100 protein-coding genes, 6 tRNA genes, 1 pseudogene and 1 riboswitch (1 of these 108 running past the window's edge) are annotated in these 115343 nt (G+C 35.9%); of the genes and pseudogenes, 21 read left to right on the top strand and 86 right to left on the bottom strand.

Annotation, left to right across the window (positions count from 1 at the left end; genetic code table 11):
- On the top strand, positions 1-451 hold the end of the coding sequence (locus LKACC16343_RS05675; RefSeq protein WP_056953695.1) for a GGDEF domain-containing protein. Its footprint begins 746 nt before the window's first position; the window shows 451 of its 1197 coding nt (coding positions 747-1197); its start codon lies beyond the left edge, outside the window; its stop codon occupies positions 449-451.
- A gap of 398 nt (positions 452-849) precedes the next feature.
- Here LKACC16343_RS05675 and LKACC16343_RS05670 read toward each other — a convergent pair whose 3' ends face one another.
- The 5 genes from LKACC16343_RS05670 to LKACC16343_RS05650 form a co-directional block, all read right to left on the bottom strand.
- Positions 850-1509: a YczE/YyaS/YitT family protein gene (locus LKACC16343_RS05670; RefSeq protein WP_056953694.1), complete on the bottom strand. Its 660-nt coding sequence runs from the start codon at positions 1507-1509 to the stop codon at positions 850-852.
- Between the two features lie 115 nt (positions 1510-1624).
- A complete protein-coding gene (locus LKACC16343_RS05665; protein ID WP_056953692.1) occupies positions 1625-3088 on the bottom strand; it encodes a multicopper oxidase family protein in 1464 nt (487 codons plus the stop codon).
- A 14-nt stretch (positions 3089-3102) separates the two neighbouring features.
- Positions 3103-3273, bottom strand: a complete 171-nt coding sequence (locus LKACC16343_RS14295; protein ID WP_087721270.1) for a nitroreductase family protein — start codon at positions 3271-3273, stop codon at positions 3103-3105.
- Between the two features lie 84 nt (positions 3274-3357).
- Complete coding sequence (locus LKACC16343_RS05655; RefSeq protein WP_056953690.1) at positions 3358-3987, bottom strand: DUF421 domain-containing protein; 630 nt, start codon at positions 3985-3987, stop codon at positions 3358-3360.
- Between the two features lie 8 nt (positions 3988-3995).
- Positions 3996-4445 carry a DUF3290 domain-containing protein gene (locus LKACC16343_RS05650; RefSeq protein ID WP_056953688.1) on the bottom strand — a complete coding sequence of 150 codons (450 nt, stop codon included), beginning with the start codon at positions 4443-4445 and terminating at the stop codon, positions 3996-3998.
- A gap of 161 nt (positions 4446-4606) precedes the next feature.
- Here LKACC16343_RS05650 and LKACC16343_RS05645 point away from each other — a divergent pair, with 161 nt between their 5' ends.
- Complete coding sequence (locus tag LKACC16343_RS05645; protein WP_056953686.1) at positions 4607-5029, top strand: helix-turn-helix domain-containing protein; 423 nt, start codon at positions 4607-4609, stop codon at positions 5027-5029.
- 47 nt (positions 5030-5076) lie between these two features.
- Complete coding sequence (locus LKACC16343_RS05640) at positions 5077-6237, top strand: MFS transporter (protein ID WP_056953684.1); 1161 nt, start codon at positions 5077-5079, stop codon at positions 6235-6237.
- Positions 6238-6252: 15 nt separating this feature from the next.
- Here the strand turns inward: LKACC16343_RS05640 and LKACC16343_RS05635 are convergent, their stop codons facing one another.
- The 5 genes from LKACC16343_RS05635 to LKACC16343_RS05615 all read right to left on the bottom strand — a co-directional run bounded on the left by LKACC16343_RS05635 (position 6253) and on the right by LKACC16343_RS05615 (position 9900).
- Positions 6253-6774, bottom strand: coding sequence for an acyl-CoA thioesterase (locus LKACC16343_RS05635; protein ID WP_056953682.1), 522 nt, complete (start codon positions 6772-6774; stop codon positions 6253-6255).
- Positions 6775-6832: 58 nt separating this feature from the next.
- Positions 6833-7123, bottom strand: coding sequence for a TfoX/Sxy family protein (locus LKACC16343_RS05630; RefSeq protein WP_087721269.1), 291 nt, complete (start codon positions 7121-7123; stop codon positions 6833-6835).
- A gap of 13 nt (positions 7124-7136) precedes the next feature.
- Positions 7137-7210 (bottom strand) — tRNA-Arg (locus tag LKACC16343_RS05625).
- A gap of 484 nt (positions 7211-7694) precedes the next feature.
- Positions 7695-8900 carry a DEAD/DEAH box helicase gene (locus LKACC16343_RS05620; protein ID WP_056953680.1) on the bottom strand — a complete coding sequence of 402 codons (1206 nt, stop codon included), beginning with the start codon at positions 8898-8900 and terminating at the stop codon, positions 7695-7697.
- A 1-nt stretch (position 8901) separates the two neighbouring features.
- Positions 8902-9900: a Gfo/Idh/MocA family protein gene (locus LKACC16343_RS05615; RefSeq protein WP_056953679.1), complete on the bottom strand. Its 999-nt coding sequence runs from the start codon at positions 9898-9900 to the stop codon at positions 8902-8904.
- A gap of 121 nt (positions 9901-10021) precedes the next feature.
- On the opposite strand from LKACC16343_RS05615, the gene LKACC16343_RS05610 reads away from it, so the two are divergent.
- From LKACC16343_RS05610 to LKACC16343_RS05590, 5 genes are all read left to right on the top strand, one after another.
- Entirely contained in the window at positions 10022-11362 is a 1341-nt protein-coding gene (locus LKACC16343_RS05610; protein WP_056953677.1) for an APC family permease, read from the top strand.
- 67 nt (positions 11363-11429) lie between these two features.
- Positions 11430-12758: a PTS transporter subunit EIIC gene (locus LKACC16343_RS05605; RefSeq protein WP_056953674.1), complete on the top strand. Its 1329-nt coding sequence runs from the start codon at positions 11430-11432 to the stop codon at positions 12756-12758.
- A complete protein-coding gene (locus tag LKACC16343_RS05600; RefSeq protein ID WP_056953672.1) occupies positions 12758-13645 on the top strand; it encodes an alpha/beta hydrolase in 888 nt (295 codons plus the stop codon). Before LKACC16343_RS05605 ends, LKACC16343_RS05600 begins: the two co-directional genes overlap by 1 nt.
- Positions 13646-13683: 38 nt before the next feature.
- Entirely contained in the window at positions 13684-15027 is a 1344-nt protein-coding gene (locus LKACC16343_RS05595) for a sensor histidine kinase (RefSeq protein WP_056953670.1), read from the top strand.
- The gene (locus LKACC16343_RS05590) at positions 15028-15774 is read left to right on the top strand and encodes a response regulator transcription factor (RefSeq protein ID WP_056953667.1); all 747 of its coding nucleotides are present in this window, start codon (positions 15028-15030) and stop codon (positions 15772-15774) included.
- A 64-nt stretch (positions 15775-15838) separates the two neighbouring features.
- Here LKACC16343_RS05590 and LKACC16343_RS05585 read toward each other — a convergent pair whose 3' ends face one another.
- From LKACC16343_RS05585 to pcrA, 10 genes are all read right to left on the bottom strand, one after another.
- On the bottom strand, positions 15839-16063 hold the full coding sequence (locus LKACC16343_RS05585; RefSeq protein WP_056953666.1) for a helix-turn-helix domain-containing protein: 225 nt from the start codon (positions 16061-16063) through the stop codon (positions 15839-15841).
- 97 nt (positions 16064-16160) lie between these two features.
- Positions 16161-16346, bottom strand: coding sequence for a hypothetical protein (locus LKACC16343_RS05580; RefSeq protein WP_056953664.1), 186 nt, complete (start codon positions 16344-16346; stop codon positions 16161-16163).
- A gap of 554 nt (positions 16347-16900) precedes the next feature.
- On the bottom strand, positions 16901-18259 hold the full coding sequence (rlmD, locus tag LKACC16343_RS05575) for a 23S rRNA (uracil(1939)-C(5))-methyltransferase RlmD (protein WP_056953662.1): 1359 nt from the start codon (positions 18257-18259) through the stop codon (positions 16901-16903).
- Between the two features lie 59 nt (positions 18260-18318).
- A complete protein-coding gene (locus tag LKACC16343_RS05570; protein ID WP_056953661.1) occupies positions 18319-19329 on the bottom strand; it encodes a diacylglycerol kinase in 1011 nt (336 codons plus the stop codon).
- A gap of 12 nt (positions 19330-19341) precedes the next feature.
- Positions 19342-20772, bottom strand: a complete 1431-nt coding sequence (gene gatB, locus LKACC16343_RS05565; protein WP_056953658.1) for an Asp-tRNA(Asn)/Glu-tRNA(Gln) amidotransferase subunit GatB — start codon at positions 20770-20772, stop codon at positions 19342-19344.
- Positions 20772-22229, bottom strand: a complete 1458-nt coding sequence (gatA, locus tag LKACC16343_RS05560; RefSeq protein ID WP_056953656.1) for an Asp-tRNA(Asn)/Glu-tRNA(Gln) amidotransferase subunit GatA — start codon at positions 22227-22229, stop codon at positions 20772-20774. The genes gatB and gatA overlap by 1 nt, the downstream gene beginning before the upstream one ends.
- Complete coding sequence (gatC, locus tag LKACC16343_RS05555; protein WP_025084868.1) at positions 22229-22528, bottom strand: Asp-tRNA(Asn)/Glu-tRNA(Gln) amidotransferase subunit GatC; 300 nt, start codon at positions 22526-22528, stop codon at positions 22229-22231. Before gatC ends, gatA begins: the two co-directional genes overlap by 1 nt.
- A 13-nt stretch (positions 22529-22541) precedes the next feature.
- Entirely contained in the window at positions 22542-23675 is a 1134-nt protein-coding gene (locus LKACC16343_RS05550; RefSeq protein WP_056954046.1) for a CamS family sex pheromone protein, read from the bottom strand.
- A gap of 10 nt (positions 23676-23685) precedes the next feature.
- The gene (gene ligA, locus LKACC16343_RS05545; protein ID WP_056953654.1) at positions 23686-25704 is read right to left on the bottom strand and encodes an NAD-dependent DNA ligase LigA; all 2019 of its coding nucleotides are present in this window, start codon (positions 25702-25704) and stop codon (positions 23686-23688) included.
- Positions 25705-25718: 14 nt separating this feature from the next.
- Positions 25719-27938, bottom strand: coding sequence for a DNA helicase PcrA (gene pcrA / locus LKACC16343_RS05540; RefSeq protein ID WP_056954043.1), 2220 nt, complete (start codon positions 27936-27938; stop codon positions 25719-25721).
- Positions 27939-28201: 263 nt separating this feature from the next.
- Between pcrA and LKACC16343_RS05535 the strand changes: the two genes are divergently transcribed.
- Positions 28202-28999, top strand: coding sequence for a helix-turn-helix domain-containing protein (locus tag LKACC16343_RS05535; RefSeq protein WP_056953652.1), 798 nt, complete (start codon positions 28202-28204; stop codon positions 28997-28999).
- Between the two features lie 257 nt (positions 29000-29256).
- Here the strand turns inward: LKACC16343_RS05535 and purB are convergent, their stop codons facing one another.
- From purB to rbsK, 7 genes are all read right to left on the bottom strand, one after another.
- Entirely contained in the window at positions 29257-30552 is a 1296-nt protein-coding gene (purB, locus tag LKACC16343_RS05530) for an adenylosuccinate lyase (protein WP_056953650.1), read from the bottom strand.
- Between the two features lie 3 nt (positions 30553-30555).
- Positions 30556-31686 (bottom strand): ATP-grasp domain-containing protein, encoded by a 1131-nt coding sequence (locus LKACC16343_RS05525; protein WP_056953648.1) that lies wholly within the window; start codon positions 31684-31686, stop codon positions 30556-30558.
- Positions 31687-31705: 19 nt separating this feature from the next.
- On the bottom strand, positions 31706-32287 hold the full coding sequence (locus tag LKACC16343_RS05520; RefSeq protein ID WP_025084874.1) for a xanthine phosphoribosyltransferase: 582 nt from the start codon (positions 32285-32287) through the stop codon (positions 31706-31708).
- A gap of 51 nt (positions 32288-32338) precedes the next feature.
- On the bottom strand, positions 32339-32986 hold the full coding sequence (locus LKACC16343_RS05515; RefSeq protein ID WP_056953647.1) for a glycoside hydrolase family 73 protein: 648 nt from the start codon (positions 32984-32986) through the stop codon (positions 32339-32341).
- Between the two features lie 96 nt (positions 32987-33082).
- Complete coding sequence (locus LKACC16343_RS05510) at positions 33083-34282, bottom strand: MFS transporter (protein ID WP_056953645.1); 1200 nt, start codon at positions 34280-34282, stop codon at positions 33083-33085.
- Between the two features lie 150 nt (positions 34283-34432).
- A complete protein-coding gene (locus LKACC16343_RS05505) occupies positions 34433-34633 on the bottom strand; it encodes a cold-shock protein (protein WP_010020786.1) in 201 nt (66 codons plus the stop codon).
- A gap of 188 nt (positions 34634-34821) precedes the next feature.
- Positions 34822-35700 carry a ribokinase gene (gene rbsK, locus LKACC16343_RS05500; RefSeq protein ID WP_056953643.1) on the bottom strand — a complete coding sequence of 293 codons (879 nt, stop codon included), beginning with the start codon at positions 35698-35700 and terminating at the stop codon, positions 34822-34824.
- A 128-nt stretch (positions 35701-35828) separates the two neighbouring features.
- On the opposite strand from rbsK, the gene LKACC16343_RS05495 reads away from it, so the two are divergent.
- Positions 35829-37229, top strand: coding sequence for a hypothetical protein (locus LKACC16343_RS05495; protein ID WP_056953641.1), 1401 nt, complete (start codon positions 35829-35831; stop codon positions 37227-37229).
- Between the two features lie 96 nt (positions 37230-37325).
- Here LKACC16343_RS05495 and LKACC16343_RS05490 read toward each other — a convergent pair whose 3' ends face one another.
- The 4 genes from LKACC16343_RS05490 to LKACC16343_RS05475 form a co-directional block, all read right to left on the bottom strand.
- Positions 37326-40265, bottom strand: coding sequence for an SLAP domain-containing protein (locus LKACC16343_RS05490; RefSeq protein WP_056953638.1), 2940 nt, complete (start codon positions 40263-40265; stop codon positions 37326-37328).
- A gap of 635 nt (positions 40266-40900) precedes the next feature.
- The gene (locus LKACC16343_RS05485) at positions 40901-41413 is read right to left on the bottom strand and encodes an SLAP domain-containing protein (protein WP_056953637.1); all 513 of its coding nucleotides are present in this window, start codon (positions 41411-41413) and stop codon (positions 40901-40903) included.
- Positions 41414-41746: 333 nt separating this feature from the next.
- Entirely contained in the window at positions 41747-42250 is a 504-nt protein-coding gene (locus LKACC16343_RS05480; RefSeq protein WP_056953636.1) for an SLAP domain-containing protein, read from the bottom strand.
- 126 nt (positions 42251-42376) lie between these two features.
- Entirely contained in the window at positions 42377-43228 is an 852-nt protein-coding gene (locus LKACC16343_RS05475) for a helix-turn-helix domain-containing protein (protein ID WP_256970557.1), read from the bottom strand.
- 284 nt (positions 43229-43512) lie between these two features.
- Here LKACC16343_RS05475 and LKACC16343_RS05470 point away from each other — a divergent pair, with 284 nt between their 5' ends.
- Entirely contained in the window at positions 43513-44505 is a 993-nt protein-coding gene (locus tag LKACC16343_RS05470; protein WP_056954041.1) for a tRNA dihydrouridine synthase, read from the top strand.
- A 105-nt stretch (positions 44506-44610) separates the two neighbouring features.
- On the opposite strand, the gene LKACC16343_RS05465 is transcribed toward LKACC16343_RS05470, so the two are convergent.
- From LKACC16343_RS05465 to LKACC16343_RS05425, 9 genes are all read right to left on the bottom strand, one after another.
- Positions 44611-44696, bottom strand: a tRNA-Leu gene (locus tag LKACC16343_RS05465).
- A gap of 48 nt (positions 44697-44744) precedes the next feature.
- Positions 44745-45200 carry a SprT family protein gene (locus LKACC16343_RS05460; RefSeq protein ID WP_056953634.1) on the bottom strand — a complete coding sequence of 152 codons (456 nt, stop codon included), beginning with the start codon at positions 45198-45200 and terminating at the stop codon, positions 44745-44747.
- Position 45201: 1 nt separating this feature from the next.
- The gene (locus LKACC16343_RS05455) at positions 45202-45636 is read right to left on the bottom strand and encodes a hypothetical protein (RefSeq protein WP_056953631.1); all 435 of its coding nucleotides are present in this window, start codon (positions 45634-45636) and stop codon (positions 45202-45204) included.
- A 5-nt stretch (positions 45637-45641) separates the two neighbouring features.
- Positions 45642-46622 carry a glycosyltransferase family 2 protein gene (locus LKACC16343_RS05450; protein WP_056953628.1) on the bottom strand — a complete coding sequence of 327 codons (981 nt, stop codon included), beginning with the start codon at positions 46620-46622 and terminating at the stop codon, positions 45642-45644.
- Positions 46623-48071: a hypothetical protein gene (locus tag LKACC16343_RS05445; protein WP_056953626.1), complete on the bottom strand. Its 1449-nt coding sequence runs from the start codon at positions 48069-48071 to the stop codon at positions 46623-46625.
- The gene (locus tag LKACC16343_RS05440; RefSeq protein WP_087721268.1) at positions 48043-49263 is read right to left on the bottom strand and encodes an aminotransferase class I/II-fold pyridoxal phosphate-dependent enzyme; all 1221 of its coding nucleotides are present in this window, start codon (positions 49261-49263) and stop codon (positions 48043-48045) included. The genes LKACC16343_RS05445 and LKACC16343_RS05440 overlap by 29 nt, the downstream gene beginning before the upstream one ends.
- 125 nt (positions 49264-49388) lie before the next feature.
- Positions 49389-50204, bottom strand: a complete 816-nt coding sequence (nadE, locus tag LKACC16343_RS05435) for an ammonia-dependent NAD(+) synthetase (RefSeq protein WP_056953624.1) — start codon at positions 50202-50204, stop codon at positions 49389-49391.
- 3 nt (positions 50205-50207) lie between these two features.
- Positions 50208-51680 carry a nicotinate phosphoribosyltransferase gene (locus tag LKACC16343_RS05430; RefSeq protein WP_056953622.1) on the bottom strand — a complete coding sequence of 491 codons (1473 nt, stop codon included), beginning with the start codon at positions 51678-51680 and terminating at the stop codon, positions 50208-50210.
- A 42-nt stretch (positions 51681-51722) separates the two neighbouring features.
- On the bottom strand, positions 51723-52799 hold the full coding sequence (locus LKACC16343_RS05425; RefSeq protein WP_056953620.1) for a glycosyltransferase: 1077 nt from the start codon (positions 52797-52799) through the stop codon (positions 51723-51725).
- A 58-nt stretch (positions 52800-52857) separates the two neighbouring features.
- Between LKACC16343_RS05425 and LKACC16343_RS05420 the strand changes: the two genes are divergently transcribed.
- On the top strand, positions 52858-53583 hold the full coding sequence (locus LKACC16343_RS05420; RefSeq protein ID WP_056953618.1) for a WecB/TagA/CpsF family glycosyltransferase: 726 nt from the start codon (positions 52858-52860) through the stop codon (positions 53581-53583).
- 32 nt (positions 53584-53615) lie between these two features.
- Here LKACC16343_RS05420 and LKACC16343_RS05415 read toward each other — a convergent pair whose 3' ends face one another.
- The 14 genes from LKACC16343_RS05415 to LKACC16343_RS05355 form a co-directional block, all read right to left on the bottom strand.
- On the bottom strand, positions 53616-55010 hold the full coding sequence (locus LKACC16343_RS05415; protein ID WP_056953615.1) for an O-antigen ligase family protein: 1395 nt from the start codon (positions 55008-55010) through the stop codon (positions 53616-53618).
- A gap of 77 nt (positions 55011-55087) precedes the next feature.
- On the bottom strand, positions 55088-55789 hold the full coding sequence (locus LKACC16343_RS05410) for a GntR family transcriptional regulator (RefSeq protein WP_056953613.1): 702 nt from the start codon (positions 55787-55789) through the stop codon (positions 55088-55090).
- Positions 55790-55919: 130 nt separating this feature from the next.
- A tRNA-Gln gene (locus LKACC16343_RS05405) sits at positions 55920-55991 on the bottom strand.
- A 5-nt stretch (positions 55992-55996) separates the two neighbouring features.
- A tRNA-Tyr gene (locus LKACC16343_RS05400) sits at positions 55997-56079 on the bottom strand.
- A 240-nt stretch (positions 56080-56319) separates the two neighbouring features.
- Positions 56320-57795, bottom strand: coding sequence for a peptide MFS transporter (locus LKACC16343_RS05395; protein WP_056953611.1), 1476 nt, complete (start codon positions 57793-57795; stop codon positions 56320-56322).
- Positions 57796-57942: 147 nt separating this feature from the next.
- Positions 57943-59445 carry a glycerol kinase GlpK gene (gene glpK, locus LKACC16343_RS05390; protein ID WP_056953609.1) on the bottom strand — a complete coding sequence of 501 codons (1503 nt, stop codon included), beginning with the start codon at positions 59443-59445 and terminating at the stop codon, positions 57943-57945.
- 40 nt (positions 59446-59485) lie between these two features.
- Complete coding sequence (gene glpK / locus LKACC16343_RS05385; protein ID WP_056953607.1) at positions 59486-60994, bottom strand: glycerol kinase GlpK; 1509 nt, start codon at positions 60992-60994, stop codon at positions 59486-59488.
- Positions 60995-61091: 97 nt separating this feature from the next.
- Positions 61092-61388 (bottom strand): YfhO family protein, encoded by a 297-nt coding sequence (locus LKACC16343_RS14520; protein ID WP_256970556.1) that lies wholly within the window; start codon positions 61386-61388, stop codon positions 61092-61094.
- Positions 61378-63642: a YfhO family protein gene (locus LKACC16343_RS05380; protein ID WP_256970555.1), complete on the bottom strand. Its 2265-nt coding sequence runs from the start codon at positions 63640-63642 to the stop codon at positions 61378-61380. The genes LKACC16343_RS14520 and LKACC16343_RS05380 overlap by 11 nt, the downstream gene beginning before the upstream one ends.
- A gap of 677 nt (positions 63643-64319) precedes the next feature.
- A complete protein-coding gene (locus LKACC16343_RS05375; RefSeq protein WP_056953605.1) occupies positions 64320-64529 on the bottom strand; it encodes a hypothetical protein in 210 nt (69 codons plus the stop codon).
- Positions 64530-64603: 74 nt separating this feature from the next.
- Positions 64604-65956: an FAD-dependent oxidoreductase gene (locus LKACC16343_RS05370; protein WP_056953603.1), complete on the bottom strand. Its 1353-nt coding sequence runs from the start codon at positions 65954-65956 to the stop codon at positions 64604-64606.
- 1699 nt (positions 65957-67655) lie between these two features.
- On the bottom strand, positions 67656-68906 hold the full coding sequence (locus LKACC16343_RS05365; protein WP_056953601.1) for an NAD(P)H-dependent oxidoreductase: 1251 nt from the start codon (positions 68904-68906) through the stop codon (positions 67656-67658).
- Between the two features lie 11 nt (positions 68907-68917).
- Positions 68918-69526, bottom strand: a complete 609-nt coding sequence (locus LKACC16343_RS05360) for an NADPH-dependent FMN reductase (RefSeq protein ID WP_056953599.1) — start codon at positions 69524-69526, stop codon at positions 68918-68920.
- Positions 69527-69625: 99 nt separating this feature from the next.
- A complete protein-coding gene (locus LKACC16343_RS05355; protein ID WP_056953597.1) occupies positions 69626-70555 on the bottom strand; it encodes an FAD:protein FMN transferase in 930 nt (309 codons plus the stop codon).
- A 99-nt stretch (positions 70556-70654) separates the two neighbouring features.
- On the opposite strand from LKACC16343_RS05355, the pseudogene LKACC16343_RS05350 reads away from it, so the two are divergent.
- Positions 70655-72474: pseudogene (locus LKACC16343_RS05350) on the top strand (FAD-binding protein).
- 438 nt (positions 72475-72912) lie between these two features.
- Here the strand turns inward: LKACC16343_RS05350 and LKACC16343_RS05345 are convergent.
- The 4 genes from LKACC16343_RS05345 to LKACC16343_RS05330 form a co-directional block, all read right to left on the bottom strand.
- Positions 72913-72985: transfer RNA gene (locus tag LKACC16343_RS05345), tRNA-Thr, on the bottom strand.
- A 94-nt stretch (positions 72986-73079) separates the two neighbouring features.
- Positions 73080-73152: transfer RNA gene (locus LKACC16343_RS05340), tRNA-Asn, on the bottom strand.
- Between the two features lie 64 nt (positions 73153-73216).
- A complete protein-coding gene (gene serS, locus LKACC16343_RS05335) occupies positions 73217-74506 on the bottom strand; it encodes a serine--tRNA ligase (RefSeq protein WP_056953595.1) in 1290 nt (429 codons plus the stop codon).
- A gap of 474 nt (positions 74507-74980) precedes the next feature.
- A complete protein-coding gene (locus LKACC16343_RS05330; protein ID WP_056953593.1) occupies positions 74981-76429 on the bottom strand; it encodes an amino acid permease in 1449 nt (482 codons plus the stop codon).
- Between the two features lie 82 nt (positions 76430-76511).
- Positions 76512-76714: riboswitch (Lysine riboswitch) on the bottom strand.
- 100 nt (positions 76715-76814) lie between these two features.
- Between LKACC16343_RS05330 and LKACC16343_RS05325 the strand changes: the two genes are divergently transcribed.
- The gene (locus tag LKACC16343_RS05325) at positions 76815-78329 is read left to right on the top strand and encodes a helix-turn-helix domain-containing protein (protein ID WP_056953591.1); all 1515 of its coding nucleotides are present in this window, start codon (positions 76815-76817) and stop codon (positions 78327-78329) included.
- Positions 78330-78366: 37 nt separating this feature from the next.
- On the opposite strand, the gene LKACC16343_RS14290 is transcribed toward LKACC16343_RS05325, so the two are convergent.
- The 3 genes from LKACC16343_RS14290 to LKACC16343_RS14510 form a co-directional block, all read right to left on the bottom strand.
- Positions 78367-78519 carry a hypothetical protein gene (locus tag LKACC16343_RS14290; protein WP_156638767.1) on the bottom strand — a complete coding sequence of 51 codons (153 nt, stop codon included), beginning with the start codon at positions 78517-78519 and terminating at the stop codon, positions 78367-78369.
- An 86-nt stretch (positions 78520-78605) separates the two neighbouring features.
- A complete protein-coding gene (locus LKACC16343_RS14515) occupies positions 78606-79178 on the bottom strand; it encodes an RNA-guided endonuclease TnpB family protein (RefSeq protein ID WP_234032522.1) in 573 nt (190 codons plus the stop codon).
- 32 nt (positions 79179-79210) lie between these two features.
- Positions 79211-79375 carry a hypothetical protein gene (locus LKACC16343_RS14510; protein WP_234032517.1) on the bottom strand — a complete coding sequence of 55 codons (165 nt, stop codon included), beginning with the start codon at positions 79373-79375 and terminating at the stop codon, positions 79211-79213.
- Between the two features lie 69 nt (positions 79376-79444).
- Between LKACC16343_RS14510 and LKACC16343_RS05315 the strand changes: the two genes are divergently transcribed.
- Entirely contained in the window at positions 79445-79738 is a 294-nt protein-coding gene (locus LKACC16343_RS05315; protein WP_143444178.1) for a transposase, read from the top strand.
- A 139-nt stretch (positions 79739-79877) separates the two neighbouring features.
- Here the strand turns inward: LKACC16343_RS05315 and LKACC16343_RS05310 are convergent, their stop codons facing one another.
- From LKACC16343_RS05310 to LKACC16343_RS05280, 7 genes are all read right to left on the bottom strand, one after another.
- Complete coding sequence (locus tag LKACC16343_RS05310) at positions 79878-82118, bottom strand: L-type lectin family protein (RefSeq protein ID WP_056953587.1); 2241 nt, start codon at positions 82116-82118, stop codon at positions 79878-79880.
- Between the two features lie 121 nt (positions 82119-82239).
- Complete coding sequence (locus tag LKACC16343_RS05305) at positions 82240-83352, bottom strand: DUF916 domain-containing protein (RefSeq protein WP_087721267.1); 1113 nt, start codon at positions 83350-83352, stop codon at positions 82240-82242.
- A gap of 4 nt (positions 83353-83356) precedes the next feature.
- Positions 83357-84349: a WxL protein peptidoglycan domain-containing protein gene (locus LKACC16343_RS05300; protein ID WP_056953584.1), complete on the bottom strand. Its 993-nt coding sequence runs from the start codon at positions 84347-84349 to the stop codon at positions 83357-83359.
- Positions 84350-84445: 96 nt separating this feature from the next.
- Positions 84446-85537: a DUF3324 domain-containing protein gene (locus LKACC16343_RS05295; RefSeq protein ID WP_056953582.1), complete on the bottom strand. Its 1092-nt coding sequence runs from the start codon at positions 85535-85537 to the stop codon at positions 84446-84448.
- A gap of 112 nt (positions 85538-85649) precedes the next feature.
- Positions 85650-86480, bottom strand: coding sequence for a WxL domain-containing protein (locus LKACC16343_RS05290; protein ID WP_056953579.1), 831 nt, complete (start codon positions 86478-86480; stop codon positions 85650-85652).
- A 124-nt stretch (positions 86481-86604) separates the two neighbouring features.
- The gene (locus LKACC16343_RS05285) at positions 86605-87072 is read right to left on the bottom strand and encodes an LPXTG cell wall anchor domain-containing protein (protein WP_056953577.1); all 468 of its coding nucleotides are present in this window, start codon (positions 87070-87072) and stop codon (positions 86605-86607) included.
- Positions 87073-87184: 112 nt separating this feature from the next.
- Positions 87185-87697 (bottom strand): GNAT family N-acetyltransferase, encoded by a 513-nt coding sequence (locus tag LKACC16343_RS05280; RefSeq protein WP_056953575.1) that lies wholly within the window; start codon positions 87695-87697, stop codon positions 87185-87187.
- Between the two features lie 94 nt (positions 87698-87791).
- On the opposite strand from LKACC16343_RS05280, the gene tpx reads away from it, so the two are divergent.
- Entirely contained in the window at positions 87792-88286 is a 495-nt protein-coding gene (gene tpx, locus LKACC16343_RS05275; protein WP_056953573.1) for a thiol peroxidase, read from the top strand.
- Between the two features lie 125 nt (positions 88287-88411).
- On the opposite strand, the gene LKACC16343_RS05270 is transcribed toward tpx, so the two are convergent.
- The gene (locus tag LKACC16343_RS05270) at positions 88412-89173 is read right to left on the bottom strand and encodes a flavodoxin family protein (protein ID WP_056953572.1); all 762 of its coding nucleotides are present in this window, start codon (positions 89171-89173) and stop codon (positions 88412-88414) included.
- Between the two features lie 111 nt (positions 89174-89284).
- Between LKACC16343_RS05270 and LKACC16343_RS05265 the strand changes: the two genes are divergently transcribed.
- From LKACC16343_RS05265 to LKACC16343_RS05255, 3 genes are all read left to right on the top strand, one after another.
- Positions 89285-89926: an SDR family oxidoreductase gene (locus LKACC16343_RS05265; protein WP_056953570.1), complete on the top strand. Its 642-nt coding sequence runs from the start codon at positions 89285-89287 to the stop codon at positions 89924-89926.
- A gap of 231 nt (positions 89927-90157) precedes the next feature.
- Positions 90158-91498, top strand: a complete 1341-nt coding sequence (locus tag LKACC16343_RS05260; RefSeq protein ID WP_025085615.1) for an NCS2 family permease — start codon at positions 90158-90160, stop codon at positions 91496-91498.
- A gap of 269 nt (positions 91499-91767) precedes the next feature.
- On the top strand, positions 91768-94950 hold the full coding sequence (locus LKACC16343_RS05255) for an L-type lectin family protein (RefSeq protein WP_056953568.1): 3183 nt from the start codon (positions 91768-91770) through the stop codon (positions 94948-94950).
- 39 nt (positions 94951-94989) lie between these two features.
- Here the strand turns inward: LKACC16343_RS05255 and LKACC16343_RS05250 are convergent, their stop codons facing one another.
- Complete coding sequence (locus LKACC16343_RS05250) at positions 94990-96903, bottom strand: heavy metal translocating P-type ATPase (protein WP_056953566.1); 1914 nt, start codon at positions 96901-96903, stop codon at positions 94990-94992.
- Between the two features lie 121 nt (positions 96904-97024).
- On the opposite strand from LKACC16343_RS05250, the gene LKACC16343_RS05245 reads away from it, so the two are divergent.
- Positions 97025-97384 (top strand): ArsR/SmtB family transcription factor, encoded by a 360-nt coding sequence (locus LKACC16343_RS05245; protein WP_054643830.1) that lies wholly within the window; start codon positions 97025-97027, stop codon positions 97382-97384.
- 84 nt (positions 97385-97468) lie between these two features.
- Here LKACC16343_RS05245 and LKACC16343_RS14680 read toward each other — a convergent pair whose 3' ends face one another.
- From LKACC16343_RS14680 to LKACC16343_RS05175, 15 genes are all read right to left on the bottom strand, one after another.
- Entirely contained in the window at positions 97469-97582 is a 114-nt protein-coding gene (locus LKACC16343_RS14680) for a hypothetical protein (RefSeq protein WP_411762955.1), read from the bottom strand.
- A gap of 252 nt (positions 97583-97834) precedes the next feature.
- Positions 97835-99256 carry an LCP family protein gene (locus tag LKACC16343_RS05240; protein ID WP_082604558.1) on the bottom strand — a complete coding sequence of 474 codons (1422 nt, stop codon included), beginning with the start codon at positions 99254-99256 and terminating at the stop codon, positions 97835-97837.
- 147 nt (positions 99257-99403) lie between these two features.
- Entirely contained in the window at positions 99404-101521 is a 2118-nt protein-coding gene (locus tag LKACC16343_RS05235; protein WP_056953564.1) for an SLAP domain-containing protein, read from the bottom strand.
- Between the two features lie 89 nt (positions 101522-101610).
- Positions 101611-102603 carry an acyltransferase family protein gene (locus tag LKACC16343_RS05230; RefSeq protein WP_056953561.1) on the bottom strand — a complete coding sequence of 331 codons (993 nt, stop codon included), beginning with the start codon at positions 102601-102603 and terminating at the stop codon, positions 101611-101613.
- A 67-nt stretch (positions 102604-102670) separates the two neighbouring features.
- Positions 102671-103645 (bottom strand): LCP family glycopolymer transferase, encoded by a 975-nt coding sequence (locus tag LKACC16343_RS05225; RefSeq protein WP_056953559.1) that lies wholly within the window; start codon positions 103643-103645, stop codon positions 102671-102673.
- Between the two features lie 26 nt (positions 103646-103671).
- Positions 103672-105087: an oligosaccharide flippase family protein gene (locus LKACC16343_RS05220; RefSeq protein ID WP_056953558.1), complete on the bottom strand. Its 1416-nt coding sequence runs from the start codon at positions 105085-105087 to the stop codon at positions 103672-103674.
- Positions 105087-106205, bottom strand: a complete 1119-nt coding sequence (gene glf / locus LKACC16343_RS05215; RefSeq protein ID WP_056953556.1) for a UDP-galactopyranose mutase — start codon at positions 106203-106205, stop codon at positions 105087-105089. Before glf ends, LKACC16343_RS05220 begins: the two co-directional genes overlap by 1 nt.
- 12 nt (positions 106206-106217) lie before the next feature.
- Positions 106218-107396: an EpsG family protein gene (locus LKACC16343_RS05210; protein WP_056953553.1), complete on the bottom strand. Its 1179-nt coding sequence runs from the start codon at positions 107394-107396 to the stop codon at positions 106218-106220.
- 24 nt (positions 107397-107420) lie between these two features.
- Positions 107421-108344 (bottom strand): glycosyltransferase family 2 protein, encoded by a 924-nt coding sequence (locus LKACC16343_RS05205; protein ID WP_056953551.1) that lies wholly within the window; start codon positions 108342-108344, stop codon positions 107421-107423.
- 23 nt (positions 108345-108367) lie between these two features.
- The gene (locus LKACC16343_RS05200) at positions 108368-109360 is read right to left on the bottom strand and encodes a glycosyltransferase family 2 protein (protein ID WP_056953549.1); all 993 of its coding nucleotides are present in this window, start codon (positions 109358-109360) and stop codon (positions 108368-108370) included.
- Complete coding sequence (locus tag LKACC16343_RS05195) at positions 109361-110410, bottom strand: glycosyltransferase (protein ID WP_056953547.1); 1050 nt, start codon at positions 110408-110410, stop codon at positions 109361-109363.
- Positions 110410-111183 carry a DUF4422 domain-containing protein gene (locus LKACC16343_RS05190; protein WP_056953546.1) on the bottom strand — a complete coding sequence of 258 codons (774 nt, stop codon included), beginning with the start codon at positions 111181-111183 and terminating at the stop codon, positions 110410-110412. Before LKACC16343_RS05190 ends, LKACC16343_RS05195 begins: the two co-directional genes overlap by 1 nt.
- 1 nt (position 111184) lies before the next feature.
- Positions 111185-111850: a sugar transferase gene (locus LKACC16343_RS05185; RefSeq protein WP_056953544.1), complete on the bottom strand. Its 666-nt coding sequence runs from the start codon at positions 111848-111850 to the stop codon at positions 111185-111187.
- 65 nt (positions 111851-111915) lie between these two features.
- A complete protein-coding gene (locus LKACC16343_RS05180) occupies positions 111916-112656 on the bottom strand; it encodes a CpsD/CapB family tyrosine-protein kinase (RefSeq protein WP_056953542.1) in 741 nt (246 codons plus the stop codon).
- A gap of 5 nt (positions 112657-112661) precedes the next feature.
- Positions 112662-113438 (bottom strand): YveK family protein, encoded by a 777-nt coding sequence (locus LKACC16343_RS05175; protein WP_056953540.1) that lies wholly within the window; start codon positions 113436-113438, stop codon positions 112662-112664.
- Between the two features lie 265 nt (positions 113439-113703).
- Between LKACC16343_RS05175 and LKACC16343_RS05170 the strand changes: the two genes are divergently transcribed.
- Positions 113704-114654 (top strand): beta-1,6-N-acetylglucosaminyltransferase, encoded by a 951-nt coding sequence (locus LKACC16343_RS05170; protein ID WP_056953538.1) that lies wholly within the window; start codon positions 113704-113706, stop codon positions 114652-114654.
- Here LKACC16343_RS05170 and LKACC16343_RS05165 read toward each other — a convergent pair.
- Positions 114616-115272 carry a hypothetical protein gene (locus tag LKACC16343_RS05165; RefSeq protein ID WP_056953536.1) on the bottom strand — a complete coding sequence of 219 codons (657 nt, stop codon included), beginning with the start codon at positions 115270-115272 and terminating at the stop codon, positions 114616-114618. The two genes, LKACC16343_RS05170 and LKACC16343_RS05165, sit on opposite strands and share 39 nt — an antisense overlap.
- Between the last annotated feature and the right edge of the window lie 71 nt (positions 115273-115343).

Here is a 115343-nt window from a genome sequence, read left to right as displayed (position 1 = left end):
TCATGAGAATAGAGTCCCTTTGACCATGGCAATGTTTGATATCGACCATTTCAAACTATTTAATGATAAATACGGACATGCAACTGGTGATGAAGTTTTACGACATGTAGCTCACACTATGGAGCGTGAATTATATCTTCGTAAGACCCACGGAGAAATTTTTCGTTTCGGTGGTGAAGAATTTATCATTATTTTCCGTGATAAAACGGCTGAAGAATGTAGTCCAATTATAGTTGATCTTAGAAATGCTCTATACAGTGCACCCCTTTTTTTAAATGGTAAAAAATTAAATGTCAGTGTCTCATTTGGAGTCTCTGAATTGAAATCATCCGATACTGGTTTTACTGATCTCTTTAACCGAGTTGACAATTACCTCTATAAATCAAAAAATGCTGGTCGCAATAAAATGACTGTCGAAGACGTGATTTACGATTTTGACGAAAATAAATAAGAACGGTCTCCATTAAGAGATTCAAGTAAAGGATATATCTTGAATACTTAACAGAGGCCGTTCTTTTGATTAAAAATTTCTTTTGGAATTATGCGGAGCTAAAAATCTTAAAGCACAGATTTTGACGAAAAACGACATACTTCAACTACATTAGTTGGTTATTTAGTTACAACCCCACTTGAGTAAGAACCCAATTTGAATTGAAGCTTATTTATTTTTGGACAAAAAAATAGTGAGAAATTAATCTCACCGTCGGGAAGGAATCAGTTGTTTTTAAATCTGGTAGTCCCTATATGTCATAGTAAACCATGTTCAGTCTGACCGCAATAGTATAAATCGATAATCTTAACTCTTTTTTTAATAACTCACATTATTTTTAAAATTTTCTTTTATGACATCTAAAATGAATAATGATGTTTCAACGAAGGAACAACTATCTTATCCGAAATTCCAATAATAATACCTTGACAGAACATCGCTAGAATAGTTCCAATTCCCACTGATAAGATATGTCCCGTTAATATGAAGCAAATTATCATGATAATCACTGGTGGTGTGTAACTGACCAACTGTCCCCATCCAGCTGAACCATGTAAATATTTAAATCTCAAAAGATAGGCCATTTCATCATTGGGATGTTGAATTAAATTGCATCTTTGATAGATCGAAGTTCCCATTGAAACAAAAATCAAACCTAGTAGATCAACTAAAAAGCGTGAATAAATTGGAAGATAATTTAAATTGAACGGATTCAAAATATTGCTAAAAAAGCCAACTAAATAGCTAAATGGCAATGAGAATAATAAGTTAGAAATAAAGATATGACTATCAAATTTTCCTAACAACAGTTGATTCACGATAGTTACAATAACAGCATAGATAAATAATGTTGTCCCATAACTGGTGTGTAGTAATGTTGAAATATTGACCGCCGAAGCTGTCCATACTGCACTTCCCATATTACTGTCAATCATTAAAGCATTAGCAAAAGCATCCAATACGATTGCAAAAATCAAGAATCCTAAACGCTTCCTAAAACTGTTATCTTCCACTTTCATATCCCCCAAAATAAAAATAGACAATGCCAATCTTGTAATTGGTATTGTCTATTTGTTTACAGCCTAATTACTAAGAATTAGTTTAAAGTAGACTGAAAACGTTGTCAATGAGACTTTATTTATTCTTTGGGTGATTCATTTCATCCATACTTAATAGATGATATTTGTGCTCATGGTTAGGATCATAAGCTTCAATCTGTGCCATCATCCCTGTATCTTCATGTTCTAGGATATGACAGTGATACATGTAAACACCAAACTTAGTGAACTGAACAGCAATTCTAACTGTTTCACCAGCATTGACACCTACAGTATCTTTCCAACCATGTTCATTAGGATATGGTTCTTTACCATTACGACTAATAACAAGAAATTGACAACCATGCATATGGAATGGATGAATCATTCCACCATCCATATCATTAGTATTTACAACATCCCAAAGGACGGTATCACCAATCTTTTGACGACGGTCAATTCTCTGCATATCAAAGAGTTTACCATCAAGTCTAACTTGATCGTCCATTCCTGACATAACTGTACGAGTAACAGGTAGTCCAGGTGTTACTTCTGGTGCATCAATTGTTGTTAGATGTTCTGGAAGTTTTGTATCATCTGGAGCATATTGACCAATCTTGAATTTCATAATTGGCATATCATCACTCATTAATGTAACCACATCACCTGGCTTCTTGTCGCCAAAGTCTAAAATAACTTCAGCACGTTCAGCACAAGTCAACATCAACTTAGTTAATTTAACTGGTTCTGGCAAAGTACCACCATCTGAAGCAATTTGAGTAAACTCATGATTATCATCAAAGTGAAGACGCCATTCACGACGATCAGAACCATTCAAAATTCTTAAACGAACTCGTTGTGTTGTTACATCAAAGACACCGTTGATCGTACCATTAACTAAAGCATACTTACCTAAAGTACCATCAATATCGTAGTCTTTCTTGTAATCCAATTGATTGTCATGATAACTTCTATCTTGCAAAATAACCGGAATATCATCGACACCATAATTACGTGGGAAAGGTAATTTAGCTTCCTCATCGTCAGTTACCACAACAGCTGCAGCTAAACCATTCCAGACTTGGCGAGCTGTATTTGGACATGGATGTGGATGAATCCAATCAGTCTGTGCAGGTTGATCCAAAGTGAAGTCAATATCACGACTACCACCTGGATAAACTGGAGCATGTGGACCACCATCAACAATAGGTCCCGTAACGTTTAATCCGTGCCAATGGAAAGTAGTAACTTCTGGCAATTCATTAACAAGATGTACATGATAATGAACTCCCTTTTTTAAAACAATTGTTTGACCTAACAATGAAGCATTGTAGCCCCATGTTTTAGTCTTAGCACCAGGCAAAATTTGAGTTTCACCCTCTTGCGCTGTAATTGTGTAATAAACATCATTTCCGTCTACCTTGTCTGGCTTCAAAGCAGCAGGAATATTCAACGGATGATCAGGCATATCCACTTTTTCTAGTGGTATATAACCTCCATCGTGCAAATCAAATACTGGTTCATCAAAGAAATAATTATTGTAAACTTTTGTTTCTGACATTCATAATCGCCACCCTATTTAGTTTTTGATTGAAACGTACAAACACAATTTACTAAAGCCTCAACAAACATACCGATACCCATCATGTACATGGCTATCATGTTTTTATCAGCAAAGATAAAATACAATAAAATTGCATAAAAAATTAGCATGATCAATGAGAAAGCCTTAGAATCACTTGCCATATTTATCACCACCAAAAGTTATTACAACTTCATTCTAATACAGTTACCCTTTTATGAAAATGAAATTTTGGCTAACCTAAAAAATTAATATTTATATACAACTAACTCACCATTAATATAATTAGCCATATAAACTTCTGCTACATCCAGATGGCGTTTCTTCAATTCTTCTTCAACCCAAGCTTCATCCTTGCCTGATGTTGATAACTCATCCATATCAATTTTGCCATCCAAAATCAAAGGATATTTGAAACTATCCTCATCTTTCAAAATAATCGTTAACTGACCATTACGTTCAAAAACGGCACGTTTAACATTTCTAACATCCAAGACACCAGCCTGACGCAATTTAAATGATAAATCATTGGCTGACAAACCGTTTTTCAAAGCCAAGTTAACATCAATATGCCCATTTTTAACAATTATTTGTGGTGTACCCTCAATAACTTTCTTGAAGAAATTATTGTGGTTAGTCAAAAACTTAGCGATAAAGACCACCAATGTCCAAATCAACAAAACCAAAGCAAACTGCATAATTGTGATACTGGAATTGTAAATCATACCACCGACAATTCCACCAAGGACATAATTTTGAAGTTGATCAATAGCACTAGTTGGAGCAATATTTCCACGTCCAAACAGATTGATCTGCAAGACCATGAATAAGAATCCTATAATAAATTTTAAAGTTAAATCACCGTATTGTAATACCATTATGTCACCTATTTCTTAATCAATTGTATTTTTTGTGAGCTAATTATATTGGCTTTGGAAAGTGTATAACTGCTCAAATTATTATCAAAACTGACACGATAAATATCCTTACCTGCTTTGATCAACATTCCTTCTGTCAAACTGGAGCTATTAGAATATAACTTGTTCTTCGAAACTTTTTTATCCTTAGCAACTGATTGCATTAGGCTCAAGGTCTGATTAGTTTTATTGTTAATGTCCAACTGCTGTTCATAATTATTGTAATTAATACCAATAAATAAAAAGATTCCCAATCCAAAGATAATCAACAAATCACGATATTTATTGTCAGATCGATTTTTAAAATACAAGTAACTAGTTATAAAAATAGCTGTTGCTAGTACTAAGACTCCTATAATGAATAAGATATTCGGTTCATTATTATGTTCCACCAAATATTGATATGAATAAAAACTCATTTATATCCCCTCAACTATTTTTTTATTTACGATTAGTATAGCAAAAAGCTGACGCCATGGATTTATCAAACAATCCCTTAATAAAAATTATTTTCTTGCGCAAGCAATTGATTTGTTCCATAATACATAAAAGTTAATATCTAACGTTAGGGGTGATAAATATGAATCATACTTCGAACCTATGTACTTGGTTGAACATGAAACATTTTGAAAATGACGTCCAAGTGGAATTAGAAAAAGTACTAACTAAATACGATTTGTCACCTGTTGAATTCAGTTTTTTACACTACCTTTATGATCAATACGATTCCAAAGCTAGTTTGTTGGAAATTAAGGATTCACTTAAATTAAGTGCTGCAGCTGTTTCAAGAATGGCCGTACGTTTAGAAAATAAAGATTGCAAACCGATTATTCGTTATCACAGCGACGACAATCAAAAAGAGGTTTGCCTAAAGATTACCAAATCTGGTATTGAACATTTTAAAGAAGCCTCTGAAGTGGTTAATAAATCACTAAATGAGTCTTTCTCAAGCCAAGATTTTCAAGCTCTAAGAGAAGCAATCCTAACTACGGAGACCAATTAAAGAATCCTCGTGATTCTTTTTTCTTTGCTCAAAAAAGGAGAAAAAATATGCACAATTACAAATTTCAAACTACAATTCTCGTGCTATTGTCGTTCGTTCTTGGCAACAATGAATTTTTAGTCATGGGTGTTCTTTCTAATATTTCTAAAACCTACCATGTATCCATCGCCAATGTCGGCCTACTGATTACTGCCTACGGATTGATTTACGCCATCAGTACTCCGATCATTACCTCATTATTAGGAAACTTTAATCGCTATTACACTTTAATTGGTCTGACCATAATTTTTATTCTAGGTAATACTCTGAGTGGATTTGCTAGCAATTATACTGTTCTAATCATTTCTCGCGTTATCGCGGCCTCAGTTGCTGGAGCAATTATTTCTCTATCAATGACCTTCTCAAATGTTATCGCTCCTCGTTCTAAACAAGGGACAGTTGTATCTTGGATTTTCTCAGGATTCAGTATTGCTTCAGTCTTTGGAGTTCCCTTTAGTACCGCTATCAGTACTGTTTTTGACTGGCGTATGACTTTCTTCATCATTTCATTAGTTAGCGTTATAACGTTAATTTTATTGATGATTTCCTTACCGAAAGAATTTGAACAAATCAACAGTCCTTTGAAAAGCCAATTCAAATTGATCAAGGATCCCCGCATTTACGTTGGATTTTTCTTACCCTTCTTTGCCATTGCAGCCATTTACGTTATTTATACTTATCTTCAACCGCTCTACGGTACACTTGGGTTCTCCAAAGCCAGTTTGAGTATTTTCCTAGCCGTCTTCGGATTCGCTTCATTAGTAAGTAATCAGTTATCTGGTCGAATTGCTGAACATGGCGGTCTCAAGTTCATGCCGAAAGTTTATGCAGTTGAATTCTTTATTCTTCTGGCCGTACCATTCCTGATTCACAACAAATACTTTGGTTTAATTAACCTACTTATCGTCGGTGTCGTCATGTATTTGATCAATGCTCCAATCCAAATCCATTTCTTAAATATTGCCGAAGAATCATATCCTCAAGCAGTTGCTTTAGCATCCTCATTAAATCCCATTGCTTCTAATCTGGGAATCTCCCTAGGTTCGGCCGTTGGATCTTTAATTGTTGGTAACTTTGGGCTCTATCAAGTCGGATTCGGTGGTGCCATTTTTGCTCTAGGTGCCCTATTAATTAATTTAAAATTGAATCAAATTATTTCTCGAACATAAAAAAAGACGTAGATATTATTCTGCGTCTTTTTTTGATTGCCATGGAAACTGCAAACTAATATTTTTATTAAATCCTTCTTGTGCCAATAATTTCTTAAAACGTTCACCTTGACGCTCGTGGTAGCCGCTACAAACATATTCAGCCTCTTCATTATCAGGAGCAATTCTTGGTAAAAAGATATCCTTATCCGTTACGACAAAAGTAGAAAAACAAGTCAATCCCAAGAAACGTCTCCCCGTTTTCAAATGTTCACCGATAACCTTTGTAAATACTTCAATTGAAGTTCTACCTACCCCGGAAACATAAGATTCCGTACACATTGAATCCTGCAATTCAAACGGCAAAATAAAGTTAACTTGATCAATCGATGCTGTGACCGTTTCAATTCGAGCCAGTCGTGAAGCTGCAATCGAAGAGTTATCATCAATAATCATTAAAGTCTTACCACCGAATACAGTCCCATGTTCATTTAAATCAGACGAAAACACACGATGATTGCTAATAGATAAAGTATCACTACATTTAATCTCTTTCATAATTTAACCTCGTTATAATAATAAAAAACTCACATCTAATTTGCTAGACATGAGTAATTCATTTATTTTTTCTAAAGAAATCTAAAAGTTCTGTTTTCTTTTCAGAAGATAGTTTTGTATAAGGAACACCTTGTATCGCACCTTCCAAAGAGTACAACATTTGAATACAATAAAATCTATCCGGAGCCTTCAAGGATTTTAATTTTAAATAAGCTTTTTGACTGCCTAATTCCTTCAAAGTAGCCACATCAGTTACATTAATCTTAGAAAGTTGCTCATTCAAGACCTTACCAATATTGGGCAAATCTGTTAACTTTTCGATATCAAATTCATCTCCAACATCTTTCACATATTCAAAACAATGATCCCTCCCGGAATCGAACCGGGGACCTACTGCTTAGGAGGCAGTTGCTCTATCCAACTGGGCCAAGGGACCAAGAACTAATTAGCTAACAAAAACAGCTATAAGAAAATTATATCTCACATACACAATTATTCAATACTGGAAAATGACAAATAGAAATGTTTATCCATTCAAAAAACGGTCCCTATTAAGTATTCAAAATATATCCTTTACTTGAATACTCAATAGAGACCGTTCTTATTATTAATTTAACTCAAAGACCAAAACAACATCTATTTTGGATATTTATCCTGAATAGATGCTGCTCATTTTATTTTAAAAATTAGAAATAAAATAATAGATAGGACCACTTACTAGTCCGGAGCAAGAGATGAAAATGCGGTCAGCTGTGAAATCATTGTTAGTGGCTCTGCCACTTACAATGAGGCTGATCTTGAAGATCCAAAATTGCACACAACGTGCGCAATTTTTAGCTCCAAGTCACGCCCACAGCGTTCCACCAGCATTTTCATCTTTTGCGGAGGACAACATATTTAACCAAACTTACAAAAGAAGCCTATTTATTATTATGACGTTTACCCTTATTCTTTTGATCACGTAAACGTTTCTTAGCCTTAGGCTTATCCTTATGACTAACCACAGTTTTTTTACGAGCAACAGGCTTATTAGAAAGTGTTCCATCGCTCTTAAGATAGGCCTTATTTATTTCAACGTTAGTAAATTCACGCATGTTCTTCAAATCATGACTATTACCAAAAGTAAGAACAATACCGCTCTTACCCATTCTACCGGTTCTACCGGAACGGTGAACATATTCACTCTCATCCCGAGGAACCATGTAGTTAACGATAGTCGTGATATTATCAATATCCATTCCACGAGCGGCCACATCAGTTGTTAACAACAAATTAACCTTTTTAGTGGAAAAGAGTTGAATCGCTGACTTACGTTGTTGCGATGACATTTTACTGTCCAAAGATACAAAGTTAGTCTTATTATGGTTCAAATCGCTGATAGCTTTATGCAACGAACGAGAATTATTGAAAAAGACAATTCCCAAAAACTTCTTGTTATGAGCTAACTCACGAACCAACGCATTTTTGATAAATTCACTATTGGCATCAATGAAGTAATGTTTAATACCTGCTGTATAGCTTGTATCATTACGTTGATCGATAATGTCGAAATCTTGTCCGAACCATTTGTGCATATCTTTGAAGATATCATTACCAGTAGCTGAGAAGAAAGTCATTTGGACATCAGCTGGCATCTGAGCAATTGTCTGACGAACTGTTTCCAGTTTTGATTCATTCAACATCTCATCGGCTTCATCCACAATAACAGTATTCAACTTGCCTAATTTCACCTTACGGGCCTGAGTTAATTCATTCAAGCGTCCTAATGTTGCAACGATGATTTCTGGCTTTTCTTTCAACTTCTTCAATTGACGTTGAGGATTAGCACCACCAGTGACTGCCTGTACTTTACAGTCCACTAATTTAGCTAAAGGTTGAATAACATCTCTAACTTGCATTGCCAATTCTTGGGAAGGTTCTAAGATCAACACCTGCAAACCATCCTTTGGTACTAAGGTTTCCAACATTGGCATCACAAAGCCTAAAGTTTTTCCGGAACCAGTTGGTGCCATAGCAACGAAATCTTTACCTTCTTTAAAAGGTAGATAGACTGCCTCTTGAATCTTTGTTAATGCACTAAATTGATTTTGTTTAAAATAATCTTGGTATAATTTTGGTATTTCCACTTTACTTATCCTCATCTGCTCCAAAAACAAGTCCTGCACTTGTTCGGGCTTGTTCTAGAATTCTATTTACAATTCTAGCGTACTTCAAGAGATTTTCATAAGTTTCTTGATCATTTTCATTCATAATTCGTGCAAATTCTTTTGCTTCGGAGTCCATTGGGTTCTCACTCTTAACAGTTGGAATCGTTGTTATATTCTTATTATCATCGGCTAATTGGACATGAGTTATGTCACCACCACTGTCCATTAATAAAGTTTTTCTATCAAAGTAAATTTCTGAGTCGGTATATGAATTTTTCGTCTTGCCTATCAAGATATTAACGTCAAATTCAGGATACTTTAATGTTAGACTTCCACTACCATCGATACCTGATGAAAGTATTTCAGCAACATAATTAACTGATTCGGGTTGTCCGAACAATACAACGGCATCATAAACAGTATAAACACCCAAGTCATACAAAGCTCCACCTGAAAATTTAGGGTTGAAGATATTAGGCAAATTACCGGCCTTGAAGTCATCATAACGGCTCGAATACTTCATATAAGAAAGTGTAGCCCCGCTCAATTCAGCACGATTATCCTCAACGTAATTCTGAATTTTCTTAAAAATTGGCTCGTGAATATGACGGGCAGCTTCAAATAAGAAGAGTCCCTTCTCATGTGCCAAGTCATCTAAGATTGTAAACTCTCTAACAGTTGAAGTACTAGGCTTTTCTACAATGACATTCTTACCATGTTCCAAAGCCAACTTAGCTTGTTGGAAATGTAATCCATTCGGGGAAGCAATATAAACTGTCTCGAAATCATCACTACTAAAGAATTTTTCCAAGTCAGTACTAATGGCGATATTTTTCTTTTGAAGATCTTCAATAAACTTATTTGCTTTAGCTTCAGTCCTGGAATAGACATGTGTTAACGAAAAAGCTTTAGTTTCATCTGTTGCATTAACAAATTGTTCTGTAATCCAGTTTGTCCCAATTATTCCTAAATTTATCATAAAATCACCTCGCCTTAATTTTACTTATATGTAAGCGCAATTACTACTAAAAAAGTACCTGAATTCTATCAATATGGTATATAATTGCAATTTAAACCATTTGAGGGGGTAGTTTTGTTTTATGAACGAGGAAACAGATAACTTCAGTCTGAAAAGAGACCTTGGTTTCTTTCCAGCACTATCAACGGTAATGGGGCTCGTTATCGGTGGTGGAGTATTCTTTAAAATCTCCAGTGTTACTGCAGCCACTGGGAGTGCTAGTTTAACCATTTTCGTTTGGTTACTTGCTGGTTTTATTACTATCAATGCTGGATTGACAGTTGCTGAATTAGCTTCAGCCATCCCGGTTGCTGGTGGTATCTACAAATACATCGAATATATCTATGGAAAGGTTCCGGCCTTTCTACTTGCTTGGGCACAATCGGTCATCTATTACCCAGCAGGAATTTCAGCTTTATCGATCATCTTTGCTACACAAGTCATGAATCTATGCAACATCTCTTCAGTTTGGCAAATACCTATTGCCATTTCATTAGCTATCTTCCTTTATGTAGTTAATCTACTAGGTGCTAAAGTTGGTGGTGGAATTCAAACAATTGCCTTAATTGCTAAATTAATTCCAATCGCTTTAATCATTGTTGTAGGTATTTTCACACCTTCAAGCAATTCCGTTTCACTTTTTCCAATTACTTCTGGTAGTCATGCTAACTTTTGGTCTTCGCTGGGTGGCGGACTGTTAGCAACCATGTTTGCCTTTGACGGTTGGATGAATGTCGGTAGTCTAGCTGGTGAAATGAAACGTCCTGAAAAAGATTTGGCTAAATCAATTATTGTTGGACTATTCGCTATTACATTGATTTACGTTCTAATCAGTTTTGTTTTCATCAAGGAATTACCATTCCACTTAATTCCAGGAAATCAGAACGCTGCTTCTGAAGCAGCTATTCGTATCTTTGGTGAAATCGGTGGAAAAATTGTTACTATCGGTATTCTTATTTCCGTTTTCGGATCAGTTAACGGTTATACAATGACCGGTGCACGTGTTCCTTATGTTTTGGGAAGTGATGATGAAATTGTTTTCTCAAAATTCTTTGGTAAATTAACTAAGAATACACGTGTCCCTGCTAATGCCGGTTTAGTACAAACAGCCATCGCTATTATCATGATTTTCATGGGTAGTTTCGATTACTTAACCGATATGTTAGTTTTCGTTATGTGGATTTTTTCTATGATGATGTTCATCGGAGTCTTCATTTTAAGAAAGAAAGAACCTGAACTAACACGTCCATATAAAATTAATTTTTATCCAATTCCACCAATTATTGCCTTAGCGGGTGGAGCTTACATCATTATTTCTACTTTGTTCCGTCAACCAGGTTTGGCTGCAATGGGAATTGGAATTACTCTATTAGGTTTGCCAGTTTACTATATTCATTATTTCCATAAAAAGAGGTCGCTATGATGGCGGCTTTTTTTATTTGCGTTATACTTTTCCTGATATATATAACGAGTCAATGCAGGTGTTTTTTATGAGAATTCAATTCAATAATAAACTCGAAGAAAAATTAATTTTAGGAACCCTCAAACTTCAAAAGTTCTTTATCTATCGTGTGATTCAACGCACATTGCTCTTAATCTTTCCCTTTGCTTTATTCGGGAGTTTTGTCAAAATAATTCAAACCGTCGTTATTGGTAAGGAAGGCTTTTTAACTGATGTCTTTCCCGACTTGAGTAACGACTTTATTTATCGACAAATTGATAACATTGCCACCGGCTTATACAACTTGTCCTTAGGTTGGATCTCAGTAATTGCCATCTTTGGAGCGGCCAAATATACCGCCAAGCATTTCAATCGTGATGACCAATTAGCCGGTATCACAGGTGTGAGCTCCTTATTAATCATCGATTATACTTATTCCAAAGTCCAAACCTTCTCATTTCATCCCCAAATATTAGGCATGCGTGGATTACTTTTGGCAATCATTTTAGGCATATCTATTGGATGGATTTTTAAAAAAACCAGTCGTCCCGTACCCGATTATGTAAAACTGGGCGGCGCACCAAGTGTTATTGAGCGTTCCTTTATTTCTGCTAAACCAATCATTGTCTCACTATTAATTGCAATGCTCTTTAGTACCTTAATTAATGTCACCTACTATGCTGAGGCTCCTGGCAATTACATTAATGCCTTAGCTTCCGAGTACACCTCAAAGAGCCCTCTAGGTCAACTATTCAAAACCTTCATTTTCTCTATTTATACTTTAGTCATGTCATTCTTCGGCTGGTCTGGAACTTATTCATCTGCTGGTACTGAAAAAATGGATACACTTTCAACTGTTAATCTAAATTACGCTTTAAATAAACATACAGCATGGAATACTCCTAATCCCTTTACCAGTTCAGCTCTGTATCATGCCTTTGCTACTTTCGGCGGAACCGGTGCCGTTTTAGGCTTAATCATCGCCATTTTAATAGTTGCTAAGGATGAAGATTTTCAAACTGTAGCACGTTGGGCCATTATTCCTAGTCTCTTCAATATTGGCAGTGGCTTGATGACCGGTATACCAATTCTTTTTAATATCATTTTTTTGATTCCATTCATCTTGGCACCCGTTGCTAATATGACCATGGCCGCCTTAGCAATTCAATTGCGTTTAATGCCGCCTAGCGTCTACCCTGTGCCAATTGGAACCCCAGGACCACTAATTGCCTTCATTGGGACAAACGGTAGCTGGCAGGCTCTAATATTCTCTATTTTAACTATCGTCATTTCCGTCTACATCTATATTCCATTTGTCAAAATGGCTATTAAGGTTAAAGAACTTGATAACCTTAGTCTTGAAGAAGGTGTTAACTAATGCATACACGTACTTTAAGAAAAAATAAAAACTTTAAATATCTAGTCGCCATGTTACTGTTCTTCATTATTTTAGGAATTCCATCCTATATTTGGACTCGAAAGAACGTTACAACCTTAGCTGGTCGCTATAATTCACCAATGACACCAATCATCATGATTCCTGGTAGTAGTGCTTCAGCTAATCGTTTCGATGATTTGGTCAAAACGGTTAACAACAAATATGGAGAGCACCATAGTCTTTTAAAATTAACAGTGCATACTGATGATTCAATTACCTACAGTGGCAAGATTAGAGCTAATGATACCCAACCATTCTTCGTCGTTGGTTTTCAAAACAATGCAGATGGTTACTCTAACATTAAGAAACAAGCTCGTTGGTTCAATATCGCCTTCAATGCCATTAAGAAACGCTATCGTTTCAACAGTTTCAATGCTTTAGGTCATTCCAATGGTGGCTTGATTTGGACGATGTTTTTAGAGAACGACTTCAATGACTCTAATTTAAATATCAATCAATTATTAACCGTTGGAACACCCTACAACTTTGAAGAAAAGAATACTTCCAATCACACGCAAATGCTCAATGACCTAATTAAGAAACGGGACAAAATACCTAATAATATGACTTATTATTCCATCGCCGGAACTCAGTTATATTCTGATGATGGCATTGTGCCACTAGGCAGTGTTGACGCCGGTAAATATATCTATGAAGGCAAGGCAAAACACTACACGTTGATCACCCTAACCGGTAACAAAGCACAGCATTCTGATATGATTGCCAGCAACCAATTTATCACTATCTTCCATCAATACATAATTGGTAATGGTGTCAACAATCCTAATTCACCTGACAGTAAACAAAGTGCTATTGCCTCGCAATAAACCTTGTATTAGCCCGTTTTTTTAAATACAATGAGTTTATGGTATATATAGACTGGCAACTTGAATGGATTGCAAATTTCTTCATGCTGTTTGCAATTCTACAATTAAAACATTATTTTATTAGAAAATTTTCACTCAGATTTTTTCTTGCCGATATAGCCTTGGCTTTGGTCTTTGGTTACATCGGTTTATTTTTTGATGAACTTTTTGTACTCTTTTTTATTGGTGCAATTTTGATTTTCAATTGGTGTGTCAAAAGATATCGAGCCAACATGCAAAATTCAATTGCTCTGATCATGGCAGCTAATATTGAACTGGTCCTATTTAGCTTGGGAACCTACTCCGCTAGAATTCTCTTCTTTATTGCCTATAATCAATGGCGCTTAACACTTTTGGAAACCTATCAAGAATACTTTATTCCAATTTCTTTAGTTATCAACTTGCTCTATTTGCTCATTGTTGTTTTGGTTTTCGAGCACTTCCGTTATCAAACTATCAAATTATGGCTTCAGATTGAAAAGTATCATTTGGGAAAACGTGTTTTAGTTCTGTCATTGGGAATTTTTATTTCATTCATGGTTATTATGATAATTAGTGATCTTCAATCCGTGACAGCCACTATTCAAGCCAGTTTAATTCTGATTTTCTCGATCCTTTTGATTTTTGCTTACTATCAATTGACTGTTTTCGTTCATGCGATTGCGATTCAAAATGAAGCTCGTGAAAAGTTAACTTACAACAAACAACTGAATGAGTATCTAACCAGTGTGCAACAACAATACACTGAACTTCGGAAATTTAAACACGATTTTCAAAATATCATGTTAGCTATCAAACCGATTGTTGATCAAAGTAATTCTCAAGAATTAAAGGATTATTATCGTGATATTACTAAAGAAAAAAATGAAATGTCCTTGGTTAGCCGGGGTAATATTTCTCAAGCCCAGGCTATCGATAACGACTTAATTCGTGGCCTTATTATTCAGAAATTCTTTATCGCTAAAAGTCGCCAAATCGACTTTCATTTGGAATTGAGTCAGAAGCATTACCAATTTGAAAATGAAGTTCTGATTATTGTCCGTATTCTAGGTATTCTGATCGACAATGCGTTCGAATATGTTGAAGAAATTGCCGACAAAGAGGTTACCTGCGCCATTACTCAAACCGAAAATACCACTGAGATTACAATCGATAATCGCCTAAATGAAAATATTAACCTGAAAGATATTTTCCAAAGTGGTTATTCGACCAAAAAGAATCACTCAGGATTTGGTTTAGCCAATGTCAGAAAATTAATTAATGAATCTGACAACCTTTATTTAGAAACCAAAACTGTCCACGATCATCTTATGATGACACTAATTATTGTTGGAGGTGACTGAATGTACCCCATTTACTTACTAGAAGACAACGAACTACAACGAAATAAATATGCTGAATTTATTCACAATGGTATTTTAATTAACGATGCTAATATGACTTTAGAGATAGCTGCCGGAACTGTTGATGATTTTTTCAAACAATACGATTCCAAGAAACAGGCGCTTTACTTCCTAGATATGGAAATATTGGATGATAAAATTGCCGGTTTAAAAATTGCTGAAAGAGTCCGTCAAAACTCTCCACTCTCACAAATAGTTTTTATAACAACTCATGATGAATTATCTTTGACAACATTAGAACGAAAGATTGCCCCAATGGATTACATTTTAAAGGATAATGGTTTAGAGAATATTAAACAGAGTATCACTGATGATATTGAGAAAACACAACAAGAATTACGAGAATATAATCATTTATCAAAAAACGTGCTGGATTATAAAATTGGTAGTCGCTACTTCTCTATTTTAATGGATGATGTCATTATGCTTTACACTAATAAGGATGCACCCGGAAGAATTTTTATCGTTACTAAATATCAACTAGCCGAGTTCAATGGCTCATTAAATACGTTCGAAGAGGACTATCCTAACCTCTTTCGTTGCAACCGTGGATTCCTAGTTAACGTCGACAACGCCATCAATTACGATAGTAAAACCAGAGTATTATCCTTTATCGATGGCTCAACTTGTGAAGTCTCATTTAGAAAAAATAAGGAACTAATCAAATTAATATCTAAAAACGACTAAAGCCTCCCGTTTAGAGTATTTTACTAACTCTAAACGAGAGGCTTTTTTAATTTTGAAATGAATGTTATCTGCCAACTAAAGTATCCAAACTAACACCATAAACGTCAGCGAACCGCATCATCATATAGATATCGGGAGTCCTAGTATTATGTTCATATTTGGATATGGTCGTAATATCGACATGTAGCATTTTTGATACTTCACGTTCTGATAAATTACGTTGCTTACGACATTCTCTTAAATTGTCACCTAAAAAAATATTACTGCGATCCAATATAAATTCTTTCATAATGTTCCCTCGATTCTTAATCATGAAAACATTATATTTCAGAAATAATAAGTAAAACATAAAATACTTATGAACGTATCATTTTTACCGATTAACGTTAATGAAAGATTCGAAGAACACCAAAAACGATAGCAAATGCCCCAAAAAGCATACTAAAAATTACTGCAATCAGTGAAAATATCATTGGTGCGGATTGTTTTTTCATATTGTCGAAATATTGTTTAGAAACTATTAACTGCCAAATACCTAAAGCCATGGCACCGATACCGATTATGTAATTCATCTTATCATCCCTAATTTAAGAATTTCCTCAATCAAATATTACACGATTTTTATCCTTTTATGAATAAATTTGCTGAGGAAATATGCCGTCCTCCACAACAAGCTCGATTGGTCTGGAACGCTGTGGACACTGATTTGAGCCAATTGAAGTTCACAATTGTCTCAAATACAGGTCTTTGTCTAGGCGGGAAACCCGCCAAGTCAAATTTCACGGCTGAGACCAATCGAGCTTGTTGCTCCGGACTAGTAAACTGTTCTATTTCTTCTTCTCAATTTTGAAACAAATAAATAAAAAAGCGTTCATATTAACCGTTTAACTTTGGTCAATATAAACACCCTTTAAAAATAGTCGAAATACTATTTAGTCTGGAGTAAGAATTGAGAATGCTGTTCAGCTATGAAATCATTGTTGGCGGCTTTGCCGCTTACAATGAGGCTGATCTTGAAGATCCATAATTTTGCCGAAGGTGAAATTATTAGCTTCAAGTCACGCCCATAGCGTTCCAACGCATTCTCAATTCTTGCGGAAGACGGAAGCTTAAGCACATCTACACTCTATTTCTTTGTTAGAGCAACAACACTTTCAATATGATTTGTCATTGGGAACATATCAACTGGTGTTACATCACCAATATTATATGTATCGCTTAACAATGATAGGTCACGTGCTAAGGTTGCTGGATTACAACTGATGTAAACGATCTTCTTTGGTTTGATGTTCTTCAATGAATCCATCAATGAATTTGCCAAACCTTTACGTGGAGGATCAACCATCAAAACATCAACTGACATCTTATTTTTAGCCCACTCGTCTAAAACATCTTCGGTCTTACCAACAACAAAGTCAGCATTTTCAATACCGTTCAATTTAGCATTTTGATCGGCATCCTTAACGGCATCTTCAATTACTTCAATACCAGTAACGTGTTTTGCCTTATTAGCTAATGAAAGTCCAATCGTACCAATACCTGAATAAGCATCGACTACTTCTTCTTTACCAGTCAATTCAGCTTTATCAATGGCTAATTGGTAAAGATTCTGCGTTTGAACTGGATTTACTTGGTAGAAAGATCTTGGTGAAATACGGTACTTATGTCCTAAGATTTCATCATCGATATACTTCTTACCTGCTAATAGTGTCATTTCTTGACCAAAAATAACGTTGGTATTTTTTGAATTAACGTTCAAGTACAATGATTTAACTTCAGGATTATCCATGATTTCCTTAGCAATATCTTTGTAATGTGAGATATCACGAGTTCTTGAAACTAGAACTACCATCATTTCATTAGTAAAGTAAGCACGGCGAACCATGATTGTTCTAATTTGACCCTTTTGATTTTGTTCATCATAACCACGAACCTTGTATTTACGAAGAATATCACGTACTTTGATGATTTCTTCATCAATCTTAGGATCTTGGATCAAGAAGTTTTCCATTGGTACTAGTTCATGTGAACGACGACGATAGAAACCAGTAGTTAACTTGCCATCAACTTGGCGAACAGGTACTTGAGCCTTGTTACGATAGTTGAATGGTGATTCCATACCTAATGTTGGATTAACTGTAACGTCTTTTAAGCCCATTTTACTGAAGTCAGTTACAACTTGATTGTGTTTGAATTCAAGTTGCTTGTCGTACTTCAAATGACTCAATGGAGCAATTCCTGTTTGTGCATAAACAGCATCAATATCATGAACACGGTCAGGAGATTCTTTCAAGACACTCAAAGTTCTCGCAAAACCGAAGTTCTTATTGATTCTAGTAATTACAGCATTAACTGTTTCACCAGGCAAGGCGTTATCAACGAAAAGTGTAAAGTCATCAACTTTAGCAACACCCTTACCTTCGTATGATAAGTCTTGAATATCTAAATCTAATTTTTGATTCTTTTTTAAGTTTGGTTTTTCCATTTTTCACCTATACATAGAAAAAAGAAGTGTTCAAAACTGATACACTCCCAATTTCTTTTTTATTTCTTATTTTTATTCTTATTGTCAAGATTTCGTTCTTCTTCGATAATCTTCTCGCCAGCGTCTTTTTCACTAAGCGTTGGAGTATCACGTGCTTTAAGCGGAATTGAATCAACATTAGCATAAATATTTAAGTGATTATGCAAATTAATAAATTCCATCGGTGCATCCCCACCATACTCACCATCAAGGTTAACCATCAAACGACTTTCATCATTCGCATGAACAGAAATTCGCTTAGTTTTAGTATAAATAACCTTAGGATTGTAAACGTGGCGACCACCGTTTAGAACTAAAGCAATCAAATGAACTAAATCTCTTAAATTAGTTTCTTTAACAATAATCAAAGAGAAAGTTCCATCACCAATAACTGAATTAGGGGCAATTTGTTCCATACCACCAATTGAATTAGTTAAACCAATTAGAAACATTGTGGCTTTGCCATCAAAAACACCATCGTCATATTCAATGTGCATATCAACTGGACTAACTCGAGGTAACATCTCTGCACCTTTAACCAAGTAAGCCAAATAACCCAAAATAGATTTATAGGCTGATGGTACTTCATAGGTTAACTCAGTCATTGAGCCACCACCGGCAATATTAATAAAGTATTTCTTACCTGCTTGACCGATATCAACTGGTAATTTTTGACCTTTTAAAATAACCTTGGCAGCTTCGACAACGTCATCTCGTGGAATTTTTAAGGCACGCGCATAGTCATTAGTTGTTCCGGCAGGAATAATTGCCAATTCTGGACGTTGATCCAAATCAGCAATACCATTAACAACTTCGTTAATAGTTCCATCACCACCAGCGGCAACGACTAAGTCGAAACCTTCCTTTGCTACTCTTCTGGCCTCATTTTTGGCTGAGTTCTTTTTGGGTGTAGTTCGGTAAGCACTAGCCTCATAACCAGCTTTTTCAATAATATTCAAAATGTCTCCAACATTACTGTTCATGGTCTCGTGACCTGAAGTTGGATTATAAATAAGTCTAGCACGACGCATATCTTTCCCTCACTAACGACTCTTTAACTCTTCCATCAATAGCTTATTAGCAACCTTTGGATTAGCTTGTCCATGTGTTTGCTTCATGATTTGTCCAATCAAGAAACCAACGGCACGATCTTTACCATTCTTGAAGTCATCGATTGATTGTTGGTTATTATCAAGAATTTCCAAAATCATTGGCTTCAATACGGCTGGATCAGATTCTTGGACAAGTCCCTTAGACTTAACCCATTCCTCAGGTTCTGTACCATTACTAATTGTTTCTTGGAAGACCTTTTTGGCAATCTTAGAAGAAATTGTACCATTTGAAATCAAATTAATCATCTTGGCTAAGTGTTCTGGTGTCAACTTAGTATCAAGTAAACCAATTCTCTTATCATTCAAGTATCCATTAACTTCACCCATTAACCAGTTAGAAACTAGTTTTGGATTAGCCTTGTATGAAACTGCTTCATCAAAGAAGTCTGACATTTCCTTAGTATATGTAAGAACACCAGCATCATATTCAGGAATACCTAATTCGTTAATATAACGAACACGTCTCTTAGCAGCTGTTTCAGGTAAGTTAGCCTTGATTTCTGAAACCCATTCTGGTGAAATTTCAAAATCTGGTAGATCTGGTTCTGGGAAGTAACGATAATCATCTGCACCAGACTTAACACGCATTAAGAATGTTTCGCCAGTCTTTTCATCAAAACGTCTTGTTTCTTGACCAATGTGTCCGCCTTGCTTCAAAATAGCAGCTTGACGTTGTTCCTCATAAGCAAGACCCAATTTAACGTGGTTAAATGAGTTCAAGTTCTTCAACTCAACTTTTGTACCATAATCTTTTGAGCCTACCGGACGGATAGAAATATTGGTATCAACACGCATTGAACCTTCTTCCATCTTAACATCAGAAGCGCCAGTAAACTGAACGATCTTACGTAGGTTTTCAAGATATTGATATGCCTCTTCTGGTGAATGCATATCAGGTTTTGAAACAATTTCAATCAAAGGAGTACCCTGACGGTTTAAATCAACATAAGAATAACCATTGTTACCGTGGGTATTCTTACCGGCATCTTCTTCGACGTGAAGTTCTTCAACACCGATCTTCTTCTTTTTACCATCAACTTCAATTTCAATATAACCATCATGACCCAATGGCTTATCTTGTTGTGTAATTTGGTAAGCCTTTGGATTATCTGGATAGAAATAATTCTTACGATCAAAATGAGTATGATGTTCAATTTCAGCATTTAAAGCTAAAGCTACCATGACACCTAAACGGTAACCATTTTTATTTACAGTTGGTAATGTTCCTGGAAAACCAAAGTCAATAACGTTGGTATTGATATTAGATTCAGCACCATAAGCAACTGGTGAAGGACTGTACATCTTGGACTTTGTCTTTAACTCAACGTGGACTTCTAGTCCGATAGTTGTTTCAAAATTCATTAGTCTTCCCCCTTGAGTGCAGTTGGTATTTTTTCATAGAATTTATTTTCTTCTTGTAATGCATAAGCAGCATTGAAGACAGATTGTTCGTCAAATGGACGACCGATAATTTGTAGACCAACGGGTAGTCCGTCAGCAAGTCCTGCAGGAACAGAGGCAGCTGGAAGTCCAGCTAAGTTAGCAGGGATTGTCAAAATATCGTTCATGTACATTGCCAATGGATCGTCAACTTTTTCACCAATCTTAAATGCAGGTGTTGTTGTTGAAGGTCCCATAATCAAGTCATAATCTTTAAGGACATCGTTCATTTCATTAATGAAGAGTGTTCTAACTTCGGCAGCCTTCTTAAAGTAAGCATCATAAGCACCAGCTGATAGAGCAAAAGTACCAAGCATGATACGACGTTTTACTTCGTCACCAAAACCTTCTGATCTTGATTTAACAAATAAGTCTTTGATGTTCTTAACATCTTTAGCACGGAAACCATATCTAACACCATCATATCTTTGAAGGTTAGATGAAGCTTCACTAGAAGCTAGAACATAGTAAACTTCAACGGCATGCTTCAATGAAGGAAGACTAACTTCGTCCACAGTAGCACCCATCTTCTTGTATGCATCTAATGCCTTATTAACGTTTTCTAGAACTTCTGGATGAGTACCTTCATGCCAGAATTCCTTAGGAACAGCAATTCTAACGCCAGTCATATCCTTACTCAAGTTAGCACGATAATCAGGAACTGGTTTTTCAGAACTTGTTGAATCATGTTCATCATGTCCAGCCATTACTGAAAGAACAGTTGCTGAGTCTTCAACACGTTTTGAAAGTACACCGACTTGATCCAAACTTGAAGCAAAGGCGATAACACCCCAACGTGAAACACGACCATAAGTTGGTTTGATACCAAAAATACCATTAAAGGCAGCAGGTTGTCTGATTGAACCACCAGTATCTGTACCTAAAGCAGCCACAACTTCACCAGCGGCAACAGCAGCAGCAGAACCACCTGAAGAACCACCAGGAACACGACTTAAGTCCCAAGGGTTTACTGTGGTATCAAAGTATGATGTTTCAGTAGATGAACCCATAGCAAACTCATCAAGATTAGTTTTACCAATATCAACTGCACCAGCAGCCTCTAGTCTTTCTAAGACTGTGGCACTGTAAACAGGCATAAAGTTATATAGAATCTTACTTGCAGCAGTGGTCTTGATACCATTAGTTACAATATTATCCTTAAATGCAATTGGAATACCTGACAAAGGTCCTTTAATACCATCTTCATCAATTTTTTTAGCAGCTTCGGGAGCTTTATCATTTACCGTAATAAATGTATTCAGTTTCTTTTCATTAGCATTGATTTTGTTAATTGCATCGTTAGCTAATTCTTCAGCAGTTACATCCTTATTGACCAATTTGTCATGTAAAGAAGCAATTGTTTCTTTTTTGATGTCCACTATTCATCGTCCTCCTTGTCAACAATCGTTGGAACTTTGATAAGGTTGTTATCAGTTTCCGGAACATTTTCAAGCATTTGTTCTCTAGTTTGAGTACGAATACCCTTATCTTCACGGAAGACAGTGTTAGTGTCACCCATATTGTATGTTGGTTCAACGCCTGTTGTATCAACACTAGATAGCTTACTTTCCATGTTAACGATTTTGTCTAATTGACTAACAAAACTATCAACTTCACTATCTTCGAATTTCAAGTTAGCCAATGCGGCAACGTGCAAAATTTCATCTTTTGAAATCATAAGTTTCTCCTTTTTAATCTGCATTATAAACGTGTGAATTGAACTTACCATTAGTACGAGTAACAACAGCTTGTTGTGCATCAACCGTTTGAATATTAATATCTAGGTCAGCTCCAGATGGTAAGTACTTTGAAGCACTTTGTTGTACGAATTGTGTAAAACTAGTAATTTGAGCTAAACCATCAAATTGAGTATTGATAGTCACATCCATAGACTTCAAATTATTGCCATCATAATGTGCCTGAGCTGTTACACCTGACAAGTTAGGGAAATAATCTTGAATATTATCTTTAAAGTTAGTGAAAGCATCTGAATCACTACTATTGATGGCATTTTCACCATTAACAGTTGGTAACATTTGATTCTTATAATTTAAGGTCGACCAATTACCCAAAGAACCACTCTTACTTACAGAATATTGGAAATATGTTCCACCTACTAATGTATCCTCTGGAGCAACAGAATACAAACCAACTACAATCGGAATATTACCGACTTGTTTATTAGCTCTTAAACGTTTAACAACTTCTTGAGCGATACGTTGACCCTGTTCTTTTTGTTGTTCAGTACTAATTGTTGTCTTGTAAGTAGCACCATATTGCTTCTTTTGGTAATAATCAATCTTGTTCATTGCAATACCGATCGACATCCCTGCCAACTTATATTTACCATCCTGTTTAGTTAGGTAATCTTCTTCCAACATTTGTTGGAAATACATTGGCGCACGTTTGTTTTCATCAGTTGAACCATTTGATGCAGGGTTCAAACCACTTGAATTCTTCTTAGATTTTCTTGCTAACCAATTAGTTACCGTACTAGCAGACAATACTTGACCTTCTTGGAAAACATATGAATTAGTTGAAAATTGTTTCTTCGACAAACTCATTAAGCCACTTTCAAAGCTTCTACTATTAAATTGATTAGAATTATCAGCAGCAGTAAGTCCTGAAATAGGGCTAGTTTTATATTTTCCACCACTTAACAAAACATCGTAACTACTTGAGTCAGATGAAGATGTTGTCTGAACTGTACTCTTACTTGTATCGCCACCACCTGATGATAAACTCGAATTTTGTAAGTTACCACAGGCAGATAAAAGCAGTGCACACATCAGCAATAACGATGTAGTTTTTAAGAATTTTTTCAAAACTGTTCTCCTACTCTTTGTCATTATCCAAATAATCAGATAATGTTGTTTCATCAATAATCTCTGTTCCCAATTTTTGAGCTTTGGCTAATTTGCTACCAGCTTTTTCACCAGCAATCAAAATATCAGTCTTCTTAGTAACTGAACTCGTAACATTAGCACCAAGATTCTCCAAAATCTCTGATAATTGTGAACGTTTATAATTTTTTAAGGTTCCGGTTATAACAATTATTTTATCAGTAAAATGACTATTTGTTTCATTAGAATTAGAACTACCAATAAAATTCATATTAACATTTACTGATTTTAGTTCATTTATCAACTTTTTAACATCATCATTTTCAAAATAAGTTGAAATACTATTAGCAATTATCTCACCCATAGTATTAACTTCAAGAATTTCTTCAGACGAAGCCTTCATTATACTATCTAAATCACCAAAATGCTCAGCTAAAATTCTCGCCGCCTTTGCACCCACATGACGAATGCCTAAACCAAACAGCAATCTTTCAACTGAATTAGCCTTGGAATTATCAATAGCCGTTAATAAATTGTTAATTGATTTTTCTTTGAAACCATCTAAGGTGGCTAAATCATCTGTTGTTAATTTATATAAATCAGCAACATCCTTGATTAATTCTTTCGTATATAACTGTTCTATTATCTTTGGTCCTAAACCATCAATATTCATCGCATTTCGAGAAGCAAAATGTGTCAATTGCTCTTTAACTTGAGCCGGACACTTAGGATTAATGCAACGTAAGGCCACTTCATCTTCTAAGTGAATTAACTCTGAACCACAATATGGACAGTGCGTAGGAATTTCAGCAGGAACGGAATCCTCTGGTCGTTTGCTCAATACTACTTGTGAAACCTCAGGAATGATATCGCCGGCTTTATGCAACAAAACTGTATCGCCGATGCGAATATCCTTTTGACGAATCATATCTTCATTGTGTAACGTCGCACGTGAAACAGTCGTTCCAGCTAAACTTACCGGATCCATCACTGCAGTTGGTGTTAGAACACCCGTCCGCCCAATAGTCCAAGTAATATCGTGAACAACTGATTCAGCTTGTTCTGGTGGGAATTTATAGGCAATTTCCCAACGAGGAACTTTTACAGTATTACCTAATTCACGTTGCAAGGCTAAATCATCAACTTTTAAAACAACACCATCAATCCCATAATCAAGATCATCTCTAATTTCACCATAGTGTTCAATGAAATCCTTGACCCCTTTCAGACCAGTAGTGACCTGAGCTGTAGGATTAACGTTAAAGCCTAGTTCTTTTAATGTCTCTAGGGCCTGATGTTGTGTTGTGACCTCCAAACCATCAAAGGTAACGATTGTATACATAAACGTATCCAATTTTCTGGAAGCCGTAATTTTTGGATCTAACTGACGAAGACTACCAGCAGCAGCGTTTCTAGGATTGGCAAAGACTTGATGACCTTGACTTTCACGTTCCTGATTCAAACGTAAAAACTCCTTCTTCGACATGAAACACTCACCACGGACTTCAAATGAAAGTGGACGGCTTAACTTTTGTGGAATGTCTTTAATAGTTTTAACATTCTCCGTCACATTTTCACCAATTGTTCCATTACCACGAGTTGAGCCTTGAACTAAGATACCATTTTCATAAATTAATGAAAGAGATAAGCCATCAATTTTTAATTCAACATTATAATCGACCTCATGTCCAACATTTTTTTCAATTCGATCATTAAACTCTGCTAGTTCGGCTTCGGAAAAGACATCCCCCATTGAAAGCATCGGAATATCATGCGTCACCTTGTTAAAATCTGGTAATGTCTCATCTCCGACTTCTTGCGAAGGTGAATCGGGGGTAACCAATTCAGGATACATTTTTTCTAGTTCTAGCAAACGATTATAAAGCTTGTCGTAGACGTTATCTTCAACTACGGGAGCATCTTTTGTGTAATAAGCATCGCGCCAACTATTCAGTTGAGGACGAATTTCATCTAATTCTTGACTAGCTTGAGATTTAGTTATTTCAGCCATGCTCTCACCTCTTATTAATCAGTTACTTTTTTGATTGGTGCATATTCAGCCAATAGACGTTTGATACCTTGACTATCAAAGGCTATATCCAACTCAGCATTCTTACCTTCACCGTTAACTTTAACAACTGTTCCTTGACCCCACTTCTTGTGTTCAACTTTATCGCCCACATTCCAGCTCAATTTCTCAGCTCCTTGGGCACCTTTAGCTTTCAAAGTTGGTGAAGTGAAAGTTGCAGCCGTAGCGGCACGGTGACGACGTTGACGATAGTTTTGTTTACTACCACCAAGATTACCAGCATTAGGATTGACTTGCTCCAATGCATCCTCATTAATTTCTTCAATAAAACGAGACGTTGGATTGTTCTGCGTACGTCCATAAAGTGTACGACTATAAGCATTAGTTAAGTATAATCTCTTTTCAGCACGAGTGATACCAACATATGCCAAACGACGTTCCTCTTCCAAATCATCCTCTTTAAGAAGTGAACGACCTAGTGGGAAAATACCTTCTTCCATACCTACTAAGAAGACAACTGGAAATTCTAGTCCTTTAGCCGCATGTAAAGTCATCAATGTAACTTCAGTCTGTTCTTCCTCAATGTCATCTTGATCACTGACCAATGACAATTCTGTCAAGAAAGTTGTCAAACGAGTCTCATCAACTTCAGGGTCTGGTTCGTAAGATTGATCAAATTGAGTGGTAACGGTTAGAAGTTCTTCAATATTTTCCACACGAGCTTGTGATTCCAAGTTATTTTGTTGCTTCAGATCATCAACATAACCTGAATCTTCCAATAAGTGATTCATCAAAATAGTCATTGATTCTGTTTCAGACAATTTTGTTAAATCATCCATTACCTTAGCAAAATGACCAATTGTTTTTCTAGGTTTGGCAGCCAATGGTGATAATTCAATATTCTCAGCCGCTTCAAGTAGTGACCAACCATGTTCATCAGCATAATTCTGTAGTTTTTCAATTGTACCAGGTCCAATACCACGCTTAGGACTGTTGATAACACGTTGAAAACTCATCGAATCATCATGATTAGCAATTAGTCGTAAGTAAGCCAAAATATCTTTGATTTCCTTACGATCATAGAACTTATGTCCACCGATAATCTTGTAAGGCATATTAGCTTGCATAAGCTTCTCTTCAAAGGTACGTGATTGAGCATTAGTACGATATAAAACCGCAAAGTCACCATAATTAAAGCCTTGTAACAGTAGACTCTTGATTTGGTCAACGACGTACAAAGCTTCATCTGACTCATTTTGACCACGGTAGAATTTGATCTTTTCACCGTCATTATTATCAGTCCACAATTCTTTAGGGGTACGGTTGGAGTTATGATTAATAACTTCATTAGCAGCCTTCAAAATAGTTTTTGTTGAACGATAATTTTGTTCCAATTTAATTGTTGTAGCTTCAGGATAATCTTTTTCAAAATTCATAATATTTTGAATATTAGCACCACGCCAACCATAAATACTCTGATCAGCATCACCAACAACACAGACATTACGATACTTAGCACCCAATTGCTTAACTAACTTATATTGCGCCTCATTAGTATCCTGATATTCATCAACGTGAATATATTGGAATTTTTCTTGATACTTTTCCAAAACATCAGGATTCTCATCGAATAATTGACTAGTTGTCATGATCAAATCATCAAAATCTAGTGAATTATTACGATCCATAGCTTTAGCATAAGCATCATAAACACTAGCTACTGTTTGTTCATAAGGACTAGCGGCAACTTGAGCATATTGTTCTGGAGTTTGCAGTTCATTTTTGGCATTACTAATTGTTCCCAAAAGAGCTCGAGGATCGTAACGTTTAGGATCCAAGTTCATCTTAGTTAAGATTTGTTTCATCAAGGTTCTTTGTTCACTTGGATCAGCAATCGTAAATGTCTTAGGCTTGCCCATCTTATCAATATCTCTTCTTAAAATTCTTACACAAAGAGAGTGGAAAGTTGAAACCCACACATCATTGGCAGACTCATCCAGTAACTTACCAATTCTTTCCTTCATTTCCTTGGCAGCCTTATTGGTAAAGGTAATAGCTAAAACGTGCCATGGCATAACATTCTTTTCTTCAATCAAATAGGCCACACGGTGAGTTAAAACACGAGTTTTACCAGAGCCCGCACCAGCCATAATCAAAAGTGGTCCTTCAGTAGCCTTAACTGCATCCTGTTGTTCAGGGTTAAGACCTTTTAACATAGTATCGTCCAATTTATAAATCCCTCAAATCTTTGTGTAAAAAATTTAGTTTAACTTAAAATAGCTGTTTATATTGTAGCAAATTTTTGTAGCTAGAGCGAAAAAGTACGGTCGAAATTAGAACGTATGTTTCTAATAAATTAATACATTTTTGTTTTCCTTTTATATCAAACAAAACAAACATTATCGACCCTGTCCATAAAATTACAGTCTTGTTATAGGATCTTCCTTACATTTAGAATAATTTTATTGAGGTGATAGAAATGAAAAACGACAAATTTATACTTATCAACAATTTAGCTAACATATTAAAGAAAAGAGATATCTCAATTCGTAAATTAAGTATCGAAACAAACATAAGTAGACAGACTATAAAGCGCATTGTAGAAAATAAATATTCACGCCCCGGAACTTATGTTGCTATGGCATTAGCCAACGCATTGGATATAAATTTTAATGAAATATTCAAACTTGAATTAAATCCAGAATTTTTATTTACGGAGGACAACTTAAAAAGAATTAATGTTTTAAATAACAATTCAAAAATAGAATTTAACTATGATATTTATGGTTATGTAAATAACTTAAATTCCGATAATATTCGCTATGCTGGAGAAAAGTTAAACATATATTCAAATTACTTTAATCAACGCAGAATAAGTTTTCGCGGAAATCTTGTAATTGTTCCTGAAGAAAACACATTATACATTCGAGATTTTGATTTATTTGCAAAAAATCAAAGTGTATTACGAGAAGAAATAATTTCATCTTATATAAAAATATTAAATACACTCTATCTAACTGCTGAGCATATCTTAAAAGTAAAAAAAATAAAACTCAGATTGGGAATCTATGATATCAATTTGAATAGTATGAATGTTAACACTTCCCCAGAAAAATTTGATAGCCAAATATACAGTTATCAAAAAAATAATTTTGAAATTCAAACATTATCAACTTATTACAAGGCAGCCTATAGTTACGGATTTAGACTTTCAAAAGGTACACCAAAATATAGATACAATTTCGATGACGTTTATCTTCAAAAAAATATAAACTAAAATCAAAATTTTTTTAAATCAATATAGAAATATATTCTTTTATAGTAGCGCACTAACTAGCCTGGAATAAAAAAGCTGATTGGCTCAGTAGTGAAATTATCCTTAGCAATTTATTGCTTAGGATAAGATCGAACTTGGAGATCCATAATTTTGCACGAAGTGTAAAATTATTAGCTTCAAGTCGATCCACTACGTTCCAGCCAAATCAGCTTTTTTATTCCGGGCGGCAGTTAACAACCCATCAAAAAATTAAGTTTTTATTCTAATCCAACACGTTTGAAAATCTCATCAACGTTACGTAAGTGCCAGTGATAATCGAAAGCATCATCCAAATCTTTTTCAGATAGCTTATCAGTTACACGAGAATCAGCTTCTAGCATAGTACGGAAATCTTTCTTTTCGTCCCATGCTTTAGCTGTCATTGGTTGCACAATATCGTAAGCTTGTTCACGTGCATATCCTGCTTCAACCAATTTGAGCAAGACACGTTGTGAGTAAATCAAACCGTGAGTAATATTCATATCTTCTAACATCTTGTCAGGGAAAACAGTAAGGTCTTTAGTGATCTTAGTAAATCTTCTCAAGATGTAATCTAACAATTCAGTTGTATCAGGAATGATGACACGTTCAGCAGAAGAATGTGAAATATCACGTTCATGCCACAATGGAACGTCTTCTAAGGCTGTAAAGGCATGTCCTCTGATAACACGTGCCAAACCAGTTACATTTTCTGAACCAATTGGGTTACGTTTATGAGGCATAGCACTAGAACCTTTTTGTCCAGCAGCAAAGTATTCTTCAGCTTCTCTAACTTCAGTTCTTTGAAGGTGACGTACTTCAAGAGCAAATCTTTCAATTGATGTAGCAATCAAAGCCATTGTTTGAATGTACTCTGCATGAAGATCACGTGGTAATACTTGTGTTGAGATTTCTTGAGCACGAATACCCAATTTATCACAAACAAACTTTTCAACATTAGTTGGTACATTAGCATAACTACCAACAGCACCACTGATCTTACCTGCTTCAACACCCTTAGCGGCATGATCAAAACGTTCAATATCACGTTTGATTTCAGAATACCAGTTTGCCAAAACTAAACCGAAAGTAGTTGGTTCAGCATGCACACCATGAGTTCTACCAATCATAACTGTATCTTTGTATTCAAGAGCTTTTTGTTTAACTACTTCGAGAAATTCATTTAGATCTTCACGAATAATATCGTTGGCTTGCTTCATCAAATATCCATAAGCTGTATCCACAACGTCTGTGGAAGTAAGTCCGAAATGAACCCATTTTCTTTCAGGTCCTAAATAACGTGAAACATCTCTGGTAAAAGCAACTACATCATGCTTTGTTTGTTTTTCAATCTCAGCAATTTCAGCTACATCAAACTTAGCATTTTGAGCAATTAACTTAGCATCTTCAGCAGGAATTTCGCCTTCTTTACTCCATCCTTCGACGGCAGCGATTTCTACTTCAAGCCAAGCTTGAAATCTGTTTTGGTCAGTCCAAATTGGTTTCATTTGTTCAGTTACATATCTATCAATCATGAATTATTCTACTCTCCAAATATTAGTTGTTAAGATATCATTTTTTAATTCTTCTATATCATCGGAAAAAATTGAAATATAACCGACATCCCTGTCAGCTTGATTCTTAGCTTTAAAACCTGTGTAATAGTTAAATTTCCATTGTGCTTTTTCCTGAAGTAGATCCAAACTCTGTGGCAAAATACCTTCAATGATTTTCAAAGTTGCCGCATTGACCATTGGAAAAATCTCAGGAATTGGCCAATCACAAATAGCTCTGATATGTAATTCGAACTGGGAGATACCGGTAGCTTCTTGATAGACATTAGCAGAATAATTAATTCCGGGGAATATTCGTTTAACATACAAAACACCAGAATCAGACAAAATAAAACCAATTCCAAAAATTCCCACATAATTAATATTCTGTGCTATCAACAAAGCCACTCGTTGCATTTCCGCTTCAATTTCTGGATTGTTCTTTTTATATATGAAAGAACTCATCAGATGTTCACCATCATAAATCTCTTGAATCATTGGAAAAGTATGGATTTTTTGATCCTTACTCTTACTTACCATAATGGAATATTCAGTCTTTGTTTCGATCCAAGCTTCCAAAATATAAGTTCCATCTTTTAATAACTTTTGTACACGTTCAACATCTTCATAATTGTAAATAATATGACGTTGTAACACCCTTTGATTCTTCTGAATTGGCTTCAAGATACAAGGGAAACCAATTTCATCAATTGCGTGTTTAATATCATCAACTGTCACAATCGAGAAAAATGGTGGAACGTTTATATTTAAATCATTTAAAAAGGTTCTCTCGATATATCGATCCTGAACAATCTCTAGTAGGTCCGAACCCTGTGCAACATTAAAGTTTTTCGAAAGTTCCTTTAGGACACTACTATCAAAGTTCTCATCCATATACAAAAGAATGTCGCTTCTATGGCCCAATTCACTTAGATTCTTACTGTCTTCTAATGTACCGACTAAATAACTGTCAGCTGCTTGTGTAGCAATATCCTTTTCTTCGGATGTCAAAAGCATGGTCCTAAAGCCCATTCTTTTAGCCTCTAATTCAAAAAGATAAGTTTCACTGCCGCCGCCAATTATTCCTAATGTTTTACCGGGCGCAATAAAAGTCATAATTCCACCTTCTTAATTTCTAATCGTCTTCTTCACCGAAGACCACTTGTCCATTCTCAAAAGCTGTAATTCTAGCTAATGAATAAATTGGAGTACCTGATTTGTCGATCATTTGTCTTCCCTTTTGGAAAGATTTTTCGATCACAATACCGATACCTGCCAAATGTGCACCAGCTGCATCAATGATTGTATTCAAACCATTTACAGCTTGACCATTAGCCAAGAAATCATCAATAATCAAAACTTTATCACTACTTGAAAGATACTTCTTAGCGATACTAATGTGGTTAGAAGTCTTCTTTGTAAATGAGTAAACCTCTGATGAATAAAGATCGTCGCTCAATGTTACAGATTTGTGCTTTCTAGCAAAAACAACTGGTACTTGGAACTTTAAACCAGTCATAACAGCTGGAGCAATACCTGAAGATTCAACTGTCAAAATCTTGTTGATACCTTCGTTTTTAAAATGTTCGTAAAATTCTTCGCCCATTTTTTCCATTAACATTGGGTCAATTTGATGGTTTAAAAAACTATCAACTTTAAGTACGTCTTTTCCAATAACGCGACCATCTTTTTTGATTCTTTCTTCTAATTCCTTCATTACGTTCTCCCTTATTTAATAGAATAATTAGAGTCTATCATACTTTGTTTTTCACTTGATACCTTCATCGTACTTTTTAAGATTATATTTTTGTATAATCCGAATAATTTTACTTGTATAACCCGGATCGGTCGCATATCCATCTGTTTGCAATGCCACCGCTGCATCAATATAATCCTTCGATTGTAGAACTTGCTTGTATTGCTGCGAATTCCACGACGTACCATTGACCAAGAGCTTTGTATGATCCCTCATTGACTCACGAAAATCCGAATAAACTCGGAAACGCCCGTTGATTGTTACCCACTGGCCATCAGTATACTCTTTAGTCTGTAAAACTTTTGTATTCGAAGGATCGTCACCCTTGATACCAAAATAGTTATTGTACTGACTAGCTAAAGTACTAGAGCCCCAGTCACTTTCCAAAATAGCCTGAGCAATCGTAATACTAGGTAAAACTCCGTAAGTTTGGCCTAATTCGACCGCATACGGTGAAACCTTTTTTATGAAAGCTGCGTGACTTTGCTGAACCATCTCAACTTGTGTTTCTCTTTTGTACTGGACATATCGCCTGTATCCAAAGAAGCTGATAACAAATACAGCAACAATTGCTAATAAAATTAAGGTCGTATTATTATTTTTTCTACTACGTTTACGCCGATAATTTCGGTGTACTGTATATCTTTTCTTTTGTGGCAATTGATCTATCCCTTTTAAGTTTATTAACTCTAATTATAGCCGATAACTTTGAAAATTTTGTGATTTGAAAAATAATTTTAAAAATCATTTAGGTTCTCAAATTTTTGATTTAAATTGATGCTGTTTTGAATAAATCAACCAAGCCATCAAAGCTAAAATTTCAATAATTGCAGAGAATAGAAAAATACTCTTGTATCCAAAACCAGTTGCTATTACGGCTGCCAGCATCGGGCCTAGGACATTTCCCATTGCCTGTGCTGATTGATTATAACTGAAAATCCGTCCAAATATAGAGTTAGGGACATTTTGTATGGTTAGGACCTGAATCGACGGAATCAATGCCGCATCAGAAATTCCCAGAACGAACCGTAGAACTATTAATTCCCAGATATTTTGAACCATACTTGTTAAAATCAAACAAATAATTGCTGATGTTAAAAATATCAGCATACTTTTTAAAGCTCCCAATTTATCAATCAATCGCCCTACTAATCCAGCCATAACAATTGTTGCCAACCCCGGTGCCGCCGAAACTATTCCTGTGATAATTACTAAGTTATTGCTAGTAGAATCGATTTCTCTGACCAAAAGACTGATCATCGGTGTAATTGCATTAGTTGTCGCTTGAACCGCTAAGAGAGACCCAAATAGGGCCAAAAAGAATTGCCAACCAATCTTCTTCATAATAGGTAAAACTGGTTGTAATTCTTTTTTAGTAATAGGTACAAAATCTTCTTTTACTCCAATCAACGTGGTTAAAAAAACTACGGCCATCATAAAACTAGTAACAAAAAAGGCTCCTCGATAGCCAACAGTTGTAGCCAAAAAACCACCTATTAAAGGACCAATCAATAATCCGGTAATATCACCAGTAATTAATTTACTCATCACGCGACCACGAATCTTTACGGGTGCCGAAACTGACATTAACGCATTGGCATTATTAATATATCCAGAAAAGGCCCCTTGCATTGCTCGAAAAAATAATAAGAACCAAACATTTGGAGATAGACCAACCATTAGAATAGTAAAAGTCATAACCCCTGACGCTCGTAAACACATTAATTTTCTACCTTTAAGATCTGCTAATTTTCCCCAAAGTGGTGAAACCAAGGCTTTACTCAAATAAGTTAAAGAAAAGGCTGCCGCGCCTAAAAGATTTAATTCTGTTCTATTGAAATCACCCAATGTTTCGATAAACAGAACAATAAACGGTAAGGTCATTGCATTTCCTAAACCAGTTATCAAACTACCAAACCAAAGTATTCTAAAATTTCTCTTCCAAGTCTCCTGCATTACTTATCATCCTTAATTTTTAAATATTAATGATAGACTAGCAATGTATAAATACTGTAAATAATAAGTAAAGATTTTAAAATTGTGTAAAAAAAAAGCTAACCCGTTGGGTTAGCTTAAAAGTTCAAAGTTTATTAAAGTTTTATTTAATTAGTCCTTAACAACGTTTGAAGCTTGTGGTCCGCGATCGCTATCTTCGATATCGAAAGTAACTGCTTGGCCTTCTTCAAGGGTCTTGTAACCGTCGCCTTGAATAGCTGAGAAGTGAACAAATACGTCACTACCGTCTTCGCGAGTAATAAAACCATAGCCTTTTTCTGCGTTAAACCATTTAACTGTTCCGTGTTCCATAAGAGAATCCTCCTGAAAATAAATAATATATTAGTTGTGCATTATATCGTGGTACATTATGGAAGAAAGTCTAAAGTACGAAACATTCAAACCATCCGAACCATTCACCATTCAAAAATACAACTACTATAGTAACATGATTAACAACTTATTACAATCAAGTATATATAAGTTTCCCCTATAAACGTTTAAATTTTTACATCATCAACGTAAGGAATTGAATTCTGTGCACCTTTTACTTGAACTGCCATTGACGAGGCCTTGCTAGCAAACCTCATTGCTTCAACCATATTAGCTAAGTCGGAATCCAACTTAGCGGCTAAATAACCAATGAATGTATCACCAGCTGCAGTCGTGTCAACCGCAGAAACTTTGTAAGCGTCCACAAAAGATTCTTTACCATCAGTGTAATAAAGCGATCCCCTGCTACCAACAGTTATTATAACACGCTTTATGCCCATTTTATTCAATTTAATGGCAGAATTTATAATTGATTTTCTATCGACCGTCTTTATGCCTGTTATAGCGCCTGCTTCAGTTTCATTTGGAACAATAATATCGGTTTTTGCTGGTGCCGGATTCAATATTGTTACAACATTATTTTTCTTGGCAATTTGGAAAGCAGCCAATGTTGCAGCCAATGGTGTTTCAAATTGAGAAATTAAACAATCGGCATTTTCAATTGCATCCCGAGCATTTTCCACATCGTCTACTGTAATAGTTTGATTAGCACCACCATAAATTAAAATACTGTTTTGACCTTTTTCATCTAATAGAATATAGGCTTTACCTGTACCAGCTTTTGAATCAACCGTAATGTGATCCGTTTTTAAACCATCTTTTTTGAAAGTATCCAACATAAAATCTGCTGAATGATCCTTTCCCACTTTAGCTATGAAGGTCGTTTCTGCACCGGCACGAACTGCAGCAATCGCCTGATTAGCACCCTTTCCACCGCCGGCAGTGGATTGATCACCCATTGCCATAGTTTCACCTGGTAAAGGTAATCGTGGAATATTTAAAATAGTATCCACATTAATTGAACCTAGTACAACAATCTTTTTCATAATTCCATCCACCTTATTATTTTTAATAATCTTATCAATATGAAGTTATTTACTGCAAGTAGGGATTCATATTGGTGTAAATCATGATAAAATATATCCTTAGTAAAAGAAACTTCAAAGGATGTATTATGACAAGAACAGCTAAACTCAGTTTTTATTTCATATTATTTATCATCTTCGGCCTAATTGGTCTTTGGATGCCGCTTCTTGGTGACGATTTACACTGGGGAACCTACTTTGGAAGTAACTATTTCCCACATGGAATCTTTACCTATTATGATGGTCGCTATCTGGGAGACCTTTTAGTTATCAGTATGACTAAAATCAAGCCGGTTGCTTTCATGGCCTATGGGATCTTCCCCACAACCATTGTCTATCTGATTCAAAAGATTCGTGAACAAATTACACCTGAAAAAAATATCGGTTTAGTTTCATCAGCCTTAGCGGCTGCACTTATTCTTTTAAGTCCGGTTATGATTTTCAAACAAATCTTGGGTTGGCATGCTGGGTTTGCTAACTACTTACCTTCAGCAATTTTCCCACTATTTCTACTTTATTTAGTTCTAAAGAATTATGACAATAAAAATGTTCATTATTATCGAACAAGTATGATTCTTATTTTCTTAGCTTCAGTAGCTACACAATTCTTTGCTGAACATATCACCTTATTAAACTGCTTTAATGTTGTTTTAGTTTGGATCTTCTTCAGAAAACATTTTGGTGAACAATTCAAAAAAGTCTTGAATCTTATCTTAGCTGGTAATATTCTTGGTGCCATCCTAATGTTCATCAATGGAGCTTACATCAAAATTCTCTTAGGTTCAGATGCCTACCGTTCTGTAAGCAATGGTTCTAAAGATACCCTCTTCAATTACTTAAAGATTACTTATACACCAAAACATTTGATTGTCGTTGGTACATTGGTATTGGCATTTACCATCTTTATGATTCTTTACAGTCTTAAAATTAATAACACTAAACAAAAAATTGCTAACTTTGCATTACTACTATCAACTTACGTAGCCATTGCCCCATTCATCGTCGTATCACCATTTGGTTCAAGATGTATGTTTGCTAGTTACGTCTTCTTAGTTACAATTTTCACCATCAATTTAGATATTTTCTTTAACAATTACGAAAAAATTCTTCTACCAGTATTTGCTTTATTGACACTTTGTCTAGGCGTCCGTATGGATTACCTATCACACGATTACGGCAAGACCTTTGATATGCAAATTCAATATTCACAATATCAAAATACTATTACTCGTGACGACCAATACTTCTTACAATATAGAAGCGATAAGTACATTTGGTTAACAGCTCCAATTCAAAATGACAATAACTTCTCTGAGTTATACGTTAAGAATAAAGATCGTAACATGATTCCAATCAACTATTGGGATTGGACCGACGCCATGCGCAAATTAAAAGGTAAGAAATTTAAGACTCATGACGATTACATGCGTGCTTTCGATAAACAAATTCTAAAAAAAGTTAAATTGATTCAAGCAAAAGATAATAAGTAAAAATATTTTGTATGGTTAATAATTTCATTAAACATACCGTACACAAAAAGCCGATCGAGCTCGCTATTGAGTTCAATCGGCTTTTTTCGTTCCAAATTATTCTTTAATAAATTCATCCGTTGCAACACGAATATACCTGTGACCACCAATTGTTACAATTTTATCGCATCTCCATAAACTATTCATCGGAAGGAATACGTCTAGAAGTTCACCCTTACTATCATAGAGCGGTGTATTGACTGCCACGGAAACCACATTTTTTTCTACAGTATAAGATTGTAAATCTTTGAAACTAACAAACTCATCATTTCCTACACGGTACATCATTTGACCACCGATATTCTCATAACCATCAGTTGACAAAATACTACCAGCAGATACTGTCTTGGTTAAAGCCGCACCTCTTTCATCATAGAGATGTGCTTCCTTAGCTACATGAACTTTTGATTCAGGTGTAGAAATGAATACTCCCATGCTGCTGGATGTGTCCGTCGTGTAGTCCATAACGTATTCATTAACACCAACACGATAAAACCTAGAACCATTAATATAAACAATTCTATCTACTTTCCAAGATGTTTTAGGACTAAGCATCTCCATAGTCATCTGTCCATCCCTGTTATAAATATAGGTTGAATAAATATTATGGTATATAAAGTTAACTGGTTGATAAGTATTTACAGATTGAGCGTCGACCCATTCATTAGCACCGACATGGTACATTGGTATGCCCCCAATAACAGCTATACCATCAGTTCTCCAATTACTGCTACTTGGTAAAACTTTACCTACCTTTTCGCCTTTAGAATCATAAACTACCGCAGCATCCTTAACTGTCAAATTCAAGTCGCTAACTGGTATAAATGGCAAACTCTTATCGATTGCTAAGAAATTGTTGGTTCCAACTTCGTAATACTTATTACCCTTAATTTCAACGACCTTATCGTATTTCCAAAAAGTACTGGGTCCCAACGTCAAATCAATTGTTTTGCCCGTAGAATCGACTAATGGAGTATATGATTCATCAAATGTTTTTGCTATCCCATCATCAGTCGTATAAGGATTAAATTCATCAGCCAAGACCCATTCATCTGGTCCAATCTTATAATATAAGTCACCATTTATTTCAGCTGACTCTTTAATAGTAGTATCTGTTAAAATAACTTCTTTACCAGTTGGTTTTCCAGTTGAATCATAAGTATAAACTGGCTTATTAGAAACAGCTAAGACATTCAAATCAACGTCACCCCTAGTAATAGAGATTGGTTTAGCTGCTGTAGTTGTAACTCCATTTACTAGTGGTGTAACCACTGGATTAGCTCTGAATTTCAAATCAATGACTTGTGGATCTTGCGAATAGGTTCCCTTCAACGCATAAGGATCTCCCACAAAAGTGTAACCTGCCAAATTTGTATCGGCAGTAAGGTCATAAGAATCACCAATTGTTGTTCCATCAACCACTTTAGTTAAGTCAGATCCGTTAACAGCTATTGGCGAACCGTCCTCATTTTCATAATTGAGCGTTACAGTGGGATGAGCTTGCCAAATAATCGGACGGGCCATTGTGCCAGCATAAATGAAACTAACATTACCGTAAGTCGTATGGATATAAGAATCGGATTTCGAATAATCATTTAAATATCCGTAGACTAAATTCTTTGCAGAACTATCAGCATTAACCAATTTATACTCATCCCCACTGACATGTTCCAAATCTCCATCATCCAAATCCTCTGCTGGGACAGAACTCGAATAATTGTATCCTGACGACAAATCAGTCCCATAAAGCCCCGTAACATGCTCAGCTGTAAAACTGATTGGTTGCTTGTCCACTGCATAAACCGGATTTGGATCATAAACATTATTGATGATATTTAAATAAGCTGGCTTTGTTTTATCAATTCCATTCAATGGTGAAAAATCAGTAATTGAAGAATTACCCAAATAAATAGCTCCACCCTTGTTAGCAATTTCTACAAGAGTTGGTGCTATCATTTTCAACTCCTGATTATTAATTCCATCATTGATGGCAATGCTTCCAGTACCATGAAGTCCCAACTCGTCTACATCACTAATATTTAACTTAGACAATTGACTGAGTGAAATTTCCTTATATGCTGGATCACTATAATTTCCAAATAAGTCAAGTGATTCAAATTTCAACCCATTCATCGGCGTCAAGTCGAGATTAGAAGTTGGCGCTGAAGAAACATTAACCGATAAAGCAACATCCGTTCCTGCTGGCAAATAATTTAAATATTGCATTCCATCAAAACTCGTTACATAGGTATTTGTAACAGTATTAGGCATATTTCCATAATAGAAATCACCTACCAAATTCAATATATTACCACCAAAATTTTTAACATCACTTACTGTTAATGGATCTGTCGATTTCAATCCAAATTCACTTTTGACCATATAATTCAAAAATGGATCAGTGAAGTTAACCTCCGTGCTGTCAGACACATTGTTTGGTAAGGTATAAGAACTTGCTGAAGTTGGAGTTATAGTACTAGAGCTAGTCGTTGATTTAGTTGCAAGCATTGGCGAAACTGGTGTTGTCGTTGTAGCTCCACGATTTAAATTAATAGTAGAAGTCGAAGTAACTGGCTTGCTTGTTGTGGGAACAGTAGCTGGTTCAGTAGCCTTATTACTTGTCAAAGCAGATCCTGATACCGTAGTGCTTGCTTCGGCAGTCAAAGTAACCGGCTTACTTGTAGTTGCATTAGTTTCCGTAGTAGGTGACACTGTTGAAATTGTTGTAGATTTCGGTGTAACCAAAGTAGCACTAGCTGGTTTTATTCCAGAAGTTGTGGAATGGGCCACAGCAACCTGAGTTGTATTCGAGGTCGTTGCACTAACTGGTTCAGTCGTAGCTGAAGTAACCTTATTAGACGTAGTGCTGGTGGTACTAGTGGTCGAGGCATTGTCGCCTGTTGTATCGGCCTTTACCGTCTGATTAGACAATGACGCTAAAGTTACCGCTGAAAATAATGAAGCTCCTAAATATACGCATTTTTTATTTAATAACATATCTCCATCACTCTTTTCCATATTTCACGACAGATATTAAGTCATAGGCAGTCCATATACCAAAGATATGAATCACTATATATTTGATAAGAAAGTGTTTATATGCCAATAGCAGCAAGCTTTATTGTGATTTCTATGTTGAATAGACCTTTCGTCTAAGCCACAAATCTCCATAACTATTTTTATATCACGAAAATTTTTGACGATAAGAAATACATAATAATTTGCATTATTAATTAATTTCTACCAATGTTTTCAAAACTTACCCGTAATACTATGAAAAATAAAAAGTCCTCACTGGAATATACCAATTAACCATCGTTAAGAGTATTATTGCAGTGAGGACTAGACCATTACATCCATTTATAATTTATTTAATTGAATTTAACACGCTTTATTTATGTTTCTTAATTTTATTCCACTTCAGGAAAAAGTTTTTTACAAAAAGTGAATCCAAACAGAAGTGAATCGATAGTACACTATCTCTTGTAATAAGGAAACACCTCATATATCTAATAAAAATTAAACGTACATATGGCAGTGTACATGAGATTGATATATAAAATAAAAAAAGATGTGAGTGGTCGGCATACCACAAACATCTTGAATTAATAATTCACACACAGAATATTAAATTAATTGATGGAAGCTTTATATTGTTGTTCAGTAACGTCAAACATGGCAACGTACATATCTGTAGCAACTCTTAAAAAAGGCATTCCTTGAGACGTATAAATTGCAGAGTCGGAGTACCATTTAGTTCCGGACACAAGTGATACGTCTGTTCTTTGTTTCAAATTATGATCATAAACACGTACTGCATCCTTATCGTCAGATGATTGAACCTTAATAGTCATCTGGCGTTTTTTGTATGCAAAACTATCCTCTGTACTCAAAAATTGATTAGGAGCAACTTGGAAGTAATCATTTCCGTTGATCTTTTGTAATTTGTTTACCTTCCATGTACTATCTTTTTGAACGGAAGTATCAGTCTTATTACCATTTTGATCATACATATTAGTAGTTTGTGTAACTTCTGCATAGTTCCCCTTAGTTACTGATTCAGCGTTAACATCTGTCATTGCAGTTGTTGCAGCGACACTACTTCCTAATAATGCACATACTAAAAAGGCGATTGTTTTCTTCATGATTTTTTCCTCTCTATATCTAATAAAATAATTTCCCCGCTATTTTTTGGCATAAAAATAGCATACATAAGATTGATTCTTGTATATAAAATAAATCTATATTAAATTCACACATTTACCCATATCTTTTATTGGCATTTTATAGGCAACTTAATAGTACAAGGATTCGGCAAAATTTTCAACATATATTTGTCCCTAATGACATATACTTTTATTAATTTTTTTATATAAGCGATATTCCAAGCCGATCTAAAGGCATTATTAAAATATAAGATTTTTTTATAAAAAAAAGGATGTTCCATTAATAAAAATGGGCATCCTTTTTCTTTAGAACTAGACTCTTTGAACAAATTTTTGTTGAACAACGTACCACATTCCAACGTATTCATCCGTTGCCACCCGAACGAACGGCATTCCGCCCGATGCATAAATAACACGGTCTGAATACCAAGATGTTCCAGGTGCTAATGTAACACTAGTACTCTCAACTAGTTTGCTATTATAAACCGGTACATCAGAATCCTTAGTTAAGGTAATCACTTCCGGTCTATTGTGGTAGACATAGCTATCATTTTCACTTAAATACTCATCCGTAGCTACTTGATAAAAATCCTTCCCAGAAATTTCAATTGTTTTACCAAGGTACCAATCGCTGTTCTTTGGCTCATAAACACCAAGTTTTCGGCCTAATGAATTATAGAGTTCAGCTTTATTTACATCTACTTCAACATAACTACCATTAGTTACGGATTCAGCCTTGACACTTTGGAGAGATAAAATTGAAAAAGTAAAGCTCATTAGTGCTACCAAAACGGCCACTATCACTTTTCTTTTCATAATTTATACTTCCTTAGTCTCCTTAGACCAAGCTCAGTATAATTTGTTTAAACATTTTTTACAAAAAATATGTACGTCTTCTATTTAGAAAAATACCAGTAAAAAAATAAACCATTAAGAATATTCTTAGTGGTTTATAACAGTTAATAACTCCTCATTATGATTAGCTTTCGCTAAATAATATGCAAGATTGAGATAATCCTCATACTCTTCCGATTTATCATCTTTACCTTTTACAGCCAAGGCCGCACCATAATTCAATTCGTCAAGAAAATAAGAAATATGCTTTTCTTGAGCGTAATTCAATCCACAACGACTAAATTGGTATGCCTTTTTATAAAGCTTCATAGAGTTATAAGAATTTGCAAGTGTCTTGCAGACAAAAAGTACTTCTAACTCATTGGCATTTTGAATATCAGTACTCTCCTTCAGAGCATCACTGATCATTTGAAAATAATACTGTGCTCGATCGATATGATTTTGACTCAAATAACCTAAACCTTTAAACAAATAAGCTAATAATGTATAAACATCATCATCTGCGGATTTAGTTAGTTGCAAAACTTTATCTAAGGTGAAAAGTGAATTATCAATATGATTCTTCTGATAATCTACAACACCAGTAATCAACTCATATTGTTTCATATCATTATTGGTCAATTTTCCTTGCAAAACAGATAACTTATTGTCGATATCCGTTAATTCACCCATTAAAGCATCCTTTTCGATTTTATCTAAGATACTTTCACCTTTATCTGAATTCTTATCAGCAAAATCACTGAACACATCGTTTAATGACAAATTTAATTTGAGACATATCTTAATTAAAATGTTAACCGTTGGTGCTATATTGTGTTTCTCAATTTTACTAATAGTGTTTTGAGTGCAAATATCGTTGGCAAGCTCTATTTGCGTCAAATTCATTTCTCGTCTTTTATTATAAATAATAGATCCAAGAAACAAGAACAACACTCCCATCTGTCTAATATTGATATTAATCAATATTACTATAACACCTCATTAATAAATATATTCATTTGTTAAAAATAAATATATTAAGTTCTAAACAAATTTTAATATAAAATTCGATTAAAACCTATATGGCACAGGCTTTTTAGTATTCCTTTTGTAAAATTTTGTCGAATTAATTTTTTATTTACAATAATTGGTCTAAGGCCCAAAATCGCTTAAGTTTAGATATTAGCGTCATAAATCAGAAACTAGTATCATAAGTGTATTGTGATTTTAATAAGGAGGAACCAATCGTGACAAAAACATTTTGGTCACAAATAGCTAATCAAGCTAAAAAAGAAAAACGTCCTTTCTTCTCAATGGCACCGATGGAAGCAGTTAGCAATACTGTTTTCAGACAAGTCATTGCTCATGCCAGTGCGCCGGACATTTTTTTCAGTGAATTTGTCTATGCTAAAGGAATTACTGATCCCACTACTAAGTTCCCGGTTGATGGTCGTTTGTATATTGATTCTCGTGAAAAAACTTATCCTGTAGTTCAACTTTGGGGTGATGTTCCCGAAGATTTTGAAAACGGCGCTCTAGCTTTAAAAGATAAAGGTTTTAAAGCCATTGATATTAATACCGGTTGCCCTGATAAAACAGTCATTAAGAATCATGGAGGCACTTTCTTGATTCGTAACCCTGAAAAAATCGATGGTATCGTCACAGCAGCCAAAAACTCCGGATTGGCTGTCAGCATTAAAACCCGCTTAGGATATAGTAAACTAACAGAATATAAGGAATGGATTCCTCATCTACTTAATCAACATGTTGAACTTTTAACCGTTCATTTGAGAACAAAGATGGAAATGAGTAAAGTTCCAGCTCATTTTGAGGTTATTGATGATTTGATAAAAATGCGTGATGAAATTTCACCCGACACTCTATTACAAATCAATGGTGACATTCCAGATTTTCAAGCAGGTGTCGATTTAGCTAAAAAACATCCTGGCCTTGATGGAATCATGATTGGTCGCGGTGTTTTTGCTAATCCATTTGCCTTTGAAAAGGTTCCACAAGAACATCCTTTAAACGAATTATTGAATCTTCTTCGTTTGCAATTGGATCTCTTCGATGATTTTTCTCAACATTACGATGTACCCCGTTTTCCATCATTGAAGCGTTTCTTTAAAATTTATGCTCGTCCGGAATTAGGTGCTACTGATTTACGTAATGAAATGATGAATGCCAAATCAACTGATGAGGTTCGTCAAATTTTAGATGATTTTCAAAACAAATAAAAAATATCTGACCGTTTTAATTAACCGGTCAGATATTTTTTTGCACACTTTTTGCACCGAAGAAACAAAAAAAGCAGCCAGACAATCGTCCAACTACTTTAGTAGTGCGGGTAAGAAGATTCGAACTTCCACGGAGATAATTCTCCACAAGATCCTTAGTCTTGCGCGTCTGCCAATTCCGCCATACCCGCATGCAACAGAGAATATTATACATATAATCAAAAAAATTATCAAGATTATTATTTAATATCCCTTAAATACTCAAGCTTCCCATGGCATTTACCACAAACAAACCTCTTAGTATCGATTCTTCTGACACGGATATATTGTGTCTGACATTTAACGCATTGATAAAGATGATAACTCTTCTTTTTGGCTTGGCTTTGAATTGGTGAATATCTCAATCCTCCAACTTGCTTCAATAAAACTTTGAAACTATGATCCCGATGCTGAGCTGGTAATCCGTCATTATAAAGATGATAATGACACAATTCATGTTTAATGACTCCAACTAAAGTATCATAACCAAATTGCTGATAAATTTTGGGGTTAATATCGATGTTTCGATCTTTCAAGTGAAAACGACCGCCTGTTGTTTTGAGACGACTATTAAAATATGCTTGATGAACAAAAGGTTTCCCAAAATATTCTTGGGAAACCTTTTTTACTAATTCATTTAAATCTGAATTATTCATATTAAGCCAAATTAGTTAACTTTTGAATTAATTTTGAGAATTTATCCATAGCTTCATCTTGGCCTTTTTCTGATTCATCGAACTTATGACGATCGATATTCTTATCATCACCGATACTTTCAGTCATATCGGCACAGGCTTCAACATACTTTCTAAAAGCTGAAACCAAAGTAATATGAGTTCCCATTAATCTTGCAGGAGCCTTACCTTTTTCCAACTTGGCTAAAGTTTCTTGATATTTTTTTGTTCCATCAGCAAAATTCTTTTGAATCTTAGTATATTCAACATCATCCAGTTGATCGACTTTACTACGATCCAACGCACCACGAATCTTTTCAAATTCTGGATTCAACTTATCTTGTTCTTCTTGAATTGTATTAACAGTATTATTAATCAAATTACCATATTGCATGGCTCTTTTTTGTGCGGCATTCATAAACGTTACCTCTTATTTTCTTCTTGTGTTTTTTCAGTATAAATATCTCTTTCAATGGTAAATCTCGGACGTTGTTTAACTTCGCTGAAGATTTTACCGACATATTCACCGATCACACTAATACTAATCAATTGTACACCACCAAGTGCCCAAATGGATATCATTAGTGACGACCAACCATTGACCACGTTACCATTGATTTTTTGAACCAAGCTATAAATCAACAATACGATACTGATCAATACGATGAAGAAGCCTAACCCCATGATCATCTTAATTGGAACGATTGAAAATGAAGTGATTCCATCCATAGCAAACTTGATCATTTTCTTTAGTGGATATTTAGATTCACCAGCAAAACGTTCCTTACGAGCATAATAAACTTTAGCTGATTTGAATCCAACTAGTGGAACAATTCCACGTAAAAACAAATTGCGTTCTCGATAACTCAATAAAACTTGGCAAGCGCGTTGGCTCATCAGGCGATAATCGGCTGAATCAGGTACCAATTTAACCCCTAAGAAGCCCATGAAACGATAGAACATTTCAGCCGTTCCACGTTTGAAAGCAGTATCGGTATCACGATTATTTCTTACTCCATAAACAACTTCAGCACCATTCAAGTACTCATCAACCATCTTAGGAATAGCATTAACATCATCCTGCAAATCGGCATCTATCGTTATAACGGCATCAGAATCTTTTGAAGCTGTCGTTACACCAGCCAATAACGCACCTTGATGTCCAAAATTGCGACTTAATTTAACACCAGAAACGGAAGGATACTCTTTAGAAAACTCAGAAATCAACGACCAAGTTTTATCTTTACTACCATCGTCTACAAAAACAATTTTACTATCCTTAGAAATCTTATCACCGGTCACTAAGCCTTGAAGAATAGCGGTTAATTCCTTAGTAGTTTCATGCAAAACTTCTTCTTCGTTATAACATGGAACGACGATACTTAATTTAAATACATCAGACATCTAATTCTTCTCCCGTCTCGATTTGATCCAGTCAAAGCAGCTATACAAACCGACTCCGGCCAGAATAGCTATTACTGGCAAGAACTCAAGTCGATATCTACCTTGAACTTCAATTAATAATTGTACAACGGCATAGGCCATCAATGGTAATAAAATCAAGAAAATCTTGTTATCAGTCTTTTGTTTAAATAGACTCAATGAACCAATCCAAGAAAAGATTATCAATATGACACTACCCATGTATCCTAATAATTTTACTAAATTATCCATTCTTAATGAATGAATCTTACCAAATTCTGTGAAATCAATTGCCATTGAGCGCCCAGCCCAAAGTGTACGGTTCTTAGCCCAGAACAAACGTAACCAGCCATTAGAAGCATTAAGATTATTGATGTTCTCATGGATGATCTTATGTTCTTTGGCACTCATCTTGGCACGACTCTCCTGCAAGTCAAAACGATCTACCATCTTTTGATCGTATGAACCACCTGAATAAGCATCCAATCCAACTACAAATTTCCATTCTGAATCACGATTAGTTAATCCATAAGAATTCAAACCGGAACTCTTAATTGCCAAACTGGCCCCAGAGAAGATAACCTGATAAATAACCAAAGTCATCACTATTTTTCCAAGTCCAGACCAGGAAAGTTTATTATTAGCAATAAACATGTATAACAAGCCATAAACTAAAATACCGGCAATAATTACTGGTCCAATCGGACGAACAATACTACCAATTGCCAAAGTTAGCCCGGCTAAAGCATAGGTCCAATATTTGTTCTGCATAATCAAGTAGAATGTCAACATGAACAAGAGCATTCCGATATATTGATTATCAGATTGACTATTTAAAGCAAACCAATCTAAGTCAATCATTAATAGAAAGACCGTTAACCGTGCCACTTTAACTTTATTAAAGATTTGCATTGAAATTAAATAAGCTAAATACAAAATCAATACTTGATAGACCACGTTCAATAATTGAATGGCAATAACGTGTTCTCCAAAGATTTTTACAACCGTCATAACGTAGACTAAAAAGCCTGTTTGATAGGCCCACTTAGCAAAATAATCGTTATCATAACTAAATATTTTGCCACCATTTAAAGCTTTAGGAGCTGTATTCCAAAACTCACCAAAATCACTTATCTGTGTCTTAGGAACTACTTTTAGCCAAATTATCGCTACCACAACAAAAATCGCTAACATGCTGAATAGAATCAATCTATTCAAATTTTTGTCATCGTCACGAACTCGATAAAGCAGATAACCTACTCCAACAACGAAAATAATTGCACAAAGAAAAACCAGTATTGCTAGTACTGGTTCTGGTTTTAAATAATTTAATGTAAAAAATTCACCCATCTGTACAAAAACTACAGTAGTAAAGATCCCCACGCAAATAAGCACTAATTTGCTAATAATTCTCTGAAATTTGCTTAACATACTTTTCCTCTAAACTATCGTTTTTTTCTAAGGTTAGAAAATCTTCTAACTTGGATAAACATTGGTCAATATCTTCCATACTTGCAGCATAACTGAATCTCAAATGACCTTCTCCTCCAATTCCGAAGAAGCTACCTGGCAAAATAGCCAAATGTTCTTTATCAAGTAAGTCATTTGCAAACTTCACATCATCTTGAACATATTGTTCAGGTATCTTGGTAAACAAATAAAAGGCACCATTTGGTGTAGGACATTCAAAGCCCAGCTTATTTAAGCCAGCTAACAGCCTATCACGTCTTGCTTGATACTCATTACGCATTGGAATTGGATCATCATAACCATTCTTATATGCTTCTAAGGCTGCAAATTGAGTAATTGAAGTAATTGAAGTAGTTGCCAATTCATGAATCTTATTAATTTGAGCAACAACTTCAGCTGGACCACAAACTACACCAAAACGCCAACCAGTCATGGCATGAGATTTAGACAAACCATTTAACAAAATTGTCTGTTCAGGAAGAATATTGCCAAATGAAATATGCTTAAAATTATAAGTCAATTCACTATAAATTTCGTCACTTATTACGAAAATATTATGTTTTTTAATAACTTCAGCCAAGGCAATCAATTCATCTTCGGTATAACTAACACCTGTAGGATTGCTTGGATAATTAAATAAGAAAATTTTAATACGTGGATTAGTTCTTAAGACTTCACTCAATACTTCAGGAGTTACTTTAAAATCAGTCTCTGAAGTATCGATATAAACTGGCGAAGCCCCATTGAAATTAGCGTCAGGGCCATAAATAGTAAAGGCCGGTGATGGGATCAAAACTTCATCCCCTGGCTGCAAAATAGCATTAAAGGCTGAAAAGACACCTTCAGTTACACCTGTTGTAGCCACGATTTGGGTTTTAGGATCATAATTTAAACCATATTTATCATGCAAGTATTTAGCTACAGCATTCAAAAGCTCATGATTACCTTCAGGAACTGTGTAGTGAGTTTGGTCATCATTAATAGCTTTGATGGCAGCTTGTTTAATATGCTCCGGAGTATGGAAATTAGGTTCTCCAACAGTCATATTAACCGCACCCGGAATACTTTTGGCGCGCGCATTGAATTTAAAAATCTCTTGCTGCTTGATTGCAACAACAGATGGTTTCATAAGGGAAACTAAATTATTGTTCACTGTTAAACACCTCTTCGTAAAATATACAATAATACAACTTAATTCTAACACATAGAACAGGTTACAAGAAAAGGCATTCAAAGAATTGAATGCCCTCAATTTAATTCATATTTATTATCAACAGATTAATCAAAAACTGTATATGGTAAACGACGCTTATGTGCTGTCTTTTTGTACCAATTTTCAATAATTTCAGCATTCTTAGGATTGATTTCCTTACCCTCAAGGTAATCGTCAATATCTTTATAAGATACTCCTAAAGCCTTCTCATCTGGTAAACTAGGACGATCTTCCTCAAGATCAGCCGTTGGTACTTTTTCATAAAGATTCTTTGGTGCATCAAGCTTTTCTAGTAATGACTTACCTTGACGCTTATTCAGACGGAACAATGGTGTAATATCGGCAGCTCCATCACCATACTTAGTATAGAAACCAGTAATATTTTCAGCAGCATGGTCTGTTCCAACCACAACACCTTTATTGTCACCGGCAATAGCATACTGAGCAATCATTCTAGTTCTAGCTTTGATATTACCCTTGTTAAAGTCAGAAATATTTAAATCATTGGCCTCAACTGCTTTAACCATTGCGTCAACACTATCCTTGATATTAACTCGAACGACTTTGTCTGCTTTCATCCATTCAATAGCTTGCATAGCATCTGATTCATCAGCTTGTTCCCCATAAGGTAGGCGCACAGCGATAAATTGATAACTATCATCGCCTGTCTCCTCACGAAGTTCAGTCATAGCTATTTCTGATAATTTACCAGCTAAAGTTGAATCTTGTCCTCCAGAAATACCAAGAACTAGCGTTTTCAAAAAACTACGTTCTTTTACATAATTTTTCAAGAAATCAACCGAACGTCTTATTTCTGTTTCAGGATCAATTTCAGGTTTTGTATGTTCAAATTCAATAATTTCTTTTTGCAATGGTCTCATTTTTTAGTCACCTAATCTAATATTGTTTACGTCATTACGGATCTTTTCGATGTACTTCATCTTATGACTGTATAGTTTTGAAGATAAATCAACTGGATAGACTTGTGGATTCAAGATACGTTTGTACTCATCCCAAAGTGAATCTAAGTTAGACATGCAATACTTTTTAATATCTTTAACATTTGGTAGATCATAAACCAATTTACCATCGACAAAAATATCATGTAACAATGGTTTAGCTTGGAAATCTTCAACAGTCTTATTGATGTAAGTATATTGTGGATGGAACATGTAAAGTGAACTATGTTCTCTAGGATCTTCGTTCCAGAATGTTACGTAGTCACCTTCAGATTTATCATTCTTACGGTTGTTAGTAATACGCCATACTTGTTTCTTACCTGGTGTTGAAATCTTAGCTGCGTTACTTGAGAGTTTCAAAGTATCCATCATGTTGCCACGATTATCCTCGATACTTACTAACTTATAAACAGCACCCAAGGCAGGTTGATCAAAGGCTGTAATAACTTTTGTACCAATACCCCAGACATCGATTTTAGCATCTTGCATCTTCAAGTTAAGTACGGTCTTCTCGTCCAAGTCATTTGATGCATAAATCTTTGCATTGGGAAAACCTGCTTCATCAAGTTGTTTTCTAACACGCTTAGAAATATACGCCATATCACCGGAATCAATTCTGACACCTGCAAAGTTGATCTTGTCGCCCATTTCTTTAGCTACTTTGATAGCACTTGGTACACCACTCTTCAAAGTGTCATAAGTATCAACTAAGAAAACACAATCTTTATGTGTTGTAGCATATGCTTTGAAGGCTTCGTATTCATTACGATATGTTTGAACCAATGCATGGGCATGAGTTCCTGAAATAGGAATACCAAACAATTTACCAGCTAGAACATTACTTGTAGCATCAAAACCAGCAATATAAGCTGCACGTGTTCCCCAAATAGCTGCGTCAACTTCTTGTGCACGACGTGAGCCAAATTCCATAACTGGATCATCACCACAAACAGTCTTAATACGAGCTGCCTTAGTAGCAATTAAAGTTTGGAAATTGACCATATTTAAGATGGCAGTTTCAATCAATTGACATTGTGCCAATGGACCTTCTACTTGAAGGATTGGTTCTTCATTGAAAACCAAATCTCCTTCCAGAGCTGATCGAACGGTGCAACTGAATTGCATATCCTTTAACCAGCGTAAAAATTCTTCGTCATATTCCCCATATTCACGTAAGTATTCAATATCTGAATCAGAAAAGCTAAGATTCTTCAAGTAATCTACGACATGTTCCAAACCTGCAAATACTGCAAAGCCATTGTCGAAGGGTAAACTTCTGAAGTAAACTTCAAAAACTGCACGACGATTGTGCAAACCTTTCTTCCAGTATGTATACATCATATTTAATTCATAATAATCAGTATGCAATGTTAAATCTTCATCTTGAAATTGAGTCATGATTACTCCCTTATTTATTTGATATCACGGTCTTATTTTACTCTAATTGGCCTTCAAAGTCGCTTCATACCCATCATTTACTTTCTCAGCCAATTTTTCAATTGAATAGTTATCTCTTACTTCTTGATACAAAGCCATGCCCTTTTGACTCAAGTTGCCATCTTTCCAATAAGAGTGGGCATCGTTTAAAGCCTCAATTAATTGTTCTTCATTACCTGATTCAACTAACCAGCCATTCTCATTATTAATGACTTTATTCGTAGCACCGACATCTGTTGCAATAACCGGTTTGCCATTGGCAGCTGATTCTAGGTAAACAGCAGGCATACTTTCAGATTTTGAAGTTAAAATCGATACGTCACAATCTTGATAAAAATCGCCCGTATTTTCTTTAAAACCAACAAAATCAACTTTATCAGCGATTCCCAAATCAACAGTTAACTTTCTTAACTCTTCCATCAACGGACCATCACCTACTAAAGTCAAACGATAATTGAATTTAACTTTACTCAAGGCATTCAATAAAAATCGATGATTCTTAACCTCAACTAATCGTGCAACTTCTAAAATATTAAATGGTGAATGACGATTGAATTTTGGATTAGCATTAGAAAAATCAACCGCATTGAATACTTCAAAAGTTTTTTTAGAATCTATTTTCAAAGATTCAAAGTATTCTTCCAAATCAGGATTTACGTAAAATAGCAAATCTGCGTGTTTTAAAGCATGTAAGTTTAATCTAAGCATAACTTGACCCCTTATACCGGAAAAGTCGATACGAGGATCAGAATGGACTGTAATCACCCATTTAGCATGAACTTTATTACGAATCAAAGAAAAAATATAGTTAGCACGTGGTCCATGCGTATGCACAATATCAAAACCATTATTATTGATATATTTTACTAGTGGCTTCAAAATGGAAAGGTCAAAACGTTGTTTCTGAGGCATAACCGCAACATTCAAATCATTTTCACGAGCCATCTTGGAAACAGGACCTTCTTGAAAAGTCAATAAGGCACTTTCCTCACCTATTATTTTTTGACCTTTCATTAAACTAACGATGTATGTACGAGCTCCGCCGTCTTCGTTGCCGGCATTGATATGTAGAATACGCATTTTGACACCTCTCAAATTAATCTTTCTCGTGTATAATAATACATTAAAGGAGAATGCTATGCACAAAAATAGAGTAGATATTTTAGGTACAGAATTTGATAATTTTACCGAAAAACAATTTCACAAATATTTAGACTACGATTTGGATACTAAAGCAAACAAGTTTATCGTAACAGCTAATCCTGAAATTGTCCTTTCAGCTAGAAAAGACAGCAAATTTTTAAAAATCATTAATAACGCTGACTATGTAATTCCTGATGGAATCGGCATTATCAAGGGAGCTAAAAGCCTAGGCACTCCTCTACATGAACGTATCACTGGTTTTGACACATTAAAATATTTAATTGAAACAGCGGACCGCAAACAATTAAAAGTTTACTTGTTAGGCGCTAAACCAGAAGTAATCAGGGCCACTGCTGATAAAATCAAAAAAGATTATCCTCAAGTTGATCTAGTTGGTTATCATGATGGTTATTTCAAAGATGATGCTCCAATCGTTGACGAAATTGCTGAAAAGAAGCCTAATGTTATTCTGGTAGCCTTAGGATATCCTAAGCAAGAATACTTCATCGAAAAGTATCGTCAAAAAGCAGATGCTATCTGGATCGGTGTCGGCGGCAGTTTCGATGTTTTCTCTGGTACTAAGAAACGTGCCCCTAAAGTATTCCAAAAACTCAGTCTGGAATGGTTCTACCGTTTGATCACCGAACCAACAAGATTTGGAAGAATGTTGGCTATTCCTAAATATATGAAATTAATTAAACAAGAAAAAAATCGTAAATAAAAACAGGTTGTCAATTGACAGCCTGTTTTTATTTACGATTCAACATCGATTGTATATGGATCTTCATTAGTTCTTAAGAAAATCTTGGCATTAAGCATTGCATAAGCTAGAACGGAAACAAAGTAAATACTTACTGATGGTGCTTCAATAACATGTCCTGTCATTAAAGCCATTCCGAATCCTAATGCTACAGATGCTACCAACATGGCCCATTTATAAGACCACATATACTTGAATTTTCTGAGGAATGTTCCTATTAAATAAATCAAGCAATATAGTAATGGCACCATATAAACTATTGTACCAATCAATCCAAACTGGAAGAAGATATCAACGTAGTCCATCTCGACCAACTTGGCATCTCTTTCATGTTTGAAACTAGTTGCATAACCCATTCCGAAAATCTTTTGTGCTGGCGTTGCTTTACTAAAGTTATGTGCCGCATTTTCAAAATAAACGGTACGACCACTAAAGAGATAAGAAACTGTCTTATTAGTTTGAACATATTTCTTTTGATCTTTAGTGATACCTTTTTTAGTTTTAGCTTTTTCTTTCTTATCTTTGATCATTTCAGTATGTAATTCAGAAGTCTTAGAAACCGCCATAGCTGGATAAGCAACAACAATTCCACCTAAAGTGATGGCTAGCATTGCAAAAATTCCGACGAAATACTTACGACTATCTTTATACATAAAGAATTGTACGATTGTTGCTAAAATACCCATACAAATACTGAATAGGAGTGCTAAGAGTGAACCCTTTGTTCCAATCAATAAATCTGCGTAAATGGCAACTATAATCGTTATCCAATAATAAATACGTGACCAAGTATTAATTTTTTTCAAAGCATACCAAATCATAATTGGGAATGTAATTGAAACAATTGCACTCAATTCATTGGCAGCGAAGAACCAGCCACTCTCGCCTAACTTATAGTATGAGTAAGAGCTGAAACTTGAATTAGTGAAGTGAGCAACGATCATAATAATACTGATGATATTTACAGCAAGGAAAATGACCTTAGGAAAGAAACGATTAATGATTCGATCCTCTGCTAACTCTTCAAAAGCGTACAAGTAAGCCAACAACATGATTGGATAATACAAACTCTTTGCTAGAGTCGTAACTTCCAAAGTCGTGACAAATAATACTTTGGTTTTGTAATTTATAAACAAACTGATAGCTGAAACAACGGCCAATAGGACAAAATAACCGATCATCATGAACCCATGCCTATTGTCCCGATTTAGAATCAGAAATATCAGCAAATAGAAAACCGTAACAGCCATAACGGCCATACGAATCAATACCCCAAACGAAACATTCATATGTGCTTGAGTCATCAATCCAGTAACAGCATCTAGTACTGGTTGAAAAACAATGTATAGCATCAAGAAGATACTGTACTTTTTAATAAAACTTTGCATATGTGGTGACTCCCAGTTAAAGATTTAAAAACATATCAAACAATATAGTACCCTAAATTTTTTGCGAAAGATAATGATTATCGCTCTAAATAAAATTCGAATCTATCTCCGGCATATTGTGAACGAACATATTCAAATGGACGTTCATCATCCAAAGTAGTAACTTGTCTTACTCGTAAGATAGCAGAACCACGCTTAACATTCAAAAAGTTAGCTATCTTCTCAGATGCAAGGATTGCTGATACAGTTTGCGTAGCGTTGCCCAATTTAAGACCTGCTTTGGTTTCCAAAGCCTTGTATAGAGAAGACGTTATGTCTTCCTTATCAAGTGATTTTACAATATCAACCGGAATTGTAGCAACTTCGAAACAAATTGGTTGGTTATCAGCATAACGAATTCTTTCCATTCGTAAAACCTGATTGCCATCTTTTAATTTCAATTTCTCCATTTCACTGATTGAAGGATCAGCAACATGGTAAGAAACAGTCTTACTTGAAGGTTTCTTACCCTGACTCTCAGTTATCTCAGTAAAACTGGTTGTTCCTGACATCTTTTCTTGGACCTTACTACTAGCAACATAGGTTCCTGAACCTACTTGTCTTTGCAAAATCCCTTCATCTACAAGCGTTTGAATAGCTTGTCGTAATGTCATTCTACTAACGTCAAAATCTTGTGAAAGCTGTCTTTCAGATGGAATACGTTCCCCAACGCTCCATTTGCCAGATTCAATTTCTTTTCTTATCTGATTGTGAATTTGTATATATACTGGTACCTTCATTTTTGGCACTCCTTTATGCGCATTACTTCCATCAATTATACAGTATTTCGGTTAAAAATTAATAACTGGTCGAAAATTAGAAAAATAAAAAGGCAAAATTCATATTCAGAATTTTGCCTTTTTTCATTAATTGGGTTAGCTGGATTCGAACCAGCGCATGATGGAGTCAAAGTCCATTGCCTTACCGCTTGGCTATAACCCAATGAATGGAGGGGAGTGGATTCGAACCACCGAACCCGAAGGAGCGGATTTACAGTCCGCCGCGTTTAGCCAGACTTCGCTACCCCTCCATGAGTTGCTCTGTCTTCATTCGACTTAATAATATTAACGAAAAAACAACTTCATTTCAAGGGATTTTTTAAAATAATTGTTATTTAATCTAAAAAATGAAGTTTTTTTGTTGTAACCTACTATATCATCCTCCACAACAAGACCAATTTGACTGAAACACAACATTTTGTAGTCAATGGTACCAAACAAAAAAGCCTCAACCGATTTAAAATCAGTCAAGACTTTATATTAATTTTAATTTAGTTAACACCTTGCATAAGTTTCTTGATCTTTGGTACAAATAAAATCAAGATAACTGCTACAACTAGTGTCACGATACCAGTTACACCGAAGAACATAATTTCATTATGTGGGTCTCCTGGATTGTATAACTTAACGATTTGAGCATTAGCAGCTTGTCCGGCAGAATCAGCTAAGAACCACATACTCATCATTTGACCTCTGAAGGCCTTAGGAGCAAGTTTAGTTGTAGCTGACAAACCAACTGGAGAAATCAACATTTCCCCAATTTCAATAATACCCCAACTTAATACTAACCAAAGTGGACTAACTTTTGCCCCTGGTGCAATTCCCATCAAAGGAATGATCAAGACAAAGTATGAAATAGCCGTTGCAACTAATCCCATCCAGAATTTAGATGGTGATGATGGTTGACGTCTGCCCAATTTGATCCATAACCAAGCAAAGAATGGTGTATAGATAATAATAAAGAATGGGTTAAGCATTTGGAACAATGGGGCTGATAACTTAAATCCTGCAAAGTTAAGATTTGTTTGTTCAGCAGCAAATAAAGCTAAAACAACTGAACCTTGTTCTTCAATTGCCCAGAAGATAACTGCAGCTAAGAACAAAGGAATATAAGCAAGTACACGTGATCTTTCGACCTTAGTAACTTTCTTACTTGAAAGCATCATAATGAAGTATCCAATTGGTAAAGCAATACCTAGAATACTGATAATTGTGATGATGTTATCGATTGTAAAGGCATGAGCAAAAATCATTACAATTACAATAATAGCCAATACTAATACTACAAGAGCAACACGTTGGAAGAACTTAGTACGTTCTTTGTCAGTGATTGGATCTGGAGCATGTAAACTTTCTTCAGGAAGATACTTACGACCATCCCACCAGTAAACAATCAAACCAATAAACATACCAATAGCAGCTAGTGAAAAACCAGCATGGAAATTAAATTGATTACTCATAGCATTTACAGCTGGTGGAGCAAATAATGAGCCTAAGTTAATACCCATGACATAAATACTGAATCCTGAATCACGTCTTGGATCCCCTTCACTATATAATCCACCAACCATTTCGGATACGTTTGGCTTCAAAAGTCCGGTACCAATAACGATAAGAGCAATTGATGTAAACAATCCCGTTTCACCAATAGGAAGTGATAGCACAATATGACCAAGCATAATGGCAACACCACCCCAGAAGACTGTTCTTCTGGCTCCTAAAAGTCTATCACTGATAAATCCACCTAAGACACTGGACATATAAACTAATGAACCATAGATAGACATAACAGATGCGGCTGTAGTACGGTCCATTCCTAGACCGCCCTTAGTTACAGCGTAGTACATATAGAAAAGCAAAATGGCACGCATACCGTAATAACTGAATCTCTCCCAAAATTCAGTTAAGAACAAGGTGCGTAAACCTGTCGGTTGACCGAAAAATCCTCGGTCCTTCTTCTCATCCATTAAAAAATTCTCCTCACATTACACAATGATGTATTAATATTAAACTTTCAAAAACTTCATGTCAAAGTTTTTTTAATAAAATTCATAAGAATCCTTTTATATCAACAATAAAAAATAAGAGTCTTTTAAGATAGGCTCTTATTTAAATTAGATATTATGTTTAAAAGCCATCGTTGCTTCAACAGCATCTTTCCATCCATCATATAGATTTGTACGTACGGATTCTGACATTTTAGGTTGATAAGTTTTACCGGTTTGATAATTTTTTTTGATGTCATCCAAATCTTTCCAATAGCCTACTCCCAAGCCTGCCATAAAGGCAACACCTAAAGAAGTGGTTTCCAATTCAGATGATCTTTGAAGTGATATTCCCAGAATATCTGCTTGAAATTGCATGAGATAGTCATTAGCAGAGGCGGCCCCATCAACTTTTAAGACTTCAATTGGAATCTTAGAATCAGAACTCATTGTTTCAATAATATCCTTTGTTTGATAAGCAATGGCTTGCAAAGTAGCTTTAATAACATCTTTATCGGTCGTTCCCCTAGTCAAACCGAAGATAGTTCCATGAGCTTCATTATCCCAGTATGGTGCACCTAATCCAGCAAAGGCGGGTACCACATAGACTTCGTTGTTATCAGTCGAACTCTTAGCTGCATCGGAAGTTGCAGGTGTAGAGTTAATCAACTTCATATCGTCTCGTAACCACTGTAAGGCTGCTCCAGCAACGAACACACTACCTTCCAACGCATAATTGATTTCACCATTTATTCCATAAGCAATTGTCGTCAATAAATTATTATCTGACATAGCGGGTTTATTACCGGTATTCATGACCGCAAAGGCACCCGTACCGTAAGTATTTTTTACCATCCCTGGTTCAAAAGCCATTTGACCGAATAACGAGGCCTGTTGTGAACCCGTCATTCCAGAAATAGGAATCTCTGAACCATAGAATTGATAGTTCTTCGTTATTCCGAAAACCTCTGAATTAGATTTAACCTCAGGCAGCATCACTTTAGGAATATTAAAGATTTTTAACAAATCATCATCCCACTGAAGTGTGTTGATATTATAAAGCATTGTTCGGCTAGCATTAGCGCAATCAGTCATAAAACTTTCGCCGTCGGTTAATTTCCATAATAACCAAGTATTAATAGTTCCAAACAAAAGTTCACCTTTTTCAGCGCGCTCTTGGGCACCATCGACATGGTCCAAGATCCAACGAATTTTTGTCGCTGAAAAATAAGGACTGATGATCAATCCAGTTTTTTGATGGATTTCGTCTTTATAACCCGCTTTGATAAAATCATTGGCTAATTTAGAAGTCTGACGACTCTGCCAAACAATAGCGTTATATATAGGAAGTCCCGTTTTTTTATCCCAAACAACTGTTGTTTCTCTTTGACTAGCAATTCCAATCGCTTTAATTTGCTTGGGTTTAATTCCTGAATCAATCAAAGCAGTTGCAATAGTTGTTTGTACAGCATTCCATATTTCATTTGGCTCGTGTTCGACCCAACCTGGATCAGGCAAAATTTGTCTAATTGGATGTCTCGCCATCGCTACTTGTTGACCGTTATGGTCAAAAATAATTGCTCGAGCTGTTGTTGTTCCCTCATCAATTGCTAAAATGTAATCTTTATCCATCTCTAACTCCTAAACAGCAAAAAAGGCGATACTTCGCCTTTTATTTAGTTGTCTTATGCTTAAATTTTCTAGTTGCACTGACTGCTTCACGCCAACCTTCATATAAGTAATCGGCACGTTCTTGATCCATCTTAGGTTCAAACGTAGCACCAGTAGCATATTGTTTCTTAATATCGTCTAGATTATCCCAATAGCCTACTGCTAGTCCAGCTAAAAAGGCAGCTCCCAAAGCAGTAGTTTCCAAATCCTTAGCTCTTTGAACCGGTGTCTGCAAAATATCAGCTTGGAATTGCATCAAATAACGATTATTTGCTGCACCACCATCTACTTTCAACGTTGGAATTTCGATGCCAGTATCTTTCTTCATCGTGTCCAAAACATCACGTGATTGATAAGCCAATGATTGCAAAGTGGCCTTAATGAAGTCATTCTTAGTTGTTCCACGTGTTAAACCAAAGACAGCACCACGGGCATCAGCATCCCAGTATGGAGCACCTAAGCCTGTGAAAGCTGGTACTACGTATACTTCATCTTGATCCATTGAAGCCAGAGCAGCTTCTTCAGATTGAGGTGCAGAATCAACTAAATTCATTGCATCCCGTAACCATTGAATAGCTGATCCAGCTACGAAGATACTGCCTTCAAGTGCATAATAAACCTTATTGTTAATACCATAACCAATAGTTGTTAATAAATTATTATCAGATAATTGGGGCTTTTCACCGGTATTCATAACAATAAAAGCACCAGTTCCATAAGTATTTTTAACCATCCCCGGTTCAAAGGCCATTTGGCCAAACAAGGCAGCCTGTTGATCACCAATCATACCAGCAATAGGAACTTCTGAACCATAGAAATGATAATCTTTTGTCTTAGCGTAAACTTCAGAATTAGGTCGTACCTCTGGTAGCATTGCTTGTGGAATATTTAGAATTCTTAAAATATCTTTATCCCATTCCAAACTGTGAATATTGAAAAGCATTGTACGACTGGCATTGGAATAATCAGTTATATGAGCAGCTCCACCAGACAGCTTCCAAAGTAACCAGCTATCAATTGTTCCAAAGAGAAGTTCGCCATTTTCAGCACGTTTTTGGGCACCATCAACATGATCTAGAATCCAACGAATTTTTGTAGCAGAGAAGTATGGATCAATCAGCAAACCAGTTTTTTCATGAATCATCTCACCATAACCACGACCAGCTAACTTCTCAGCTATATCAGTAGTCTGACGACTTTGCCAAACAATCGCATTGTAAATAGGAAGACCCGTTGTCTTATCCCAAACCACCGTAGTTTCACGTTGGTTCGTAATACCAATACCCTTAATTTGATCTGGTTTAATACCTGATTCAATAAAAACATTGGCTATAGTTGACTGCACAGCATTCCAAATCTCATTAGCATCATGTTCTACCCAACCAGGTTCAGGAAAGTACTGTGTGAACTCACGTTGAGCATCAGCTATCTTATTTCCCTTTTGGTCAAAAATAATAGCACGAGTACTAGTTGTACCTTCATCTATCGCCATAATATATTCATTGGACATTAAATTTCACCCCGCCTTTAATGTAAACGTTTCATATCAGAATCTTATAACATCTACAGAAATTTGCAAATATTTCGATAATTTTTACTAAAATTAGTTATAACTTATTTCGTAATTTATCCTTTGATTTAACTACCAAAAGAAAACTTATAAACAGTATAACGGCAATGGCAGAAACAAGCCAGCCTAGCTTTAGACCAGGTACTTGATAATTTAAAATTACGTTATGGTGTCCCTTTTTGAGGTCAATCGCCATCAAATTTGAAACCACCTTATTAATTTTAGCTTTTTTTCCATCAACATACGCACTCCATCCATTATCATATGGAATACTCAATAATAACGGTGAATCTTGATCCACATTAATTGAACCGCGAACCGTATCATGATTCAAATCTGATTTGACATGTAGAGATCGTTTTTTTTAGATTATCTACTGATAAATCAAATTTAGTTTGATCCAGTGATTGAAAGTATCGAGGATTTAAACCTAAAGATCTATTCGTTAGAATTTTCACTTCTAATTTTTTATTTCGTTTAAAATCACCCAAATATAACGTTGCTGCACTATAAACATTAATTGGTGATGTCTTAATGCGTTTGCCATTAACATAGATCTTCGACTTATCATAATTAAAGGGCGTTACATAAAAATATAACGGTCCTGTTGCTCTCGTAGTTAATTGATAATTATATAATTTACGATTGCCGACAGTACTTTGTTGCATACTGGTTAAGAGTGAATTTTTGAAGTATTCGGCACTACTTCCATTCAGAGCCTGCCACAATCTTTCTTGATTAGACAAGGCCTGACCAGTTTTCATCTTAAAGTCATAAATATTATTATCAGTTAAAAATCCTAAAGTTGGAGCATCATAGTTCTCTTCTACATAGTAATGATTACTCCATTGACGTACTCGATAATAAACACCCAGCAAAGCATTAGTTAATTTAGTACCACCATAATAACTAATCCTTCTGACATTAAGACTAAAATAACCTAGGTCTTTCATCATTTCCAAAGTATTTTGATTCAATGTCGAGCTGTATAAACTTAAGCCATTGATGTTGAACAAAATGGAATCATTATAGTTATTATATTTTTCAGGAAAAGCTTTATTCAATCCTGATTTAGAAACAATTATTCGATGTCCCAAATTACTTCGATCTTTTACTTCTTTTAAAATGGTGTTCTCACGATCAAATTCATTCTCGTAAATAGCCTGATTTCCAAAGTCAGCCGTTGCCATCACCGAATTAAAATTAGCAATCACTTCAAAACTAATCATTAAAAATAAAATCAACAAGAAATTCTTATTACGATTTAATAGTAAAAGTGATAATCCTGAAAGAATAATACAGGCTAGACTCAACCAGAAGTAACCTATGCTGTATTTCAAACTGATACTGTCAAATCCTAATTGTTCAATCACCTTAGGTAGGAGCCACTCGGTTAAATATCCTAAACAAATTAATATTCCGGCGACACAGGTAGCCTTCGTTATAACGCCTAGTTCATTAACCACTCCACTCTGCCAAGCCTTGCGGGCAATAAAGATACAGGCAAAAGAAAAGATAAAACTATTACGAAATGGAAAACCAGCTGGGTTTTGAAACATGTGCCACATCGTATTAAAAGTTGTCACAAACATACTGATAAGCAAAATTCCCAATAAAAAGACTGAATTCTGTTTATCACGATTATTAACACGTGAACTAAGATAATAACTTAATAATAAAATCAAAACTGTCGATGTCATAAAAACGGATGGGCCATGTTCCAGACGCTGGTCAAAACTGTTACCTCCAATACCCAATTCAGTTAAAGCTTCTAAACCAAAACGAGCTGAGGGCAAATAATTGAGGATATTAAATGAGGTCTTAGCCGTTTTTAACATTCCTATTAAAGTTGGCAACAAAACCACCGCTGAACTTAATCCTGCTAGAACAGAAGAAATCAAGTAACGTCTGATAACCAACCATTTATCTTGCCGATGGAATAAATTATCTTCTAATCCAATAAAGATGAAGAAACAAAGTGAAAAAATACAGAGCATGTATCCCAAATAATAATTAAAGATAATCGAAAACAGAATAGAAAAATAATATAGCACATACTGATGATGCTTGATTACACGCATTACACCAACAGCTACCAAAGGCAACATAATTAAAGCATCTAACCACATTAGATCATAGAAGTATGACGCTACAAAACCACAAAAACTATAAGCAATTGTAAACATCCAATTAACAATGCTTCGCTCTTGAAAGTACTCTTTTAAAAAGAACGCCATCGTTACACCCATTGTGGATATCTTGAGCATAATCAAAATATCAGCTGCAATTGGAATATTTCGTGCACTAAAGAAAACCAACAATAGATTAAAAGGCGATAACAAATAGTAACTCATAACAGGAAAAAAATTATCACCCAAAGATTGACTAAACAAATATAAATGCAAATTTCCCGATACCAGTTGCCTTCTAAGCTCCGTCAAGAACGTTAAATATTGAGTTCCCAAGTCACTACTCAAAAAATTATTACTACCAAAAGGAACTAAACCAGTACAGGCAAAAATAATCGAAATAATAATCAGATTAATGATAAAAGCTCCGGAATAATAAAACACACGACGTTTTGCCATATCAAAACTCTCCTTACTAACTACCAAAATAATATGAGATATTAAGCAATAAGTAAAATTATTAACGTCGAGAACACAAAAAAGGCTTGCTTACGCAAGCCCATGTTATTATCGTTTTTCATATTATTACCTCAGGTCAGTTAAATAGTTATTTGTTTGAATGGTTGTATTTTTGATTTGAATGTTAGTACTTTTTAATTAGTTTAAAAACTTTTTTTCATTGTGACTTCTGATCATCTTAGTACAAACAGTAGCTAAGACAGATACACCCGTGAGAACAAGAATCGGATGTTTTTTCATAAGCATTCACCTCGTTTTTTGAATAGCCATATTTGACTATGTATACATAGTAACGTGATTTTATGAAAGGAGTTTTAACAAAATAAGAATAATTTATGAATTTTAGAGAGCGGAGCAAGGGTGCCCAACCCACGAGGATTTGCCTAAGTACTGGAATCGCACGCGCACTATGCGGGCAATTTCAGTACTGTAGCAAACCGGAATGGGTTCCCTTGCGAAGCTCGTTTCCACCATTCTGCATAGAACCATGGTTATTTACTGCCTAGGACATTTTTCAATCTGTTTTAAAAATTCCTTCACCATTCCAGCATCAACTCCAGAAACATTCTTCAATTTACCATATAACCACATACCCAACCTATAATAACTATCAATATCTAACTCAAATTTCTGTGCATAAACATAATGAATGGCTTCTTCATATTTACGATGCAACAATAATTGATCCAAATCAGTATAAATCTTCCTTTTTGATTCTGTTGCTGTTCAAAGACTACTTCATTTCTCGCCTTACCTTTTCCCAGAACAGCTCCAAAGCACTCAGCAAAAGATTTAATCTGACGCATGATAAAATCATCATCTTCCATCAACATCACCCCCAAGGATTTCACACAGGTTATACAAAAAAAGGCGGCCCCAAAGCCACCCTCATAATCTTCAATTATTCATTAACAGTTGAATCAGCTTTTTCAACAGCAGCACCTGCTAAAGCACTAACGTAATTAACTGGTTTATCAAAGTTTGGTTGGAACAAGAAATCAACCATTGATAGTTCATCAATTGTAACTTTCTTTTGAATAGCAAGTGATAGCAAGTTAGCTGATTGTGATACATCATATTTACTTGTCAAAGCACCACCAAGAACTACTCTTGTCTCAGGATCCCAAACTAAGTTCATTAGAACAGGAGTTGTTGATAACATAAACTCAGGACGATAGTTGTCTTCAAGTGAAACTTCAGCAACATTCTTACCCAAAGCATCAGCATGAACCTTAGTCAATCCACTTGCTGCATAGGTTCTGCCAAACAATTCAACAGCTGAACTAGCTTGTGTACCCATATATTCAGCGGTATCTTTTTCAATATTCTTACCAACTAGAATACCTTGACGAACTGAGTTAGTTGCTAAAGGAATATATTGGTTGTCACCAGTTGGATTGTAATGAACAGATGCTGCGTCACCAGCTGAATAAACATCTGGAATGCTTGTGTGCATATATTTATCCACAACTAATGCACCATTTGGAAGAGTTTCAAATTTATCAGCGAACATCTTTGTATTAGGACGGAAACCAACACACATAACGGCAATGTCAGCTTCGTAAGTATTCTTATCGGTTTTAACAATTACACTATGATCTGTTTCTTCAAATGACTCTACTTTTTCACTCAAACCTAAAGTTACACCATTATCGATATAATCTTTTTCAGCAACGGCCGACATATTCGGATCAAGGTTCTTAGCCAAAACATCAGGTAAAGCATCAATCAAGGTTGTTTCTTTGCCTAAAGTAGCATAACCTTCAGCTAATTCTGCACCAATATAGCCAGCACCAATAACAATAGCACTCTTAATATCTTTGGCATTTTCTTTCAATTCATTGGCATTAGTCCAGTTCTTGCACAACATAACACGATCTGAATTAATTCCAGGAATTGGTGGAATAATTGGAGCTGAGCCAGTTGTGATTACTAACTTATCATATGGTTGACTAAAAGTATCACCATTTGCCAAACTTTTCACTGACAATTTCTTGTTATCAAAGTCAATATCAGTTACATCATGTTGCATATACATATGTGCACCCATATCAGTTAATGCCTCGGGGCTGGCATAGAACATCTTATTAGGGTCTGAAACACGATCACTTACCCACAGTGCAATCCCACAGGATAGAAAAGATAAATTATCATTTCTTTCAAAAACGGAAACTTCCCAGTCTGGGTGCTCCTTCAAAATGTTCATTGCTGAAAAAGTTCCTGCATGTGTACAACCTACAATACTTACTTTCATAATAGACACCGTCCCTTTTTCTTATTATTATAATTTATTCACTAATACATTAAAAGCGTTTACAAGATATTTAAAAAATATATTTCACTTATATAATATCTTGATATCGGCAGATAAATTTAATTCTTAATCCTCACTTCCTTCATATTTGTGGATTATCTTTTATCAACAAAAATCTTATGATAACGCTATTATCTAATAAATGATTAAATTTGTGATATTAAAAACAAATAAATATTTTTTTCGAAAATGAATTTAATTGTTTAAACACATGTGGTATATTATAAGTGTGCAAGGGGTTTAGATATGAAAATGCAATTCCTTCCTTTTTTAACTCTTAATGAAGGTTGCGATACACATCCTCATATCGTTAACCTGTAAAGTTCATTCGTATCAATAATAAAAATTGCCCCCCTCAATCAATTTTTACTCAAAAGATACGTTTGTAATATCCCATTACAATAATTTACTTTGAATGCTTTCATTAATTAATTAACAAATCCCTCTCTATTTGACAAATATGGAAACCTCACAAGCATTCATATCTTCCCCTGACACTACTGGTAATGCCGTTACACCAATGTGTGTAACAAAAAACAAGCCCGTCCCCCCAGATGAGCTGTTTTTTTGTTCTTTTTTATTAATTCGAATATAAAAAAGATATCTTTTCTAATAAATATTGATTATTAATTTCAAACTAAATTAATTACTTAAATTATTTAACTACCATCCCTCATGAAATCTTATCCATTAACATATTTCTAATTGCAATAAATAAATATTGTGATATTAAAAACAAACAATTATTTTTACGATAATTGAAAAATCATGTTTAAAAATATGTGCTATATTTATAACTGTGAAAGGGGATATGGTATGAATCAATTATGATTCCTCCTTTATTACTTTTGATACATGGATCACGGTACACATCCTCATACCGAGATCTAAAATCTAAACGAACTAATGAATAAAAATTGCCCCCTCAATCAATTTTTACTTATTACGAGTTATCCCAATTACAAATTCAGTTTGAATGCTTTCCGTTATTAATACCAAATCCCTCAATTTGGAAATTTTATCGAAATCATTCATGCCTTCCCCTGACACTACTGGTAATGTCGTTACATAATCGTAACGAAAAGACAGGCTTATCCCCCTCAGATGAGCTTTTTTTGTGTCTAGAATTTATTTCAAGGCCTTAAAACACAATATCGAATTATTATTGCTCAATCAATTCATTATTTTATCCTAAAAACAAATAAATAATTTGTTCTATTTTGAAACAACATGTTTAAACATATATGCTATATTTATAACTGTGAAAGGGGAAAGATATGAGATGCGATTCCTTCCTTTAACTCTTAAAACAGTTACGATACATCCTCATATCGTTAACTCACAAATTTAAATTCTTAATTGATCCCCTCAATCAATTAAGAAAAATCCCATTACAATAATTTACTTTGAATGCTTTCATTAATTAATTAACAAATCCCTCTCTATCTAATATTTAAAAGAAATTGGAAACCCTCATAAAGCATTCATATCTTTCCCCCGACACTACTGGTAATGTCGTTGTGCATTCGTACAACAAAAACGAGCTCATCCCCCCTCAGATGAGCTTTTTTTATGTTCAAAACTTAATTGGTCTGAATAGATAAAAAAATAGACTCCCAATAAGGAAGTCTATTTTCATTTAATGTTTTGAAGCACTACTTGTTGCATCAACTTCAGGTTTGACCTCTTCTGCTTCTTCTTTAGAAGCACTAGCAGTTGCATCCACTGATGTTTCAGATTTCTCTGAAGCTCCGGAAGTAGCGTCAACCTTAGCGTTTGGATCTGGAACCAACATTTGACCAGTTTGTTTCAAGTATTCATTAACGATAGGTTTCAAATCAACAGCCCATTCATTAACACCTTTGTAATTACCTTCTTCATCATGCATAGCTTTGTAGTAATGCATAACATGATGATCGCTATCTCCTCCAGGTACTGGCATTGAAACTAAATCAGTCTTACCACTTCTCAACATGTGGATAACTTGTTTAACATGCTTAATAACACGCGCTTTACCTGGGTGAACTGCAGTCAATGAATCACCGACTTGAGCAGGTGTTCTCTTAGCCAACATCTTTTCAGTTGGTAAGAAACGATTGTAATAGATAAATTGATTATTTTCATCTACGTAAGTCAATTCAATCGGTGTAGTCTTCAACATGTAGTTCAACTGGTTAACAGTTAACAAACCACTATCCAACTTAACATAAGTATCACCATCTACAGCGTTAACCTTTTCAGCAGCTTTATTTATCCAATCAGGATCATCCATATCTACACCTTCTACAGTTGTATCTACTTTACCTGAAGCTGATAAATCTTCTTTTTCATAGTCGTCAGCATCGATCATATTAATCACCTTCGCAAACTTAATAAATTTTTGTAAAGTTGTATCAAGAAAGTCAACAGTACGTTGATCCTTCAATTCACCGTTATCATCAAAAGCTGTCTTAACGTTACCTAATAGGAATTCATTACCAGGCAAAACAACCGCATTAACTCCTGGTGCCTCTAAGATTTGTCTCAAGTGTAATTGAGCACGTGATGAACCTTGAGTATGATATGAGGCTCCTACGATCATGACTGGCTTGCCATCAAAAGGATGAATCTCATATGATAACCATTCAATAACATTCTTCAAAGCAGCTGGAACGGTATGGTTATGTCCAGGAGTTGCAATGATAACGCCGTCAGCTGACTTAACCTTGTTACTTAATTTTTGAATAACGGAACTATTTGTTTGATCGTCATCTTGACTGAACATTGGCACTTGATTGATATCCAAAACTTCAATATCAACAACACCCTCACAGTGCTTTGCAATGAAATTCAATAATGTGCGATTGTATGATTGGTCAGCGATTGAACCTGCAATACCTACTAATTTCATATTTACCTCTCCTAGTCCTTATCCCAAGAAAATTCTTTGGCTTTTTGTTTGTTAACTTCATTAGCATTATTTAATTGTTTTGATATATTCACGAAATCCAAGAAATCTTGGAACAACCCGTCTAATTGCTTAATAACCTTTTCATCCTTCAAGTCACCATTCTCATCAAAAGCTTGTAATGAGTGGCCCAATAGGAACTCCGAACTAGGCATAATTCTAGCTTTCAATTCTGGTGAATCCAGAATCTGACGCAATTGAGCTTGAGCACGTGATGAACCTAATGATCCATAAGAAGCTCCTGTAATCATAACTGGCTTATCCACAAATGGATGAATTCCATATGATAACCAAGCTAGTGCACTTGATAAAGCAGCTGGAATAGAATGATCGTATTCAGGTGTCGCAATAATCACACCGTCAGCGGCTTCAATTTTAGTAGCAATATCTAATGCTTCTTGAGGAACATATTTGTCAGCACTCTTCTTATAAATTGGAAGATTCTTGATCTCAACCAACTCAATTTCGGCAGCTGATTGGAAACGTTTCTTCATGTACTTCAATAATTCACGATTAGTTGACTTATTGGAATTAGATCCCACTATTGCAATAAATTTATTCATATTAGCAATCACCTTATTTATAATTATCTTACATGTTCATTGTAAATTCGTTCACAATATAAATCAACACAATTTTGGAATTGTTATGATATATAATTGTTATATTTTAAAAAACTTGTCACGTAGTCCACTAGTTGTCTGATATTCCAAATCTTTCGTGATGAAAATAGCTTCAACACCAGGTTGGCTTTCAATCAAAGTCAATCCTTTTTCGATACCTTGATAGAAACCAACGGTTGACCAAATCTCTCCATCAATTGATTTATCACTAACAATCGTCACGCTGGCAAGATTATTTTTGATAGGATAGCCCGTTTTGGAATCGAACATATGATGATATTCATGACCATCAATAACTAGTTTACGTTCATAAATACCTGACGTTCCAATTGACTTGGCCGTAGTATGCAAAACACCTAACGACACATCCCGCTTTTCTACTGGATTTTGGACACCGATATTCCACATCTTATCTTCATGAACACTGGGACCGACTAAAAGTACATTACCACCCAAATCGATAATGCCCGTTTCAACATTCATACTTAACCACAGGGCTTTGATTTTATCAGCAATATAGCCTTTAGCAATTCCACCTAGGTCAATTTCCATACCCTTTTCTTCCAAAAAGACAGTTTGCTGTTCATCGTCCAATTTGATCCTTTCAGGGTCAATGATACGTAAACGTTCTTTAATATCGGCATCACTGGGTTTGTTAGCACCTTTGAAACCTATTTTCCACAACTTAACCAATGGTCCAATCGCAACATTGAAACCTAAATGCTGACGACTAACTAATACTGCACGTTTGATTAAATCGTAAGTGTCAGTTGGTACCGCTACTGGTTTGATTCCAGCTGAATAATTGATGGACATAACTTCAGATTGATCACGATTGACGGTCAATTTATCTTCAAAATTTTTAATCAACTCGTAAGCTGCATCCAACTCTTCCTCTCCGGCTGGAGTCGCAACGGTCAGATTGATCAAGGTTCCTAGGGCATAATACTTCTTATTAACTAAACTCATTTTCATCCTCGATTTCAATTCCAGATTTATAAAACGTTCACAATGTCACAATTTAGAGTTATATTAACCATAACACCTTACGGAAATGGAGTGAATGATATGTTTGAGGATTCAAAACTAAATTGGAATGCTACTTATGATGTAATCGTCTTAGGCTTTGGTGGTGCTGGTGCTACTGCTGCAAGATTTGCGGCCGACAACAATGCTAAGGTCTTAATTACTGATTCAGCTCCCGAGGGTCATGAAGGTGGCAATACTCGCTACGCCGGACAAGTTATTTCTTCAGGTGACAACCTTGATGATTTGAGAAAATATTATCAAGATTTGGCCTACCCATTGGCTTATGATCAAGATTTAATGGAAACTTTCATTCAGGGATTGTACAAAATTCCTGATTATCTAGAAAAATATTTGGGTGTAAAACCTTTTGTTATGGGTCAACATCCAGAATCACCTGTTTCCAAAGCTTTATACTTTATGGCTCACGAATATCCCGAATTTAGAGGTCAAGCTACCCATGAACTAGTTGCTGTCCATGAAGGTGTGGCCGATTCAGCTTTATGGAAGAATTTACGTCAACAAGTTCTCGACCGTGCTGATAAAATTGATGTCCTTTATCAAACACCTGCAAAGCACTTAATTCAAAATCCAGAAACTAAGGCAATTGTCGGAGTTCAAATTGAACGTGACGGTAAATTATTAAACGTTAAAGCCAATAATGGTGTTGTAATGGCAACTGGTGGTTTTGAAAACAATCCTAAAATGATTGAAAACTACTTAGGCGAAACTAGCTTGAATCCCATTGGTTCTCTCTACAACAAAGGTATTGGCGTCAAAATGGCTAGCGAGGTCGGTGCTCAACTTTACAACATGAACAATTATGAATCATACGGTATCTTCCATGGGTTGACACCTAAACCTGCCAAAGGCCAACGTTCACAATTTTTGCCATTTGACTGGCCCGCTTTCCATCAAGGCAGCTTGATTGTTGTCGGTGACGATGGAACTCGTTACTTCGATGAAAATGAAATCCACAGACACGGTCACATTCAAGACCACGGCAACTGGAGAATCCCTCTAGCTCAACGTCATCCCTACGTCGTCTTTGATCAAAAGAAGTACGATGAATTATCTAACGATAAAAATGCTCCTTACCCAGAATTTTTGAAAGCTGTCGTTAAAGCTGACAATCTTGAAAGTTTGGCCAAAGTTTTGGATGTCGATGTTGATAAGTTGCAAAAAACTATTACAGACTTCAATTACTTTGCCGAACAAAAACGTGACTATGCTTTCAATCGTGATCCTGAAACCTTGACTGCTTTTGACGATGGTCCTTATTATGCTCTAGCAATGGTGCAAGGTCTATTGAATACTCAAGGTGGTCCAGTTCACAACTCTCATGCCGAAGTGGTCGACAACGATGATCAAGTAATCCCTCATCTTTATGCTGCCGGTGAATTAGGTAGTTTGATGGGACGTCAATACAACGGTGGTAGCATTTAGCCGAGAATTTAATCTTTGGTAAGATTGCTGGTGAAAATGCTGCTAGTGTAAAATCTGAAGCTACTACCACAAATGTTGATGCTCAAACTTCAGCCAGCATCCATGAAGAAGGACTCGGTTCCGATATTGCCGAAGAACATTTCGAAACAAATGATAATCAATATATCGGTAAATCAACTGCCGGTATGGGTAACGAAATCGTTGTCCGTGTCACAGTTGATGACGACAAAAATATTCAAGATATCGAAGTTTTGAAACAAAGTGAATCCGACGACTACGGTTTGAAAGCTGTTGAAGAACTTCCAAAAGAAATCGTCGCTAAGAATTCTGTCGATGTCGATACCGTTTCTGGTGCTTCAGCTTCAAGTAAAGCCATTAAAGAAGCCGTTCAAAATGCTTTAAATAAAGTTGAATAAAAAAAGCCAACAATATAGATTTAATTGTCGACTTCAATTTCATGAGCTAACCTCTTCAGGTTAGCTTTTTTGTTTATTTTTTATCAAAAAAATGGAGAAACACGTCTGTGTTTCCCCTGGGAGGTATTTCTCAATTCATTATCTAATACAGTCATTATATAATTAATGCGAGTAAATTTATATAGCTTAGGGAAATTTATAACATTTTTTTGATATTCTTTGATTTGTAAAATAATCTTCTTTGAAAAGGCATACATATGAATTGTTAAAAATTTGCACGACAAATTTAAAATCGAAAAAGTTATCAGCCGTGCAAACTTTCGTGCAAAGTCATTTGATTTTCTCTGACATTCTTGGATTTTTACAAATAAAAAAAAGCCTTGAATGCTGATCTAACAGTATTCAAAGGCTCTTCTTTTTTAACTGACATTCTTATTATGCCGTGTGCAGGAGTCGAACCTGTGACCGCCGGTTTACGATACCGATGCTCTACCAACTGAGCTAACACGGCAAGAAAAAGAAATCCTATAAAAAAAATACATCTAATTCAAATGAACTAGATGTATTTCTATTGAAGACACCTAGGATTTCCTAAGTATTTATAACTCCGGATGTCAGACTCGAACTGACGACACCCTGATTAACAGTCAGATGCTCTACCAACTGAGCTAATCCGGAATAATTCAATAGCTCTTTAACAGAACTATTAAATCTTATCAATCTATTGGGATTGAGTCAATACTTATTTGGCATTTTCTTTAGTAATTTTTGTAATTCCACCCATGTATGGTACCAATACGTCAGGAATTGTAACTGATCCATCTTCATTTTGGTAATTTTCAAGGATAGCAGCTACGGTACGACCTGCAGCAAGTCCTGAACCATTCAAAGTATGTGCCAACTTTGTCTTACCATTTTCGTCACGGTAACGGATATGAGCACGACGAGCTTGGAAGTCAAGACAGTTTGAACAACTTGAAACTTCACGATACTTGTCTTGAGCAGGCATCCAAACTTCAAGATCGTATGTCTTAGCTGAACTGAAACTGGCATCCCCACTTGAAAGTACGATAACGTGATATGGTAGTCCTAATTGTTTCAAAATATTTTCAGCATTAGCTGTCAATTTTTCTAGTTCATTGTATGATTCTTCTGGTTTTGTAACCTTAACCATTTCAACTTTATTGAATTGGTGCATACGGATCAAACCACGAGTATCACGACCAGCACTACCTGCTTCTGAACGGAAACAAGGTGTTAGAGCTGTAACGTACTTAGGTAAGTCTTTTTCATTCAAAATCTTACCGGCAAAGTAGTTTGTCAAAGGTACTTCAGCTGTAGGAATCAAAGTTAGTGGGTTTTCATCAACCATAACTGTATAAACGTCTTCAGTAAACTTAGGGAATTGACTTGTACCAAACATGGCATCGTTGTTTACCAAGTATGGAGGGATAACTTCTGTATAGCCTTCCTTTTGGTGTTGATCCAACATAAAGTTGTAAACAGCACGTTCAAGTCTAGCACCCATGCCAATGTAGTAAACAAAACGTGAACCAGCAACTTTAGTAGCTTGTTCAAAGTCTAAGATTCCTAGTTCTTCACCGATATCCCAGTGATGACGAGGTTTGAAACCTTCCTTAGGAATAGCACCGACTTTACGGATTTCAACGTTAGTACTTTCATCAGGTCCAACAGGAACTGAATCATCAGGAATATTAGGTAGACGAACTAAGATATAGTTCATTTTTCCTTCTGTTTCTTCAAGCTCAGCATCCAAGTCCTTAATGTCTGAACCAACTTGCTTCATAGCAGCAATTTCGTCACTGGCATCTTCTTTATTACGTTTCTTAGTAGCGATACCTTGAGAAACAGTGTTTCTCTTTTCTTTAAGGGTTTCACTCTTAACTAATAATTCACGACGTTTGCTGTCATAGCCAAGCAATTCATCAATTTCATCACTAGTTACTCCACGTGATGCTAACTTGTTCTTGATCCATTCTGGATCTTTTCTAATCAATTTGATATCTAACATTGAGATTCTCCTTTTTGATTTTTGGCTTGAGAGAGTTTGTACTCTTTTTTGGTTTGGGGTGAAATTTTTTTTGATAACCATTGTTCTATTTTTTATAGTGGAAACGAGCTTCGCAGGGACAACTCCTTCCGGTTAAGTCAACTTATCTCTGCCGGCGCTTCGCTACCGACTGAGATAAGTAGTCTTAATCCTCGGGAGCTGAACGCCCCTGCTCCGCTCTCTACAAAAAAAGGCCGATTCATCCCAATAAAGGGACGAATCGACCATTCGCGGTACCACCCAGTTTCAGTGTACGCAAATACACTGCACTTTCAGACTTTATCGGATCAACCCGAACGGCATTACCCGTTGCCAGAATGCTGGAATAAAAGCCTTTGCGATTTTCACCAACCATCGCTTCTCTGAAAGGTTTATGAGTAGGCACTCTCTTAGCGTTATATTCATTTCTAATAATAATTTAAACTAACTTAAATATCAATAGCGGTTGTGTTTTTGTTCATGTTTTACATCGATATCTTCTAGTTTCAAAAACTTAGTCTTATATCTAATCTTGTAGTAAAGCCAACATACGAACAAAATAATCAATCCACTATAACTAATCAATAATCTTCCGATATTGAAATCTACCATTGATCTTACGTCTTGTCCTAAGATAATAATAATTCCTAAAACAATGGCTAAAATTGGTCCAAATGGGAACCACTTTGCTTTATAACGAAGATCATCTAGATCATAGCCTTTATACAAGTATGCTTTTCTGAAACGGTAATGTGAAAAGGCTATTCCTAACCATGCAATGAATCCGGTTAGTCCTGATGCGGCAACTAACAATTCATAGAATGAATCACCATACAAACTTGTAAACAAGGCGATGGCTCCAACTAAAGCTGTTAATAATAGTGAAAATACGGGAACGCCTCGACCATTGGTTCTTTGGAAAGCCTTTGGTGCCATGCCTTGTTTACTCATTGACCAGAGCATACGGCTGGCAGCATATAATCCTGAATTAGCAGCAGAAATAACTGATGTTAAAATAACGGCATTCATTACTCCAGCAGCTAGTGGAATACCAACTTTTTTGAAGACAATAGTAAATGGACTGATAGCAATATCGCCAGCTCCTGATCCTAATAAGTTAGGACTTGTATAAGGAATCAAGGCACCGATAACGGCGATTGACAATATGTAGAATAACAAGATTCTCCAGAAGACTTGCTTGATAGCCTTAGGTATACTCTTCTCGGGTGTAGCAGATTCACCTGCGGTAATTCCGATCAACTCGGTACCCTGGAACGAAAAACCAGCTACAACGAATACACTCAGAATTGCCGGTATTCCACCAACAAATGGTGCTTTCTTGTAAGTGTAGTTAGTTAAACCAACAAAATTTTGATTGCCTAGAATACCTAAAATACTCAAGATACCAACAATCAAGAAGATGATTACAGCAATAACTTTAATTGATGATAACCAATATTCAGTTTCACCAAATGATCCAACTGAAATAAAATTAATTACTAGTAAAACAATCATAAAAGTTAAACTTATTTTCCATGATGTCCAACTTGGGAACCAATACTTAACAACCAATGAAATAGTTGATAAGTCTACCGCTAAGGTAATAGCCCAGTTAAACCAATAATTCCAACCTAAAGCAAAGCCAAAGGCTGGATCGATAAATTTAGTTGCGTAAGTTGCAAAGGAACCGGAGACCGGCATATAAGTTGCCATTTCTCCCAAACTTGTCATCAAGAAATAGACCATGATACCGATAGCCGCATAAGCTATCAGAGCTCCTCCAGGTCCTGCGGTTGAGATTGAAGAACCACTGGCAACAAATAATCCAGTTCCAATCGAACCTCCTAACGCAATCATTGATAGATGACGAGTCTTTAACGACCGACTCACATCATTATTTTCCATCTTTCATTCCCCTTTTATTTGGACATAAAAAAAGTCCCTATTATCAGAGGAACTACTGACAATAAGGATTATAATTATCCCAATAATCAATAGCTCAACGTTTTTCAAAAAATAAGAAACTCATTCTCTGAACGTACGACAGTCTACCACCTATTAAGTAATAGCCCAATCAACTTTATCAAGTAGGGATAAAATGATTTCGGCAACTTTTCCTTTAATGTTTTTTCAAGGTACCCTATCGTACTCCAAAACACGACTAATAAAAATTGCGCCTCTATCTGATTACAAAATATTATAAATAAATGTTAAGATAGTAGCAAGTAGTGTTTCTTATATTTATTAATCTTTTTAAATTAACAATTTAACATTGCCGGGGGAAACAAACATGTTGGAGCAAATTTTCTTAGTTAAGCAAGACGTAGAGAAATATCGAATGCTAACTGTTATTAAGTCGCTACCTCCTCGTGAAGTAAACTTGAGTAATATTAGTAGTAGATTACAATTTACGTACCAAAAAACATATAACATTTTCCAAGCACTGCTAGAAGATTTTGCCGATGTCGCCCCTGATATCGATCCTAGTGACACTAAGATTGAGTCAATCGACTTTAGTAAAATTTTCATTGATACTTACCGCCTATACTTAGTTAAGAACTCGGTAGTTTTTCAGGCCTTTAATTATGGCCTGACCAGTGCTAATCCATCATTTGAGAGTTTCAGTAACGAACACTTTACTAGTAAATCAACTCTCAATCGTCGAATGTCCAAATTCAGAGCCTTCCTTAAAAACTTTGGACTTAAAATTTCCAATTCAACCCTTGAGATCAAGGGTAATGAGAAAAATATCCGATGGATGGCTTATTATGTCTATTGGTATACTTACCATGCTCAAGAATGGCCATTTAGCCTTATTCAAGAGAACTCAATCGATCAAATTATTGCCAAAGCGGGAATAACTTTTGACAATCCAATCGTACATTTTCAACTGAAGTATTTCTTGGCAATCTCCAGAATTCGTTTGATCAAACGAAATTATATTGAAGATTTGCCATATTACAACGTTGTCTTCGATAATCAACAACTAGGTGAAGAGATTTTAACTCACGATGATTATCCAATTGTGCCACTAGATGCCTTACATAATGAAAATAAGCTGATCAATCTCTTTAGAAAGACAGCCTTTCAACCTAGTGACACCGCCTTTGAACAACCAATCAATACTAATGCTCGTATTAATCCGAAGTTCTACGCGCTCGTTTATCACTTTATAGATTTTCTTAAAGAGCATTATCACGATGATATGACTGTTTATCATAATCAAAAGACTTTGAAGCACATCATGACTTATGTCACCCGTGATATTGTTTTCTATTACATCATGGCGCCATATTCCTTGATGCATCTCGATACAATGTACGCTGAGGGTAATGAACAATCATATACTGACTTGTACAAAGACGTTTATACCTTCTTCTCAAATGTTGATCAAAATGAATTTCCGGGCATTTATAATGCGGCTGAATTAATTTCAAAAGATTTATATCAAATCTTGCCAAGTTATATTTCAACAATTCGTGAAGAAGATTTCATCCGTGTTAAAGTCTTAATTGACCCAGGTAATCAGGCCGCTGAGGTTGCTTTAAGAACAGTTCGTAATCTCGAATTCGTTGAAGTAGTTCCAAGTAACGTTTACGATGATGTCGACGTCTTAATCACTTCATTGGATGTCTTACCATTGGATATCGAGAAAAAGAAGTATCCAGGAAATCTTAAAGTCATTCCCTGGGATATTTCCTCCACTAGGCCAGACTATATCTGGTTATTGATTCAATTGAATCAAATCTACGTCAAAAAACTTAAAAATAAAATCACCACAAATAAAAAGAAAAAAGTTTTGTAAAGAAATAGACGAACTCATAACGAGTCCGTCTATTTTTTTACAATGAATTAATTGCTGTCCAATTTAAAGTACCAGTATATTGACCAGCCTCATTTTCTTTACTAGTATCATTCTCCAATAATAGACCTGAATTATTTGTCCAATCATCAGAAATATCATCAACTGTCTTCGTTTGAAAATGTTTTTTCATAATCAAGCCGCCTTCACTGTGAACTACGTCGGTACTAAAATACCGAGCTTCTAGGAACATTCCATACTTGCCAACTAGTATTTCAACTAGTCAGTAGAGGTTACTAAGGCTTGTTCCAAGCCAATATTTAATATGTTTTTACTTGCATTGACATCTCTATCATGGTGAATACTACAATTTGGACAATCCCATTCTCGAATGTTTAATCCGTGTTTACCATCGTCATAACCACAGTTAGAACAAATTTGACTAGTTTTGAATGGATTAACTATCAAAAGTTTTTTACCATACCATTCACACTTGTATTCAAGCATTAGTCTTAATGCACTCCATGATTGGTTGGCAATAACACGTGATAATTTATGATTCTTAAGAAGATTTTTGGTTTTCAAATCTTCAATTACAATCATGTCATTATTTTCAACTAATTCACGAGTTATCTTATGAAGATAGTCTTTCCTTTGATTAGCTATTTTTTCACTGTATTTAGCTACCATGAGCTTAGCCTTTATATAATTACTGTACTGTTCTAAAGTTTTTGGGTCACTCAATCCAAATTTTTTCTTGTATTGAATGTCCCTCAAAGCCTGAGTACGTCTTCTAGCTAATCGTTTTTCCCAATGGTGTTTCTTTTTAGCTAATTTTTTATCAAACCGTATAGCCTTATATTTTCTACCGTTTGAACAAATGACTAGATCAGAAACACCATATCAATTCCAACTGATTTATTAGTCTTAGGTAATTGCTCTGGTTCTTCATCAACCGTTAAAACAGCATAATACTTGCTAGTAGATGACTTACGAATCGTAACGTACTTGATGATACTAGGAATTGATTTCTTGTTCTTATATTTCATTACTCCAAGTTTAGGAAGTTTTATATAAGAGTTATCAATGATCTCAACGTTGTTATTTACGAACTTAGATTGATAACTTTGTTTGGGAAACTTCTTGCTCTTGAAACGAGGAAACTTACGCTTTTTACTAAAGAAACCCCTATATGCCTCAAACAAATCTTTATTAGTGGCCTGAAGACTGGTGCTTTCAGCTTTCTTTTACCGGATAAAACACCAACAAATACCGTAAAAAATCTAAAAAGAATATCGGTTAGAGAACGGCTCAAGAAATACCCGGAAACAAAATCACAATTATGGAGTGGCCATCTTTGGTCTTCAAACTATTTTATGAGCACATTAGGAAATGCATCTAAAAAATTGTAATAGAATGTGTTAATTAACAATTAAAAAATATAATAATGGTCGTCCAAAATATTGAAAAAACTCGGTAATAAATTACCGAGTTTTTTCAATTGACGACCTTTATAAAAGCTTTTATTTCATAAAATGAATCATTTTTAACCTAAATTGAGTTATTCAAAGTCCAACTAATTGTTCCTGTATATTTTCCACTAGAAACTAGATCACCATCTGAATGCAACAAGATTCCAGTATTTTTCGACCAGCCCTTAGTCACATCAAAGGTACCCGTCTCCGACTTTTCAATTTCTGAATTACTAATAAGTGTTGGTGAATTCAAATCAGCTACCTCACCTTGGGCATCCCGATAAAACATTTCACCATCAAAAGTCTCACTATCGTCGTTCACTAAAGAAGTACCACTGGCTGACAGAGACCACGATGAATCCTGAGCAATCACATTGACCTGCCAATCGTCATTTCGACGTACATCTCCAGAATAATATGATTGGATATTAGCAAATGAAAAGTTACCATCACCTAAATCAAGTTTCAACGATTGCGCATCAACTGTCACCGTAAAGGTCTTCGTCTCTGATTTATTATTGTAGTGATCATTGGCTGAAATTGTTATCGTGTGTGTACCTGGGCCTAGAATCTCTTGTTCAGGTAAGTCAGTTCCGGCGTCAGAACTACCATAAAACGGAAGTGAAAAATCAATCTTCTTATTGTCATCAGTAGCCGTGACTGCCATTTGACTCAAATTTTTACCATCAACTGTCACATTTAAAAGAGCTCCCTCACTTTCAAAGGCACTACCATCAGCATAAGTAAGTGAACCCTTCAAATTGGTACTAGTAATAGTTGAAATCTCAGTTGATGACAAACTAGCATCCAAATTTAGAGTTTTGATTTTAGGATTACGGATAACAAAATCAGTTGCCATTGCATCACCAATATAAGTATCACTGGCAAAATGAACATGACTAGATGCTACCTTCGTATTGTCAGCAACCGTTGTTGGCGTGGTACCAGTTAAAGTAAGCGTAGCCTGATTATTAGTCGTATTCAACACGTTCGTAACCAAACTGATTGTGTGGGTCAAAACACCAGTCTTATTAGCTGTGTCAATTTCTGAATTAGAAATATTCTCCGTATTGCCATTAGCAAATTTAATTGAAGCACCATAATTTAAAGTAACGTTTTTGGGCACATCAATTGTCGTTTTGATTTTACCAACATCTTCTTGTCCACCATTGTATTTCAAATCGTACTGTAACTTCAGATTATCGCCAGCATTGATTTCTTTATAATTAGAAGTCAATTCGCGATCATTTTGAGTAGAGTCGAAGATTTTAGCATCAACTGAAACATCAGCCAATGAAGATAATTGTTCATAAATCAACTGAGATTCACTTGCTCCCGTATTACCAGCACCAACAAAACCCCAAGTAACCTTTTTATCACTGCCTAAATTAAATTTACTCAAGTCGATTTCGACCGTTTTATCTGCCTCGATTGGATTTGTAGCAGAATCTACTCCAGTATTAGTGTTAGGTGTACCATCAATATTTTTATCATTGAATTTATAAGTAATATTGGCCGTCTTACCATCATTATTCGGATTATATAGAATCGAAACATGATGCCAACCGCTATTTGTACCAATCGTCCGATAAATTGGTGACTGATGAATCAATGAATAAGCCCCATTACTCAGTGGTGAATAAGATTGCTCATCATCAGGATATCCCGAAGCAATGTGAACCTTGTCACTGACTAATTGAGTACTATCCAAACTCGAATCTTTGTCAAAAGCATCATTCACGTTCCCACTGACGTTAGGATAATTATCAAATTCTAGTGCCCAACTATTTTGAATAGCGTTCGCCAAATGGGATGTATTCTGATCCGCTGCCCAAACACCTAATGTTTCCATTGGTGCCGTCGCATTGCCATTCAAAGTCGACAAAGCATTAGTGCCATTAGGATCGTTTTGCATAACGAATGCTAATCCACCACCACTAGCAGTGTCTACAGGAGTTTTTATCCAAAATGAAAAATAAGCATTCTTAGTGACATCCATCTTATTCTTCTCATTTGACCATAAAATCCCATTATTATTTTTACTACTCCAAAAAGTCATGTAAACCGTATTACTCAAAGTATTATTAACAACAGCGGCTGCATTCGTTCCACCATTGATCAAACTGGATGGTTTAGTAAAAATACCATCTTTTGCTGGTCTACCTATGATAGAACCATTCGGTGTATATCCCAAGACATCATCATTACTTAGCCCAGTTGGCGTATCATCAGCTTTAACTGTCGTTGCACTAAAAAGAACAATCATAATACTGGCAAAAAATAATAGAACATTCTGCCAAAGATTTTTAGTCTTCAAATTAACGCCCTCCTTCAGCCTACTCATCAAGCTTATTATATTCTCAATAAAATAATATCTCCACCTTAATTAAAAGAATAAAAAAATACCTCAAGCATTATTTGCTTGAGGTATCGGTAGCTTATTTCTTATGACGAGATGATCTTGTATTACCAGATCTAGTAGTCTTATTAGGATCATTCTTTGGTTTTCCACCAAATCTCAATCCACTACGACCTTTAGGTCCTTTACCGTTCTTATTACGTTGTGAATAGTACAAGTACATCCAAACAACAATTACGATTAAAACAATAATTCCAATGATGATACCAATCCACTGCTTATTATTACTTTCCTGCTTAGGATTGATGGCATCTTTAACACTATCGACTTCTTTTTGTTGAACCGATATATTTTTATCAAATGATTGAGAAAATCCAGAATCATTTTTCAAAGTAATATGTGCTTTATAAGTTCCCGATGTCAACTTACTAATCGGAATAAAGTAATTGAATTGTGAATTAGGCGCAATTTGCAAATTGTCAGCGTTGTACTTAATCGTCTTACCATTATGTTTGATGTGAGCAGTCAATTTAACTTTATTAATGTTAATCGGAGCTGTGTTATCTAACATATAAGAAATACCAGTTGAACCCGCCACAGCCCTTGGAGCAGCTGAAGTTAAATGCATACTAGGCATTACTCCATCGTCTTTTGAACGTAGAACAACACCCTTAACGTAACGCACTTGATTCTTGATATTGATATTTTTTGACTTAGTAGGACTGACTGACGCTGTGGTCGTGACTCCACCAAGAATAATTCCGGCGTATTCTGAATCTGGAGATTTAACTTTGAATTCAACCGTCTTATTCTCACCAGTATCCAACTTAACAACTTGTTTCCTTGAACCATCAACTAATGAAGTCAATGAAGGAAGCTTAGACTTATACAATTTAGTATTGTATTTATCATAGCCAATCACACCTGAGTCAGCTGTATAAGCATTGTTAACCTCAGCAGTAACTGTAATTGGTTTCGTACCAGTATTCGCAATTAAAACTTTTAAAGTTTGTTCCTTCTTAGGAGTTACCTTCAAATCAAAATATGATTCATTCTTGTCAATTTGATTGTCAGGTAAAATTGCTTGAATAGCATAAGATTTGTCTGGTGCTGCCTTCACCGTTGTTGCTGGTAAAAAGGCAATTAATAACATCAACAATGTTGAGAAAAATAATATTATTCGTTTTTTCATATTTTTAACTCCTACCTGAATACCAAATGGCCCAGAAAATAAGGAAAATCAATGATACTAAGACACAGACAATCAAAATATAAGTTGTGGTCTTGTTATAGATCAAGCCTTTACAACGTTTGTTGATATCATTCGCCTGATCTTGCGTAATTTTATATGTCTTATGGAAAGTCCAAGTAGCTTTTCCACTTCGGGCCGCACCCTTAACAACATATTCACCCGCTTGAATTGGTGTCTGATTCTGATCAAAATCAACCGGAATAGCTGAATTAGGTGCAACTTTATTATACGTCGTATCGGCAACCATTTCCTTAGGTCCCAAATTGAAACGATCCAACCAACTCTTACGTTTTACAGTCATATGAACGATAACATTCTTCATCTGACCAGGTTCTTTATTTTGCAAATTGATAATAATATGCGGTTTTCGACTAATTACGTCCAAAGCCAAATTATGTAAACTGATAATACCACCAACAGCTTTATTGTTGCCCGTTATCCAGACTGCAACATTGGCATTACCTTTGGCACCATCCCTAGCTGCATCATAGATGTTAAATCCACCCATAACTAATCCTTCTATCTTATCAGATGGCAATTTAATTTTAAAAGTCACATCTTTAGTCTTATTCGGCTCCAAAACTAAGGTCTGTGGCTTGGTCATATCGGCAAAAGCATATTTCAAACCATACTGACCTGCACGAACCTTGTCTGTATAGACGATTTTACCATCCATGGAAGTTGTTGCATTTGTTGGTACAATTCTCAAACGTAGTTTATTAATACTGAAATTACCAATAGAAATCTTAACTGTACGTGTAGCATTCGGTTTGCCAACAATATCAAACCTATCAGTAACATCACTATTAGCATCCTCAATTAAGGGAGTCACTGTAACATTACTAATATCGGCCTTCACGACAGTGTTGTTAAACGTTATAAAGCCTATAAAGGCAAAGAATACCATTGATAGAAAATAGATTATTTTTTTATTCATTGTTCTGCCCCTGATAATTACTTCACCTCTAATAATACTAAAAAAGCCGTTCCAAGTCTTGGAACAGCTCAATATTTAATTATTTATCAAAGAATATTAACGACGACGACGTCTTGTAGGTTGATTGCCATCTCCACCGTTGTTGTTCTTGTTATTGTTTCTCTTACCTAAGTAAATACCTAATCCTAGGATAATTGCCAAAGCAAGAATGCCTAATAGGATGTACAACCATAGATAATTAGGCTTGATACCAGCTAATTTATTATACTTAGCAGCATCGTTATTTGTGATTGCAAAGTCTTTATTTAAAACCCAACTCTTCAAACCACCATCTGTTTTATAAGTTAACTTCAAATGATAATTACCCGATTGAAGAGTTTTTTTACCCCACGGAATACTCAAATCATAATTAGTAGTTGAAGCAATATCTTGTGAACTATAATTCTGAGTTATCTTAAAGCTTTTATCACCTTTTTTAGTGACAACAGCCTTAGCAGAAAGTGTACCTGCATATGAATTAGTAGAGTTATGAACATTGGCTAAAACGCCTTGTTTTCTACCCTTAAATGTCTGTACCAAACCAGGTTTTACCGTTCTAACTGAATACTTAGGTTGTACTTTAGGTTGGCCAGTTTGATGAATTTGCACAGGTATAGAATAACTAAACTTATTTTTAATCAAAGTACCATTATCTGAGACGCTTCCTTTAGCCTTCTCTTTATATGGAGCAATTGTTACACCACCCATTAAAGTACCTGCAAATTTTTTCTTAGGAACAGTCACGTTTAAAGTAATTGTGGCTGTTGTATTGCCTGGAACTTTAAATATTGATTTTTTTGGAGATAACGCGTCTTTAGTTTGAATTTTAAGAGATGGATCTTTTACATTCGTATCATCATACGATAAAGTACCATTATTATTAGTATAGGCAGTTGCTGCATAATAAATAAAATTACGTGTATCACTGGCCTTATTAACAACCATCAATTTCAATTGTGCAGTTTGACCAGGTTTACCCGTTACCATATACGATCCATTATCAATATTTACGACATCATTACTTTCGCCACCTGGTTTAATCGTATAGTCACCAGAGGTTGCGGCCCTAACATTAGTAGCACCGAATAATCCTGTTATCATAGTAAAAATAAATGAAATTAGAAACAAGAATCTAACTTTTGGTTTCAAAACTTGAACCTCCCTTTTTAAAATCAATGCATAAGTCGTTTATATTATAAAATAAAAACCACTACTATTGTAGTAGTGGTTAACATTTTAACATTTATATTTTAAATACTCACTATGCTGTAACAGTAGATTTTGTCTTCAATGTCCATGTAATTGTAGCATTGTATGATTGAACACCATCTTTGCCACTTGTTGCTGGAGTATCTGTAGCTAAGTTCAAGTATGTGTTCTTGTCAGTTGGTGTAAATGAAGCATTGATAGGACCATCTGTATATGTACCCTTATCCAAGTCAATCATAGTTGAAGCTTCTGGAGCTGTTGAATCAGCACTTCCGGCTTTATTAGCTGCACCGGCAATATTGATACCTGTAGTATATCTAGGACCATCGGCTGAAACATCGCCACCCTTATCATTCTTCAATTGTGTCTTTTGTAGATTCAAAACAAATGGTTGACCTGTCTTGTCATCACTACCGGCAAAGAAGTTTGTAATAGCAGCATCAACTGTGAATCCAGGTGCGTCAGTACGTGAATCAGTTACTGTTAATACACCTTTATCTTGACTATCTGTAGCACTGTCATCACGATTGTTGCTATCCAAAGCAACTGTTGTGCCAATGGCAGCATTACCAAATCCAAAATCAGGAACAGAATCTAATGTCAAAAGACCTGATTGAACTTTAACATTAGCATTTGATTGAGCTGATGCTTCACCAACAGCTGTAGTCTTTCCATCTGTAGTTTCATCATATGCAATTGCTAATTTACTATCACTGCCACCAAGTGGTCCAACATCTGTACCAGCTTTGTATGAAACAGTTCCATCAGCAGCTGTAGCACCTGAAGATGTAGCAGCTTGTGCTGTGATTGTTGGTGCAATTGCTCCTAAAACGATTCCTGCTGTTGCTAATGATCCTGCTAAAACACTCTTAGATAATTTCATGATATATCCTCCCTGATATAGAAAATTATTTTTTGTTTTTGTCTTTCTTGATTACAATTAGATAATACCAAATTTTACGAACCGTACATCTCATAATTTGTAAAAGATATTTATCAGAATTGAATCAATTTGTTACCTTTGAAACGTGTAAAGATTGGAAGCTTTTCCGGAACTTCAATCCATAAAAAGCGAATAGACCAATCAAAATAGTAAAGCCTAAAATGACTAATCCGGTATCATGCGCATCCCCGGTTTGTGGGTATGTTGACATGTTGTTGACGTTGACTGACGGTGTATAGTCAGTATCTTTAGCTTGTGTTTGGCTACCGGTACTTGTTCCAGTATTATCACCAACTAAGACGTTAGCATTAGTTGCTGCACCGCCTGCGCCTGAAGTACTACTATCAGACGTCTTAGCGAGTACCGCAACTGGTGCTGCAGCGTCATTCCCTGCCGTGCTGTCAGATTCAGCAATAACTTTGTTAATACTGAATCCACCAACCACACCTAACAAAATAACGGCAATTGCGAAGAAACCGACTATTCGCTTTTTGACTGTGAGACTTTTTCTAGTTCTCGTTCTTTTTTTCATATAAAAACCTCTCATCAAAAGTCAGTCTATTTTCTCCTTACAAGAAGTATAGTACCATCCGTATACCATTTGCTTACTCCGAAATAATTAAGAATTTCTTACAAAAAGTGAACTATTCCTTCAGAAGATAATATCTGACTATATTGCTATGTGTTGCGAATGGAAGCGCTTGGTCGGCACTGTAGATATATTTGAACCCTAATTTTTCTAAAATCTTCTGAGGAACTTGATTTTTTTCTTCAGTGGACGCCCAAATCTCTTTCAAGTGCAACTGTTTAAATCCATAATCAATCACTAACTGCATTGCTTCTGTCGCAAATCCCTTTTGTCGATACTTTTGATCGATAACAAAGCCGATTTCTCGTGTCAAAACAAGGTCTGCGGACTCTCCACGATGATTGATCTCGATAATTCCTACCATTGTATTATTTTCTACTTCAGCAATGACATTAGCATCATCTCTTTTGCAATACATTTCAAACAACTGGTGAACATAATTGGAATCCGTGCTATATTCCAATCCCGCTAGTTCATGATTAGTCTTATCACCGACTAACGCTAGAAACTGAGGAAAGTCAGTTTCCGTAAAATTTCTTATCTTAATATCTTTTCCTACTATTAACATGGCATCACCTCAATTTGCAATCTAATTTCTAGGTTTTTATTTTGCCCTAACTTATAATGAGTCTAGCATCAAAAAAGAAAGGGTGAATATTCGTATGAATTTGGAATTTAAAGGACAAACTGTTGCCACAATTGGTCAACCACTATCTGTTGGAGATAAGTTCCCCGACTTTACCGTATTAAATAAGAACAATCAAGAAATCAAACTCAGTGATCTATTAAACAAACCATTATTGATCAGTGTCGTTCCTAACATCAATACTAGTGTCTGCAGTATTCAAACTAAACATTTCAATGAAGAAGTCGATGGTCACTCGGCTATCAACTTCGTTACCATTTCTACTAACACTGTTGAGGAACAAACCCACTGGTGTGCAGCTGAAAATGTGAAGAACATGCAAATGTTAGCTGATGTCAACCGCGACTTCGGTAAGAAATCCAATCTTTGGATCAAGGACTTGGACATTTTGGCACGTTCAGTCTGGGTAGTTGACCCTAACGGCGAAATCACTTATTCTGAGGTAGTTCCAGTACAAACTGACGAACCAAGTTATGATAAGGTACTGGATCAGATTGACCAAATGAATTAGATTCATCGAACCATTCAGCATTTGTAAAAATTCCTATACAAATGTAAAGAACCATTCCTGATAATAATACATTTCAATAAGAAATCTCGACCAATTTACAATAAATTGTCCGAGATTTTTTTAGTTTAACGACGGCGATGTTTGACAAACGTTACAAAGTGCAAGATACAAGCCAGTAAGACAAAGAAAATAATAGTAAAACTAGTATAATTCAACCAGAAATTGTTACCGATCCATCCTGAGAGTGGTAATTGAATCCCCATTGTTATTAGTGCCATCACGGCAATCATAAAGAATAGCTGTATATATCTTTTCACGGTTGAATCATCCTTTCTCTTTCTGACAGAAATCTTTTTAGCATACTTTTGACACAGTTTCTTCTTATTATATGGAATGGTTTTCATGCCAAAGGTATTCGGCAAAACTATTTCCCCTACTTTAATTACTCCAGCAGCGGACATTACTCGATCAATCGTCTTAAATGAATCGTCAGTCACACCAGTAACAAAGTTTTCTAATATAGAAACGTAACAAGACGAAATACTCAAGTAGTGCTTATTCTTGAATGGACCTGGTATCGTGTCGCCATTTTGTTTGAAATAGACAAACTTAGGTCGCATGCAGTCGAAAAAATTCTTTAAAACTCCTGACAATTCTCGCCAATAAGTAGGTGCAGCAAAGATCCAGACGTCACTGTCCATTAATTTCTGCGCCAATTCATCCAAAACAGGATTGTCCTCATGATATTTGTGAGGCGTAATATCATAATTCTCTAAGAAGATTGTTTCTGTTTCGATTCCACTATCAACATTTTTCAACACTTCATCCAACATTTGGGCATTGAGACCATGTTCTTGATGGGAGGCCAAAATTCCTAATATTTTCATACGCTATTTCCCCTTTGTATATAAGTCTAATATACTCAAATATAAGATTCAAAACACTAGCATTATTAAAAAAATGTTGCTACAGTATGTTTAACTAAGGAGGTTTTGAGTATGAAAGTTCTTATTATTGGTGCCCATGGCAAAATCGGACACCTACTGATTGGTGAATTACAATCAAGAAACATCGAATTTGTTGCTGGATTGCGTAGTCAAGAACAAATCAAGGCCTACAACGAAAACAATATCGAAACTCAATTTATCGATCTAACAGCTTCTCTAGACGATATTAAGAATTCAATTGAAGAGTCTGGTGCTGACATTATCGTCTTCTCTGCCGGTGCTGGTGGTGCTAGCGATGCTCTAACAATTGAAATTGATCTCGATGGTGCTATCAAAACAATGATGGTTGCCGAAGCAATTGGAATCAAACGTTATATTATGGTTAGTTCTGTCTTTAGTGACAATCGAAATAAGTGGGACGCAAGTGGTATCAGACCTTACATGACTGCTAAACATTACGCTGATGATCATCTGCGTGGCACTAGTCTCGATTACACAATTATTCATCCCGGAACACTAACTAATGAAGATGGTACTGGTAAGATCAAATTATTGGGACCTAATGAAAATGACACAATTCCTCGAGTTGACGTTGCTAAAGCTTTAGCATTGATTATTCAGAATTCGTCAACAATCGGTAAAGAGTACACCTTTGCCAGTGGTGATCAACCTGAAGAAGATATATTTAGTTAATATCGAAAATAACAGTCAGTGACTCAATTTGAGTTGTTGACTGTTTTGCTTTTTAAATATAATTCGTTATTTAATTATTTAATGTATAACTTTTAGATAACAATTATAATTATATAGATATAAATACGAACAATTATCCAAATTGTAGCTTGAATTAATCGTATTTTACTTGCTATTTTCCATAATTTTTGTAATACTTTCTAAGTAGTAAAAAACTTAGGGGGTTATATCATGGAATCATCAACAGATTCAAATCGTAGCTTCATTGAAAAATTATTCCATCTCCAAGAAGCTCAAACTACTGTTAGACGTGAAATTCTAGCTGGTTTGACGACTTTCGTATCAATGGCCTACATCCTCTTTGTCAATCCGCAAGTTTTAGGGGTCGCGGGTATGAACAAAGGTGCTGTCTTTACAGCTACTGCTCTTTCAGCAATCTTGGGTTCTATTTTAATGGCATTATTAGCTAATTATCCAATTGCAATAGCTCCAGGTTTAGGCGATAATGCCTTCTTCACTTACTCAGTTGTACTAGCCATGGGAATTCCTTGGCAAACGGCAATGGCTGGTGTCTTCATGTCCAGCGTTCTCTTCCTCTTGATTTCCGTACTTAAATTACGTGAACTGGTCATCGACTCAATTCCACATGATTTAAAATTGGCTATGGCGTCTGGTATCGGACTCTTTATCGCCTTTGTTGGATTACAGGGTGGTGGTCTAGTTGTTGGTAGTAAATCAACCCTTGTTGCTATGGGTTCACTGACAGTTCCTACAACTTGGTTAACTATCTTTGGACTAGTTGTAACTGGCTTACTAATGGCTAAAAAAGTTCCTGGTTCAATCTTCATCGGTATGGTGCTAACTACTATTTTAGGATTAGTAACTAAATTGATTCCTTTGCCAAAACAAGTTATCTCTACTATTCCAAGTATGAAACCAACTTTTGGTGTCAGTATCGCTCATTTACCTGATCTATCAGATCCAAAACTTTGGGCAGTTGTCCTAGTCTTCCTACTTGTAGCTTTCTTTGATACTGCTGGTACTTTGATTGGTTTAGCTGAACAAGCTGGCTTCATGAAGAACAACAAGATGCCTAGAATTGGACGTGCTTTGATGGCTGATTCTATTTCAATGCTAGGTGGTGCTGTTATGGGTACTACTCCAACTGCCGCTTACGTTGAATCTTCTGCCGGTATCGCTGTCGGTGGTCGTACAGGACTAACATCCCTCGTTGTCAGCATCATGTTTGCCATTGCCATGTTCTTCTCACCACTATTGACTGTTGTAACTTCAAACGTTACCGCACCAGTATTGATCATTGTTGGTATTTTAATGGCTCAATCAATGAGACAAATTAACTGGAACAAATTCGAAATTGCTATGCCAGCCTTTCTTACTATTGTAGGAATGCCTTTGACATACAACATCTCTTATGGATTTGCTTTCGGAATCCTCTTCTACCCATTAACAATGTGGGCTGCAGGTCGAGGCAAGGAAGTTACACCTATTATGTACATCCTCTTCTTCGTCTTCGTTGTTCTACTTTACTTTATTAATATTTTGCCAGGTTAAAAACGAATCTGGTACGAAAAAGAGACTCTAATTACAATTAGGGTCTCTTTTTTTGTCTCGAATTTTTAATATGATTTATTCCCTCAATTATTAGATATTATCTTTAACCAGAAACAACCAGTCTTTATTAAATCAATGTCATAACATGTCATTAGTTTAATAAAATTCAAATTATTATAATTTATATCTTATATATAGCACATTTTATATTTTGATATTATAATAATCGTGAAAGCTTACGGATAATGTATTTTTAAGGGGAAATTAATATGAATTATCACAAGTTATGGCATAATTTGCTACCTACGATTATGTTCTTTTTGACGTTAACAATTTTTTCTATGTGTACAACCAATGTTCATGCGATTGTGGACTTCTCAAGTGTGGCACCATCAAATGATGACGTCCTGAAGGCTGCTCCGAACGGAATGAAGATTGGTAATCTATTTGAATATCCTACAGACTATTCAGGTTCTAAGGACACCAAAAACTCTGTACAGATTCTAGAGGGTGGTGGTTCGAACCCTAATCCTGTCGATGTAATTCAAATGACGGGTGCTCAAGATAACGCAGTAGGTTCCATTTGGGGACGTATGACCAATCCTGATGATTCTACTGAATCATACAATTACTTTGATTTGACTAAAGAACAGACTATTACTGGTTGGATCTACGTTGGACCAACATTTAACGTTTCTGGTGACGGGATTGCTTTAGTCTTACAAAACGACGATAGAGGTATCAACGCAATTGGACGGTACTATAAAAAGGCTGGATTACTTTCGTTTATTGATCCAGAAAAAAACTATGCGGCTTCTGGTGAATCTCTCGGCGTTTACGGAGGAACTTCTTCGCCCGCTACTGTTTCTAATGCAACTGAGTTTGCTGGTAATGCTATCCAAAATAGTTTTGCTCTTGAATTTGATTCTTTTAATAATTCAAGTTCGAGTGCGGGTCTTAGCAATGGCAAAGAACAATTCAACGATAAAAAAACGGATGATCTATTCGACGGTTTATACGATTCTCATCTAACACAGGAGACCAAAGGTCAACATGTTGCTTGGGCCTACCCCGGTGATCCAGACACGTACGTACAAAAGATGGCTCTAACTTATTATTTCTTTGGTATGCATCACCACAATGTTATATTTAATGCTACTATTGGTGGTTATGACTCTCTTACTGGCGCTACAGGTAAAGATGCTTGGCATCACTTTACTTTCACTTACAAACCTGATAAAGATGATAGTAACTACGGCTACATCAATTACGTCTACAATGACCGTGAGACTGACGGAACTGTTAAGCCATATCACACTTGGGATAAACGTCCTCGTGATATTGATGATCCAATCAAAATTGATTTAAGAAAGTTTAATTTAAAAGATGGTCAGACTAAGATTCGTTGGGGCTTTACTAGTTCAACTGGTTCCCCTAATTCATTGCCTGGCTATAATGACATTATTCTTGAAAAAATACCAGCAATCGCTAACGTTACTGATGCATCCAGTCTTTATGATGTTACTCAAGATCGTGCTATCAAAGACCTTGATCGTCGTGATACAAATCCAACTGATAGTGATTCAGATTATACGGTTGATGATGGCGATAAATTAGCCTTTAACTACAATTTGAAATACACTTCTGGTGCTATTGGTACAGGTGATATTACTACCGAACTTCAGCTACCACAACATGTGCTTTACCAAAATGACAGCAATAACCGAATCGGTGAAATTACCTACCCTGACGATCCCGATAGTGTTACTTACATCAGTGCTTCACAGTTGACCACATCTAAAAATGCTGACGGTGATGAAGTACAGACACTCAATCTAGATCTTGGTGCTCTTTCCAAGAAGAGTACCGAAGTTAACATCAAGATTTACGGAACTGCCAACGCACCTATCAGTAATACACTCACTTCAACTACTGTTAGTCCTGAACATACTTCCTATAAGAGTGATTACTATAACGCCGATGTTATGAGTTATGGTTTCAAAATAACTAATCAAAAACTACAAATTGTGGCCGCAAAAGACAGCGAGACACAAAAGGTCAAAAGTACTGATGACTTTAAACTGGAAGGAACTGCTAGTTACCTATTTAGTTCTAAATTCAGTGGTGATGACCTTTCCGCTTACGGTGAAATCTTTGACGCTAATGGCAAGACCACAAATATGAAGAGTACTTGGACCGTGCCGGTTGCTAAAGATGCCACAACAGGTGACTATTCACTAGATGTCCCCAAAGGCACTCTAGATCCGGGCGACTATAAAATCAAAGTTTACCTAACCGACAGTCAAGGACTCGTTTCTAATACCGTGACCTATAACATCACCGTAACCGACAGCGAATTAGTTATCACTCCTGACAAAACTGATATTACGGTTAATGATAATAAACCAGTCACGCTATCAGGAAGCTACAAGTATTCTGATGATTCTCAATTTAAAGATGAAGATGCCACAAAGACTTATGAAATTACCAATCCTGATGGCACCGTCCATAAGATCACTAAAACTGTAGCCCACGATAAAAAGATCGATATTACTTTGAAACCAATTGCTTATGACAAGCCGGTTACTCAAACTTTAGATGATTATCTAAAGAATCCCGCTGAAGACAACGTCCTAGCTGAAGGTAAAAATACTGTTAAAGTAACAGTTCAAGATGGAAAATATGCTAGTGCAAGCACAACGATTACTGTCAATGTGCCTAAACTAACACCAAAGATCACTGCTAAATCTAATGACTTAACGGTCCTAGGCCCTAGCGGTAATATTTACTTCCCAATGGACTTCACTTACGATAGTGACTATGCCCTCAACTATCATGATTTAACTGGCGTCTTCACAGTTGACAATCAAACACCGATTAATCTCAAATTGCCTAATCCAACCGAAGCTCAAACTTCGAGTTTTGATATGAGTTTCAACTTATCCGGTGATCAATTGAAACTACCAACAGACAAAGATACTTCTGTGGTGTCTGTCTACTTCACCGATCCATATGGGCGAAAGACTAACACAGAAACCTTCAACTTAAAGATTTTAGCCAAAGCTTTGGAGCTAGACTTCAACAATTATCGTTTCAAGACAATTGACCCTAAGTCATTCAAGCCCGGTTATATCAACCGTTCTGGCGATTGGAAACTGAATGTCACAAGCTACAAGGCTGGTTGGACCCTCAGCGCTAAAGCTGGCAACTTGGACTACGCAGCTACTGACGAACAATCTGACCTTTCGATGGCATTCGTTAATAAAGATAACCTAGCTACTCCATTAAATATGGACCCTGTAATTGCTAAAGACAGCAGTTTAGCAGCTCATACGGTCGATATTAGTAACCAATGGAGTTCCGATAATGGTATTCTTTTGAAAGCTAATACCGTACCAAGAGCCGGCGATTACAAAGGTCGAGTTAACTGGAATTTGACCGAAAGTCTATAAAAAAAGAGACCCGTAAGGGTCTCTTTTTTGTGTTCAATATTAGTTATCAAAGTTAATAAATTGCAATCGAATTGCATTTAAAACAGCTATAATGGTTACTCCAACATCGGCGAAAACAGCTTGCCACATGTTGACCATTCCTAAAGCTCCCAATAATAGGAACAAAATCTTAATGACCAAGGCAAATGAGATATTCTCAACCACAATACGACGGGTCTTTTTGGCTATCTTCATAGCTTCGGAAACTTTTGATGGCTCGTCTCCCATGATGACGATGTCAGCAGCTTCAACCGCTGCATCTGAACCCAAACCACCCATTGCAAAACCGATATCAGCAGTTACTAGAACGGGAGTATCATTGATTCCGTCACCAACAAAGGCAACTTTCTTGTTGTTTTGATGTGATACTTTCAATAAATCATTGATAATCTCAACTTTATTTTCTGGCAAAAGATTCGTGTAAGCTGCACTCATTTTTAACTTCCGAGCCATTGCTTGACCGACAGTTTGATTATCGCCGGTTAACATGACATTCTTGTGAATTCCTCGATTGTTCAACAATTGAATTGCCTTTTGAGCATCACTCTTAGGCACATCCGCAATCACAATATCACCCCAGAATTGGTTATCGACAGCCACGTAAACAACTGTTCCCACAGCATCTGTTTCAGTGAAAGCAATCTTGTTTTGCTTGAGTGCTTTGGCATTTCCGACGATAACTTCTTGACCATCTACTTGAGCCATTAAACCATGTCCGGCTTTTTCATCAGCTTTAGTCACGGTCAATAACTCACCTTCGTAAGCCTGAAGGATTGATTTAGCAATCGGATGAGTTGAATTCTTCTCAACACTAGCCGCCATCTGCAACAATTTTTGTTCTAAAATATTTACCGAATTAACTTGCACAACTGAGAATTGACCTTTAGTCAAAGTTCCCGTTTTGTCAAAAGCTACTGTATCCACGTCATTCAAGGCTTCCAAGTAGTTGCTTCCTTTAACAAGGATACCTTGCTTAGAAGCCGCACCGATACCACCGAAAAAACTCAATGGTACTGAGATAACTAGAGCACAAGGACAAGAAATTACTAGGAAAATTAATGCTCGGTAAATCCAAGTATTCCAATCACTCGTCATAAGAGACGGTACGATTGCTAAGGCTACTGCTAGAAAGACTACGATTGGTGTATAAATTTTAGCAAACTTAGTGATAAATTTTTCCGTATCGGCCTTCTTGGTGCTAGCATTCTCAACTAAATCCAAAATCTTGGCTACGGTCGAATCGTTGTAAAGCTTAGTAACCTTGATGCGCAAAGTTCCAGTCTGGTTGATCGAACCACTCAAAGCTGTATCACCCACCTTGATCGACTGTGGCATCGACTCACCAGTTAGAGCTGATGTATCAACTGCTGAGCTACCTAAAACAACTGTTCCATCTAGTGGAATTTTTTCTCCAGGTTTAACCAAAATTGTATCACCAATCTGAACCAGATTAGGATCAACAACATTATTCTGATCGCCTGAAATCAAAGTTGCGTAAGCCGGCTTTACTTCTAGTAAAGCTGAAATAGAACGTTTTGACTTATTAACAGCAATGTCTTCAAAAACATTACCCAACTCATAAAAAAGCATAACCGCAATGGCCTCAGGATATTGTTTGAGAATGATTGCCCCAATCGTGGCGATACTCATCAGGAAGTTCTCATCGAAAATTTCTCCGTGAAAAATATTCTTGATGGCCTGCCAAACGATCCGTGCCCCAATAACTAGATAGGCTCCGACCAATAAGACAATATTAAAAGGTTCCGGAACAAAGGAACTGGACCCCACTATCAACAAAATGAAGGCAATCAATAGTCGCGTGATTGTCAGTTTTGTTTCCGAACTCATTTCACTTTTTATTTGATTAGCTTTCTTTTTAACTTTGTAATCAGTTTGGACATTATATAATTTCATAACGTTGTCCTCCTCGAAAGAGTTTACATGTTCAATTGAATATATGAGCATTCATTCATATGTGAATTATAATATAATAAAGTATCAGTTTGCAACCTATTTTTGATAAGAGGAACAAAAAATGTCAGAACAAAATTTTGAGATGGAACACCAACAAGCTCTCCATAATTTAAAGCAAGGTTTACCCGATGATACCGATTTGGAAGCCATGGTCAACATCTTCAAAGCATTCGGCGATATGACCCGAGTTAAGATCATCTTAGCTTTATCTGAAACGCCTTTAAGTGTCGGTGAGATTGCGGATACCTTGGACATGAGCCAGTCCTCCATCTCCCACCAACTCAGCATTTTGAAACAGTTAAATTTGGTCTCCAACGCCAGACGTGGTAGAAATATTCACTACCGTTTGAGCGATCAACATATTATTACCATCTTCAATCAAACTAAAGAACATATTATTGAAGATGACAATGACTTCTAACGCAAAAAATTCCACTAAAATAACTTGATTAGTTATTTAGTGGAATTTTTGATTTTCTACGATAATGAATTAAAGCATATTAACTCAAGATATAACTACCAAATCAGTTATTTCACTATATCCTTTATTGCTCATTACCAAAGCAGGTCTTCGTTTTTTTATCCCTTTCCCTGTGGAAGAATCAAAGACAATTTGAATAATATCTTGTTTGTCAGGTATACATTAGAGTTCATTTCCCAGAAGATGTCCTCCCATTTCCTCCTTTTGATAAGAGTTACGGTACTTTCTTATGATTTTTTTACACTATTATTATCCATAATTACTAACCTCTTTTTCATTACATCTTAAATATATATACTGTGTAATTTTAAAATCCAATTTAAAAGCAATTTTGAAATTGTGTAACAAAAAAAGGTTCCTTCAAGTTTAAATTTGAAGAAACCTTTTATTTTATTCACCATAACCTGATGATGCATAACCATTATTTACATCACTGCTAGAACTGTCAGTAGATGCTGATGAACCGCCTCCATATGAGGATTCACCACTATTACTTGAAGAACTGCCGCTACCGGTTGTTGAACTGGAGCTTCCGGTATTAGATGACGAACCGCCACCATAATAGCCGCTATTTGCTGAACTTCCGCTGTTACCTGTTGATGAACCACTTCCGTATGAAGAACCAGTACTAGATGATGTGCCACTTGAAGAATTGCTACCATAAGATGAAGTACTTCCAGCACTATTACCTGTTGCACCGGATCCGGCTGTTGAGGAAGAACCTGTTGCTGAACTCGTGGTACCAGTTGTATCAGATGCAGCACTATTGGCTGTTCCACTATCAGTATCAGAAGTATTGCTGTCAGTTGTTTCCTTCTTAGTCGATTCTTTCTTGGTCTTCTTCTTAGTTACCTTTTTCTTCTTGTCCTTCTTTTTAGCTGGTTCGGTAATCTTTTCACCCTTTTGATAAGAAATCTTACCTGTCTTGACGTGTTCTAAATTCAAATTGTCACGAATAAAGTTAGTTACTCGCTGCAACTCTGAATCCTTGACGATTTTCATACTTTGACCAGCAACTTTTGCCGCTGTACCTTTCATATGTGTTTGATTCGTTTCGCCATTATAGAAATAATTCTTAGCTAAAACGTTCAAATCAGCGAAGGTTAAATCAGTCTGTGTTTGTTCAGCCATTGAGTTGAAGAAACTTTGATTTAACAAGGTTGAAATTGAGTCACTCTTATGCAAAATGGCACTTAGAACGTCGAATTGACGTAACTGACGACCATAATCGTTATTGGCGTTATTGACATAATCAATGGCTTTGGCACCATCCATATGTGTCTTTTCCCCTTGTTCGTAGACATCAACTCCACCGACTTGATCGATCACATCTTCCATACCTTCTAAATTAATCAAGGCATAAAAATCGATTGGTACGTTCAAAAGTTTAGATACAGTTGTCACAGCTGTTTTAGCCTGGCCATAAGAATAAGCCGCATCTATTTTAGCAGGTGACTTCCCTTTGTAACCTGGAACTACAACTGCTACATCCCTTGGAATACTTGTAATAGAAGTTTTTCTAGTCTTAGGGTCGATTGTAACGACCATCATTGAGTCCGTGCGACCCGTATAATTACGACCAGAAGCTCCATTATCTGTCCCCATTAATAAGATTGAAACCGGAGTCCTCTTTTTCAAAATTGAACTGACATTACGTGATTTATTCGCACCAGACGGTGCAAAAGAACTGTTAATTGCTGCTTTGACACTACGATAGTGTGACATTCCAAATGCCGCTGTACCGAAGATGAGCAAAGCTAAAATTGACAAAAATACATTACGAAATGTGTGACTTTTGTGTTTTTTGTGCATGTTGTTTTCCCCCACATTTTCTAACTACCCTTAGGTGCTCATATGAACTTTATCATATTTGCCAAGGTGATTAGAGGTATAGACGGAAATATCTTTAATATAGGAAACAAAAATCGCTAAAATCTGTTTGATTTTAGCGATTTCTCATCATGCACGAACAAATTCATCTGTAGCAATACGATAATAAGCAATTCCATTAATGACAACCTTACGGTCAACTTTCCAAGAAGTACCAGTTGCCAATTGATAATCTAATAACTTACCAGTAGCCGAATAAACTGGTGTTTTAACTTTAGCAGTGAAGACTTTGGGGAATGTGGTTGAAACTACCTTACTACCAGAAACATTCACTGCATCAGCGGCTACCCACTCGTCACTGGCAACACGATACATTTTGATTCCATTAATAGTGGCACTACTATCAGTTAACCAATTGGAACGTGCTGGCAAAGTTGTACTCAATTTAATACCTTTTGAATTGAACAAAGGTACAGCTGAACTTGCTGCCAAAACTGTTCTCGTTTGAATTGGTGTATAAGTAATTCCACTATCAGCTAACAAGTATTCATTAGTTCCCACTTCATAATATTGTTGACCATTGATTTCCACTACTCTGTCATAAGTCCAACCGGTATTAGGCCCTAATTCAACTGCCAATGTGTTACCTTCAATATCAGTTAATTTTGTATAACCATTGAAAGTTCTGACAACACCACTCTTATCAACATATGTTGGTGCCACTGGAGTTGTGGTTGTTTCACTAGATTCATTACCTGCAGTGTCAAGAACGTTACTTGATCCAGTTGAATCACCAGTCTCTGTAGATTGCGCAGGTGTTGTCGGTTCAATCACAGGTTTAGTTGAAGTCTTCCAAATCAAAGGTTGTGAGTACATCCCGAAGTATTCCAAAGTTGAGTTGCCGTAGCTCTTCTGCAACATCGAATCGTCATTACTGCTGATGTAGTCGCCAATAATGCCGTAAGTTAATTTCTTAGCCGAAGTGTCAGGATCGGCAATCTTATAAACGTCGCCTTTAACATGAATCAAGTTATCGTCAGCAGGCGTCTTGACCGTCGTCGTGTAGTGGTAAGTCGAGGCCAGATCTTCACCATCAATTCCTTTAAATGGCAAAGCAGTAAAGATTAGACCTGCTTTACTTGCGGTAGCGTAGACAGGTATAGTGCTGGCTACATTATTGTGATTAACGAATACAGTTACCGATTTTGTTCGATTGATACCTTTCAAGGCCGAAAAGTTAGAAATCGAACCGTTATTCAAAACAATGTCATTGTATGTTTTACCGTTATTAGCATATTTGACCAGCCATGGTGCAATCTTTTCTAATTGTGCTTGCGTAATTCCTGAATTAGCTGAAACGGCAGTATCACCAGTTAATTCAACATTTGTAGCTTTAGAAATATCCAATTTAACCAATTGATTCAAATCAATTTCCTTAGCCTTAGCATTGCTATAGTTGCCGTCCAAAGTAAAATTGTAAATTGGAATTCCATACAAAGGTGACAAATCGAGGTCAGCTTTCGGATCTGAAGCTAATTTAACTTGGAAAAATACCTGAGTATTCTTTGGTAAATACTTCAAAACTTGCAAACCATCAAGATTTTCAATTGGCGTATCGGTTTCATCTGTCACATTAGGATTAATGCCAGATAAATAAACCGTTTCATTTAGGAAAAATTCAGAATTATTAAACTTTTGAAATTCTCCAACGGTTACTTTGTCCTTATCATTCAAACCCAATGACCATTTGACCATTGATGATAGTGTCGGATCCTTGATATCTATGACTGTATCTGCCGATTCTGGCTTGTTCGCTACCACATTAGTTGCTGGTGTTTTCTTAACTACAGTCGGTGCCACTTTAACTACTGGTTTGGCAGTTTGAGTAACTTCAGGTTTTGCTACTGAATTGTCAGTTGGTGCAGTTGTTTTTTGTACATTAGTAGTTGTTGACTGTGTTGTAGTCGTAACTGGTTTTGATGTAGCCGTGGTTGGCGTCTTTTCTGTTTGCGTATCAACTGTTGATGATTGCGTAGTTGTTACCAGTTTTGATACATCAGTATTATTTGTTGGTGCTTGAGTCGTTGTAGTGGTTGAAGTAGTTGGTGGTACAGCCTTTTCAACACTCACATTAGTATTTCCATCAGTTGTAGTATCGGCTTTAACGGTTTGATTTGATAATGATGTCAAAATCATTGCTGAAAATAGTGTTGCCCCTAAATATACACATTTCTTATTTAATAACATAACTATCATCCTTTTCCATATCTTCTGCCGTAATAATAGTTCATGAATTCTTATGTAGTTATTTATAAGAATCGTTTTGTACTTTTTGTCTAACTCCGCACTAGTCGTGGATAAAAAATCCATCTGACCAATTTAATTCTATTGACCAAAAAGCAAACGAAGAGTGACAATAACCAAGTCCCAGCAATCAAAGCCAATACAACCAAGAAGTAATTTGATAAAACAATCTTAAAGAGCAGCACTTTCAACAATGTCTTAATCGGAACGTGAACTAGATAAATTACGATTGAAGCTTGACCATATCTACTGAAGTAGTTATATAAACGACTTGGATGTAGATTACTAAAAAGATAGAAGAAAACGAAAATACTCAATAATTTAGAAATGCTAGTTGCCGGTACCATTCCATCAGTGTTGTACCAATCACTGACTAGAAAATATTGAAATACCAGACTGACCAACATCCCACCTAATGAACCAAAGAATAGTAACTTGTTCTTCAACAAAGCTTGATGTTTCTTTAAAACGACTCCAATCATAAAGCAAGGTAACCAACCAAAAGTTCCAGAAACCATGAATGGCAGTTGAACTGTCTGTACAAGAATGAATAAACCGCCATAAATAAGCAATTGCCAGTACCATTGAATGTGCAATAAATCGATCAAACCAACTACTAAAAAGATAAAGAATAAACTGTACAAAAACCACAACTCACCAATCGGTTTATTCCAAATCTGCCCCAAACTGCCCCAGGTATATAACTTATTAACATTACTCTTGTCGAATTGTTGCAGCATAATAAAAATTACGGAAAAAATTGCATAGGGAATCATCAATCCGCAAAATTTTTTCTCCATCCCTTTAAGATACTCACCACTCGACTTAGGAGCACGATACAAGAACCCTGATAGCGCAAAGAAACAAGGCATGACGAAGGTCAAAATAATTCCCAGTAAAAACTGTGATAGCAAATTATAATTTCCAAAGTGGTTTGATTCTAACAGATCACTCAGGCAGTGGGCTACGACCACAAAGAAAATCGTCAAACCTTTGCCAAAATCAATCCAGCCAATTCTTTTCATGATGTTTCCTCCCTTCAAAAAAAGGAATCATATCACACCGATATGGTTCCCTTTTTGATATCAAAATTTATTTCTTAGCGACTGGAGCTTGAACCGGTACGTATTCAATATCACCAGTTGTAGCTTTGGACAATCCTAGGTTAACTCTGAGATCATCTGTGACACGTTGTAATTCAGCTTTGTTAACAACTTCCATGCTTTGACCAGATACTTTGGCAGCACTGCCTTGGAGGTTATCTTCAACAGTATGATCACCGACTTCATCATAATTCTTGTCTAGTAAAGTCATACTATCGAAAGTTAAATCTGTTTCCATTTGACCAGAAACTGAATTGATCAAACGTTGGTTGAACAATGTAGAAATTGAACGCCCCTTGTGTAGCAAAGCTGATAGAACAGCTCTTTGACGGTCCTCACGAACATAGTCATTGCCATTACTGATGTAAGCCATAGCTTCTCTGCCGTCCATATGTGTTGAACTGCCCTTTACAAAGTTATAACCTGCAACGCTAAATGAAACATCAGGAACGACTTCGATACCTTTGACATCGTCAATTGCTTGTTTCATACCATCCATATTCAATAGCAAGTATGAATCAATTGGCACATTCAAAAGTTGTTCAACAGATGTAACAGCTGTCTTAGTTTGACCTAATGAGTAAGCCGAACTAATTGTAGCTGGTGAACTCTTTTCAAATCCAGGCACTTTAATAGCAACATCGTGTGGAATTGTAGTGATAGTAGTCTTCTTAGTAGCTGGGTTCACGGTTAGAACCATCATACTGTGAGTATCACCTTTGTATGAACTGATCGAACTATTGGTATTAATACCCATCAACAAAATGGAAAATGGTTTGCGAGCTGCCAATTCAGCGTGGACATCACGACTTTCAGCTCCAGAAGGTACAAATGAACTGTTGACCGCACTCTTAACATCACGATAACGAGTCATTCCAAAGGCTGCGCCACCTAAAATAAAGATTAAAACGAACCACATACATAAATCTCTTATAGTGTGTCTCTTATTTCTGTTTCTATACATAAGGCCTTTCCTCCTCATATAGGTATTTATTTTTTCAAGAATCGCTTAGCTTGAGTTAGCATCTTAACTTTAAATAACAATATCAAAGCCAAATATGTCAAGAAACCAATGGATACTTCAAAAATGATTGAGAACCATCCATTAGGTAGAATTCTATCTAATGAAAAAACAATACAAAACATAATCAATCCCGACAGTAAGTACTTATAAGTGTCGTCAAACAACTTAGAATAAGATACTTGGTGCCGGATAGAGACTAATTGATACAAAGTGACCGATAATTCTGACAAAATCGTTGAAATAGCCGCTCCAACTGTACCCCAAAAGAAAATCAGTGGAATATTGGCAATCAGATTTACCACTGCCCCTAAAATAACTGAAATCGTATAGGCCTTGGTCTGATTAGTTGGTAACAAATATTGCATCCCAATCGCATTGCTCCAAGCAATCAAGATGATAATCAACGCTTCGATCATCATAATCGGAATAACTCCGTGAAATTTGTTGGTAAAGAACAATGGTACAAATTTAACGGTAATCGCCATCAACCCCAACATCATCGGGATGGACGACATGGTAATAAAAGAAAAACTGGTATACAAATACTCTTTAGCTTTGTCCAGATGACCATTAGCAAAGGCATTTGCAACGTGTGGTAACATCACAGTTCCCGTCGCCGTCACTACTGCTAAAACCATTTTGATGATTTTGTCTGACTGATCAAAGTACCCAGAAGCTTGAACCGAAACCATCGAACCTAACATCGTCTTATTCAAAACAACATAGATTTGAGTGGCAATTTGCGGTACGAATAGAATCAAGGCTGGCTTGAAATGTTTTGCAATCCGCAAATCGTGAAATCTGGGTCTACCGATATACTTGTGCAAACTGGGAAACAGGGTCAAATTCCCAATCAACAATGACAGTGACAAAATCAAAATGTAGATAGTCAAATCAGCTTTTGACTTCACTAAAGTAAAAATACTGACCAAAGTTAAAATCTTAATGATGAAATTTCGTAGCACTGTCACAGCAAAATTCTCAATTCCCATAAAAAACCAGGAAATATCGAAGATAACGGCTATTAACGAAATTGCTTGAGCTAAGTAATAGATTTGGTAATCACTCACTAATCCAAAGAATATTCCAAAGGCTAAAGTAGCTATGACCACTGTTATTAGCCGCATCAGAAAGATTTCGTAGAACGTGGCGGTCAATTTTTGCCGATCATTGCGGACAAAAGCAATTTGTCGATTTCCATAAAGATTCACGCCAATGCTTCCAAAGAGGATGAAATATTGAATAATTGAATTCGTGTAAGAATTTATTCCAACTCCCCTCGGACCCAGCACTCTAGCTAAATATGGCGTTGTTACTAAGGGAACTATCAGAATAAATACTTGATAAAAAGCATTATAGAGGTAATTTTTAATAACTTTCATTAATCGTCAAATTCTTTCTTGACAGTTTGTAGAGCTGCCATAATCGTCTGATCCATATTGTAGTAACGATATTGACCTAAACGTCCGCCAAAAATCACTTGAGGATAATCTTTACGAGCTAGTTGCAGATACTTGGCATAGAGTTCCTTGCTGGCGTGGTCATTGATTGGATAATAAGGCTCATCCCCAATCTCCCAAGCCTTAGGATATTCATGCGTTATAACGGTTTTATCTTTAACATCTTGTCCAGGATCAAAGAATTTATGTTCAATGATTCTCGTGTAAGGCGTCTGGGAATCGGTATAATTAACAACTGCATTGCCTTGGTAATTAGCCTGATTCAACACTTCAGTTTCAAAACGAAGGCTTCGATACTCTAAGGCTCCAAACTGGTAGTTGAAGAACTGATCGATCATTCCGGTGAAAATAATTTTGGCACCTGACTTCAAATATTCATCCTTATGATCAAAGAAATCGGTCTGGTTCTGCACTTCAATCAACTTATTACCCAACATTTTTTCGATAATTGGTGTATAACCACCAATGGGAATTCCTTGGTATGGATCGTCGAAATAATTGTTGTCATAAGTAAACCGAACTGGCAAACGACGAATGATAAAGGCTGGTAAATCCTTAGCTGACTTGCCCCATTGTTTCTCTGTATAACCCTTGATCAATTTTTGATAAACGTCGGGACCTACTAAGGAAATAGCCTGTTCTTCCAAATTCTTGGGATTACCATCCAGTTCTAAAGACTGCTTCTGTTGCTCAATCTTGGCTTGTGCTTGAACTGGAGTAACTACGCCCCACAACTTATTAAAGGTGTTCATGTTGAAAGGTAAATTGTAGATTTCCCCATTGAAATTAGCGATGGGACTGTTGATGTAGTGATTGAATTCCGCAAATTGATTGATGTACTGCCAAATTTCTGATGACTTGGTATGAAAGATGTGAGCTCCGTACTCATGAACCTGAATACCGGCAACTTCATGCGTATAAATGTTGCCGCCGATGTGACTACGTTTCTCAATTACTTTGACTTGATGACCTCGTTTAGCAGCCTCATAAGCAAAAACAGCTCCAAACAATCCTGAACCAACGACTAAATATTTTGTCATATTGCACCTCCATCAAAGTGCCACGGTCTGATAAACTGCAACGTACCAATATCCAAAGAGTACAAAGGCTGTGGCGTAAGTCATCAAATTATAGAAGAACATCAGATAAGCCGTTCTGTCTTTGAGTCGTTCGGTTGAAAACAGTAATGCCTTCAAAGGTGCGCTCATGAAGAGCAGTAACATGATGGCTCGCAAGTAAATCTGTGAATTCATAAATGATCCAATTGTAAAAGCGATGATATATAGATAGAGCGTCAAATAACCTTTTGGTAAAACCGTATCTTTATACAAAGATAGGAACAGCAGCAGCTCCACAATCAAAGCTACAAAAACCATCGAGGTGAAGGAAACCTCCGCTCTACCGGTTGAAGCACTAAACTCAGTTTGTCCATAAACGTAATTCTGTGACTTGGAAAATAGTGAACTCATCATTGGCAACTCACTGACTTGAGCCAAAAGATTAACGATGAAAGTCATGAAATGGTTATAGATCAAAAGAATCACCATCACTACTGCGTCAAAAATGTGATTGCCAAAGAAAACAAATTTGTTTTTCAAAGCCAGTAACAATCTGAAGAGGACAAACACGATGGCAATGGGATGAAAGAACATGCAGAAGATGTAAGCAATAATGGCTTCGACTTTTTCATGCTTTTGTGTTGCGGTCAAATCGGTGAAGATAGCCCAGGCGAAAATCATAAAGGCTAAGAAATTACGAATTCCCTCAATTTGGTAAAACAAGTTAAAAGTTGTCAGAATCACAAACTGAATCAAAATCAGATTCCAGTGCGAAACTTTGAAATACTTGCCAACTTTCAATAACAAATGCGACAGAAAAATCAGGAATAAGAACGTTGTTATGAAGAAGAACATCCCATTATTTTTGAAAAAGCTAAAGATCCAAATATACACAGCCACCACCGGTTCAGCGGCATACTCTGAATAATTCAGTACCCAATTTAATCCACCACTCAAGCCTGAAATTAAATTAGCATCACGAATCTGATCCAAAATATATTGAAAACGAACTGTATCGAAGTAGACACCATTCATCGGATTAGCCACATAAGCTGGTAAAGCTAACAGAATATCGCTAATCAAAAAATAATGTTTGAGATCATTTTCTTTGAAGATGTAACCAAAAATCAAAAAGAGTACTAATAGCACTGCATAAACCATTCCAAAATTCATGTCATCATCAGTCCCTCCTTGAGATTAGTCACCCTTAGTTTTGGCGTTCAATACGTAATGAATTTTTGGATTGAAGTACATGCCCTCGATAATACCTTTGGACATGATGCCCAATTTCTTAAACCGTTGATGTACCTTGTGGCTAAACAAAACTTGACCATATTCAATTCCGATTCGACCTAAAGATTTAATTTTCTCCGCACCTTTGGCCTTACGAGCACGAAAAGTTTTATTCCGGAAAAGATAAAAGTATCTGCTTAAACGACTGCCACTTTCATCTATGATGTCAATTCCGTCATTAGATTTGGTCTTATGATGGACAATACTTTCTGGAACAAAATAACAGCTGTATTCCCGACTGATTCGAGAGGTATATTCGGCATCATCTTCCCAAATGAAGAATTCCTTGTAAGGTAGACCCTTGACGGAAATCACTTCTCGAGGCACTAGTAAGGAAACAAAACTAGCTGAACTGACTCGTGGATAAAAGATATTGTCGCTGATTTCCAAGTCGTCGCTACTCCAATGGGCCTGGTCTATAGCTGGTACATTCATCACAGCTGGTTTACCGTCAATCCAGCGAACATTGCTAGCTAAAAATCCAAATTGACCAATCGTTGACCAACACTGACTCAATTCTTTTAAAGCTGTCGAAGTCGGAATCGTATCATCATCCATGATCCAAACAAAATCATCAGTCAATTGCTCTTCAAAGATTTTGATGCCTTCGTAGAAACCACCTGAGCCGCCCAGATTCTTGGCTAAATGTTTGACGATCAAACCGTCGATTTGAAGCGAGTCAAGATATTCTTTGGTACCATCTTGACTGTTATTGTCGATCACCAAAATATGTTTCACTGGATAAGTTTGTGCAGTGATGGCGGCAATATTCTCTTTTAAAAGTTTCAAACGATTATAAGTAACTACTAATGCTGTAACTTGTTTCATTTTGCTCACCAGACTAACTAAAATTACGTAACTGGATTCTTCTTTTGGTACAAACGGATATAAGTTTGTGGTGAAAATCTAGCTAAGATAACCGCAGCTGCGTATCTTTTTGGCAAATATTGCAAGGCCTTGAGAATCGCTGGAATTGAATAAAGTGACCAGTATCTTCTTTGCTTTGTCTTATTCCAACTCGTGTCATATTTGATGTGATGATGAATGATATATAACGTCGTTCTGATCTTAAAAGCATTGATAATCGCTGTTTTGACATGTAGTCCGCGACTATTCAAAATTGCTTGTACCTTATTTTCATACTTACTAGCCCAATAGCTGATCTTGGGATTGAACGAAGTTGTTGTTGTTCCCAAAGTCTTGTAGAGGTCGTACAGTATCTGATTGATGAAGACAACTTTTCCCGGTCGGCAATTCAACAAGTACCGCAGATTGAACAGTGAATCCTCGAAGAAATTGCCATTATTAAAACGGAGTTGGTGCCCTTGAATCAGACTCCTGCGAAAAATTTTGTTCCACAAGCCAGTGTCGAATTCCTTATTTTTATCCAAATAATTGGTGATCAAATCTTTTTCATTCTTAGCACCAGTTAGGTCGGTTTGATCTTCCACAACTGTCTTATCCGGATAGATTTTTTTGATTCCACACATAACCAAATCATTGTCAGCTTCAATTTTATGAACCATGATCTGCAACATATTTTTTTCAACAATGTCATCACTGTCAAAGAACATGACATAATCACCTTTGGCATGATCTAGGCCATTATTACGAGCTGCGGACTGTTTCAAATTCTGTTGTCTGAATAATTCAATATTGGCAAATTTCTTCTGATACGCTTCAATACAACCAATCGAGTCATCAGTTGAACCATCGTCAACTACGATAATTTCAAATGGAAAATCAACTTGTTGTCGCTCAATTGAATCAAGACAACGACCAATCGTTTGCTCGGCGTTATACATCGGAATGATAATACTCAAAGTTATTTTCATTTTTATCATCTACTTCATTTCCGCCAAACTAGCCCAAAAACGTTGGCAAAATTTATCAGTCGCATATTTTCCTAACGTCTGTTGCACCGTGACGTGATTGAAATGTACTTGCTTGATCAACTTCAAAATGTCAGTTACTAAACCTTTGACGTCACCGACTCGATAGAGAAACCCATTCTCTGAATCGATAATATCTGCCGGTCCAGTCGGACAATCTGAAGCAATTCCGGGAACGCCATAACTGATTGACTCCGCTAGAGCCATCGGAAAGCCTTCATACTGTGAAGTCAAAACCGTCGCATCTAATGTCCGAATCTCTTGCCATGGATCTTTCACCCAACCATGCCAGATAACTGTCTGTTTTACATGATGTTTAGCCAGATAAGCCTTACATTCAGCTATCTGTCCAGTGCCATAAATATGTAAAACAACTGCCTGTGGTGGTAAAAGAGTTAGCGCATCAAACAATTCTTGCAAATCCTTTTGCCCCTTCAACATCACTCGTCCGACATAAGCTAAATGAATCACACCATCATCAGCTGGCATGATTACTCGTTTCTTTTTGTCGACTGGATTAAAAATCAAACGAATTCGTTCGGCTTTGATACCCAATGATTCCAATTGCTTGACGATACCAGAACTGATAGCTAAGTGATAGTCGGCATAATGCAACTTGTCAGGATCAACTGTCTTTTCATTAAAAATTGAGAAGTGAATCCAAGAGACTATCAAATAATGTTTACGGAAAACTTTCCTGATTAAAGCTGACCAATGAATGATAGTTGTACTCAAACAAATCACCTGCTCAAAACCACCAAACAACAACCAGTAACTCAAAACCAACATTCGTAAAATTTGATTATCTGTCGCAAAATGAACTTTCACTTTGGTCGGTAATTCAGTGATCCATTGATTATTTTTGTGACCACCCAAAATAACTAAGTCGATCCGATTTAAATTTTCAAAATACTCATTTTCCTGTAAAACTGTCTTCAGAACCGTTTCCGTACCACCATTACCCGATAACTTAGGTGTGATGATAGCAACTTTTCTTTTCATTAGAAGTGCGTCTTTCCTACTTCTAAGCCAAACCTCCGGCAGAAGAAATAGAAGTATTTTTTCATCAGATGCTTGGGACCCACTTCATACCAACGAACTTCGGTATAACGAACCCGATTCTTCTCGACCCAGACATCCATTAACAATTCGCCCAGATAACCATAAACGCGTGAATCCTGTTGCGAATAGTTCGAGATATCCAGTTGTTGTTCCAAAATGTCTAAGACGTTAAACAGAAATTGAGAATATTGATCAAAAAATTGTTTCTTCATGATAAACATGTTGAACATGTGTGCACTGCGACGATGCATCACTTTATCAAAGGAATCTAAGTAATCAGGATAGTAAGTCGCAATCACGTAACGTAATTTATCTAAGGGGTCACTCTTGTGGGCGTGAACGTAATGCGAATAATTCGTCTCAATATAGTAGTGCCGCTTAGTTGGCAAAATAACGTCAGTTGTCTTCAAAATATCGGCAATCTCTTCATCAGTCAGTGGACCATTTTTATCTTCATATGATTTGAAAAAGCGGCGGTACTGTACGAGTCCAATTGCGTCTGACGTATCAAAATTCTTCCAGGCCCAATACATTGCGGTCAACTCGTTATAATGAGGGTTCTTTTCAGAAATGTTCTTGCCAGTATCATCACGTTGAAACTTAATACCTTGTTTAAAATTTTTAACAGCTCCTACCAAAACTGGTAGATATGTCTTTTTATCAACTGGCATTGGAAAAACTTTATGTGCCGCTACGAGTACTTTTGCATCCATATCAATAAGCCCCGTTTTCCTTAAAAATATCGACAAAGTTAGCTAAGATAATTTTCAAATCGACTGTTAAACAAGCTTCATCAATGTAATGCATCTCAATTTCAGCTCGTCTGGGATAGCCAACTTTACTGCGACCTGACGCTTGCCAAAGCCCCATGGCGCCAGGTTTAACTGATAATAATTTCTTACGGTCATATTCCTTCAGTTCATCCTCGACTACTGGTCTTGGCCCTACCAAGCTCATATCACCCTTAAAAATATTGATAAACTGCGGTATCTCATCAATTGAAGATCTTCTCAAGAATCTCCCTAGCTTGGTAATACGTGGATCTTCATCTGGTGGCAGTTTAAAATTATTTTTAACGTATTCTGCGTACAGTTTCTTATCAGCGTGCAGTTCTTCGTCTGCGTTAACGACCATAGAACGAAACTTATACATTTTAAATTTTTGTCCATGGAGCCCCATTCGTACTTGCCCGTATAACACTGGTCCGCGATTAAACTTACTCAAGTGATCTACTAAGGCAATGACCAGATATATTGGACACAAACAGATTAATGCCAACGCTGAAACAAGAATGTCGAATAGTCGCTTGATAAACAGATACCAAGCTGTTTCAATGTCAAAATGTAACTTCTTATACTTCTCATGTTTCGATTCGATCATTTATCCTGCCCCAAAAGCCATTAGGCTTTCCAGTCAATTTAAATTCTCTCCTCGGATATACTTCATTAACTCTTTCTCTGATATTTCTCTAAACCGTAATAACTCCCGTAATAACCATAATGTTGGTCACGAATGACTCGATTCATTACTGCCCCTAAGATGTGTGCGTGAACCATCAACAAAGCTTGTTTAGCATGAGCAACAGCAGCCTTATTAGCAATTCCTTGTGGAACAACTAAAATCACACCATCAACTAAATTGGCCAGAACCTGAGCATCCGTTACTGTATTGATTGGCGGTGCATCTAAAATTAATAGTCCAAAACTTTCTGATAGTCTGGTAAATAATTGTTTAATTTTATTACTACCAAGCAACTCTGAAGGATTAGGTGGAATTGGACCACTCGTAATGACGTACAAGTTGTGAAAATCAGTTGGTTGTATAATCTCTTCAAAAGTTGCGTTGCCCAATAGATAATTGGATAAACCTTTTTTGTTATCAACATTAAAGGTTTGATGAACCGTAGGTCGACGTAGATCGGCATCAATCAATAGAACTTTTTCATTCTGTTGCGCCCAAGTCACGGCAATGTTGCTGCTGACAGTAGACTTACCTTCAGAAGGTTCTGACGAAGTAAATAGAATTGATTTCAAGGGCTTATCAACCGATGAAAACTGAATGTTAGTCCGAATCGTTTTAAATTGTTCCGAAATGATACCGTTAGGATCATCCGAAGCAACCAGACCAACACCATGATGCAAACTGTAATTATCTAATTTTTTATGCTTATTTTTGAAATTTAACATTTGGTTTAAACCCTCCTGTAATTTCTTTCATCGACAGTATTTAAAGTTGGTTCGTCTACAACTGACTTCTTAGTATCTGTCTGTTCAATTACTTTTTGGTCAATCTCATCGACAATTCCCAAGCTGGTCAAACCTAATTCATCACTTAACTCAGTTTCAGTAGTGACAGCACTATTGCTTAACTCTTTCAAACAGGCAAACGCGATACCGAAGATGATACCTAAAACAATTCCAATCAAGACGTTTAAAATTTTCTTAGGACTTGTTGGTGTCGGATCAACTGTAGCTTTAGAAACAACCGAAACATTGTCGACACTCATCAACTTACCAACACGTTTCTTAAAGACACTGGCGGTCTCATTAGCAATAGCGGCCGCAGTTCCCGCATCCGTCGATTTAGCTGTTAAAGAGAACACCTGCGAGTTCTGTGCATTACTAATCGATAAAGATTTGGATAAATTACCGGCACCTTGATAACCGGGATAATCATGAACTCGTTGATTAACCTCGTTTAAAACTGTGGGACTGGTAATGATATCTTTATAAGTACTGATCAATTGCACATCAGCTTGAGCTTGTTGAAACTGACTAGCTTCCGCATCAGAAGAAGCTTTACGGTTGACCAAAATCTCAGTTGTGGCACTGTACTTAGGCGTCATAACGAAGAAAGTTACAAAAATGGAGATAATGATTACAAAGAATGCGGTACCGATAATCATACGAATGTGTTTTCGAATTATCTCCCAAATCCGCAACACACTGATTTTTTGTTGATTTTCCAATTTGCTCCTCCTAATGAATAGAATTTAGGGTATGCAAAAAACCTCACGAAACACTAATTGCACAAAAGCCACTCATAGCTTTCATGAAACCAGTCCCTCATAAGGTTTCTGATTGTCATAGTACTATCATTTTCCATAAACATTCATCATTAAGCCCTCGATTAGACTTAATGTATGAAACACCTACTTTTATATGATTATTTTTTAATTCTAAAAATTAATGTGCTAATATCTATCAAAAAGTTATGCCTTGGAGATGCCAATCATGACTAAACATGCATATTTGATTATTGCGGATAATAAATTTGAACAACTAGGATTCCTATTAACGCTATTGGATGACTCAAGAAATGATATTTATCTTTTAATCGACAAAAAAACGTCGCTAACTCAACAAGACAAGCAGAAGTTACACACTTGTGTTGAGAAAACGACGTTATTAATATTGCATGATATAAAAATCACTTGGGGTACTTACTCCCAAATTGCAGCCGAAATGGAATTGTTTGAAATCGCCAGTGAACATGATAAGTATGGTTATTACCATCTAATCTCCGGCCAAGATTTGCCGCTACGCAATCAGAATTATATTCATAACCTCTTTGACCAACATTCCGATATGATTTTTCTGACCATTCCCTGTCAGGAGATCTATCAAAAAGTTAAGATACCTGAACGGGTTTTGTATGAACACTATTTTATTCGATTTTATGGTAGATCTAGTTTGAATAAGTATGCTAAGAAGTTCTTTCGTATCTTGGAAAGAATCAACTTTGAAATTCAAAAGATTACTGGCGTTACCAAACGTAGAAAAGCTAGTTTGCCACCTATTAAATATGCCTCTAATTGGGTTAGTTTAAATGATGCGGCTGTTAGATATTTAGTCAGCCGGAAGGACTTTATTTATTGGACTTTCCGACATGCTTTTCTTTGTGATGAATTGTTTGTTCCTACTGTTTTGTTGAACAATGAGAAATTTAAGGATACTGTTTACCACCCTCAGCCTGTGCATGATCGACCTGATGAGTTGCAGGGTAATCTGCGGTATATCAATTGGTGGGATGGCTCTCCCTATACTTGGTCTAGTGATGATTGGGATAAGGTGGAATATGGTCGGGATTTGGGACATTTGTTTTCTCGGAAATTTAATTTGGAAACGATATTGCAAACTAAAACCTCATTTTTCAACATACATATTTATACTAGTTCCATGTAATTTATACCTATTGTACTCACCATACAGCACATCTGATTCTATTTTAACTTTTTTATAATTATTATTTTTGAAATCCTGAAACATTGTATACCAATAATTATATTTTGCAAAAATGTTCTTATAGTATGAGGAATCAGCATAATTTTTACTATCAATTTTAACAGTATCCTCTTTCAATGACTCACGTATAGTAGAAAGACTCCCATAAAGTTCAGCCGCAATTCTACTATTTTTTCTATATCCCTCTAGAGAATGTAAATCAAATTCTATATTTTCGATACTAACTTTTACTCTTTCTCTTAAAGAATCAATATCTGAACTATTCCCCGCTGCAAAAGGACCAAAATCACGTCTCAATTCGTCAGTCGTATTTATACTATTATTTGTAGTTATTTCAATTGATTGACGCGTTATATTGTTCTCTAACTTTTCAGTATGTACCTTATCATTTTCAACTTTCCACTCTGTCACTATATTAAGTAACATTGGTACAGTGGCTAAAATCATTGTTGTAATAGTTTTTGATACCTTCTTTTCTTTTTTCGATAAAATCCAAATTGTAATAATCATTATTATTACAATTCCAATATAAATTAATGCTATGAGATGTTTTTTCATAAGATTCTTTTATAATCATATTCTTTAGAAGATTGACAGGTGATTTAAAAAAGCTTCATACCCATTAAGGT

The organism is Companilactobacillus bobalius (genome assembly GCF_002179915.1).
Lineage (GTDB): Bacteria > Bacillota > Bacilli > Lactobacillales > Lactobacillaceae > Companilactobacillus > Companilactobacillus bobalius.
The sequence above is the reverse complement of the archived record's forward strand: the minus strand, read 5'-3'. Positions and strand labels throughout refer to the sequence as shown.

What these genes read in the sequence shown, in the direction of transcription:
- LKACC16343_RS05600 (WP_056953672.1), top strand. Translation starts at nt 12,758, where the DNA reads ATGCATACACGTACTTTAAGAAAAAATAAAAACTTTAAATATCTAGTC.
- LKACC16343_RS05185 (WP_056953544.1), bottom strand. Translation starts at nt 111,850, where the DNA reads ATGATCGAATCGAAACATGAGAAGTATAAGAAGTTACATTTTGACATT.
- LKACC16343_RS05490 (WP_056953638.1), bottom strand. Translation starts at nt 40,265, where the DNA reads ATGTTATTAAATAAAAAATGCGTATATTTAGGAGCTTCATTATTTTCA.
- LKACC16343_RS05195 (WP_056953547.1), bottom strand. Translation starts at nt 110,410, where the DNA reads ATGAAAAGAAAAGTTGCTATCATCACACCTAAGTTATCGGGTAATGGT.
- LKACC16343_RS05265 (WP_056953570.1), top strand. Translation starts at nt 89,285, where the DNA reads ATGAAAGTTCTTATTATTGGTGCCCATGGCAAAATCGGACACCTACTG.
- gatB (WP_056953658.1), bottom strand. Translation starts at nt 20,772, where the DNA reads ATGAATTTTGAAACAACTATCGGACTAGAAGTCCACGTTGAGTTAAAG.
- LKACC16343_RS05235 (WP_056953564.1), bottom strand. Translation starts at nt 101,521, where the DNA reads ATGTTATTAAATAAGAAATGTGTATATTTAGGGGCAACACTATTTTCA.
- LKACC16343_RS05525 (WP_056953648.1), bottom strand. Translation starts at nt 31,686, where the DNA reads ATGACTTTTATTGCGCCCGGTAAAACATTAGGAATAATTGGCGGCGGC.
- glf (WP_056953556.1), bottom strand. Translation starts at nt 106,205, where the DNA reads ATGACAAAATATTTAGTCGTTGGTTCAGGATTGTTTGGAGCTGTTTTT.
- gatC (WP_025084868.1), bottom strand. Translation starts at nt 22,528, where the DNA reads ATGATTTCAAAAGATGAAATTTTGCACGTTGCCGCATTGGCTAACTTG.
- LKACC16343_RS05200 (WP_056953549.1), bottom strand. Translation starts at nt 109,360, where the DNA reads ATGATAAAAATGAAAATAACTTTGAGTATTATCATTCCGATGTATAAC.
- LKACC16343_RS05305 (WP_087721267.1), bottom strand. Translation starts at nt 83,352, where the DNA reads ATGAAAAAACGAATAATATTATTTTTCTCAACATTGTTGATGTTATTA.
- LKACC16343_RS05325 (WP_056953591.1), top strand. Translation starts at nt 76,815, where the DNA reads ATGTTGGAGCAAATTTTCTTAGTTAAGCAAGACGTAGAGAAATATCGA.
- LKACC16343_RS05225 (WP_056953559.1), bottom strand. Translation starts at nt 103,645, where the DNA reads ATGTATAGAAACAGAAATAAGAGACACACTATAAGAGATTTATGTATG.
- LKACC16343_RS05645 (WP_056953686.1), top strand. Translation starts at nt 4,607, where the DNA reads ATGAATCATACTTCGAACCTATGTACTTGGTTGAACATGAAACATTTT.
- LKACC16343_RS05510 (WP_056953645.1), bottom strand. Translation starts at nt 34,282, where the DNA reads ATGCAGGAGACTTGGAAGAGAAATTTTAGAATACTTTGGTTTGGTAGT.
- LKACC16343_RS05180 (WP_056953542.1), bottom strand. Translation starts at nt 112,656, where the DNA reads ATGTTAAATTTCAAAAATAAGCATAAAAAATTAGATAATTACAGTTTG.
- LKACC16343_RS05210 (WP_056953553.1), bottom strand. Translation starts at nt 107,396, where the DNA reads ATGAATTTTGGAATGGTTTATGCAGTGCTATTAGTACTCTTTTTGATT.
- LKACC16343_RS05485 (WP_056953637.1), bottom strand. Translation starts at nt 41,413, where the DNA reads ATGAAGAAAACAATCGCCTTTTTAGTATGTGCATTATTAGGAAGTAGT.
- glpK (WP_056953607.1), bottom strand. Translation starts at nt 60,994, where the DNA reads ATGTCCAATGAATATATTATGGCGATAGATGAAGGTACAACTAGTACT.
- LKACC16343_RS05445 (WP_056953626.1), bottom strand. Translation starts at nt 48,071, where the DNA reads ATGTTAAGCAAATTTCAGAGAATTATTAGCAAATTAGTGCTTATTTGC.
- LKACC16343_RS05240 (WP_082604558.1), bottom strand. Translation starts at nt 99,256, where the DNA reads ATGCACAAAAAACACAAAAGTCACACATTTCGTAATGTATTTTTGTCA.
- LKACC16343_RS05580 (WP_056953664.1), bottom strand. Translation starts at nt 16,346, where the DNA reads ATGAATTACATAATCGGTATCGGTGCCATGGCTTTAGGTATTTGGCAG.
- pcrA (WP_056954043.1), bottom strand. Translation starts at nt 27,938, where the DNA reads ATGTTAAAAGGTCTTAACCCTGAACAACAGGATGCAGTTAAGGCTACT.
- LKACC16343_RS05610 (WP_056953677.1), top strand. Translation starts at nt 10,022, where the DNA reads ATGAACGAGGAAACAGATAACTTCAGTCTGAAAAGAGACCTTGGTTTC.
- LKACC16343_RS05255 (WP_056953568.1), top strand. Translation starts at nt 91,768, where the DNA reads ATGAATTATCACAAGTTATGGCATAATTTGCTACCTACGATTATGTTC.
- LKACC16343_RS05570 (WP_056953661.1), bottom strand. Translation starts at nt 19,329, where the DNA reads ATGCGTCGTGCTAGACTTATTTATAATCCAACTTCAGGTCACGAGACC.
- LKACC16343_RS05370 (WP_056953603.1), bottom strand. Translation starts at nt 65,956, where the DNA reads ATGAAAGTAAGTATTGTAGGTTGTACACATGCAGGAACTTTTTCAGCA.
- LKACC16343_RS05665 (WP_056953692.1), bottom strand. Translation starts at nt 3,088, where the DNA reads ATGTCAGAAACAAAAGTTTACAATAATTATTTCTTTGATGAACCAGTA.
- LKACC16343_RS05420 (WP_056953618.1), top strand. Translation starts at nt 52,858, where the DNA reads ATGCACAAAAATAGAGTAGATATTTTAGGTACAGAATTTGATAATTTT.
- LKACC16343_RS05495 (WP_056953641.1), top strand. Translation starts at nt 35,829, where the DNA reads ATGACAAGAACAGCTAAACTCAGTTTTTATTTCATATTATTTATCATC.
- LKACC16343_RS05230 (WP_056953561.1), bottom strand. Translation starts at nt 102,603, where the DNA reads ATGAAAAGAATTGGCTGGATTGATTTTGGCAAAGGTTTGACGATTTTC.
- LKACC16343_RS05475 (WP_256970557.1), bottom strand. Translation starts at nt 43,228, where the DNA reads ATGGGAGTGTTGTTCTTGTTTCTTGGATCTATTATTTATAATAAAAGA.
- LKACC16343_RS05285 (WP_056953577.1), bottom strand. Translation starts at nt 87,072, where the DNA reads ATGAAAAAAAGAACGAGAACTAGAAAAAGTCTCACAGTCAAAAAGCGA.
- rbsK (WP_056953643.1), bottom strand. Translation starts at nt 35,700, where the DNA reads ATGAAAAAGATTGTTGTACTAGGTTCAATTAATGTGGATACTATTTTA.
- LKACC16343_RS14510 (WP_234032517.1), bottom strand. Translation starts at nt 79,375, where the DNA reads ATGAAATATAAGAACAAGAAATCAATTCCTAGTATCATCAAGTACGTT.
- LKACC16343_RS05380 (WP_256970555.1), bottom strand. Translation starts at nt 63,642, where the DNA reads ATGGCAAAACGTCGTGTGTTTTATTATTCCGGAGCTTTTATCATTAAT.
- LKACC16343_RS05250 (WP_056953566.1), bottom strand. Translation starts at nt 96,903, where the DNA reads ATGAAATTATATAATGTCCAAACTGATTACAAAGTTAAAAAGAAAGCT.
- LKACC16343_RS05290 (WP_056953579.1), bottom strand. Translation starts at nt 86,480, where the DNA reads ATGAAATTATCTAAGAGTGTTTTAGCAGGATCATTAGCAACAGCAGGA.
- LKACC16343_RS05640 (WP_056953684.1), top strand. Translation starts at nt 5,077, where the DNA reads ATGCACAATTACAAATTTCAAACTACAATTCTCGTGCTATTGTCGTTC.
- tpx (WP_056953573.1), top strand. Translation starts at nt 87,792, where the DNA reads ATGAATTTGGAATTTAAAGGACAAACTGTTGCCACAATTGGTCAACCA.
- LKACC16343_RS05415 (WP_056953615.1), bottom strand. Translation starts at nt 55,010, where the DNA reads ATGCAAAGTTTTATTAAAAAGTACAGTATCTTCTTGATGCTATACATT.
- LKACC16343_RS05220 (WP_056953558.1), bottom strand. Translation starts at nt 105,087, where the DNA reads ATGAAAGTTATTAAAAATTACCTCTATAATGCTTTTTATCAAGTATTT.
- LKACC16343_RS05590 (WP_056953667.1), top strand. Translation starts at nt 15,028, where the DNA reads ATGTACCCCATTTACTTACTAGAAGACAACGAACTACAACGAAATAAA.
- LKACC16343_RS05300 (WP_056953584.1), bottom strand. Translation starts at nt 84,349, where the DNA reads ATGAATAAAAAAATAATCTATTTTCTATCAATGGTATTCTTTGCCTTT.
- LKACC16343_RS05535 (WP_056953652.1), top strand. Translation starts at nt 28,202, where the DNA reads ATGAAAAACGACAAATTTATACTTATCAACAATTTAGCTAACATATTA.
- LKACC16343_RS05460 (WP_056953634.1), bottom strand. Translation starts at nt 45,200, where the DNA reads ATGAATAATTCAGATTTAAATGAATTAGTAAAAAAGGTTTCCCAAGAA.
- nadE (WP_056953624.1), bottom strand. Translation starts at nt 50,204, where the DNA reads ATGAGACCATTGCAAAAAGAAATTATTGAATTTGAACATACAAAACCT.
- LKACC16343_RS05635 (WP_056953682.1), bottom strand. Translation starts at nt 6,774, where the DNA reads ATGAAAGAGATTAAATGTAGTGATACTTTATCTATTAGCAATCATCGT.
- LKACC16343_RS05360 (WP_056953599.1), bottom strand. Translation starts at nt 69,526, where the DNA reads ATGAATAAATTTATTGCAATAGTGGGATCTAATTCCAATAAGTCAACT.
- LKACC16343_RS14290 (WP_156638767.1), bottom strand. Translation starts at nt 78,519, where the DNA reads ATGAAAAAACATTTTCAAACGAAGACAGTTGATGATATTTCTGATGAT.
- LKACC16343_RS05585 (WP_056953666.1), bottom strand. Translation starts at nt 16,063, where the DNA reads ATGAAAGAATTTATATTGGATCGCAGTAATATTTTTTTAGGTGACAAT.
- LKACC16343_RS05595 (WP_056953670.1), top strand. Translation starts at nt 13,684, where the DNA reads ATGGTATATATAGACTGGCAACTTGAATGGATTGCAAATTTCTTCATG.
- LKACC16343_RS05355 (WP_056953597.1), bottom strand. Translation starts at nt 70,555, where the DNA reads ATGAGTTTAGTTAATAAGAAGTATTATGCCCTAGGAACCTTGATCAAT.
- LKACC16343_RS05520 (WP_025084874.1), bottom strand. Translation starts at nt 32,287, where the DNA reads ATGAAGGAATTAGAAGAAAGAATCAAAAAAGATGGTCGCGTTATTGGA.
- LKACC16343_RS05375 (WP_056953605.1), bottom strand. Translation starts at nt 64,529, where the DNA reads ATGGAAGATGATGATTTTATCATGCGTCAGATTAAATCTTTTGCTGAG.
- LKACC16343_RS05395 (WP_056953611.1), bottom strand. Translation starts at nt 57,795, where the DNA reads ATGGATGAGAAGAAGGACCGAGGATTTTTCGGTCAACCGACAGGTTTA.
- LKACC16343_RS05615 (WP_056953679.1), bottom strand. Translation starts at nt 9,900, where the DNA reads ATGATAAATTTAGGAATAATTGGGACAAACTGGATTACAGAACAATTT.
- LKACC16343_RS05280 (WP_056953575.1), bottom strand. Translation starts at nt 87,697, where the DNA reads ATGTTAATAGTAGGAAAAGATATTAAGATAAGAAATTTTACGGAAACT.
- LKACC16343_RS05260 (WP_025085615.1), top strand. Translation starts at nt 90,158, where the DNA reads ATGGAATCATCAACAGATTCAAATCGTAGCTTCATTGAAAAATTATTC.
- LKACC16343_RS05365 (WP_056953601.1), bottom strand. Translation starts at nt 68,906, where the DNA reads ATGAAATTAGTAGGTATTGCAGGTTCAATCGCTGACCAATCATACAAT.
- serS (WP_056953595.1), bottom strand. Translation starts at nt 74,506, where the DNA reads ATGTTAGATATCAAATTGATTAGAAAAGATCCAGAATGGATCAAGAAC.
- LKACC16343_RS05670 (WP_056953694.1), bottom strand. Translation starts at nt 1,509, where the DNA reads ATGAAAGTGGAAGATAACAGTTTTAGGAAGCGTTTAGGATTCTTGATT.
- LKACC16343_RS05655 (WP_056953690.1), bottom strand. Translation starts at nt 3,987, where the DNA reads ATGGTATTACAATACGGTGATTTAACTTTAAAATTTATTATAGGATTC.
- LKACC16343_RS05430 (WP_056953622.1), bottom strand. Translation starts at nt 51,680, where the DNA reads ATGACTCAATTTCAAGATGAAGATTTAACATTGCATACTGATTATTAT.
- LKACC16343_RS05650 (WP_056953688.1), bottom strand. Translation starts at nt 4,445, where the DNA reads ATGAGTTTTTATTCATATCAATATTTGGTGGAACATAATAATGAACCG.
- LKACC16343_RS05450 (WP_056953628.1), bottom strand. Translation starts at nt 46,622, where the DNA reads ATGTCTGATGTATTTAAATTAAGTATCGTCGTTCCATGTTATAACGAA.
- LKACC16343_RS05205 (WP_056953551.1), bottom strand. Translation starts at nt 108,344, where the DNA reads ATGAAACAAGTTACAGCATTAGTAGTTACTTATAATCGTTTGAAACTT.
- LKACC16343_RS05165 (WP_056953536.1), bottom strand. Translation starts at nt 115,272, where the DNA reads ATGAAAAAACATCTCATAGCATTAATTTATATTGGAATTGTAATAATA.
- ligA (WP_056953654.1), bottom strand. Translation starts at nt 25,704, where the DNA reads ATGGCTGAAATAACTAAATCTCAAGCTAGTCAAGAATTAGATGAAATT.
- LKACC16343_RS05425 (WP_056953620.1), bottom strand. Translation starts at nt 52,799, where the DNA reads ATGCGTATTCTACATATCAATGCCGGCAACGAAGACGGCGGAGCTCGT.
- LKACC16343_RS05605 (WP_056953674.1), top strand. Translation starts at nt 11,430, where the DNA reads ATGAGAATTCAATTCAATAATAAACTCGAAGAAAAATTAATTTTAGGA.
- LKACC16343_RS05330 (WP_056953593.1), bottom strand. Translation starts at nt 76,429, where the DNA reads ATGGAAAATAATGATGTGAGTCGGTCGTTAAAGACTCGTCATCTATCA.
- LKACC16343_RS14295 (WP_087721270.1), bottom strand. Translation starts at nt 3,273, where the DNA reads ATGGCAAGTGATTCTAAGGCTTTCTCATTGATCATGCTAATTTTTTAT.
- LKACC16343_RS05245 (WP_054643830.1), top strand. Translation starts at nt 97,025, where the DNA reads ATGTCAGAACAAAATTTTGAGATGGAACACCAACAAGCTCTCCATAAT.
- rlmD (WP_056953662.1), bottom strand. Translation starts at nt 18,259, where the DNA reads ATGGAAAAACCAAACTTAAAAAAGAATCAAAAATTAGATTTAGATATT.
- LKACC16343_RS05170 (WP_056953538.1), top strand. Translation starts at nt 113,704, where the DNA reads ATGACTAAACATGCATATTTGATTATTGCGGATAATAAATTTGAACAA.
- LKACC16343_RS05270 (WP_056953572.1), bottom strand. Translation starts at nt 89,173, where the DNA reads ATGAAAATATTAGGAATTTTGGCCTCCCATCAAGAACATGGTCTCAAT.
- LKACC16343_RS05190 (WP_056953546.1), bottom strand. Translation starts at nt 111,183, where the DNA reads ATGGATGCAAAAGTACTCGTAGCGGCACATAAAGTTTTTCCAATGCCA.
- glpK (WP_056953609.1), bottom strand. Translation starts at nt 59,445, where the DNA reads ATGGATAAAGATTACATTTTAGCAATTGATGAGGGAACAACAACAGCT.
- purB (WP_056953650.1), bottom strand. Translation starts at nt 30,552, where the DNA reads ATGATTGATAGATATGTAACTGAACAAATGAAACCAATTTGGACTGAC.
- LKACC16343_RS05480 (WP_056953636.1), bottom strand. Translation starts at nt 42,250, where the DNA reads ATGAAAAGAAAAGTGATAGTGGCCGTTTTGGTAGCACTAATGAGCTTT.
- LKACC16343_RS05455 (WP_056953631.1), bottom strand. Translation starts at nt 45,636, where the DNA reads ATGAATGCCGCACAAAAAAGAGCCATGCAATATGGTAATTTGATTAAT.
- LKACC16343_RS05505 (WP_010020786.1), bottom strand. Translation starts at nt 34,633, where the DNA reads ATGGAACACGGAACAGTTAAATGGTTTAACGCAGAAAAAGGCTATGGT.
- LKACC16343_RS05410 (WP_056953613.1), bottom strand. Translation starts at nt 55,789, where the DNA reads ATGAAGGTACCAGTATATATACAAATTCACAATCAGATAAGAAAAGAA.